At 57.9% G+C, this 99,680-nt stretch carries 87 protein-coding genes, 1 tRNA gene and 1 pseudogene; 45 read left to right on the top strand and 44 right to left on the bottom strand.

The window, feature by feature from the left end; genetic code table 11:
* Positions 1–174 precede the first annotated feature (174 nt).
* The 5 genes from KGB06_RS29885 (at position 175) to KGB06_RS10490 (ending at position 8,693) form a co-directional block, all read left to right on the top strand.
* Entirely contained in the window at positions 175–306 is a 132-nt protein-coding gene (locus KGB06_RS29885) for a hypothetical protein (RefSeq protein WP_263288232.1), read from the top strand.
* Between the two features lie 950 nt (positions 307–1,256).
* Positions 1,257–3,398 carry a cytochrome-c peroxidase gene (locus KGB06_RS10505; protein ID WP_223515028.1) on the top strand — a complete coding sequence of 714 codons (2,142 nt, stop codon included), beginning with the start codon at positions 1,257–1,259 and terminating at the stop codon, positions 3,396–3,398.
* A gap of 150 nt (positions 3,399–3,548) precedes the next feature.
* The gene (locus KGB06_RS10500; protein ID WP_223515025.1) at positions 3,549–4,838 is read left to right on the top strand and encodes a GGDEF domain-containing protein; all 1,290 of its coding nucleotides are present in this window, start codon (positions 3,549–3,551) and stop codon (positions 4,836–4,838) included.
* Between the two features lie 90 nt (positions 4,839–4,928).
* Entirely contained in the window at positions 4,929–6,725 is a 1,797-nt protein-coding gene (locus tag KGB06_RS10495; RefSeq protein WP_223515021.1) for an acyl-CoA dehydrogenase C-terminal domain-containing protein, read from the top strand.
* A 189-nt stretch (positions 6,726–6,914) separates the two neighbouring features.
* Positions 6,915–8,693 (top strand): acyl-CoA dehydrogenase C-terminal domain-containing protein, encoded by a 1,779-nt coding sequence (locus KGB06_RS10490; protein WP_223515019.1) that lies wholly within the window; start codon positions 6,915–6,917, stop codon positions 8,691–8,693.
* Positions 8,694–8,921: 228 nt separating this feature from the next.
* On the opposite strand, the gene KGB06_RS10485 is transcribed toward KGB06_RS10490, so the two are convergent.
* Complete coding sequence (locus tag KGB06_RS10485; protein WP_223515016.1) at positions 8,922–9,851, bottom strand: LysR family transcriptional regulator; 930 nt, start codon at positions 9,849–9,851, stop codon at positions 8,922–8,924.
* 169 nt (positions 9,852–10,020) lie between these two features.
* On the opposite strand from KGB06_RS10485, the gene KGB06_RS10480 reads away from it, so the two are divergent.
* The 4 genes from KGB06_RS10480 (at position 10,021) to KGB06_RS10465 (ending at position 12,419) form a co-directional block, all read left to right on the top strand.
* Positions 10,021–11,256 (top strand): aspartate aminotransferase family protein, encoded by a 1,236-nt coding sequence (locus KGB06_RS10480; protein ID WP_223515013.1) that lies wholly within the window; start codon positions 10,021–10,023, stop codon positions 11,254–11,256.
* Positions 11,257–11,506: 250 nt separating this feature from the next.
* Complete coding sequence (locus KGB06_RS10475; RefSeq protein ID WP_223515034.1) at positions 11,507–11,863, top strand: type II toxin-antitoxin system RelE/ParE family toxin; 357 nt, start codon at positions 11,507–11,509, stop codon at positions 11,861–11,863.
* Positions 11,856–12,176: a helix-turn-helix domain-containing protein gene (locus tag KGB06_RS10470; protein WP_223515010.1), complete on the top strand. Its 321-nt coding sequence runs from the start codon at positions 11,856–11,858 to the stop codon at positions 12,174–12,176. Before KGB06_RS10475 ends, KGB06_RS10470 begins: the two co-directional genes overlap by 8 nt.
* Before the next feature lie 84 nt (positions 12,177–12,260).
* Positions 12,261–12,419, top strand: a complete 159-nt coding sequence (locus KGB06_RS10465) for a YqaE/Pmp3 family membrane protein (RefSeq protein WP_007947822.1) — start codon at positions 12,261–12,263, stop codon at positions 12,417–12,419.
* 114 nt (positions 12,420–12,533) lie between these two features.
* Here the strand turns inward: KGB06_RS10465 and KGB06_RS10460 are convergent, their stop codons facing one another.
* From KGB06_RS10460 to KGB06_RS10415, 10 genes are all read right to left on the bottom strand, one after another.
* Positions 12,534–14,366 (bottom strand): S9 family peptidase, encoded by a 1,833-nt coding sequence (locus tag KGB06_RS10460; RefSeq protein WP_223515007.1) that lies wholly within the window; start codon positions 14,364–14,366, stop codon positions 12,534–12,536.
* Positions 14,332–15,474 (bottom strand): pyrroloquinoline quinone biosynthesis protein PqqE, encoded by a 1,143-nt coding sequence (gene pqqE, locus KGB06_RS10455; RefSeq protein WP_223515031.1) that lies wholly within the window; start codon positions 15,472–15,474, stop codon positions 14,332–14,334. Before pqqE ends, KGB06_RS10460 begins: the two co-directional genes overlap by 35 nt.
* A 4-nt stretch (positions 15,475–15,478) precedes the next feature.
* A complete protein-coding gene (pqqD, locus tag KGB06_RS10450) occupies positions 15,479–15,754 on the bottom strand; it encodes a pyrroloquinoline quinone biosynthesis peptide chaperone PqqD (protein WP_223515004.1) in 276 nt (91 codons plus the stop codon).
* On the bottom strand, positions 15,751–16,503 hold the full coding sequence (gene pqqC, locus KGB06_RS10445) for a pyrroloquinoline-quinone synthase PqqC (RefSeq protein WP_223515001.1): 753 nt from the start codon (positions 16,501–16,503) through the stop codon (positions 15,751–15,753). The genes pqqD and pqqC overlap by 4 nt, the downstream gene beginning before the upstream one ends.
* 139 nt (positions 16,504–16,642) lie before the next feature.
* Positions 16,643–17,554 (bottom strand): pyrroloquinoline quinone biosynthesis protein PqqB, encoded by a 912-nt coding sequence (gene pqqB / locus KGB06_RS10440; protein WP_223514998.1) that lies wholly within the window; start codon positions 17,552–17,554, stop codon positions 16,643–16,645.
* 75 nt (positions 17,555–17,629) lie between these two features.
* Positions 17,630–17,704 carry a pyrroloquinoline quinone precursor peptide PqqA gene (gene pqqA, locus KGB06_RS10435; protein ID WP_009045898.1) on the bottom strand — a complete coding sequence of 25 codons (75 nt, stop codon included), beginning with the start codon at positions 17,702–17,704 and terminating at the stop codon, positions 17,630–17,632.
* A gap of 155 nt (positions 17,705–17,859) precedes the next feature.
* Complete coding sequence (gene pqqF, locus KGB06_RS10430) at positions 17,860–20,283, bottom strand: pyrroloquinoline quinone biosynthesis protein PqqF (protein WP_223514995.1); 2,424 nt, start codon at positions 20,281–20,283, stop codon at positions 17,860–17,862.
* A gap of 48 nt (positions 20,284–20,331) precedes the next feature.
* Positions 20,332–21,126 carry a carbon-nitrogen hydrolase family protein gene (locus tag KGB06_RS10425; RefSeq protein ID WP_223514993.1) on the bottom strand — a complete coding sequence of 265 codons (795 nt, stop codon included), beginning with the start codon at positions 21,124–21,126 and terminating at the stop codon, positions 20,332–20,334.
* A gap of 12 nt (positions 21,127–21,138) precedes the next feature.
* Positions 21,139–22,821 carry a flavin monoamine oxidase family protein gene (locus KGB06_RS10420; protein ID WP_223514990.1) on the bottom strand — a complete coding sequence of 561 codons (1,683 nt, stop codon included), beginning with the start codon at positions 22,819–22,821 and terminating at the stop codon, positions 21,139–21,141.
* A gap of 231 nt (positions 22,822–23,052) precedes the next feature.
* Positions 23,053–23,514 carry an Lrp/AsnC family transcriptional regulator gene (locus tag KGB06_RS10415; protein WP_007980298.1) on the bottom strand — a complete coding sequence of 154 codons (462 nt, stop codon included), beginning with the start codon at positions 23,512–23,514 and terminating at the stop codon, positions 23,053–23,055.
* Positions 23,515–23,539: 25 nt separating this feature from the next.
* Here KGB06_RS10415 and KGB06_RS10410 point away from each other — a divergent pair, with 25 nt between their 5' ends.
* From KGB06_RS10410 to KGB06_RS10355, 12 genes are all read left to right on the top strand, one after another.
* Positions 23,540–23,752, top strand: coding sequence for a hypothetical protein (locus KGB06_RS10410; RefSeq protein ID WP_223514987.1), 213 nt, complete (start codon positions 23,540–23,542; stop codon positions 23,750–23,752).
* Between the two features lie 43 nt (positions 23,753–23,795).
* On the top strand, positions 23,796–24,389 hold the full coding sequence (locus tag KGB06_RS10405) for a hypothetical protein (protein ID WP_223514984.1): 594 nt from the start codon (positions 23,796–23,798) through the stop codon (positions 24,387–24,389).
* Between the two features lie 12 nt (positions 24,390–24,401).
* A complete protein-coding gene (locus KGB06_RS10400; RefSeq protein WP_223514980.1) occupies positions 24,402–24,623 on the top strand; it encodes a helix-turn-helix domain-containing protein in 222 nt (73 codons plus the stop codon).
* 1,071 nt (positions 24,624–25,694) lie between these two features.
* Positions 25,695–26,909, top strand: coding sequence for a tyrosine-type recombinase/integrase (locus KGB06_RS10395; RefSeq protein ID WP_223514977.1), 1,215 nt, complete (start codon positions 25,695–25,697; stop codon positions 26,907–26,909).
* 98 nt (positions 26,910–27,007) lie between these two features.
* Entirely contained in the window at positions 27,008–27,709 is a 702-nt protein-coding gene (locus tag KGB06_RS10390; RefSeq protein WP_223514974.1) for a hypothetical protein, read from the top strand.
* 190 nt (positions 27,710–27,899) lie between these two features.
* Positions 27,900–28,196 carry a helix-turn-helix domain-containing protein gene (locus tag KGB06_RS10385; protein ID WP_223514971.1) on the top strand — a complete coding sequence of 99 codons (297 nt, stop codon included), beginning with the start codon at positions 27,900–27,902 and terminating at the stop codon, positions 28,194–28,196.
* 1 nt (position 28,197) lies between these two features.
* Entirely contained in the window at positions 28,198–28,530 is a 333-nt protein-coding gene (locus KGB06_RS10380) for a hypothetical protein (RefSeq protein WP_223514968.1), read from the top strand.
* A gap of 170 nt (positions 28,531–28,700) precedes the next feature.
* Positions 28,701–29,522 (top strand): hypothetical protein, encoded by an 822-nt coding sequence (locus tag KGB06_RS10375; protein WP_223514965.1) that lies wholly within the window; start codon positions 28,701–28,703, stop codon positions 29,520–29,522.
* Between the two features lie 83 nt (positions 29,523–29,605).
* Positions 29,606–29,803: a ribbon-helix-helix protein, CopG family gene (locus KGB06_RS10370; RefSeq protein WP_122721294.1), complete on the top strand. Its 198-nt coding sequence runs from the start codon at positions 29,606–29,608 to the stop codon at positions 29,801–29,803.
* A 476-nt stretch (positions 29,804–30,279) separates the two neighbouring features.
* On the top strand, positions 30,280–30,678 hold the full coding sequence (locus KGB06_RS10365) for a hypothetical protein (RefSeq protein WP_223514963.1): 399 nt from the start codon (positions 30,280–30,282) through the stop codon (positions 30,676–30,678).
* Positions 30,679–30,766: 88 nt separating this feature from the next.
* A complete protein-coding gene (locus tag KGB06_RS10360) occupies positions 30,767–31,495 on the top strand; it encodes a hypothetical protein (protein ID WP_223514961.1) in 729 nt (242 codons plus the stop codon).
* On the top strand, positions 31,470–32,057 hold the full coding sequence (locus KGB06_RS10355; RefSeq protein WP_223514959.1) for a LysR family transcriptional regulator: 588 nt from the start codon (positions 31,470–31,472) through the stop codon (positions 32,055–32,057). The genes KGB06_RS10360 and KGB06_RS10355 overlap by 26 nt, the downstream gene beginning before the upstream one ends.
* Positions 32,058–32,156: 99 nt before the next feature.
* On the opposite strand, the gene KGB06_RS10350 is transcribed toward KGB06_RS10355, so the two are convergent.
* The 9 genes from KGB06_RS10350 to rpsU all read right to left on the bottom strand — a co-directional run bounded on the left by KGB06_RS10350 (position 32,157) and on the right by rpsU (position 48,506).
* The gene (locus KGB06_RS10350) at positions 32,157–33,140 is read right to left on the bottom strand and encodes a hypothetical protein (RefSeq protein ID WP_223514956.1); all 984 of its coding nucleotides are present in this window, start codon (positions 33,138–33,140) and stop codon (positions 32,157–32,159) included.
* Positions 33,137–34,495 carry a restriction endonuclease subunit S gene (locus KGB06_RS10345; protein WP_223514953.1) on the bottom strand — a complete coding sequence of 453 codons (1,359 nt, stop codon included), beginning with the start codon at positions 34,493–34,495 and terminating at the stop codon, positions 33,137–33,139. The genes KGB06_RS10350 and KGB06_RS10345 overlap by 4 nt, the downstream gene beginning before the upstream one ends.
* Positions 34,488–36,035, bottom strand: a complete 1,548-nt coding sequence (locus KGB06_RS10340; RefSeq protein ID WP_223514950.1) for an N-6 DNA methylase — start codon at positions 36,033–36,035, stop codon at positions 34,488–34,490. Before KGB06_RS10340 ends, KGB06_RS10345 begins: the two co-directional genes overlap by 8 nt.
* Before the next feature lie 151 nt (positions 36,036–36,186).
* Entirely contained in the window at positions 36,187–39,663 is a 3,477-nt protein-coding gene (gene hsdR, locus KGB06_RS10335; protein ID WP_223514947.1) for a type I restriction-modification system endonuclease, read from the bottom strand.
* Between the two features lie 288 nt (positions 39,664–39,951).
* A tRNA-Ile gene (locus KGB06_RS10330) sits at positions 39,952–40,028 on the bottom strand.
* A gap of 21 nt (positions 40,029–40,049) precedes the next feature.
* The gene (locus KGB06_RS10325; protein WP_223514944.1) at positions 40,050–43,790 is read right to left on the bottom strand and encodes an EAL domain-containing protein; all 3,741 of its coding nucleotides are present in this window, start codon (positions 43,788–43,790) and stop codon (positions 40,050–40,052) included.
* A 123-nt stretch (positions 43,791–43,913) separates the two neighbouring features.
* Positions 43,914–45,761, bottom strand: coding sequence for an RNA polymerase sigma factor RpoD (gene rpoD, locus KGB06_RS10320; protein ID WP_223514941.1), 1,848 nt, complete (start codon positions 45,759–45,761; stop codon positions 43,914–43,916).
* Between the two features lie 67 nt (positions 45,762–45,828).
* Positions 45,829–47,808 (bottom strand): DNA primase, encoded by a 1,980-nt coding sequence (gene dnaG / locus KGB06_RS10315; RefSeq protein ID WP_223514937.1) that lies wholly within the window; start codon positions 47,806–47,808, stop codon positions 45,829–45,831.
* A gap of 482 nt (positions 47,809–48,290) precedes the next feature.
* On the bottom strand, positions 48,291–48,506 hold the full coding sequence (rpsU, locus tag KGB06_RS10310; RefSeq protein WP_002551877.1) for a 30S ribosomal protein S21: 216 nt from the start codon (positions 48,504–48,506) through the stop codon (positions 48,291–48,293).
* A 199-nt stretch (positions 48,507–48,705) separates the two neighbouring features.
* Here rpsU and tsaD point away from each other — a divergent pair, with 199 nt between their 5' ends.
* Complete coding sequence (tsaD, locus tag KGB06_RS10305) at positions 48,706–49,731, top strand: tRNA (adenosine(37)-N6)-threonylcarbamoyltransferase complex transferase subunit TsaD (protein WP_150780503.1); 1,026 nt, start codon at positions 48,706–48,708, stop codon at positions 49,729–49,731.
* A gap of 23 nt (positions 49,732–49,754) precedes the next feature.
* Here tsaD and plsY read toward each other — a convergent pair whose 3' ends face one another.
* Positions 49,755–50,324 carry a glycerol-3-phosphate 1-O-acyltransferase PlsY gene (gene plsY / locus KGB06_RS10300; RefSeq protein WP_223514934.1) on the bottom strand — a complete coding sequence of 190 codons (570 nt, stop codon included), beginning with the start codon at positions 50,322–50,324 and terminating at the stop codon, positions 49,755–49,757.
* Positions 50,325–50,398: 74 nt separating this feature from the next.
* Between plsY and folB the strand changes: the two genes are divergently transcribed.
* Together folB and folK are read left to right on the top strand one after the other, a co-directional pair.
* A complete protein-coding gene (gene folB / locus KGB06_RS10295; RefSeq protein WP_223514931.1) occupies positions 50,399–50,755 on the top strand; it encodes a dihydroneopterin aldolase in 357 nt (118 codons plus the stop codon).
* Complete coding sequence (gene folK / locus KGB06_RS10290; RefSeq protein ID WP_223514928.1) at positions 50,746–51,264, top strand: 2-amino-4-hydroxy-6-hydroxymethyldihydropteridine diphosphokinase; 519 nt, start codon at positions 50,746–50,748, stop codon at positions 51,262–51,264. The genes folB and folK overlap by 10 nt, the downstream gene beginning before the upstream one ends.
* A gap of 114 nt (positions 51,265–51,378) precedes the next feature.
* Here folK and KGB06_RS10285 read toward each other — a convergent pair whose 3' ends face one another.
* The 11 genes from KGB06_RS10285 to KGB06_RS10235 form a co-directional block, all read right to left on the bottom strand.
* Positions 51,379–52,608 carry a multifunctional CCA addition/repair protein gene (locus KGB06_RS10285; RefSeq protein ID WP_223514925.1) on the bottom strand — a complete coding sequence of 410 codons (1,230 nt, stop codon included), beginning with the start codon at positions 52,606–52,608 and terminating at the stop codon, positions 51,379–51,381.
* 63 nt (positions 52,609–52,671) lie between these two features.
* Complete coding sequence (locus KGB06_RS10280) at positions 52,672–54,234, bottom strand: SpoVR family protein (RefSeq protein WP_223514922.1); 1,563 nt, start codon at positions 54,232–54,234, stop codon at positions 52,672–52,674.
* Complete coding sequence (locus tag KGB06_RS10275; protein WP_223514919.1) at positions 54,231–55,502, bottom strand: YeaH/YhbH family protein; 1,272 nt, start codon at positions 55,500–55,502, stop codon at positions 54,231–54,233. The genes KGB06_RS10280 and KGB06_RS10275 overlap by 4 nt, the downstream gene beginning before the upstream one ends.
* Before the next feature lie 204 nt (positions 55,503–55,706).
* Positions 55,707–57,629, bottom strand: coding sequence for a PrkA family serine protein kinase (locus tag KGB06_RS10270; protein ID WP_116265126.1), 1,923 nt, complete (start codon positions 57,627–57,629; stop codon positions 55,707–55,709).
* Positions 57,630–57,926: 297 nt separating this feature from the next.
* Positions 57,927–58,256, bottom strand: coding sequence for a thiosulfate sulfurtransferase GlpE (gene glpE, locus KGB06_RS10265; RefSeq protein ID WP_008061556.1), 330 nt, complete (start codon positions 58,254–58,256; stop codon positions 57,927–57,929).
* Positions 58,257–58,289: 33 nt separating this feature from the next.
* Positions 58,290–59,171: a symmetrical bis(5'-nucleosyl)-tetraphosphatase gene (locus KGB06_RS10260; RefSeq protein WP_223514916.1), complete on the bottom strand. Its 882-nt coding sequence runs from the start codon at positions 59,169–59,171 to the stop codon at positions 58,290–58,292.
* Positions 59,171–59,551 (bottom strand): Co2+/Mg2+ efflux protein ApaG, encoded by a 381-nt coding sequence (gene apaG, locus KGB06_RS10255; protein WP_223514913.1) that lies wholly within the window; start codon positions 59,549–59,551, stop codon positions 59,171–59,173. The genes KGB06_RS10260 and apaG overlap by 1 nt, the downstream gene beginning before the upstream one ends.
* A 123-nt stretch (positions 59,552–59,674) precedes the next feature.
* Complete coding sequence (gene rsmA / locus KGB06_RS10250; protein WP_223514911.1) at positions 59,675–60,493, bottom strand: 16S rRNA (adenine(1518)-N(6)/adenine(1519)-N(6))-dimethyltransferase RsmA; 819 nt, start codon at positions 60,491–60,493, stop codon at positions 59,675–59,677.
* The gene (gene pdxA, locus KGB06_RS10245; RefSeq protein ID WP_223514908.1) at positions 60,490–61,479 is read right to left on the bottom strand and encodes a 4-hydroxythreonine-4-phosphate dehydrogenase PdxA; all 990 of its coding nucleotides are present in this window, start codon (positions 61,477–61,479) and stop codon (positions 60,490–60,492) included. The genes rsmA and pdxA overlap by 4 nt, the downstream gene beginning before the upstream one ends.
* On the bottom strand, positions 61,476–62,798 hold the full coding sequence (gene surA, locus KGB06_RS10240) for a peptidylprolyl isomerase SurA (RefSeq protein ID WP_223514905.1): 1,323 nt from the start codon (positions 62,796–62,798) through the stop codon (positions 61,476–61,478). The genes pdxA and surA overlap by 4 nt, the downstream gene beginning before the upstream one ends.
* Positions 62,773–65,565: an LPS-assembly protein LptD gene (locus tag KGB06_RS10235; protein ID WP_223514902.1), complete on the bottom strand. Its 2,793-nt coding sequence runs from the start codon at positions 65,563–65,565 to the stop codon at positions 62,773–62,775. The genes surA and KGB06_RS10235 overlap by 26 nt, the downstream gene beginning before the upstream one ends.
* 130 nt (positions 65,566–65,695) lie before the next feature.
* On the opposite strand from KGB06_RS10235, the gene KGB06_RS10230 reads away from it, so the two are divergent.
* From KGB06_RS10230 to KGB06_RS10220, 3 genes are read left to right on the top strand one after another with little or no spacing between them, the layout of a single operon-like run.
* Positions 65,696–66,715 (top strand): aminoglycoside phosphotransferase family protein, encoded by a 1,020-nt coding sequence (locus KGB06_RS10230; protein ID WP_223514899.1) that lies wholly within the window; start codon positions 65,696–65,698, stop codon positions 66,713–66,715.
* Positions 66,712–67,383 carry an N-acetylmuramate alpha-1-phosphate uridylyltransferase MurU gene (murU, locus tag KGB06_RS10225; RefSeq protein WP_223514896.1) on the top strand — a complete coding sequence of 224 codons (672 nt, stop codon included), beginning with the start codon at positions 66,712–66,714 and terminating at the stop codon, positions 67,381–67,383. The genes KGB06_RS10230 and murU overlap by 4 nt, the downstream gene beginning before the upstream one ends.
* A 1-nt stretch (position 67,384) precedes the next feature.
* The gene (locus tag KGB06_RS10220; RefSeq protein ID WP_223514893.1) at positions 67,385–68,152 is read left to right on the top strand and encodes a TerB family tellurite resistance protein; all 768 of its coding nucleotides are present in this window, start codon (positions 67,385–67,387) and stop codon (positions 68,150–68,152) included.
* Between the two features lie 141 nt (positions 68,153–68,293).
* On the opposite strand, the gene KGB06_RS10215 is transcribed toward KGB06_RS10220, so the two are convergent.
* The gene (locus KGB06_RS10215) at positions 68,294–69,286 is read right to left on the bottom strand and encodes an alpha/beta hydrolase family protein (RefSeq protein ID WP_223514890.1); all 993 of its coding nucleotides are present in this window, start codon (positions 69,284–69,286) and stop codon (positions 68,294–68,296) included.
* A gap of 73 nt (positions 69,287–69,359) precedes the next feature.
* Here KGB06_RS10215 and KGB06_RS10210 point away from each other — a divergent pair, with 73 nt between their 5' ends.
* The 10 genes from KGB06_RS10210 (at position 69,360) to trpE (ending at position 81,837) form a co-directional block, all read left to right on the top strand.
* Entirely contained in the window at positions 69,360–71,756 is a 2,397-nt protein-coding gene (locus KGB06_RS10210) for a PAS domain S-box protein (RefSeq protein WP_223514888.1), read from the top strand.
* A gap of 100 nt (positions 71,757–71,856) precedes the next feature.
* Positions 71,857–72,510: a response regulator transcription factor gene (locus KGB06_RS10205; RefSeq protein WP_223514885.1), complete on the top strand. Its 654-nt coding sequence runs from the start codon at positions 71,857–71,859 to the stop codon at positions 72,508–72,510.
* Positions 72,511–72,821: 311 nt separating this feature from the next.
* Positions 72,822–73,946 (top strand): ABC transporter ATP-binding protein, encoded by a 1,125-nt coding sequence (locus KGB06_RS10200; RefSeq protein ID WP_223514882.1) that lies wholly within the window; start codon positions 72,822–72,824, stop codon positions 73,944–73,946.
* Between the two features lie 44 nt (positions 73,947–73,990).
* Complete coding sequence (locus KGB06_RS10195; protein WP_223514879.1) at positions 73,991–75,034, top strand: ABC transporter substrate-binding protein; 1,044 nt, start codon at positions 73,991–73,993, stop codon at positions 75,032–75,034.
* A 189-nt stretch (positions 75,035–75,223) separates the two neighbouring features.
* Positions 75,224–76,471, top strand: a complete 1,248-nt coding sequence (locus KGB06_RS10190; protein ID WP_223514876.1) for an ABC transporter permease — start codon at positions 75,224–75,226, stop codon at positions 76,469–76,471.
* A gap of 12 nt (positions 76,472–76,483) precedes the next feature.
* Positions 76,484–77,308, top strand: coding sequence for an ABC transporter permease (locus KGB06_RS10185; protein WP_223514873.1), 825 nt, complete (start codon positions 76,484–76,486; stop codon positions 77,306–77,308).
* A gap of 222 nt (positions 77,309–77,530) precedes the next feature.
* Positions 77,531–78,679 (top strand): iron-containing alcohol dehydrogenase, encoded by a 1,149-nt coding sequence (locus KGB06_RS10180; protein WP_223514870.1) that lies wholly within the window; start codon positions 77,531–77,533, stop codon positions 78,677–78,679.
* Between the two features lie 115 nt (positions 78,680–78,794).
* Positions 78,795–79,469 carry a ribulose-phosphate 3-epimerase gene (gene rpe / locus KGB06_RS10175; RefSeq protein ID WP_223514867.1) on the top strand — a complete coding sequence of 225 codons (675 nt, stop codon included), beginning with the start codon at positions 78,795–78,797 and terminating at the stop codon, positions 79,467–79,469.
* Complete coding sequence (locus tag KGB06_RS10170) at positions 79,466–80,284, top strand: phosphoglycolate phosphatase (protein WP_223514865.1); 819 nt, start codon at positions 79,466–79,468, stop codon at positions 80,282–80,284. Before rpe ends, KGB06_RS10170 begins: the two co-directional genes overlap by 4 nt.
* A 71-nt stretch (positions 80,285–80,355) precedes the next feature.
* Positions 80,356–81,837 (top strand): anthranilate synthase component I, encoded by a 1,482-nt coding sequence (gene trpE / locus KGB06_RS10165; RefSeq protein WP_223514863.1) that lies wholly within the window; start codon positions 80,356–80,358, stop codon positions 81,835–81,837.
* Positions 81,838–82,023: 186 nt separating this feature from the next.
* Here the strand turns inward: trpE and estP are convergent, their stop codons facing one another.
* Entirely contained in the window at positions 82,024–83,934 is a 1,911-nt protein-coding gene (estP, locus tag KGB06_RS10160) for an esterase EstP (RefSeq protein WP_223514860.1), read from the bottom strand.
* 414 nt (positions 83,935–84,348) lie between these two features.
* On the opposite strand from estP, the gene KGB06_RS10155 reads away from it, so the two are divergent.
* The 4 genes from KGB06_RS10155 to KGB06_RS10140 all read left to right on the top strand — a co-directional run bounded on the left by KGB06_RS10155 (position 84,349) and on the right by KGB06_RS10140 (position 87,681).
* Entirely contained in the window at positions 84,349–84,942 is a 594-nt protein-coding gene (locus KGB06_RS10155) for an aminodeoxychorismate/anthranilate synthase component II (RefSeq protein ID WP_007906885.1), read from the top strand.
* A 9-nt stretch (positions 84,943–84,951) separates the two neighbouring features.
* Entirely contained in the window at positions 84,952–86,001 is a 1,050-nt protein-coding gene (gene trpD, locus KGB06_RS10150) for an anthranilate phosphoribosyltransferase (protein WP_223514857.1), read from the top strand.
* The gene (gene trpC / locus KGB06_RS10145) at positions 85,998–86,834 is read left to right on the top strand and encodes an indole-3-glycerol phosphate synthase TrpC (protein ID WP_223514854.1); all 837 of its coding nucleotides are present in this window, start codon (positions 85,998–86,000) and stop codon (positions 86,832–86,834) included. Before trpD ends, trpC begins: the two co-directional genes overlap by 4 nt.
* A gap of 145 nt (positions 86,835–86,979) precedes the next feature.
* On the top strand, positions 86,980–87,681 hold the full coding sequence (locus tag KGB06_RS10140; RefSeq protein ID WP_223514839.1) for a biotin/lipoate A/B protein ligase family protein: 702 nt from the start codon (positions 86,980–86,982) through the stop codon (positions 87,679–87,681).
* Here KGB06_RS10140 and crp read toward each other — a convergent pair.
* Positions 87,678–88,322, bottom strand: a complete 645-nt coding sequence (gene crp / locus KGB06_RS10135; RefSeq protein ID WP_223514837.1) for a cAMP-activated global transcriptional regulator CRP — start codon at positions 88,320–88,322, stop codon at positions 87,678–87,680. The genes KGB06_RS10140 and crp overlap by 4 nt on opposite strands.
* 236 nt (positions 88,323–88,558) lie before the next feature.
* Here crp and KGB06_RS10130 point away from each other — a divergent pair, with 236 nt between their 5' ends.
* On the top strand, positions 88,559–88,981 hold the full coding sequence (locus KGB06_RS10130) for an OsmC family protein (RefSeq protein ID WP_007941657.1): 423 nt from the start codon (positions 88,559–88,561) through the stop codon (positions 88,979–88,981).
* A gap of 146 nt (positions 88,982–89,127) precedes the next feature.
* Here the strand turns inward: KGB06_RS10130 and coq7 are convergent, their stop codons facing one another.
* From coq7 to hemJ, 6 genes are all read right to left on the bottom strand, one after another.
* Positions 89,128–89,775 (bottom strand): 2-polyprenyl-3-methyl-6-methoxy-1,4-benzoquinone monooxygenase, encoded by a 648-nt coding sequence (coq7, locus tag KGB06_RS10125; RefSeq protein WP_223514821.1) that lies wholly within the window; start codon positions 89,773–89,775, stop codon positions 89,128–89,130.
* Between the two features lie 108 nt (positions 89,776–89,883).
* Positions 89,884–90,222 (bottom strand): histidine triad nucleotide-binding protein, encoded by a 339-nt coding sequence (locus tag KGB06_RS10120; protein ID WP_223514819.1) that lies wholly within the window; start codon positions 90,220–90,222, stop codon positions 89,884–89,886.
* A gap of 81 nt (positions 90,223–90,303) precedes the next feature.
* Entirely contained in the window at positions 90,304–91,092 is a 789-nt protein-coding gene (locus tag KGB06_RS10115; protein WP_223514816.1) for an SDR family NAD(P)-dependent oxidoreductase, read from the bottom strand.
* A 61-nt stretch (positions 91,093–91,153) separates the two neighbouring features.
* Positions 91,154–92,131: a DUF805 domain-containing protein gene (locus tag KGB06_RS10110; RefSeq protein WP_223514813.1), complete on the bottom strand. Its 978-nt coding sequence runs from the start codon at positions 92,129–92,131 to the stop codon at positions 91,154–91,156.
* Positions 92,132–92,228: 97 nt separating this feature from the next.
* Positions 92,229–93,197, bottom strand: a complete 969-nt coding sequence (locus KGB06_RS10105; RefSeq protein ID WP_223514810.1) for an NAD(P)H-dependent flavin oxidoreductase — start codon at positions 93,195–93,197, stop codon at positions 92,229–92,231.
* Positions 93,198–93,230: 33 nt separating this feature from the next.
* Positions 93,231–93,659, bottom strand: coding sequence for a protoporphyrinogen oxidase HemJ (gene hemJ, locus KGB06_RS10100; RefSeq protein WP_223514807.1), 429 nt, complete (start codon positions 93,657–93,659; stop codon positions 93,231–93,233).
* A 135-nt stretch (positions 93,660–93,794) separates the two neighbouring features.
* Between hemJ and argC the strand changes: the two genes are divergently transcribed.
* A complete protein-coding gene (gene argC, locus KGB06_RS10095; protein ID WP_150780472.1) occupies positions 93,795–94,829 on the top strand; it encodes an N-acetyl-gamma-glutamyl-phosphate reductase in 1,035 nt (344 codons plus the stop codon).
* Between the two features lie 168 nt (positions 94,830–94,997).
* The gene (gene erpA, locus KGB06_RS10090) at positions 94,998–95,348 is read left to right on the top strand and encodes an iron-sulfur cluster insertion protein ErpA (RefSeq protein ID WP_007947969.1); all 351 of its coding nucleotides are present in this window, start codon (positions 94,998–95,000) and stop codon (positions 95,346–95,348) included.
* 68 nt (positions 95,349–95,416) lie between these two features.
* Here erpA and KGB06_RS10085 read toward each other — a convergent pair whose 3' ends face one another.
* Together KGB06_RS10085 and KGB06_RS10080 are read right to left on the bottom strand one after the other, a co-directional pair.
* Positions 95,417–96,508, bottom strand: a complete 1,092-nt coding sequence (locus tag KGB06_RS10085; RefSeq protein WP_223514804.1) for an anhydro-N-acetylmuramic acid kinase — start codon at positions 96,506–96,508, stop codon at positions 95,417–95,419.
* 3 nt (positions 96,509–96,511) lie between these two features.
* Positions 96,512–97,924, bottom strand: a complete 1,413-nt coding sequence (locus KGB06_RS10080; protein WP_223514801.1) for a peptidoglycan DD-metalloendopeptidase family protein — start codon at positions 97,922–97,924, stop codon at positions 96,512–96,514.
* 213 nt (positions 97,925–98,137) lie between these two features.
* On the opposite strand from KGB06_RS10080, the gene tyrS reads away from it, so the two are divergent.
* A complete protein-coding gene (gene tyrS / locus KGB06_RS10075; RefSeq protein WP_223514798.1) occupies positions 98,138–99,337 on the top strand; it encodes a tyrosine--tRNA ligase in 1,200 nt (399 codons plus the stop codon).
* Positions 99,338–99,459: 122 nt separating this feature from the next.
* Here the strand turns inward: tyrS and KGB06_RS10070 are convergent.
* A pseudogene (locus KGB06_RS10070) lies at positions 99,460–99,680 on the bottom strand (hypothetical protein); the annotation flags it as partial.

The following is a 99,680-nucleotide window of genomic DNA, read 5'->3' as shown; positions in this document are numbered from 1 at the left end:
CCACCGCCGCCTCCACCGCCAACTCCGTTTTTGGCAAATGCATCTCCACCACCACCAATGGCCAGTGCGACAGCGACGGCACTGGCGAGCAGAGCATGGCGACTGAAGATGCCGTTGAATCGTTTGTGAGGCAGCAGCGGTATGGCGAGCGTTTTTTCGTACAAAGATAAGCTCATGGCTCACTCCAGAATCTTGCAGGACCAATTGCCGGCCGATCGAGATCGCGGATCTGCTGATGCGCTGAATCCTGCGCAGGAAAAACGCAAAGCCGTGAATGTCGAATTGGGGCTCGATCCGGCGGGATAAGTGCCTGTGTACGGTCGACACTTGCCGTTCGGATGCTTTCACCTGCGTTGCGTTGGCCGGTTACGGACGCAAACGCGAGAGACATTTCCTTGAGCCTGAGGAGCTCATAGCAGTAGCCGTGCCTGATTTGCACAATCGCTTGTTAGCCAGCAAACATGCGGGTTGCGCTGAGGTTGGTGATATACACATAGTTATATGTTGTGTGGTTAGCACCGAAGTAGGTGGGGATATACACCCAAGTTTGGAGTGTTTTGAAAAGTTATAGTGGGTGTGACTTATTAGTGGTAGTTGAGAAGTGTTGTCTATTAAATACTACTAAGGTCCTAGGCGTGCAAGAGGGGGCTGAAGAGGATGGAGATAAAACAGTCTTGTATGGGAGTTATAAATAAAAAGGCAATAGCTTGCGCAGTGCAGCTTGCACACGAATGGATTTTTATAATTGATGGATGTTTCTATTGCCTGAAGGTGCGGGTTTAAAGGCGCTGTACGAGCCAGCAAATACTCTGCCCGCTTGCCGAAAACGAAGTCTGGTGGCGTGATGCCCTTTAAGTGCTGGCTTTTAGAGGTCCTTGGTGATCGCCTGGTGCGGGCTGTTTGGGGAATGACACCCAATAATGGGGTGAAGTTTAACCAGAACTGAGGAATAGTGCGCAGTTGCTGTTATTAGTAGGGTTTCTTGGTTTGGATTAAATAAAAATATTGAAATTTTCATGTTGAAATGTTTTGTTGCAGCTAGAGTTTCATCAAGCGCTAACCAGTAGCGCGAAATATCATTTTTTTTAAAATGCCTGAGCCACGAGAGTGCTTTGCCAGTTAGGTCTCGCATTGCCCATGCAACTTCAAGTTGATGTGGTTACTCAAGCGAGCAGCAAAATTCATGGCGATGAGCTCATCTCGCAACAGGGCAACCGCGGAGCCTGACTACTCCGTACTGAATCGGGAACGTCGTCATGTTTAAGTATTTGAGCATCTTTCGAACCACCTGCTTGCCCCGTGTGATGGTGATGACACTATTCGCCATTGGCCTGCCCGTCATGAACGTTTTGGCCGCAGACCCGGTCGAGGTCGTTCCGGCCGTACCGGACGTGCCCACTCTGCAATCGCTGCGTGGGCTGCTCCCGCCCGACCTGTCGGGAACCGAAGGCGGGCGCAAAGTCGACCTCATGACTGACTACGTGCTCAATCGCTCGGCGGCGGTTCTCTTGGGCAAGGCGCTGTTCTGGGACATGGAGATCGGCAGTGACGGTTCAACTGCTTGTGCCTCCTGCCACTTCCACGCGGGTGTCGATCACCGCACCACCAACCAGATCAACCCCGGTCAGGCGAACACCAACGCGAACGTCTCGTCGATCTTCAACAAGCCGTTCATCGCCTCGGACATTCCAGGCGACGTGCCGAGCTACACCACCAAATCAGGAGGCAAGGGCGGCCCGAACTACCTGCTGAAGAAAGACGACTTTCCGACCCATGTGCTGGCTGATCCGCTGGATCGCAATTCGGCGATTGTCTATTCGACTGACGATGTGATCGGTTCCCAGGGCGTATTCGACGCCAACTTCGTCAAGCCCCATCAGTCGCGGTTCGACAAGTGCATTCAGCAACCGGACGGCATCTTCCAGGTAGGTGGCATCAATGTTCGCCGCAGCACCGGGCGCAACGCACCCACGGTGATCAATGCCGCGTTCAACGTGCGTAACTTTTGGGATGGCCGCGCCAATAACGTCTTCAACGGCTTCTCTCCATTTGGCAATCGCGACCCTGACGCCGGGATTTTCGTGACCAGCGATCGCAGTGGCGTGGCGACCAAAGTCAGGCTGGCGCTCAAGGATGCTGCCGCCGCTTCGCAAGCGGTAGGGCCTCCCGGCAGTCCGGTGGAAATGTCCTGCGGCGGTCGTACCTTCGCCGACATCGGCCGGCGCATGCTCGACACCTTGATGCTCAAGCAGCAACGGATCTCGTCCACCGATTCGGTACTCGGGCCGGTATCCGGTGGTCATCGGCCAACCTACCGTGAACTGATCAAGAACGCGTTCCAGCCGCGCCTGTGGAATGCCACGCAGCAGGTCTCGCTGGGCGGTGCGCCATACACCCAGATGGAGGCGAACTTCCCGCTGTTCTTCGGGCTGGCGATCCAGATGTATGAGTCCACGCTGATCTCGGACCAGGCGCCGCTGGATGCCTATTTGCAGGGCGATCACACAGCCATGAATAACCAGCAGGTCCAGGGCATGAACCTGTTTCTGGGCAAGGGCAAGTGCATCAGTTGCCACGGCGGCGCGGAATTGACCAACGCCGGCAGCCGCTTGCTGTTCCATCCTCAGGAACGGATCGAACGCATGGTCATGGCCGACAACCTGACCACGCTGTATGACAACGGCTTCTACAACACCGGGGTGCGTCCAACGTCGGAAGACCTGGCGCTCGGTGGCTCGGATGCCTGGGGCAATCCATTGTCCTTCACTCGCGAGTACAACACCGTACTCCAGGGCGGCCAGATCCCTGACCCGCTGGATGTCGATGTGTGCACCTTCGAAGCGCGTTTGAGCCCGGCGATCCCTTGTGATGCGACGCTCAAGCCGAATGTCGGTTTCCGCGACGCGGTCGATGGCGCCTTCAAGACGCCGACCCTGCGTAACATCGCGTTGACCGGACCGTATTTCCACAATGGCAGTCGCGCAACGCTGCAACAGGTGATGGAGTTCTACAATCGCGGTGGCGACCGGCGTGGCGAAGATGCCAGCAACAGCAGCGGCTTCGAGCACCCGGCGGTCAATCAGCACAATGGCTCAAACCTCGATCCGGATATGACCCGGCTGAACCTCACTCCGGATGAAGTGGATGCGCTGGTCAAATTCATGGAAGTCGGGCTGACCGATCCTCGGGTTGCGTGGGAGCGGGCGCCCTTTGACCATCCGTCGCTGGTACTGCCACAGGGCGAAAAGGGTGATGAAAACTCGGTCGGGCAAAAACCGGCCAGTCCGAAGATCACAACCCGGCAGGCGCAGGACGCCGAAATCCAGCTCAAACCGGTCGGTGCCGAAGGTCGCACAGCGTTGGAAGGGCCGCTGCAATCGTTCAACAACGACCTGTAACAGGTTTTGCCCTTGCGTCACTGGCGGCTGATGGACGCCAGTGACGCCCTTTGTAAATACCGCAGTATTTCACTCAGCAAATCGGGGTTTCTGCCGTTAAAGTGGTGGGCACAATGCCATCTATTTGTCATGACGGACGGAGCTTTACCTTTGCCGCGTTCTTCCGCTGTGCGTTTCAGCCATTTCCTACCATCGTTACTGCTCTTACTTGCGGGGCTTGCGGCTGCCTACATCAAGGAGCTGAACGTTTTCTTCACCTCGCTGTTCAACGTACTGCCAACACTGGTGCTGTTGCTCGGCGGTGCTTACTGCGCGGTGTACCGACGCCAACGTGAGCTGTTTCTGATGGTCACGGTGTACATCGCCTATTTTTTGCTCGACACCCAGACCGATTATTACCGCGACAACGGCAAAGTGCGTGATGACGCCGCCGTGGTCTTCCATTTGTGTTGCCTGTTGCTGCCGCTGATGTTTGGCGTGTTCGCCGCTTGGCAGGAACGCACGCACCTGTTTCAGGACATGGTGGCGCGCTTCGCTGTGTTGCTGGCCGTTGGCAGTGTGGCGCTGGCGCTGGAGCAAAGTTACCCACAGGCCTTGTTGGTGTGGTTGTCGGAGATCCGCTGGCCGGCGTTGCATGGCGCCTGGATGAGCCTGATCCAGCTGTCTTATCCGGTGTTCATCGCTTCGTTCCTGCTGTTGTGTTGGCAATACTGGCGCAACCCACGACCGCTGCATGCGGCTCAGTTGGTCGGTTTGCTCGGGTTGTTCTGGGCGCTGCCGAAAACCTTCATTCTTCCGTTTACTCTCAACATCATGTGCAGTCAGGTGATGTTGATGATTGCCGCGGCGGTCGCCCACGAGGCCTATCAAATGGCCTTCCGCGACGAACTCACCGGCCTGCCGGGTCGTCGCGCCTTGAACGAACGGATGCAGCGGTTGGGGCGCAATTACGTGCTGGCCATGAGCGACGTCGATCACTTCAAGAAATTCAACGACACCCACGGTCACGATGTCGGTGACCAGGTGTTGCGCCTGGTCGCCAGCAAGCTGTCGAAAATTGGCGGAGGCGGTAGGGCGTATCGCTACGGCGGTGAGGAATTTGCGCTGGTGTTCGCGGGCAAGACGCTCGAAGAATGCATGCCGCACCTGGAAGTCATCCGCGAATCCATCGCCACCTACAATATTCAGCTGCGCAATCAGGACAGCCGGCCTCAGGACGATCAGCAAGGTCGCCAGCGTCGCTCGGGCACGGGAGCATCCAGTGTGTCGGTTACGGTCAGCATCGGTGTCGCCGAACGCCTGGAGCAACGGTCCCCCGAAAAGGTCCTCAAGTCAGCGGATGAAGCGCTCTACAGCGCCAAAGGCGCCGGGCGAAACTGCGTGGTGGCGTTCGGTCAGGCGCGCCGTGGCGCGGTGCGCATGGACGCCGCTGCGGGTTGAGTGATGATGGCGCATTCAGCGTTTGGACTGTGATTGTGAGGCGTGGTGGGCGACAGTAGGTTTGAAGCATCTGCTGACGGAGAAACGACCATGCCTGAGTACAAAGCTCCCCTGCGCGATATGCGCTTTCTGATCGACCACGTCTTCGATTTCCACAGCAGCTACGCTGCGCTGGGCGCCACCGACGCCAGCCCGGACATGGTCAACGCGATCCTCGAAGAAGGCGCGAAATTCTGTGAGAACGTTTTGGCCCCGCTGAATCACAGCGGTGACGAAGAGGGCTGCCATTTCGACAATGGCGTGGTGACAACGCCTGCAGGTTTCAAGCAGGCTTTCGCACAATACGTCGAGGGCGGTTGGCATGGTCTGGCGGCGGATCCAGCGTACGGCGGCCAGGGCTTGCCAAGTTCGCTGGGACTGGTCATCGGTGAGATGGTCGGCTCCAGCAACACGTCCTGGGGCATGTATCCGGGCCTGACCCACGGCGCAATGTCGGCGATCCACGCTCACGGCACCGAAGAACAGAAAAACACCTATCTGAGTAAACTCACTGCGGGCCAATGGACCGGCACCATGTGCTTGACCGAGGCCCATTGCGGCACCGACCTGGGCATGATCAAAACTCGCGCGGTGCCTTCAGCCGATGGCAGCTACGCGATCTCCGGCAGCAAGATTTTTATCTCGGCCGGCGAGCACGATATGAGTGACAACATCATTCATCTGGTGCTGGCGAAACTGCCGGACGCACCGGCCGGTACCCGGGGCATTTCGCTGTTTATCGTGCCCAAGTTCTTGCCCAATGCCGAGGGAGAGGCGGGCGAACGCAACGGCGTTTCCTGCGGTTCGATCGAACACAAAATGGGCATCAAGGCTTCGGCGACCTGCGTACTGAACTTCGATGGTGCCAAAGGTTTCTTGATCGGCGAACTGAACAAAGGCCTGAACTGCATGTTCACTATGATGAACCACGCGCGCCTCGGCACCGGGATGCAGGGGTTGTGTCTGGGTGAGGCAAGCTTTCAGGGCGCAATCAAATACGCCAACGACCGCTTGCAAATGCGCTCGCTGACCGGCCCGAAAGCGCCGGAGAAAGCCGCCGACCCAATCATCGTTCATCCTGACGTGCGCCGGATGTTGTTGACCATGAAAGCCTTCAACGAAGGCAACCGCGCGCTGACCTATTTCACCGCGCAGTTGCTGGACGTGGTGCATCTGAGTCCGGATGCAACCGCACGCCAGGACGCCGAAGACCTGCTGGCCTTCCTGACGCCCATCTGCAAAGCCTTCATGACGGATACCGGGCTGGAAGTGACCAATCACGGTATGCAGGTGTTTGGCGGGCACGGTTTCATTCGTGAGTGGGGCATGGAGCAGTTGGTTCGCGATTGCCGGATTGCGCCGATCTACGAAGGCACCAACGGCATTCAGGCGCTGGACTTGCTCGGGCGCAAAGTGCTCGGCACTCAGGGCAAGCTGCTGCGCGGTTTCACCAAAATCGTGCATAAGTTCTGCGCGGCTAACGCCGAGCATCCGCAACTTGCCAGCTATGTGGCGCAGCTCAACGCACTGAATCAGCAGTGGGGCGAGGTGACCACCAAAGTCGGCATGGCCGCGATGAAGAATGCCGACGAAGTCGGCGCGGCATCGGTGGATTACCTGATGTACAGCGGTTACATCATCCTCGGCTATCTGTGGCTGCGTATGGCGCTGGTGGCTCAGGCGCAACTCGATGCGGGGAGCGCTGATGCCGATTATTGCCAGGGCAAACTCGCGACCAACGAGTTTTACTTCAAGCGTTTGCTGCCACGCACTGCCGCTCATCGGGCGGCCATCGAGGCGGGAAGTGATTGCCTGATGAAGCTGCCGGCGGAGTTGTTTGCGCTTTAGTCTTTAAAATCCGTCACAAGGGAGAACCCGCGTAATTGCGGGTTTTTTAATGACTGAATAGTCGGTGACTAAACATTACAATATGGTCATGGGCTGACCCTATGTGTCGCAAAAGTTGTTGGGTTACACTCGGACCCAACGAAAGCACCACTCCTACGAATCACTTGTTTAGATCTTGCGAGGTTTGCCATGGCTGACTACAAAGCGCCCCTGCGCGATATGCGCTTCGTCCTCAATGAAGTTTTCGAGGTCGCCAAACTCTGGGCCGAGCTGCCTGCGCTGGCTGAGACCGTCGATGCGGAAACCGTCGAAGCCATTCTTGAAGAAGCCGGCAAGGTCACCAGCAAAAGCATCGCGCCATTGAGCCGTGCGGCTGACGAAGAAGGTTGCCATTGGACAGACGGAGCCGTCACCACACCGGCCGGTTTCCCACAGGCTTATCAGACTTACGCGGAAGGCGGCTGGGTCGGTGTCGGTGGTGATCCGACTTACGGCGGCATGGGCATGCCCAAGGCCGTTTCGGCGCAGGTCGAAGAAATGGTCAATTCCGCCAGCCTGTCGTTTGGTCTGTACCCAATGCTGACGGCCGGCGCCTGCCTGTCGATCAACGCCCATGCCAGCGAAGAGCTGAAAGCCGCATACCTGCCGAACATGTACGCCGGCGTCTGGGCCGGTTCCATGTGCCTGACTGAGCCGCATGCTGGCACTGATCTCGGGATCATTCGCACCAAGGCCGAACCTCAGGCCGACGGTTCCTACAAAGTCAGCGGCACCAAGATCTTCATCACCGGTGGCGAGCACGATCTGACCGAGAACATCATCCACTTGGTGCTGGCCAAGCTGCCGGACGCGCCGGCCGGTCCGAAAGGCATTTCGCTGTTCCTGGTGCCGAAGTTCATGGTTAATGCCGACGGCAGCCTCGGCGCGCGCAACCCTTTGAGCTGCGGTTCGATCGAACACAAAATGGGCATCCAGGCATCCGCGACCTGTGTGATGAACTTCGACGAAGCCGTCGGTTACCTGGTCGGCGAGCCGAACAAAGGCCTGGCGGCGATGTTCACCATGATGAACTACGAGCGTCTGGGCGTCGGTATCCAGGGCCTGGCGACTGGCGAGCGCTCTTATCAGAACGCCGTTGAGTACGCTCGCGACCGCCTGCAAAGCCGTTCGCCGACCGGCGCTCAAAACAAAGACAAGGTCGCAGACCCGATCATCGTCCACCCGGACGTGCGTCGCATGCTGTTGACCATGAAAGCCTCGAACGAAGGCGGCCGTGCATTTTCCACTTACGTGGCGATGCAACTGGACACCGCCAAGTTCAGCGAAGACGCGACCACCCGCAAACGTGCTGAAGATCTGGTGGCCTTGTTGACCCCGGTGGCCAAGGCGTTCCTGACCGACCTGGGTCTGGAAACCACCGTTCATGGCCAGCAAGTGTTCGGCGGCCACGGTTACATCCGTGAGTGGGGCCAGGAACAACTGGTGCGCGACGTGCGTATCACCCAGATCTACGAAGGCACCAACGGCATTCAGGCGCTGGACCTGGTCGGGCGCAAGATCGTTGGCACCGGCGGGGCGTTCTACAACCTGTTTGCTGACGAGATCCGTCACTTCACCGCAACGGCCAGTGCCGATCTGGCGGAGTTCACCAAACCGCTGAACGATGCCGTGACCACCCTCGACGAACTGACCGCCTGGTTGCTGGATCGCGCGAAAAACAACCCGAATGAAATCGGCGCTGCTTCGGTCGAGTACCTGCAAACCTTCGGTTACGTCGCCTACGCCTACATGTGGGCACTGATGGCCAAGGCTGCTTTTGGCAAGGAAGCGCAGGACGATTTCTATGCGAGCAAGTTGGGCACGGCGCGTTTCTATTTCGCCCGTCTGTTGCCACGCATTCACTCGTTGAGCGCATCGGTGAAAGCCGGTAGCGAATCGCTGTTCCTGCTGGATGCTGCACAGTTCTGATAAATATGACGTCATGTAAGCAATCTCTTACATGACGTGCTGCTGTTCTCCCATAGGCGAAGATTGGATCCAGAGTTAATCTTCTTCACATGGACGTCGCGCAGGAAGCGCAAAGCAACAACACGGACACGTAGGATTCTGCCAGGACGGCGGAGTGAAATGGATGTCAGGGAAACAGTCTGCAAAGCCCCGCTTCGGCGGGGTTTTCTTTTGAGTGCAGAAAAGTGATCAGCTCAGCCCTTCGAGGTTTTTCGAGCGGTTCAAGCGTTCATCAGGCTCGTTCATCACGTCCTCCAGCAACGTGCGCAATAAGGCCAGCGAGGCCTGCTGCCGCTGTACATCCCGACACACCAGACCGACTTTCAGCGGCACTCGCGGCTCGGTCAGCGGTTTCCACAGCAGTTCGTTATTGCCGAGCGCCTTTTGCGAGCGTCCGGGCAGTACTGTCGCCAATTGGGTGTGCGGCAGGCTGTCGAGAATCCCCGCCATGTTATTCAGTTCGGCCTGCACCTGTGGACGCCTTCCGAGGCTGGCCAGTTGTGTTTGCCAGATTTGCCGCACCTGGAACTCTTCTCCCAGCAGTAGCATCGGCAATTCGGCAGCCTGACTCATGGAGACTTTCTTGAATTCGCGCAACGGGTGATCGGCGGGGATGACCAGGGTCAGTTCATCTTCATACAGCATCACGCCATGCAACCCGGGCTGACGCGGCGGCAGGTAGCTGATGCCGATGTCCAGCGAGCCGTTAAGCAGGCGTCGCTCGATTTCCAGCCCGGTCAGTTCGTAGATCTGCACCACCAGATGCGGCTGGGCTTTGCGCACCCGTTCGAGCATCTGCGGGACCAGGCTGGTGTGGACCGTCTGCAACACGCCAATCGCCAATGTACGTAGCGCTTGCCCCTTGAAGTTGCCCAGCGCCTCGCGTGCGCGCTGCATGCCGTCCAGCAATGGCACTGCGTGGTTGTACAAAGTGTGAGCAGCTAGCGTGGGCAGCAGGCGTTTGCTGCTGCGTTCAAACAGACTCACATCGAGGTGCTGTTCGAGGTGGCGGATCTGCTGGGACAACGCTGGCTGGGAGATTGAAAGCCGCTCGGCGGCCCGGCCGACGTGGCCTTCTTCGTAGACCGCGACGAAATAACGCAGTTGCTTGAAATCCATAGGAAATACTTATCGAAAATGCTTGGAAATCGAAATAGCCCGAGGCCGTGCCAAAGCCTAGTCTAACTGCATTCACGAGGCTTACAGGGCCAGAACGCTCCATGAATACCGTTTGCAGAGAGGTTATATCCATAGGTAAGGCAAAAAACCTCCATCGAGGCTTTTCCGGATGAATCTGTTCAATTTACGACGCACCACGCAGAGTCTTGATGATCTGGCGCTCGACACCTTCCAGCCCTCCAGCAACCACCACCATTCCAGCGAATACCTGATGCCCGGCATCGCGCGGCCGAAACAAATTTTCGTCCGAGGCCAGGGCTCCTGGTTGTGGGACAGCGATGACCGCGCTTACCTGGATTTTACCCAAGGTGGCGGGGCCAATAGTCTTGGGCACAGTCCTTCGGTACTGGTCCAGGCGATTGCGCAACAGGCTCAATCACTGATCAATCCCGGTTTTTCCCTGCACAATCGCGGCATGCTCAACCTTGCCGGGCGCCTCTGCACCGCCACGGGTAGTGATCAGGCGTACCTGCTCAACAGTGGCAGCGAAGCCTGTGAAGCAGCGATCAAACTCGCGTGTAAATGGGGCCGACGCTATCGCGGTGGTGCTTCGCGCATCATCATTGCCAGCAAAGGCTGCCATGGCCGTGGTTCCGGGACGACGTCGGATTTGCACCACGTACCCTTCAATGATCTTGCAGCCTTGCACGCGGCGGTCGACGCCCGGACCGTGGCAATCATGCTTGAACCGATTCAGAACGAAGCAGGAGTGATCCCGGCCACCGAGCATTACTTCAAGGGCGTCGAACGGCTGTGTCGTGAGCTGGGCATTCTGTTGATCCTCGACGAGGTGCAAACCGGTATAGGGCGTTGCGGCACCTTGCTCGCCGAACAGTCCTACGGTGTTCGGGCAGATGTCATCGTACTCGGCAAGGGTTTGGGTGGTGGCGTGCCGCTGGCTGCATTGCTGGCGCGGGGCAAGGCCTGCTGTTTCGAAATGGGCGAACCAAGCGGTACCCATCATGGCAATGCCTTGATGTCAGCTGCCGGGCTGGCGGTGCTCGACAGCGTGCAGGACAAGGGTTTTCTTGAACATGTCAGGGACGCCGGTCAACACCTGCGCGAAGGCCTGGGGCGTTTGTCCCATCGCTATGGTCACGGCGAATTGCGCGGTCAAGGGCTGCTCTGGGGGCTGACGCTGTCGGACGATTCGGCTATCGCCGTGGTCAATGCTGCTCTGTACGAAGGCCTGCTGCTCAGTGCCCCGCAACCCGATTGCCTGCGCTTCACTCCCGCACTGACGGTCAGCGACGCGAACATCGACGAAATGCTGCTGCGTTTGACTCGTGCCTTCTCCCGTGTGCGCACCGCGCAATTGCAGTGCCGCAAAGGGATTGCGGTCTGATCAGATCTGTCCCACAAAAATTCCAGAACCGTCTCGCGGTAATAACGCATCGCCCCACGTTTGATTCTTTTTGCGTGGGGCGTTTTTTTGTCTCTGCGTTTTGCCAAATGCATTGCGTGCTTGAGCGATAGCGGGATTGGTGGCTTTTTAAAAGGACCGGCAAGGAATGCCGTGCCAATGAAACAGTTTTATTGAAGAACTGGTTTTGAAATCTATACCACTGGGTGGTATGTTTTTGGAAGGGATGCCAATGTCACCAAGGTTATTCAAGGCAAAACGCTTTGCGATGCAAGCCGAAAAAGCATGGATCGGTGACGAGGAGCTTCGAGAGGCATTCAGCGAAATGCTCAATGGCCAAGCGGACAATCTTGGCGGCGGGGTCTGGAAGAAACGTTTGAATGCCAACCGGCATCGTTCGATTGTCCTGGCCAGAGGGGCCAGTTACTGCGTTTATCAGTTTCTGTATGCCAAAAAGGACCAGAGCAATATTTGTCAGACAGACCTGATCGCTTTTCGGAAAATGGCGAAGACCTACGAGGGGCTTTCGGATATGCAAGTCCAGCACTTCCTGGATATCAAGGAGTTTGTGGAGATACTTTATGAGTAAGAAATTCAGAAGTGAGGCGTCAGAATCTATTTACGAATCTGCCAATGCCTTGTTTTCCATCGGTGCAATCAGCAAGACCACCTTGCGCGAGTTCGAAGACCTTTGTCTGGCTCCGGTACCTGAGGCTATTGATGCAGAGCAAATCAAAGCGCTACGTGAGCGCAATAACGTCAGCCAGCCGGTGTTCGCGCGATATCTGAACACCAGCGCTTCGACGGTTAAACAATGGGAGTCGGGTTACAAACATCCCAGCGGCATGGCGCTGAAGTTGCTGAGCATCGTCCAGAAACATGGCCTTGAAATACTGGCCTGAGGCATTGCACTGAACCCTGACGAACGGTACAGGTCGATTAGCTATAGTGCTCATACGAGCCTACTTCAATTCAGGAGCTGCCCCATGGACTTTGTTCGAATCATCATCGCCATTCTGTTGCCGCCATTGGGCGTATTTCTGCAAGTCGGTTTCGGCGGGGCGTTCTGGCTGAATATTTTGCTGACGTTGTGCGGGTATATTCCGGGGATCGTGCATGCGGTTTATATCATCGCCAAGCGCTGAGGTTTGCGGGGTTAGATAAACCGCCATCGCGAGCAGGCTCGCTCCCACATTGGATCTAAGGTGTTGCAGAAATCCCTGTGGGAGCGAGCCTGCTCGCGATGGACGCGCCACTAATCAGGCATTGTCCCCAAGCGCCATCACCCGCTGATAAAACAACCATTCCTGCTCCAGCGCATGGGCTTGATTGCCAGCCTTGCGAAAGCCGTGACGTTCGTCCGCGTAGTAATGCGCTTCAACCAGAATGCCGTTGTCCTGCAGCGCCGTGACCATGTCGCGGGTCTGCTGCGGCACGACCACCGCATCCAGTTCACCTTGAAAGAAGATCATCGGCACGCTGATGTTGCTCGCATGCAGCAGAGGCGTTCGCGCGGCATAGCGTTCTGCATCCTGCACCGGATCGCCGATCAACCAGTCCAGATAATCGCCTTCGAATTTGTGAGTGGCACGGCCCAGTGCAACGGGATCGCTGACGCCGTACAAACTGGCGCCGGCGCGGAAGACGTTGTGAAAGGCCAACGCACAAAGGGTGGTGTAGCCACCGGCACTGCCACCGCGAATAAACGCCTTGTCGCCATCGATCAAGCCTCGTTCGGCCAGATGAGCGACGACCGCGCAGGCATCTTCCACATCCACAACGCCCCAGCTCAAATGCAGTGCCTGGCGATAAGCCCGGCCATAGCCGCTGCTGCCTCGATAATTGAGATCGGCCACGGCAAAGCCGCGTTGCGCCCAGTATTGAATGCGTGGATCGAGCATTGGATAACAGGCCGACGTCGGCCCGCCGTGAATGAACACCACCAGCGGCGGTTTCGCATCGCCGGTCATCGCCGGATAGAAAAAACCGTGGGCCTCGCCCGAACCGCTCGGGTAACGCAGGGTTTGCGGGACGCTGATCTGCTCGGCAGGTAAGGGTGCAATCCCACCGGCCAATACCTTGACCTGTCGGCTATCGCGGTCGATGGCAATGACCGCCGCCGAACTGATCGGCGATGCGGCGATGCAGTAAATGAATTGCTCATCCAGTGCGAGATGGCGGAAGCGGCTGTAGGTGCCGGTGAAGTCTTCAGCGGTGTCACCGCAAAGGCCCAATTGGCCAAATCCGTCTTCGGTCCAACTGGCCAGGTATTTGTTTTCAGCGAAAGGCAGCCAGGTACAACCACCCAGTTGCCAGGGCGCTGGCCCATGATCCGCTGCGGCACTTGGTAAAGGGCTCAAACCGTCTAAAGACTCCACCCATGGCTGCCAATAACCGCCACGGTCCGTCAGGCAATACAAACGGCCGCTGCTATCGAAGCGGGGCTGTTGCAGTGACTCCTGAATACCCTCGCCCGCCACGCAGCGCGGCGACGCAAACCCACCATCGCTCTGACGTTCGGCAACCATCAGCCGAGTTGCGCTCCAAGGCTGATCCGGGCGGCTCCATTCGATCCATGCCAAGCGTTGCGAGTCTGGGCTCAGGGTCGGCGCCGCGTAGAAGTCGGCACCTTCCGCCAGCAGATGACGCCCACCATCATTCACATCAATCGCCACCAGCCGATGCCGGTCACGGTTCTCTTCAACCGCCAAAACGAGTCCGTTGGCGAATTGCAGATCGCCGTAACGGTATCCGCTTGAAGTCAGCACTTCAGGCGTTTCACCCTTTAGCGATTGCCGATACAACTGCTGGTCCGCCTCGTTGACGAAAACAATCCCGTCATCGGTCAGACAAAACGCGCCACCGCCATATTCGTACACCCGACTGCGCACACTGAAGCCCGCTGGCGTCAGGCAACGCGCCTGGCCATCAAGCCAATGCCAGATCCGGCAGGCGGCATCTTCGGGCCGATATTCGTTCCAGAACAGGCCATGTTGACCGACCTGCAGTTCGGCAAAATCGACACCGGCAGCGACGGCTTTCGCCGCGCTGAAGGGCTCAGCTTTTTGCGATGAGTCGTGAATTTCGTTCATTGCGAAAGGCCAGTTGTTCAATGGTCTGGGTTGCGTGCTCGGCTTCTTCGCGGGCCTTGAGAATCACGCCGTGATGTTCCGACTTGCTGCACACCGGGTCAGCGTTGCTCGCATCGCCAGTGAGCATGAACGCCTGACAGCGGCAGCCGCCAAAATCTTTCTCTTTTTCGTCGCAGGAACGGCAAGGCTCGGGCATCCAGTCGTAACCGCGAAAGCGGTTGAAGCCGAACGAGTCGTACCAGATGTGCTGCATGCTGTGGTCGCGCACGTTGGGAAATTGTACCGGCAGCTGTCGGGCGCCGTGACAGGGCAGGGCGGTGCCGTCCGGGGTGACCGTCAGAAAAATGCTGCCCCAGCCATTCATGCAGGCTTTCGGGCGCTCTTCATAATAGTCCGGTGTGACGAAAATCAACTTGCACGGATGCCCTTCTGCTTCGAGTTTGGCGCGGTATTCGTTGGTGATGCGCTCGGCGCGGACCAGTTGTTCTTTGGTCGGCAACAGGCCGACCCGATTGAGCTGCGCCCATCCGTAAAACTGGCAAGTGGCGAGTTCGACGAAGTCCGCCTCAAGAGCGATGCACAGCTCAATTATCCGGTCGATTTTGTCGATGTTGTGCCGGTGGGTCACGAAATTCAGCACCATCGGGTAGCCGTGAGCCTTCACCGCACGGGCCATTTCCAGCTTCTGTGCAAAGGCCTTTTTCGAGCCGGCCAGCAGATTATTCACTTGCTCGTCGCTGGCCTGAAAGCTGATCTGAATATGATCCAGGCCGGCCTTCTTGAAGTCGCTGATTTTCTGCTCGGTCAGACCGATGCCGGAGGTGATCAGGTTGGTGTAGAAACCCAGCTTGCGCGCCTCGGCAATCAATTCGGCGAGGTCTTGGCGCACCAGCGGTTCACCACCGGAAAAGCCCAACTGCGCCGCACCCATCTCCCGCGCTTCGCGGAACACTTTCAGCCACTGCTCGGTACTCAATTCTTTGCCTTGCTCGGCAAAGTCCAGCGGATTGGAGCAATACGGGCATTGCAGCGGGCAGCGGTAAGTCAGCTCGGCGAGAAGCCAGAGCGGCAAGCCGATTTCAGGTTTTGGCGGTAACTTGTCTGACAGGGAATCAGGCAAGTTCGATCCAGTGCTGAGCACGCGCGACCTCCATGAATTGCTCGATGTCTTCACCGAGCTCGGGCACGCCGGGGAACTGTGCGTCCAGTTCGGCAATGATCGCCGCGACATCGCGTTCGCCGTCGATCAAGCCGCCAATCAACGCGGCGCTTTCATTGAGTTTGATCATGCCTTCCGGGTACAGCAGCACATGGCCTTTCTGCGCCGGTTCGTACTGGAAACGGTAGCCCATGCGCCAGGTCGGGGTCTTGCTGCGGTCGAAACTCATAAGGTGATTCCTTTGTGCCAGACCCGTTGCTCGGTCACGCTGTGATATGGCGGGCGTTTCAGTTCGTAGGCCATGCTCATGGCATCGAGCATGCTCCAAAGAATGTCCAGTTTGAACTGGAGAATTTCCAGCATGCGCTCTTGGCCTTCCCGCGTCGTGTAGTGCTGCAAGGTGATGGCTAGACCGTGTTCCACATCGCGGCGCGCCTGGCCCAGACGGGTTCGGAAGTATTCGTAGCCGGCCGGGTCGATCCACGGGTAATGCTGCGGCCAGCTGTCCAGGCGCGATTGGTGGATCTGCGGCGCGAACAGTTCGGTCAGCGAGCTGCTGGCGGCTTCCTGCCAACTGGCCCGGCGAGCGAAGTTGACGTAGGCGTCGACAGCGAAGCGCACGCCGGGCAGAACCAATTCCTGCGAGCGCAGTTGATCCGGGTCGAGGCCAACGGCCTGGCCCAGTCGCAACCAGGCTTCGATGCCACCGTCTTCGCCGGGGGCGCCGTCGTGGTCGAGCAGGCGCTGGATCCACTCGCGACGGATCTCGCGGTCCGGGCAGTTGGCGAGGATCGCGGCATCTTTCAGGGGAATGTTCACCTGATAGTAGAAGCGGTTGGCGACCCAGCCCTGGATCTGTTCGCGGGTCGCCCGGCCTTCATACATCGCCACATGGTAGGGGTGATGGATGTGGTAATAGGCGCCTTTGGCGCGCAGGGCGGCTTCGAATTCGGCGGGGGACATGGCGGTGTCAGTCATTTCGGTTCTCCGGGTACGACCGGTGGATTCTTTGGTGTCAGGACCGGCCTCATCGCCAGCAGGCTGGCTCCCACAGTTGATCGCATTCCCCTGTGGGAGCCAGCCTGCTGGCGATAGACCGCGCAGCGGTCTCGATGTCCTACAACACAATACTCATGCCGTCATACGCCACTTCAACATCCCGCCGAACCAGCTCGGCACGCTCCGGCGAATCCTCATCAAGAATCGGATTGGTGTTGTTGATGTGGATAAGCACCTTGCGCTGTTTCGGCAGTTGCTCCAGCACTTCCAACATCCCGCCCGGGCCATTCTGCGCAAGGTGGCCCATTTCCCGGCCGGTACGGGTGCCGACGCCACGGCGCTGCATTTCATCGTCGTCCCACATCGTGCCGTCCACCAGCAGGCAATCGCTGCCGGCCATGATTTCCAGCAGCGGCGCGTCGACCTTGCCCAGCCCCGGCGCGTAGAACAGTTTGCCGCCGGTGTTCAGGTCTTCGACGATCAGGCCGATGTTGTCGCCGGGGTGAGGGTCGAAGCGGTGCGGTGAATAGGGTGGTGCGGCGCTACGCAGCGGCAGCGGGGTGAAACGCAGGCTCGGGCAGGCAGCAATGGTGAAGCTGTGATCAAGTTCGATCCGGTTCCAGTCCAGCCCGCCATTCCAGTGGGTGAGCATGGTGAACAGCGGGAAGCCGGTGCTCAAGTCTTCATGGACCATGTCGGTGCACCAGACCTGGTGCGGGCAACCTTCGCGCAGGCTGAGCAGGCCAGTGGTGTGATCGATCTGACTGTCCATCAGGATGATCGCGCTGATGCCGGTATCGCGCAGGGCGCGGCCCGGTTGCATCGGGGCAAAACTTTGAAGCTGGGCGCGGATGTCTGGCGAAGCGTTGCACAGCACCCAGTTCACACCGTTATCTGAGATCGCGATGGACGACTGGGTCCGCGCCTTGGCGTTCAGGCTGCCATCGCGAAAACCGGCGCAGTTCACGCAATTGCAGTTCCACTGGGGGAAAGCACCGCCGGCGGCGGAACCTAGAATCTGGACAAACATGGCCGCTCCATCATTCGAAAACTGAAAATAAAAACGCCCCGGCGAGCCGAGGCGTAGCACTGCGATACAAAAAGATTAGCGGCTTGCGAAGTACATGGTGACTTCAAAACCGATACGCAGGTCGGTGTAAGCAGGTTTGGACCAGGACATGGGAGCGCTCCTTCAGGTGACGGGACAGTTGAGACCTATACATATAGTCCACCTCCAGACGGAGATGTTCAGATAGTTAGGTTGCTATGTTACTCAAAATTACAGTGCGGTTGCCCGTGAAACTTTGAGAAAGCTAATTGCAGCGCCTGTAATGATCATTTTGTCACTTGCCAAACCGCACTCGGGGCAGGACCGCTGGCCAGGCAGCGCCGGCCACCGACTGCTTGATTCAATCGCTGCCCGGCGGCCAGTAATGCGTCGCGATCGATCATCAAAATTGTTTCAGGTAGACGCTTCAGATAATCCGACGAGTGGCCAGCCAGCTTGCCCTGCCAGAGCAGTTCGGCTGTCTGATGGACGGGCAGGGAGTTCAGGTCGAATTGATCAACCAAGGACTGACGCTGATTGATGAAGGTGGCCTCGTCGATGCCATCAATCATTCCTGGCAACTCACCCAAAAAGTGTTCGATGTGTTCCAGCAGACCGGCAGGTGCAATCCTCGGTGATTGCACGCCGAACAGAATCCCGGTCTGCCCATGGATCTGGCGCAATGCGCTGAAAACGGCATAGCCCAGTTGTAAGTCCACCCGCAGGCGCTGGTAGAACGGCGTCTGGCACAGGTGCGCGAGTAAGCGCCAAGCGGCTTCATCGGCAATGTCCCGGGTAGCGGTCGGACAGAACAGCAATAGCGCTTGTTCGCTGGAGTCGGTATCGACAGTGCTCCACAGGCGCTGCGAGTTGATCGAGGGCTGCGACGATTGTTGATCCGCAACGCCGGGAACGCGGCTCAGTGCCAATCCCATTGCGGCTTGTGTCTGTGACGACAAGCCAACGGCCAGGCCTTCCCAGCGCGCGCTCGACCAAAGTTGCTGCAAATCCCCTGAAACAACGGCGGGTTCAAGGCAGTGATCAGGCAACGCCTTCAGCAGTTGTTTGATTGGCATCAACGCAATGCTTGGCAGTTCATCCTGTGAGAATCCGGCTCCGGGTGTGGTCAGCTCTTTCAACGCGTGTTCGAGGACGGCTGGCATCGGTGCCTGTAGCCCCGTCATCTTCAGCAACCATTCATTGCCTGATGCACTGAAGGAAAAGTCGACACCGGCCTGACGCGCATCTTCGCGCAATGGCTGCAGGCAGTTTTCCAGGTTCGAATGAAGGCTGGCGTGAGGTTTGAAGTCGAGTCGCCAACGCAGATAAATCGCCCCTTCATCGGTATTGTCTGGCAAGACCTGACTGAACTGCATCGGGGAGTTTTCGCGACGACTGCGCGAGCGGTCCTGGGCAAACGTGCGCAGACCACGGTGTTTGCTGGTCTGGCCGCGAATCAGCCCGGCATTGGCAGCGGGTGCTTCAGCGCGCAAAAAAGGGTTAGGCGATGGCAGTTGCCATTCACCGCTGAAGTTATCCACAGCGCCGATTTTACTCAGGATGTCCTTGAGGGTTGCAACGCCCTGATCGGATAACCCGGTTTCCAGTTGCTCGCTGTCTCGTTGGGCCAGTAGCAAGGGGCCGCTGACTTGCTGCTGGCGTTCAAGCAGGGCGATGTATTCTTCGCGCAAGCCGGCCCAGTCTTGTTGGGAGGTAAAGAAGCCCAGCCAGTCGAGCAACCTCTCGCGGATCACGCTCCCCGGTTGTGTGGTGGTGAATTCGATGTGCAGCAAGGCTTGCCCGGCGAACTGGTAGAGCGGCGCGGCTTTCAGGCTGTCAGCCAGACCCTGTTCACGCAGCTTCGCCATCAGGCCGCCAGGTTTCGCGGTGTTCAGCCAATGGCATAGAAACGCCAGCGCTTCACGCGATGACTCAGACAACGCTTCGAACGCGAACAGAAGATCCAGCCGATGTTCGCCAGTCTGTTGATAAGTTTTTTCCGAGGTGTTCATCAGCGCAGTAGGCGATTGTTGCGGGACTCGTTGCCCGACGGGAATCTCGGCGCCAAAACGCTGAGCCATCTCACGTAACTCATCGAGACTCTGCGGCCCGGCCAGGCTGAGTGTCATCTGCCCGGTCTGATAAAACCGCTGATGGAAATCCTGCAACTCTTGCTGAAACTCAGGCTGCGGCACCGGCAGGCTGTCGCGGTTTCCGGCATGAAACCCGCGCAAGGGATGAGTCGGTGAAAGCCCATCGAACAGCGCTAATTGTTGTTGCGCCGCTGCATCCTGTGACCAGGCGAAGAATTCCGCGTGCAGCACTTCTCGTTCCCGCAACTGCTCGTCCGGATTCATACGTGGATGAGCGAGCATGTCTGACAGACGCTCCAGCCCTCCGGCAAACGCCTGAGTCGGCAGCTCGAAAAAGAAGTCAGTCGTGCGCTCATTGGTCCGCGCGTTGACCTGACCGCCATGACCCTGAACGTAGGCCATCAGTCCCTGGCCGGCAGGAAAACGCTCGGTGCCAAGAAACAGCAAATGCTCAAGAAAGTGCGCCAGACCGGGCCAGGCCAGCGGCACATCATGACTGCCTGCCGCGACCCGCAGCACCGCCGCGCAACGCTTCAAATTCGGGGCATGACGCAGCGTCACCTGCAAGCCGTTGGCCAGGGTTTCAGTGTGGGGGCGAGGGTGATTCAGCGCAGGCATGAGCACTTCCAGAACAGAGAAGCGCTAATGCTAGCGGATTACAGGGGATCAGCGCTTGTTAAGGTCGCCGTAAAGCTCGGGACGCCGATCAGCGAAGTAGCGATTGGCGGCGCGTGAGTCGACCATCAACTGGCGATCCAACTCGCCGACAATCAGCGCTTCATCCAGGCCGGCCTGGGCGATGCGACTGCCATCCGGCGCGGCGATGCTGCTCTGGCCGCAGTAGTGGATCTCGTCTTCATGGCCGCAGTAGTTGGCATAGGCCACGTAACATTGGTTCTCGAAGGCCCGGGCGCGGACGGTGACGTCGGCGATGAAGTCGTAGGGAATCATGTTCGCCGTCGGCACCAGGATCAGCTCGGCACCGGCCAGGGCCAGACGTCGGGCGTTTTCCGGGAACTCCATGTCGTAGCAAATCAGGAAGCCAAGCTTCCAGCCGTTGAGTTCCACCAGCGGAAAGTCATCCTCGCCAGCGCTGAACATCGAGTGATCGAGGTCGCCGAACAGGTGAGTCTTGCGGTAGTTGCACAACCGCTTGCCCTGAGCGTCGATCAACTGCACCGCGTTGTAGATCTGCCCATCCTCGGAGCGCTCCGGGTAGCCATACAAAATGGCAATCCCGGCTGCTTTGGCAATGCGCGCAATCTGCTGCGCCGACTCACCGTTGTGCACTTCCGCGAGGACGCTGACGGCATCGACGCCGATGTTGTAGCCGGTCAGGAACATCTCCGGCACCACCAACAAGTCGGCACCTTTGGCCTCCAGCGCCAGTTGATGCAGGCGTTGTAGATTGCCGGCGACATCCAGGGGCAGCGGTGGACATTGGTAAAGGGCTACGCGCATTTCGGATTCCTCTTACTCGGGCAGGGCGATCGGTCCGATCTCGTTGAACACATCACCTGGACCCGGGTTCTCGGCGTGAGTTTCACCGCCGAAGTGTTTCATGATGCCCCACACCGCGTTGAGCGAGGTCTGCACCGCGCCTTCCACCCAGGCCGGCGTCCACGAAACATCGTCGCCGGCGATGAAAATCCCGCGTTGCTCGGCTGGCATCTCGTCCTGCATGAAGTGCGCGTACATGCGCTGGTTGTAGCGGTAATGGCCGGGCAGGGCGCCTTTGAAGGCACCGAGGAAATGCGGGTCCGCTTCCCACGACACGGTGATCGGATCGCCGATGATGCGCGCGGCGATGTTGACTTTCGGGTAGATCTTTTTCAACGCGTCCAACGCCAGTTTCACGCGTTTTTCCACCGGCTGCGGGAGCATTTTCAGAGCATCGCTCATCCACGAGTAAGACAGGCAAATCACGCCGGGCTTATCGTCACCGTTGTCGAACAGATAAGTGCCACGGGTCAGGCGGTCGGTGAGGGTCATGCTCATCAGGTCGCGGCCGGTTTCCGGGTCCTTGTCCTTCCAGAATGGCCGGTCGACCATTACGAAAGTCTTCGACGATTGCATGTAGCGGGTGCGGTCGAGGGCCATCCACATCTTTTGCGAGAACAGGGTTTCGTCGCATTCGATCTGGGTGGTCAGCAGCCAGCTCTGGCAGGTGGTCAACACCGCGGCGTACTCGCGGGTATCGCCCCAGTTGTCGGTAACGGCAAAACGGCCGCCTTCGGCATGGGCGATCTTTTTCACCCCGGTACGCGGCGCGCCATTGTGCAGCGAGCTGAGGCTGGTGCCTTCAGGCCAGTGCACGCAACGTTCCGGCACATGACGCCAGATACCCTGTGGCACTTGTTCCACACCACCAACCACCAAGTGCTGGTGATCGTCGCAGTTGGTCATTACCACGCGAAAGATTTCCAGCATCGAGTTGGGGAAGTCCGAGTCCCAGCCGCCGGTGCCGAAACCGACCTGGCCGAACACTTCGCGGTGATGGAACGACAACTTGGCGAAGGCTTTGGAGGTGGCGACGAAGTCGTAGAAGGTGCGGTCGTCCCACAACGGGACGAGGGTGTTCCACAGCTCCTTGAGGCGTGGCACGTCGCGGTCGCGGATCGCTTGCTGGATATCGGAGAACTGCGAGCCGGCTTCCAGAGCATCGGCCCAGGCGTCAGCCACTTCCTGGAACAAGGCAGGAAGATCCGCCAGTTTCTGTGCGTAATGGGTTTTGCCTTCCAGATCGATCACGGTGCTGCCCGAGGCGGGCGTCAGCGGGTTCGGGAAAGGTTTGGTTTCAAGGCCGAGCTTGTCGACGTAGTGATAGAACGCGGTGGACGAGACCGGAAAGCGCATGCCGCCGAGCTCGGCGATGATGCCTTCGGCGCCATTGAACGCTTGGGAACGCAGGCGGCCGCCCATTTTCGAAGCTTCGTAGACGACCGGTTTCAAGCCCAGTTTCATCAGTTCGTAAGCCGCCACCAGGCCTGCGATGCCGGCGCCGACAATCGCTACTTCGGCACCGTGGTTGTGCGCAGGAATGCTGCCCAGGCCAGCCGGGTGTTCGATCCAGTCGTCGAAGGCGAAAGGAAAGTCCGGGCCGAAAATGGTGACTGGTTTCTTACCGTCTGCAGGATGGCGATTGTTCTTGTTCATGGCTGACCTTGCTGGCGACCCGACGCGGGATGCGCGTCTGAGTATAGGAAAAGATGGCAGCCATTCTAGTGAGCGTAGAACACGTTAATAAGACGCAATGTGTCGTCGTTTTGCCAATTAACCAGCCAATATGACAATGCACTGATTCAATCTGACGAAACCCGATCCTTGTGGGAGCGAGCCTGCTCGCGATGAGGCCCCATTAGTCACCCATTCACTCAAGCCTGGCGCCTAAACCGGCTGCCCCCGATCAATCTTGCTACTCAAGATGATTGAGGTCGTCGTCTTCTCCACTCCATCCACACTGCCAATCTGATCCAGCAACTGATCCAGCTGCTCTGGCGAGTCAGTACGCAGCCACGCCACATAATCAAATTCGCCACTCACCGCACACAACTGCTGAACTTGCGCCATCGCACTGAGCCGGCGCAGCACTTCTTTGCCTGAGCGCGGTTGCACGGTAATCCCGACGTACGCCTGCAATCCGCCATCCACCACGCGCTGACCCAGGCGCACGCCGTAACCGGTGATGACTTTGGCCTTTTCCAGGCGCGCCAGTCGCGAGGTGACGGTCGTACGAGCGATGCCCAATTGCCGGGCCAGCATCGCCACGCTCTCGCGGGCGTTGATCTGCAGAGCTGCGATCAATTGGCGGTCGATCTCGTCTAGAACGGGCGGGCGTGTGTCAGGCAAGGGGCGTCTCCAGTGGTGCGAATCAATGGCTGAGCATGTTACAGGCTCGTTCGAAACTGAGCTGCCCAAAGTCCAAAATGCTCTCAAGGACGCCAACAAGGCGGCAGGATGCCCAAATGCACCCAATACGCAATTCTTCAAGGTGCCTGCAATTGGGGACGCAGGATTCTTCTTTGGTGTTGATCGCAAAACGCCAATAAATTATCGATTATCGATAAATAAATATTGTAATGCATAAAAAATACGGCATTATTGGGACGTCCATAACAAAGGAGTCCCCCATGACACGCTCGCTACCAACCAGCTGGAACGAATCAGCCCATACCCTTTCAGACAGACTCATCAAGGGACTTGAAAACGCTTGCGTCGTGTTGGCAATTTGTACAGCCCTATTCGGTGGGCTCGCATTGTTTTTGAGCACTGGAGATCAATCGATGAGCTATCTGGATCTTTCTCGCAACTCAGCCCCCCTCTCGTCAGAGACCATTAACACAGCCAGCGAAGGACTGACTTTCGCGGTTGACAAGTCAGCTGGGATTTTTAGCGTCGTACTCGATGTCATTATTGAAGTGTGCTTTTCAATCGCGCTCTTTTTGACACTGAAAGGTCTTCTCTCATCATTGCGTCATCAGCCTACAGCGGCACATATTGCCATTTGGCTACGAAAAATCGCGGTCGTCACACTTGTTTGGCCTGTAGCCGCTCTCCTTGGTCAAATTTCAGGCGGCGTATTTTCAGCTTTGGATAACGATGTTTTTATAGTAAATCTAAGCCTGAATCTCCCGATGCTTGCCACTGGCATTGCTATTTGGATTGGATGCATTGCAACCAAAAGACTTGCAGAAGCCGAGCAAGAATTAGAGTCTGTAATTTAAAGTGGGATATTAATGCCAATAATTGTCAATTTAGATGTAGTGCTCGCCAGACGAAAGATGCGACTTGGTGAGCTGGCAGAGAGAACCGGGATCACGCTCTCTAACCTCTCCATTCTAAAAACAGGGAAAGCCAAAGCCGTACGTTTCTCAACGCTGGAGATAATATGCAAGGTCCTGGATTGTCAGCCTGGGGATATTTTGCAGTACACCCCCGAAAGCGATAAAACTCAATAACATCTATTTTGGTGAATTTTGTGGAGCCATTGCACAAATAGAGTCCTGCTCAGCAGTTACTGTAAGCCTATTATGATTATTACAGCTAGCTGCTACTAAAAAACAGGCAAAACATATATGGAATAAGGTTCTGGAGCGCTAAGTATCCAACTTCATTTTGGAGAGATCTCATGTGTGTTCGTATTGCAAAATATATCATTGTCATTGCTGCTTCCCTTTTATCTATATCCTGCACTGCAAACGGTTATTTCGAGGTATTCCAAGAGGCAACGACTTACATCTCTCGCCCTCCGCCAGTGGTAGTCTATCGAGCACCGCCTGCTTATCATCAATTACCTACAACAATACGTCGTTCTAACCCAGCGCCTGTTTATGTTTATGTAGTCTGATCGAGGCGAAGGAGTTTTCGGGCAGCGTTTTTAGCCGAAACACCATCCAATGAATGTCTTTAATTGGCCGCTTAGAAACGGTGGTATTCCAAGGGCTATCTCCCGGCTCTGAGTTTTTAGCCGTCGAGCAGTGATGCCGCAAACGACAACGCCGCAGCGCTGCTATGACCGATGTTGAATGCATGCTCCGGGCCGCAGTTGCGGCTTAACCGCGCAAAACCAGCCGCTGACTTATGCTTTTTCTGCCGGATGCTTTCTCGAACCATAAATTCCTTGCGACGATCACGTTCTCTGCCTTGGCACTCGACATAGCGGCTGAACAGCGTTGCAGCGAGTGGGGAGCGGTGCAACCGGCACGTCCTAAGACGCCTTACGCACAGCCGCCATTACTGAGGGTCGCAGATGAGACTGTGGCAGCGAAATAGGGGTCAAGGAAAACCAACACGTCACATACGAAAAAGCCGCGCAATAGCGCGGCTTTTTTATTTGGTGGGCCCACACGGACTTGAACCGTGGACCAAAGGATTATGAGTCTCTTTTTCTTCGTTTTACCAAGTTTTACAAATATATATAGAGCCTTGTATTTATTGGGCTTCAGCCATATTCTTGCTTTACGAAGTTTAACGGTTTTCGACCTTCGGTGATTGACCGGTGATTGACAGCCCAGCTCGGAAAGCAAGCAGTGAACACGACAGAAACCGCCTTCAGTTTTACCAAGACAGCCTTGGACGGTATCAAACCGACCGATAAACGCGCTTGGTATCGGGACTCTAAAACCCTAGGGCTTTCCATTTGCGTTACTCCGGCGGGCTCCAAGACCTTCTATGTAATTCGTCGCGTCGCGGGTATGGGACGCAAGGGCAATAACGAGTTCATACGCTTGGGGGTGTTTCCCGATATGACCGTCGAACAGGCCCGCATCGGAGCTCGGCTGAAGCTCAAGAGCCTGAATGCCGGCGAGAGCGTTCGTGCCGCTGCCACTGCCAGAAAGGAAGAGCTGACCGTTGTTGACTTATGGGGTGTCTGGAGAGACGAGCGCGCAGTCGGGCCGACCCCTGACAAGCCGATCAAGCGTAGTTGGAGAAAGGATCAGCGGCTGTATGACTGCCATTTGAAAGATCGCGCCAAGCGTCGAGTAAGTGAGATCACCTCCACCTTGGCTGGGAAGATTTTCCGCGATGTGACAGTTGTGAGCGGGCCGGTGGAGGCGAACCACGTGAAACGGCTGGCCCGTGCCATGTGGAACCATGCCATCAAGCATCACGGCCTGGACCTCCGCAATCCGTGGTCAACGCTCAAGGACAACCACGAAGTTCGGCGAGAAGAGTGGATCAAGCCCTCGCAAATGCCGGCCTTGTTCAAGGCCATCGACTCCGTGGGGAATCAGGACGTAGCGGACATTGTCAGGCTGTGTCTGTTCACGGGGGCGCGGTCGGGAAACGTCAAGGCGATGCGCTGGGACCAGTTGGACCTGGATACTGCTATCTGGACGATTCCCAGCAGTCATCACAAAAACAAGCTGATCCATACGATACCGGTGCCGCCACCTGCTCTGGAGATTCTGCGCCGGCGTGTCGGTGTGAGCCGGGATTGGGTTTTTCCTGCACCAACCAAGGCTGGTCATATGGGGGAAATTCGCAAAACTTGGCATGCCATGCTCAAGGCCTTTGCTGCGGAGTTGGCGCTGCCTGAAATCCCGGACCTCCACATACATGACCTTCGCCACACAACAGCAAGCTGGCTGGTCGGCCAAGGTGTGAGCCTCCCGATGGTTGGCAAACTGCTTGGGCACACGACGACGGTGACCACTGCCCGATATGCCCACTTAGCTACCGATCCGGTGCGCGAGGCATTGGAGAAAATCACAGCAGCGATGGGGCGCACGACCAACGCATGATCAATGGTGGTCAGCCTAGCCCAACGGAGCGAAAAGCAGGTGACCTACCCAATGGGCAGGTCACCTTTCAGTAGATCGTTTGAAGAGGAGATGTTGCATTGGAGGAAATCGGTCCCGAGGAGCTGGTGGCCCAAGAAGAAAGCGCAAAAGGCTTGGCAGCTCTCATGAGCACTTTGGACGCCATTGATGGCGATACTGAATTTGGATACGCCGACTTCATAAAAATTTGTGTAGGAGAAGACGACAGCGAAGATGATTTTCTTGGCTTTTTTGAAATAGACCCGAAGGAGGGGCTCTATTGGCAGGAGCTGCCTGATGGCGTTCGATCCAGGCTCACCCGTGCAGAAAGAAATTTTCTGGGGAAGCATCCATCCAATAATTTGAAAAAACCTGTTTTGCCGTTCCCTTTCACAATGGCTGAGTTTAAGAAATTAGTTCGTTGGGCCATAGGTCAGGGAATCGAGATTCCCATTGATGAGGATGGATTGGCAGAAGTCATTGCTGAAAAAATGCATGAGCGGCAAGAGCTTCAGGTAGTAGACCAAAATCTACCTTTGCTTGATCAGCGCATCGAATATCTTCGTCGCTGGTTCAAGAGTCAAAGCGAGTTTACGGCGGCGAATCTCCGCTCTGCGCGGAGTGGCGCGGAGGGCGCGCGTCACATGTGCTGGGAATGGGTCGTTCATCAAGGATTGACCGGTCCCGGTTGCTTGTTCGAGGGCGCCAATCAAGGAAAAAGCACCAAAACAAAAGCATTTGTAGAGGCTTGGGGGCGTTTGCTTATAGAGGTTGCAAAGTAATCGCAGGGATATGGCCACGCATTGGACGAATCGGCGCGAACGATGAGTTAGTAGCGATGAAAAATAAACGCCCAGCGGCCATGCTATTTCGCAAAATAAAAGTAGACCCGGTCTACCTGGACCACTTGCGCCTGGTCCAGTAGGTTGCCCCATCGTTCTCCTCGCACCCTGACGATTACGAGGATTTACGATGACCATTTCCTACGCGCGTACCGATGCCGATATCAAGTCCCAAGCCATCAATGAAATTGTGGCCCAGATTTCCGTCGCGCTTGGCTACCCCGCAGACAAGCCGCCCGTGCAGGTCAATGATAAGCAAGCGGCCCAGGCGCTTTGTATCAAAGCAAGTACCTTGAGCGTCTGGCGCTCCACTGGCCGCTATAACCTGCCCTTCATCAAGGTCGGCCGTCTGGTGCGCTATCGCGTGAATGATTTGGCGCAGTTTCTGGCGGATCGCACCGCACGCCATACCGACGAGGTCATCTAACATGACGGAGAGCAATAAGGCCGTCCAACAGGTCGCCCCCCAGAAATTGACCTGGAGTGATACCAATACCGAGGCACAGTGCGCCCGTCTTCTGGCTAGCCAGCAAGCTGGCCCAGCGGGCACGATTACCGCCCAGATTGAGCAGAACATCCTGATGTCAGCGGCCCGCGTTAAGGCGTTGCTTGTGCAAGAGCCTCCCATCAACACCCAACATATCACTCTGACCGAGTATCACGGGCGCCCTCATCACGGCCTGGTTTATTACTTCGGCGCACAGGCCAACTCCAATATCGCCGCTTGCAACGAGCTCGACGCCATTCAGTCAGGGGCTTAAACCATGGAGGATTTTCAACGCTGCCAAGAGGCGGTGACGGTCCCGGCTTGCCTGTTGAAAGTAATTTTTTCAATGCACCTTCAACTGTTGGTCGTCGAGCGGGTGGCGCTGGCCGCTGTAGTTGGCTTGATCGCCCTGGAGGACAAACAGACCAAAGCCTGGGTGTTGCAATGACCGTTACCGTCGGGAAATTACTCAGCCGAGGAGACGAAATCAGTATTGTGCTTGGCCGGCTTGTCGTTCGCCCGATCAGTGGTAAGCCTGTACCTCAGGATTGGTTGGACGAACATTCACACGCTCTTCTGCGCGAAATCCTGCACACGCTGGGGATCGATGCATATGAATATGGCGGTTATTCGACCGGCAAGTTTGGTCATCAGCAGGCGCCAGGTGTGGCGATCCAGCTTCCGTCATTTGTAGATGGTCTGGATTCCCACGCCATCTTCAACGCGGAGCTGAGTCGTGACCGTACCACCAAGGCAGGGGCAAAAGGCTCTGATCTTCCGAAAGGGCACTTTCGCATTGGCAAACGCAGCCATCTCTACCGTTTCTGGCAGTCAACCGGCCTTCCCACGCCAAAGCGCCTTTCGTCGCTCCATGACTATCTGGGTAACCTGCGGGACATCCTGTTCGCTGCAGATATGGTAGCCGGGCGAAAAAACCGGCTGAACACCGCATCGCTCCGCCCCCTTTTCATCACTTCTGCTGAGGTGCGTAACGCCTTTCAGCCGGACAACTGCCGGACAACTGCCGTACAAGCGACGGACAACTGCCGGACAAAAGTGCCGGACAAGGATTTGGCTCCAGCCCAGCAAAATCATGGTCTCCAAGGGAATCAAACCACGGGGGCTGAAAACCACGGTAAAACGGTAATCAGTACAGACGGGTACACGGCAGTCAACGTATCTACCCAATCGCGCAAGCGACCACAAGAACAAACAATGGAGGAGTGGCTGGCTGAGTGCTTTCCACCCGATAGTGATCACAACTAATCTCCTCATACCTGAGGACATCCACACATCGCTAAACACATGATTAAACGACGTGCCGAGCATCTCTGATTAGGTTAACAACCATGAGCAAAAACAGGTTATTCAAGGAAACACCCAAGACCCGGCTGATTGTGTCAGTTGAAACTGAAACCGTGGCCGCGATTGATCGGCTGATCCGTTATCCCAGCGCCAACCGTTCAGAGTTCGTGCGTCTGGCTATCGAAGAGAAGCTGGAGCGTGACGTGGTTCGGTTCCAGAACCGTGCTTCAGTAGCTCCCTAAGCGTATCTGCAACAGTTGGATGATTTTCGTCAGCCCTAATGCGTGGAAATTTTGATGATTTTTAGAGCAGTACGCGCGCGCGCGCGAGGGGGGGTAATAAATGGGCCAAGCTACTGGAGCTGTTCATGGGTACCTGGTAGCAGACCAGGCCCGAAATGAGAGCGGTAAGTTCTCCGGCCTGGCCTACGTCGTCAATGAAATCCCAGTTCCACCGCAGACGGATAATCCGGCGCCGGCAAAACCGGCGCCGGCAAATCCCCCCCTAGTAAGTACTCAGCTTTTAGTGAGTACTGAAAAAGCAGCAAAGGGGTCGCCTGACGGCTCCCAGGGGCGAGGACGGCATTTTCGATCAGGTCGCCACGTTTTCCTCGATCCACAGCAGCTCCTCGAATGGTGCCAGCGAAAGCTTGGCCGCGACCTCGGCTGCAACGATGGACAGCTCCAATATTCTCCCTCCCCCGCGTAAGGAATCCCCAATGGCAGCCAAGAAACCGGCCACCAAGAGCGCGGATGCTCAAGCAGCCAAACCAAAATCCCGTGCAGCCCGAAAGCCTGCAGCCCCCAAGAAACCAGCGAAACACCCAGTCACTGCTGCTTCTGAGCCCGCCCCCGTTGAACTGTCGCCCCTGGAGCAGTTGCTCGCACAGATGGGTCCGCGCCATGTGGAGTTTGTGTGGCAATGCCTGGTAAGACTCAACGCGACCGAGGCTTATCAGGCTGCTTTCGAAGTACTGCTGCCAGCCCCGCAGGACCGGATGGAACATCGCCGCCAGATCGCCCAATTCGAGCCCGCACTCGTGGAACCGCTCGATCTTGGAGCGCTGGGCTATCGTTCACCAAACGACTATGCAAAGGGTTTGAAGCGGACGCCTTAACGTTCGACTTCTTGGCGTCCGCCGCCAGGGGGCAGCTCCATGGATACCCTTGGGGCAACGTCACCCCGGCATAACTGAGGGCGAAAGGATGAGCGCACGGGATGTCAATCCGGTTTCAACGCATGCAGCCTTGCAGGCGCTGGGCTTCAGGACTGAGCCGAAGGTGTACTCCGAGCAAGAAACTGGCCTTTCATATGACTTTGGCAGCTTTCAGCTGACAGCGGCCCGCATGATGAACCTGCAGATGCGCGAGGCTTGGCATCTTTCCGGACTGGTCGCCACATCACGATCCATCGCACAAATCGAATTCGAAATGCCACTGCAGGTTGACTCCGCCGAACAGTGTGCGGCTTGGATTGCATGGGCGCTTGAACACCAGCTTTGCGATGAAAGGCTTGTTGCCAGCATGAAACAAGAGTTGGTGATTCTGGGGTTGCAACATCAATCGACGCTCCCTTGGGTTCGCCAGCAGGCTGCGCATGCAGCCCGCCCACATTGCTGGGTAGAACGCTCATGGATGCGCCTGCTGTTCAAAACGCTGGCTGGGCACGTCAGCAAGGATGACCCAGACGACAGGATTTCAATTCGGTTTGATGGTGCCGTGCTGTCATTTCATGGGCGTGACTGGACGATTCCCGTCCCTGCAAGCGGCAATGCATGGACTGCCCCGTATGCAATCAAGGTTAGAGATTTCAGCAGCTTTCCGGCCCGGTTGATGCGGGCAGAAATCGGCGTGTCGATCTGGGAAGACAAACTAACCATCGGTAACCGCTTTTATCGCGGGATAGCCATTGCCCAGTCTGCCGCACCGAGCTGACATTCGTGACAGGACGCTGATTCATTCCAGGGATTTACAGATCGACTGGTTGCGCACGTTACTGGCAGTCGTGGATACCGGCTCTATGACCGCGGCGGCGCGTCAGGTCGCCCGGTCCCAGTCCGCGGTGAGCATGCAGTTGAAGAAGCTGGAAGACAGCCTCGGCCGGCCGCTGTTCAAGCGCGAGCCGAAGCAACTGACGTTGACCCCTGCCGGGTATGACCTGCTAGGACACGCCCTCAAGCTGCTCGAAGCCCACTCGACGATGGTTGATGCGATGCACGGGCGCGCGGTCTCCGGGCGCGTTACCCTGGGTGTGCCTGATGACTATGCCCTGACCTACCAGATGCCGGCCCTGTACAGCTTCATGACCCGCTTCAGTGAGGTCGAGGTCACATTGGTCTGCGAAGACTCCGCAAGCCTCTGGGCAAAGGTCGACCGCGGCCAGATCGACCTCGCCCTGGTCACCAGCGACGGCCCTTCACGGGGCGAACTGCTGTTCAGGGAGGCGTTGGTAGTTGTACCAGGTCGCCGAAATGGCCCTTGGCCTAGGACGATTTGAGCAGACCCACCGGCAGCATGGCCAGCAGCCATTTCAGGGCGTCGAGTATGGGTTGCAGAATGGTTAAAGTGTCCATTGCAATCCTTTGCGGCATGAGGCCTAGAGGTTGGTGGTGCTTCTGATCAGTCTGATCAAGCGCATGAAGTCAGCGTTGTTGCTGTGGCTTTTCCAGCGGTTGGCAAAGCGGCAGACGATCTGCAGGTTGCCGGGGGCATAGTGGCCATCGCTGTCGATTCGGTCGAGAGAGCACAGCTGTTCGTCATCGTCCTGCGCCCGATCCAGCTGCATCGATATGCCCGTGAGCGCGCACAGGCCTTCCTGCATGCGGTACAGCTCTTCAATGTAGAGCTGTAGTTCTTCTTCGTCTGGGAAACCGAAATCTTTGTTCTTGGCCCAGCGGACTACTTCCTGGCCGTTGGACTGTTGTGTTGTTTCCCACGCGGTGCGTGCCATCCGGTATGCAGCGACTTTGAGGTTGCTAAACGAGCTCACAAGTCCCGCTTTACGCACGGCCGTTTTCTCTCTCCACTCTCGGCGCTCATGCCATGGGGTCAGGTCGTTCCCATGGACAAGCGCCAATGCGTATTCCGCATAATCGGGGGATAGCTGCTGAAGGGTGGCTTCGGTTGAAAGGAAGTCCCACGCCTTCGGATGCAGTGCACTCCATTCCAACCGACTACCGCTCAAGCTGATTTTTACCCAGGGTTTGCAGGGCTTGTGGCACACGTAGACAGGCTTGGGAGGCTTACTGCTGGGATCTTCCCCAAGTTCAAAAGCTGGGGCATCAGGTAGCGACTCGGTCCACCACAGATCATTCTTCTCGCAGTGAATCCAGATATCACCGGATGTTTGCGCAATGATGGTCATCAAGTTGAACCAGCGTGATGCCACCCCCAGTGTCGGAACCATGCCTCGAGCGGTTTTCTCATGTTTCAGTGTGGTCTCGATAAAGCCTTCACGGTCGCCTGCAGCCCAGAAGCTATGGGTCTTTTCGGCGTTCATGGTGGCAACGGTCGAACGACGAAGGCAGTTGGGCCATTCGTAGTTTTCACGGCCGAAATTGGCGATGAACACCCGCTTCATGTGCTTTTGCTTCCTCGCTTGGCCTTGGGTGTGGCGACGCGTTGGGCTTGGATGCGTGCCAGCAGCACGCTAGCCGGTTCGTCGTTGGGGTCTTGTGGCACCAGTTCACCACGAAAGGCTTTGGCCAGGATGCTTTGGGTCAGGTGGTCGATACGGCCTTTGGCTGTAGCTACTTTGGATTCGAGTTGGTCGGCATAAGCGAACAGTTGTTCGACGCGACGGACGATTTCGGATTGCTCTTGAATTGAAGGGATGCTTACTTGGAACTCGCGGATAATTTTCGCCGGAAGCTGAGGCTGAGCTGATCCACTTCGTTGAGTGTCAATTAGCGTCTGGAATGAAGGGGACGCGATTAACATCTTGAAAAACTCATTTTCCAAAGCAGGTTCAATTTTCCTGAGAATCAACATTCCGGAATTAATGCGTACAACGTCGAATGGTACGTTTGCGTCATACGAAGCAACATTGCCCAGTGTTCCTCGGGTCGTTATTACAATATCGCCGCGAGAAAGTGTTCCACTTCGCAAAAGCTCGTGTTTTTTCTTTGAAATGAAGGCGGTCTCTTGGAACTCAAAACCGTATTTCCTCACGTTTTTGGTTGAAAGAAATAAGCAGTATTCGCTTTCTTGATAGTCTTCTTTTTTGGGGTAGTTGGGCCCCCTGTCGCCATCAATGAGCTTGAATAGTTCGCCGATTGTTCGCTCTTGGAAATCTGGTGCATGGTTTTCTTCATGCCACTCCTCCGTCAACTTCCCAGATACCGCAGCAGCAAGGACGGATTGTCGGAAGCGTTTGAGCAGGGCGGGGATGCTATCAATGCGGTCTTTGAGGGTGTCAACCTGGGCCAACAGTTCATCGATTTTTTGGGCTATACGGGTTTGTTCGGCTGCAGGCGGAACTAGCGCCGGATAACTTTCAACAAACTGTTTTGGTACACGGCGGAGACCCACTGCCCCGGTCATATTCAATGCGCCTTCACGCATGAACTCGCGACTTTTAACTAAGGCCAGCAAATATTTGGCTGACACATCTTCGTTATATGGGCGCAGTACATAAAATTCGCTGCTTCCTGCGCCTATACCGTTGGGTAGGCCTTCAACAAAAGCCGCTTTGCCATTTTCAAAGCAGGGCGTCACCTTAGCAAAAATCACGTCGCCGTTTTTAAAATTTGTATAAGCCTTCTTTATGTCACCCCAGTTGCGGTCGTCAAAACGCAGTTTTTCCCGGAAGTTGGTCGGGGCGTGGGACATAGGCACAAAGCCTGCTGCCAAGTGATCTTCGAAAGTTTGCTTGGGGTTCAGGTCAGCAAGATCGCTAATGCAAGCGGTAACCCATCCCTTCGGTAACTCACTCATTCCCATTCTCCTGAGCCACCGTCAACCCCATCACTTCCGCCATTAACTGCCTCTGTGCTGTCACTTCATCCCCAGCGCCCAAGGCCTTCATTAGTTCTTCCAACTCATGTAGAGCCTCGGTGAGTTCGGCCATGGCTTCTGCGGCCAGAACTTCCGGTATCGGCAAATTGTTGCTATCCAGATTGTCGGCATTCTTGAGCCAACTGATATCCAGCGAATCCCCGCGCTGCTTAATCTGGTCGCGATTAAACACCCGGAAGCGACTCAGCTCTCCAATCCCCTCGACATTCTCCGCACGCGGGCTATTGCCATTAGCATCCTCCCCGAAGGCATCTTCGAAGGGCTTGAGATGAGCCGCGCCAAACGGTGTGCGCTTCCCAAAACTAGGCATGTTGCTACGCAAGTCATAGACCCAAACACGCTGCGTGCAGCCTTGATCCTGACGTGGGTTATCGACCGAGCCTTTCTGGAAAAACAGCACGTTTGTCTTCACGCCTTGAGCGTAAAAGATCCCCGTAGGCAGCCGCAGAATGGTGTGCAGGTTACACTTGTCCATTAAGTCGCGGCGCACGTCGGTGCCGACGCCGGCTTCGAACAGCACGTTGTCCGGTAGCACCACGGCGGCACGGCCACCGGGTTTGAGGCCGCGATAGATGTGCTGCAAGAACGCGAGTTGCTTGTTGCTGGTCTTGTATGTCAGGTCGTCACGGGTCGGGCCGCCGCCGCCCTTGGCGGTGCCGAACGGAGGGTTGGAGAGAATCAAATCGACCTTGGGTAGGTTGGCTCCGGTTTGGCCGAGGGCGTTGCCCAGATGAACCACACCTTCTTCGTCGCCTTCCATGCCGTGCAGCAGGGTGTTCATCAACGCAAGGCGGCGGGTTCCAGGCACCAGCTCTACTCCGACAAAGGCACGGTTTTGCTGAAAGCTTCGAGCTTTCTCATCTAGGTCGTAATGGTCGTCGGTGTGGCTCTTGATATAGGCGTCGGCGGCGATCAGGAAGCCTGCGGTGCCGGCGGCCGGGTCCTGGATGGTCTCACCGGGCTGGGGTTTGATGCAGTTAATGATGCTGTCGATCAGCGGGCGCGGAGTGAAGTACTGGCCGGCACCGGATTTGGTTTCACTGGCGTTCTTTTCCAACAGGCCTTCGTAAAGATCGCCGAGACCATCTCGACGGGCGCTGAACCAGTCGATGCCGTCGAGGCTCTTGATCAATTGCTCCAGGTGGCGTGGTTCCTTTAGGCGTGTCTGGGCGTCGGCGTATATGGCGGCGATCAGTGGGTCGCTGTTCTTACCCAAATCCAGCAGCATCTGCCGATAGTGATTGAGCAGGGTGAGCCCGGACTTCCCTTCGAGGTCGGGCCAGCGGGCACCGACGGGCAACTTGTGGGCGAAGTCGGCGTTGTTTTGCACCTGCTCGTATTCCATCTTGATGAACAGCAGCAGCACCAGCTCGGTGACGTAGTCGCTGTAGTTGATGCCGTCGTCGCGGAGGACGTCGCAAAGGTTCCAGAGTTTTTGGACGATATCGCTATTGGTCATGGGGCTCTCGTAGAAATTGAATGTGCTGGTGTAGGAGCGAATTCATTCGCGATGAGGGCGACGTAATGTGGCCGATCATCGTGGATAAATCTGCTCGTGCGAACACGTGCGCTGGGAGTGCGGTAATAGCCGCCGCGGAAGTCGAGGATGTTCAACCTGTCTGCGGCCAAAGGTTATCGTTCAGCGCTTCTATGACGTGATCGAGGTGGCCAGCGAGTAGCTTGTCCAGCCGTTTGGCGCCGCCGTCCTGGGCAAAGTTTCGGTTGAGCACTTCATGGTCGAGTATCACTTCGTGAGTCAGTTGCTTGGCCAGGCGGTCCAGCCATTTGCGCTGAACTGGCGTCCAGGAATGCAGACCGTATATTTTCTGCATGGCGTTGTTTACACGCTGCTCGAAGGGCAGGAGTGCTTCGCCGATGGCGGCCTGGCGAATGTAGCCAACGATGCTGGCGGCAATTTCCTGGTTGGTCTGATTACGCCAAGCGCTGCTCAGGTTCGCCTCGCTGTAACCGTTCTGGTCCAGCAGTAGGCGGACTTCGCGAAGCTGTTCACGGGTGAGGTCTTTGGGGCGATTGACTACCACGCCGAGAGCGACGGACTGGTTGAGCTGGTTGTGGATGAACTGGTGGAAGCTCTCCAGGTAATCCTGCGGTTTCTGATTACTGCCGTAGTTCTGCTCGCGCACCATCAGCTCGTCGCTGTGGGTGGCGATCACCGGAAAGTTTTCCGAGCCCAGTAGGGCGCTAACTTCGGCCAGTTGACCAAGCAGGTGGCTGTGCTGGCGCACGAAGTTGGCGGCCTGTTGCGGGCCGAGGTCCTGCAGGTGCCTGTGCAATTGCGCCGGCGCAACGCCCCAAGCGTCCTCCAGTTCATTGAGTTTCTTCTGCAGCGTCGGTTCGGTTTCAGCCTTGTGGCTGGCCTTGCGCAGGATGCGCATCACGCGTTGGCTCAGTTGGTCGAGCACGTCATGGGCGTGACTGCTGCCTTCCACGTTGCCGGGGGCGTCGAAACTGCCGCCATGGGTCAGCTCGCTGACCAGCTGCTCCAGCGTTACGTTGGGGTTCTTCACCAGCGGCTTCATGGTGTCAACTTCTTCTAGGCTGGCGTAGAGGTCGACGGGGTCGTAGATGCGGAACACAGTCTTGCCGATGTCGTCACAGCGACGGGTCGCGCGGCCTTTCATCTGCTCGTAGAGGATGCGCGAGCGCACGCGACGCATGAACACCAGATTGCAAATCGCCGGCACGTCGATACCGGTGGTGAGCAGGTCGACGGTGATGGCGATGTTGGGGGTGCGCTCGTTCTTGTAGCGGCGGATGAGTTGTTCGACCTTATCGCTCTGGCCGGTGATGATCTCCACGCTGGCCTGGTTGTATTGATCTCCGTGCAGGTCCTTGAAGGCGTCGTCCAGCAGGTTTTTGACTCGTTCGGCGTGGGCCTGGTTGACGCAGAAGATCATGGTCTTCTCTTCGCCCTGCGGGTCCAGCTCCTGAGCCAGCTGTTCACAGATCACCTTGTCGAAACCAGGGGTGATGACCCGTCGGTTAAAGGATTCGATGTTGAAGTCGAGTTCGTCTTCCAGCTCGGCTACATCGACTTCCCCGGTCTGGGTGTTAATCACGCTGACACTATCGCCTTTGGCGAAATGAATGCCGTTTTGGCTCAGCAGGGTTTCATAGCGGATGGGCGGTTCGTGGTCGATCAGCCAGTCCTCAGCCACGGCTTCACGGTAGCTGTAGGTGAATACCGGTTTGCCGAAGATTTCGCTGGTGTGTTTGGCCGGGGTGGCGGTGAGGCCGACCTTGCAGGCGTCGAAGTAATCGAGCACGCGGCGGTACTGGGAGAGGTACTGACCGTGATCGCGCACTGCCAGTTCGCCTTCGGTCATTTCCTGGTCGAGAGTGTAACCGCGGTGGGCTTCGTCGACGATGATGCAGTCGAACTCATCGATGGGTGGAGGCGTGTCGGACTGGAAGATACGCCGCACCATGGCCTGTACCGTGGCTACTTGAATGCGGGTTTCCGCTTCGGCGGTCATGTCGCCGAGCTCCTTGACGTCGTAGATCTGCGCCAGGGTGTGGTTCTGCTCCAGTGGTGCTTCGTTGAAGGCGTCGATTGCCTGCTGGCCAAGAGCGCTACGGTCGACCAGAAATAAAATGCGCTTGAAGCGCTCGGCTTTGAGGAAACGGTACATCAAGCCGATGATGGTGCGCGTCTTACCGGTGCCGGTGGCCATGGCGAGCAGACAGTCGCGCTGATTATCAGCTAGTGCCTGTTCCACTGCGCGGATGGCATTTTCCTGATACTCACGTAGCTTGAGATAGGCGAAACCCTCCTGTTGCAGCAGCGCCTCGGCTTCTTCGCGGCTGCGTTTGAGCAAGTCGAGCAAGCCGGCTGGAGTATGAAAGTCTTGCAGTGGTCGGCGCAGGTACGCCGGGCTGCGCAGATCGCGAAACCAGATGCCCGACTGTTCCGCCAATTGTTTGATGTAGGGCCGGCCGTTGCAGGCGAAGGCGAAGGGAATGTGGAAGCTACCGCCTTGACCGTCGAGCCATGGCTGACTCAAGCCTGAAAGCTGCCAGCCGTTTTGATGTTCGCTCGCGAGGACAAATTGGCGGGAGTAGCGCTCTGCCTGGGGTATGCGGTTGGCAATATTGATGCGTTTGCGTTTTGCTTCGACCACGGCCACGGGTGTGAGCCCGGCGAACAGCACATAATCGGCATCCTCCCCTGGCTTACTGGTAGGCCATTCGGCGATGGCCTTGTTCTTGCCCTTCTCTGGACGTGCACCCTTGCTGTGCTTGAGATCCAGCGAATCTGCCTCCCAACCGGCTTCAATCAGTTGCTGATCGATCAGGATGCGGGTGAGGTCCTCGTTGAGGTCAAAGCTGCTGCTGGCCTGCTGAGTCTTGTGCATAACCAGCTGCGTAGACTGCGGTTTGGCTGCAAGCTCCTGCTGTAGTGCTTTGACGCGCTGCTCGAACTCATCGCGCAAGTTGGTTAGTTCGGCTTCGTGTGCCTCAGCGAGTTGCTTGTGGCCACGTGACTCCGCATCCATCTGTTCGGCAAGAACGGCATATTCCTCGGCCTCGCGCTTTTTCAGCTCGGCGAGTTGCTGGTTCGATTCCAGTTGTTGATTGGATTCATTGAGTTGGGCTTTGAGTCGTTCGATCTGGCTTTGCAGGTCGCGCAGCGGAACGCTGGGGTCAGTCGGTGTAGCGAAGGGACCTGGTTTGAAGGCGCTGCCTGCTTTGCCCAGCGCCTTGTGAAACCACACGCACAGCTCTCGTCCCACCTTGAGGCCATCCAGAGCATCGCGGTGGTGTGTTTGGAAACCGTGGGTGGCCTTGTTGCCTTCGATGCGCAGGGTGTGGAACAGGCTGACAATGTTGCGATCGAGCTGGATTTCGCGGCCGAGCTTATAGAGCAAGTCAGCCTGCGTAGTGTTGGAGTCGAAATCGATGCGGGCGCGACTGGCGAGATCCTGCGCCAACGCTTCTCCCAGTTGCCGAAGCTTTATCAGCGTGGTGTTGGGGTCGCTGGCGAACACGTGCTCGGCCGTATTGGCGAGCTGAAACAATACAGGGTCGTGTTCGTGGAGGAAGGCAAAGTTACTGCTTGTGGTCATCGTCGATCCTTCGCGAAAGCCTTATGCCTCTGGCCATGAATGAAGTTGCGCCTAGCTTTACGAAAGTTACCGTAATGATATGCACATGGCCAGTTGCTCAAACGTGCTTCCCCTCAGATAAGCAAAGACGTGTCATCAGGAGCCAATCGGGAAACTTGCTGGCGTTTTGAGCGAAATCGGGATGGAGGGACGTACGGCACCGCTGCTACTCAAGGTCGAGGTGATTGACCGGTGATTGACGGCTGGTTTTTTTAGAAAAGGGTTGCGATCACAACCCCTTGATTTTAATGGTGGGCCCACACGGACTTGAACCGTGGACCAAAGGATTATGAGTCCTCTGCTCTAACCAACTGAGCTATAGGCCCTCAGTAGGCCGCGGATTATAGCTACGGTTTCTCTGCTGTGCTATCCGAAAAATTCGATAAGGCTATACGAAGAAATGTCGCGGCGAATTCTTCGGCGGGAAGAGGCGGACTTACGATGTAGCCCTGGATCTGTTCGCAGCCTTCTGCGGCGAGGAATTCCTGTTGGGCCTGGGTCTCAACGCCCTCGGCAATGACAGTAAATTGCATGCTGCGGCCCAACGCGATGATCGCTCGAACAATGGCCGCATCATGCGGATCGTCAGGCAGGCCGCGGACGAACGACTGATCGATCTTGAGAATATCCAGTGGCAGTCGCTTGAGGTAGCTCAAGGATGAGTAGCCGGTACCGAAGTCATCGATGGCTAATTGCACACCCAACTGTTTGAGTTGATGCAGCACCGCTAGCGCTTCTTCGGCCTGGCTCATGATGAAGCTTTCGGTAATCTCCAGTTGCAAAAAGTTGGGTTGGAGGTGGCTATCCTTGAGAAGTTGCTCGATCCGTCCCAGCAGGTTTGGTTGGCGCAGTTGGGCGCCTGCGAGGTTGACCGAGAGCGGGCCGAGGCACTCATATACCTGATTCCACTCATACATCTGGTGGCAGGCGGTCTCAAGTACCCAGTCACCGATTTGCAGAATCATGCCGTTTTCTTCGGCCAAGGGAATGAAGTGTTCCGGCGGCACGGTGCCGAAGGTCGGGTGATTCCAACGAATCAGCGCTTCGGCACCGACCAGTCGATGGTCATCAAGGCTGATTTTCGGTTGGTAGTGCAGCGTCAGCTCGTTGCGCTCGATGGCGCGCCGCAATTCATATTCCAGCGCCACGCGTTCGCTGGCCTGGGCGGTGAGATCACGGGTGTAGCGTTCAATCCGGTTGCGCCCCTTGGCCTTGGAGCGGTACATCGCAGCGTCGGCGTTTTTGACCAGTGTGGCGACGTCGCAGCCATCCTTGGGGTACAGGCTGGTGCCGATACTGGCGCTGATAAAAAACTCGTGATCACCCGCCTGGAACGGCGCGGCGAAACAATTGAGCAGCTTGGTCGCGATGTTGTCGGCATCGCTATTCTGTTGCAGGCCCGGTAGCAGGATGATGAATTCGTCACCGCCCAGGCGCGCAACGGTGTCGATATCGCGCAACTGCTCTTTGAGGCGCACGGCGATGCCTTTGAGCAGCAGGTCGCCGACCGGATGGCCGAGGCTGTCATTGATGTGTTTGAAGCGGTCCAGGTCGAGGAACAGCACGGCACCCTGGCCCCCATTTTCCTGTTGGGTGTTGAGCGCGGTCAGCAGTCGGCTCTCGAACAGTGTGCGGTTTGGCAGACCGGTCAACGGGTCGTGGTGCGCCTGGTAGTCGAGTTTGGCCTGGGCGTGTTTGAGGCTGGAAATGTCCGCGAACACTGCCACGAAGTGGGTGATGAACTTATCCCGGTTACGTACCGCGCTGATGGTCAGCCAGCTGGGGTAGAGCTCGCCATTCTTGCGGCGGTTGGAGATCTCGCCTTGCCAATGTCCTTCGGCCGTCAGTTGGTGCCACATTGCCGCGTAAAACGCGCTGTCGTGAAGGCCCGAAGCGAGCAGGCGCGGGGTATGGCCCAATGCTTCGCTCTCGCAGTAGCCGGTAATTTCGGTAAACGCGCGGTTGACCGCACTGATGTGCTGATGGGTGTCGGTGATCAGAACGCCCTCGGCCGTGCTTTCGAACACGGTGGCGGCCTGTTGTAGCTTCTCCTGCATCAGGTGCCGCTCGGTGATGTCCCGGGCAATGGTCAACATGCAGTCGTCATCGCCGATCGGCAATGGGCGGCTCGACACCTCGCACAGTCGGACCTGTCCATCGCTGCGGCGGATGTGGCAACTGAAATCGCGGACGAAGCCATCCCTGTGCAGCAGCTCGAGCATCTGTTTGCGTTCGTTGAGGTTGACCCATATCCCCAGCTCCAGGGTGGAACGATCAACGGACATAGCGCTGTTGAAGCCAGTAATGCGGCTGAAACCTTCATTGACCTCCAGCAGCAACCCGTCGCTCTGCCGCGACAACAACAAACCGTCCGGGGAGGCGTGGAACGCCTTGGCGAATTTCTCTTCAGAGGTTTGCAGTTGTTGCTGGGTTTCTTTTAGCTTGCTGATATCACGCACCACCACCACGAGGGCAGGGGTCGTGTCGAGATTGAAAGGCTCGGCGGAAATCAGGCCGGTAAACACCTGGCCGTTGCTGCGGCGAAAAGGCATCTCCAGGTTGCGGATGCTGCCGGACTGCAGTCTTTGCAACAGCCCCGGCCCAACGCCGGGGATACCCCAGATATTCAGGTCAGTGGCGGTCTGGCCGATGACTTCTTCGGGCCTGAGGCCGATTTGCTCTACGAACGCTTTGTTCACTTCCAGCAGGCAACCGTCGGACAGTCGCGCGATCGCCAGAATGTCCGGGTTTTGCTGGAAGACCGAGGCGAATTTTTGCTCGGAGAGGCGCAATGCCTCTTCAGTACGCTTGGCTTCACTGATGTCAATCATCAACCCGCGCAACACCGGCTCATGACCATGTTCGATCAGGCTGACGATGTCGCGTACCCACAAGCAGCGGCCATCGGCGGTTATGACGCGGTAATCGATGCTGTGATCGCGCCCGGCCAGTACTTCGTGATCGCAGTAGGTTTGGGCGCGAGTCAGGTCCGCAGGGTGGATGATGTTGCGCCAGAAGCCCGGAATGAGCCAATGGGACAGCGGATATCCAAGCAAGTCTTCGGCGTGCGGCGATACGTAGCTGTAGGTGTAATCGTCCATCCGTGCTTCCCAGGCGATGGCCGACAGGCTCTCGACCAGTCCGCGATAGTGGTATTCGCTGCTGCGCAGTTCTTGCTCGAGGTCGACCCGGCGGGCAATTTCAGAACTCAATCGTCGGTTGATCCGTATAACCACGGCCAGCATGACCATCAGAAACAGTAGCCCCGGCAGGCCATAAACCAACAGATCCGACCAGAAGGTTCGGTTATCCAGGACATTTCCCACCCAGTGTTCCTGAATGGCGCTGATTTCACTCGGGCTCATGTCCGCCAGCACTTTGTCCAGTATGCCGACCAGCACCTTGTTCTTGGGGGGCACGGCCATTGCCAGTTGAAAGCGATAGGGGGTTTCGCCGCTGACATACAGCCCTTCGAGCTTGAGTTGGCGAAGGCTCCAGACGCTGGAAGCGAGATCGCCGACGACGGCGTCCACTTCATCGGTGGCCAGTGCCTGCAAGGCCGAGCTCACATTGGCCATCGGCACCAGATTCAGGTCGGGGTGGTGTGTGCGCAACAGCTCATGGGGTGCATAGTTTTCCACCACGGCGATCTTCAGCCCGTACAGGTCTTTGATTTTGTGCGGCTGGGCGCCGCCGACATGGGCCAGGATGACAATCGGAAAGTCGAGGTAGGGGCGAGTAAACGACAGGTACGACTGGCGCTCGGGGGTCGACATGATGCCCGGTAAAACGTCTAGCTTGCCTTGCTTGGCCTGTTCAAGGACGACCGTCCAACTAACCGGTTCGATGGGCGTGAGCTTGATGGCCAGCCGTTGGCGGATCACGTTGATGTAGTCCGCTGCCAGACCTTGATAACGGCCCTTTTCGTCGCGGAACTCAAATGGTGGCCAAGACGCGTCCACACCCAGGCGTAAATTCGGGTGTGCGGCCAGCCAGCTACGTTCGTCGTCGGTCAGAGTCAGCGCGCCAGCCGTTGCAGTCCAGGTCATCAGCGACAGCAAAAAAAGCACGGACAGCAGTCTGGGCATAACGGTCTCGTTATGGCTCGGGGGAATGTTTCGAGTGTAGACGGGCAAAGCGGCAGGGGGGGGCGTGCGGGGGATTTAATCTGCATAAAGCAAAACCCCCGGCCTGGGCCGGGGGTTCTGTTGTTACTCGTCGAGGAAGGAGCGCAAATGCTCGCTTCTCGTCGGGTGGCGCAGCTTGCGCAGTGCCTTGGCTTCGATCTGACGAATCCGTTCACGGGTCACGTCGAACTGTTTACCAACCTCCTCAAGGGTGTGGTCGGTATTCATGTCGATACCGAAGCGCATACGCAGAACCTTGGCTTCACGGGCAGTGAGGCCGGACAGTACTTCGCGAGTCGCTTCTTTAAGGCTCTCAACGGTGGCGACATCGATTGGCGACTGCATGGTCGAGTCTTCGATGAAATCGCCCAGATGGGAGTCTTCGTCATCACCGATCGGGGTTTCCATGGAGATCGGCTCTTTAGCGATCTTCAATACCTTGCGGATCTTGTCCTCAGGCATTTCCATGCGTTCGCCCAGTTCTTCCGGGGTCGGTTCGCGACCCATTTCCTGCAACATCTGCCGGGAAATACGGTTGAGCTTGTTGATCGTCTCGATCATGTGCACCGGAATACGGATGGTGCGGGCCTGGTCGGCAATCGAGCGAGTGATCGCCTGACGGATCCACCAGGTGGCATAAGTCGAGAATTTGTAGCCGCGGCGGTATTCGAACTTGTCTACCGCTTTCATCAAGCCAATGTTGCCTTCCTGGATCAGATCGAGGAATTGCAGGCCACGGTTGGTGTACTTCTTGGCGATGGAGATCACCAGACGCAAGTTCGCTTCGACCATCTCTTTCTTCGCGCGGCGGGCCTTGGCCTCACCGATCGACATACGACGGTTGATGTCCTTGATCTCGGCGATCGTCAAACCGGTTTCGGTTTGCAGCGCGGTCAGCTTCTGCTGGCAACGAATGATGTCCGGTTGCAGGCGACCAATGGCTTCAGCGTATTTGCTTTTGCCTTTGGCCAGTGCATCGGACCAGCTTTCGTCAACTTCGTTGCCCGGGAACTGGCGCAGGAAGTCGGCACGCGGCATGCGTGCATCACGAACGCAAAGTTGCATGATCGCGCGCTCTTGCTGACGCAGACGATCCAGGGCACTGCGAACACGCTCGACCAGGCCTTCGAATTGCTTCGGAACCAGTTTGATCGGCATGAACAGCTCAGCCAGGGCCAACAGCTCGGCGATTGCCAGCTTATTGCCACGACCGTGCTTTTTCAGCGCCTTGCGGGTGATTTCCATCTGATCGGAGACAGCGCCAAAACGCTGTGCTGCGATGACCGGATCCGGGCCGCTTTCGGCTTCTTCTTCGTCATCCGTTGCTTCGGCGTCATCGTCATCGGTGTCGTCGGCAGCTGGCGCGGCTTTCGGATCGATCGGCGGTGGCACTTCTGCAGCAGGCGGCGCAATGCCGTCGTCCGGGTCGATATAACCGCTCAGGACGTCGGACAGGCGACCACCTTCGGTGGTGACGCGAGTGTATTCGGAGAGAATATGATCAACCGTGCCAGGGAAGTGCGCAATTGCGCCCATCACTTCGCGGATGCCCTCTTCAATACGTTTGGCGATTTCGATTTCGCCTTCACGTGTGAGGAGCTCTACCGTACCCATTTCACGCATGTACATGCGCACTGGGTCGGTGGTGCGACCAATGTCGGTCTCGACCGCTGCCAACGCTGCTGCTGCCTCTTCGGCCGCGGCTTCGTCGGTATCGGCGTCGGCCAGCATAAGGGAATCCTTATCTGGCGCAACCTCGAATACGTTGATCCCCATGTCGTTGATCATGCGGATGATGTCTTCCACCTGTTCCGGATCTGAAATATCCTCCGGCAGGTGGTCGTTGACCTCCGCGTAAGTCAGGTAACCCTGCTCACGACCAAGTGTGATCAACTCTTTGATACGAGACTGCTGTTGCGCTTTTCCGGACATAACACCCTATCCACTGAAGGTCTTGGCGGGCAAAAAACAAGCCGAGGATTATACCTGAGCTATGACCTCACGCGCCAGTTGAGGTCGGGTTTGATACAGCCATATTGCGTTTTAATAGGTCGCGCATCTGATTTGCGATCTGATTTGCTTCCTCCGGGGTCAATCCCGGCTGTCTGGCTTTCCTGATAAGTGCTTCCAGGCTATCCGTGTGTTGAGCTGCCGATAACCTAGTAATGGTGTCTAAAAACTGTTGTTCAAGGTTGTCGCCTGCAATCAGCCATTCCTTTTCTGCCAATGCCTTGAGCAAACGTCCCTGTTCGGTCCCGTGCCAGCGCGCCATTAGCTGAATTGAGTTTAGCTTAGGATTTTTTTGCACGGCCTCGATCAGGGCGACGAGCAGTTGTGCGTAGGTATTGCTCTCATTGGCAAAGTGGTTGGCGGTTTCTACCCGTCCAGCCAGATCCGGATGATGAATGAGGGTGCGCAGTGCGATCAGCGTGGGCGCTTCTACGGCAATCGGTGTGCGCGGAGCGCTCGGTTGATCACGATCGCCACCGCGCTTGCCATTCTTGTCCCACGGCTTCTTGTCCCACTTCTTGCCGCCAGCGCCGGGTTTCTTCGGCGTCCATTCCTGCTGCGGCACATACATCTCTTGTGACTGCGGCTGATGGTAGTCGCTGTAATCGGGCATGGCGTCGTAATCGATGCCTGGATCGTAAGTCGGTGGAGCGTCCTGAGGGGCGCTTTGCACCAGTTGGCTGACTGCTTCACCGCTAAGGCCAGTGATTTCGGTCAGGCGCTGGCGCATCAGGATGCGCAGGTTCGCGCCCGGAACTTTATCGATCAGCGGTGCAGCGAGGGTGGCCATGTGGGCCTTGCCTTCGAGCGAACGCGGGTCCGACTCTTCGGTCAACTGCTGGAAGAAATAATCCGCCAATGGCTGGGCGTGCTGGTTGATCCGCGCACGGAAAGCATCTGTGCCTTCGGAGCGGACCAGCGTATCCGGGTCTTCGCCTTCCGGCAGGAACAGAAAGCGTGCGCGCCGGCCGTCTTGCAGGCAGGGCAGCGTCGCTTCCAGTGCCCGCCAGGCGGCATTGCGGCCTGCCTGGTCGCCGTCGAAACAGAACAGCACGTTGGGCACGACACGAAACAGTCGCTTCAAGTGCTCTTCGCTGGTGGCGGTGCCCAAGGTCGCCACGGCATTGCGCAAGCCTTGCTGGGCGAGGGCAATGACGTCCATATAGCCTTCGACGACGATGATTTCGTCGAGGTTGCGGTTGTTTTTACGTGCTTCATAAAGGCCGTAGAGTTCCTGGCCTTTATGGAATACCGGGGTTTCCGGTGAGTTCAGGTATTTAGGCTTGTCGTCGCCCAGTACCCGGCCGCCGAAGGCGATGATGCGCCCGCGGCTATCGCGAATCGGGAACATCACGCGATCGCGGAAGCGGTCATAGCGTTTGCCGGTTTCGGCGTTCTCGATCAGCAGGCCGGCATCGACCATGGCTTTTTGTTGCAGGGTGTCGCTGCTCAAGTGCTTGAACAGATTGTCCCAGCCCGGCGGAGCAAAGCCGAGGCCGAAGTCGCGGGCAATCTCGCCGGTCAGTCCGCGACCTTTCAAGTAATCCACAGCCGCTTTGCGTGATGGATGACTTTTCAGTGCCTGACGGTAAAAGTCGGCGGCGGCGGTGAGCAGTGGGTACAGCGGCGAATCGGTCGGTTGCCGCGGTTTGTGCGGTCGGCCGCTTTCTTCGCGGGGGATTTCCATGCCGGCGGCTTTGGCCAGTTCTTCGACGGCCTGGACGAAGTCCAGGTTGTCGTGGTCCATCATGAAGCCGAGGGCGTTACCGCCAGCACCGCAACCGAAGCAGTAATAGAACTGTTTGTCGGGGCTGACGCTGAAAGACGGGGTTTTTTCTTTGTGGAACGGGCAGCAAGCGGTGTAGTTCTTGCCGGCCTTTTTCATTTGCAGGCGCGAGCTGACCACATCGACGATGTCGGTGCGGTTCAGAAGGTCGTCAATGAAGCTCTGGGGAATTAGCCCGGCCATGGCGTTCTCGTCATCTGCGCTGAAATGGACCCAAAACGAAGTACGGCCGAACGCGGGTCGTTGTTTGAGGCGCGCAAAATGTGCGGCTCGACCGGTGTCGTCTGCGTAATCGCTGTCGGGAAGTGTATCTGCCGAAAATCCACTGACGTTAATACCAATCAGTTATCGACTGTTTGAAAGTGTTGCGCTGAATCCGCTGCGGCCAGTCGTTGGCCTCGGAAAGCTCAGTAAGCGGGCACACAAGCAGGTGCCTTGGGCTGATCGTCGTGAGAGGAATCAGTGGGTGTGCTCGTCAGTAGCCTTGGAAGGCTCGTCAGAAAAGACGTGCACCGCTGGCAAAAGAGCCAGGTCTGACGCTGTAAAGCAGATTTGTCTCGGTCGCGTCTGCGGCGTCGACAGTGAAGCATCAAGCGTTTTACGCAAATGCCATTAGCCCGGCTGAGGGCCGGGCTTGGCAGAAGCTTGCTACGATCGTCTGTGTATTAGTACAGACGAACGGCGCGGCGCTGTTCGCGCTGAACTTTCTTCGCGTGACGCTTAACAGCGGCTGCTGCTTTGCGCTTACGCTCAGAAGTTGGCTTCTCGTAAAATTCGCGGCTACGAACTTCAGCCAGTACACCGGCTTTTTCGCAGGAGCGCTTGAAACGACGCAGAGCTACGTCGAAGGGTTCGTTCTCTTTTACTTTGACGGCTGGCATCCAGAGCTACCTTCATTCATTACCGGGGTCAACATCCTCGCGGCAAAAGAGCACTTGAAGACGTCGGTTTTTAAGGGTTGCGGATGTTAACCCCTCATCGCTCGGAATGCAAAGCCTCTGATCGAAAACCGCTGGTCGGGGCATCACGCGGCGACTATTATGCGCGCCTTCGAATTCAGCCTAAACAAGGCGCAAACCCATGCTAGTACTGGGATTAGAAACCTCCTGCGACGAAACCGGTGTCGCATTATATGACAGTGAACGCGGGCTGTTGGCCGACGCACTGTTCAGTCAGATCGACCTGCACCGCGCCTATGGTGGCGTGGTGCCGGAGCTGGCCTCGCGCGACCACGTCAAACGGATGCTGCCCTTGATTCGTCAGGTGTTGGCCGAAGCTGACTGTGTGCCGACCGAGATCGACGCCATCGCCTATACCGCGGGTCCTGGTCTGGTCGGTGCGTTGCTGGTGGGGGCTTCATGCGCCCAGGCGCTGGCCTTTGCCTGGGGTATTCCGGCCTTGGGCGTGCACCATATGGAAGGCCATTTGTTGGCGCCGATGCTGGAGACGCAACCGCCAGAATTTCCGTTCGTCGCTTTGTTGGTGTCCGGTGGTCATACGCAGCTGGTTCAGGTCGACGGGATCGGTCAGTACACGCTGTTGGGTGAGACCCTGGACGATGCTGCCGGTGAGGCTTTTGACAAGACGGCCAAGATGATGGGGCTCAATTATCCGGGCGGTCCGGAAATTGCGCGCCTGGCCGAGCAAGGTGTTGCGGGACGATTCACTTTCCCGCGTCCTATGTGCGACCGCCCGGGTCTGGCATTCAGTTTCAGTGGCTTGAAAACCTTCGCCTTGAACACCTGGCAGCAGAGTGTCAGCGCCGGGGACGACAGCGAGCAAGCCCGTTGCGACATCTCGCTGGCGTTCCAGCAGGCCGTGGTGGAGACTTTGACCATCAAGTGCAAGCGAGCCCTCAAGCAAGCGGGCATGAAGCGTCTGGTGATCGCTGGGGGCGTCAGCGCCAACAAAGCACTGCGCACCTCGCTGGAGAAAATGCTCGGCGACTTGAAGGGCGATGTGTTCTACGCCCGTCCGGAGTTCTGCACCGACAATGGCGCGATGATCGCGTTTGCCGGATGCCAGCGCTTGCAGGCCGGCCAGCATGAAAGCCTGGCGATCAGCGTGCAGGCGCGTTGGCCGATGGAGCAATTGTCGGCGCTGTGATGAGTCGCGTTCACGTCCGGTATTTAAAAATGCCGTTCGCGCCCGGCAAACAGGTCGCGTAGATTGCCGCGATGACGCCAGACAATCAGCCCGGTGAGTACGCTCATGGGCAGCAAGGCCGCCGGTTCCTGCCAGGCAAGCAGCGGCAGGGTCAGCGGTGTGGCAATCAGTGCCGCGAGAGAGCTGGTGCGGGTCAGGTAGAACGTCAGCAGCCAGGCGCAGACCGCCAGCAGTGCCGCGGGCGGATAAAGCCCCAGCAGCATGCCGGCAGCGGTGGCGACACCTTTGCCGCCGCGAAAGCGGAAGTACACTGGAAACAGATGGCCGATGACGGCGCAGATGCCGATCCAGGCCTGTTCTTGCAGCGAAAGGCCTGCAAGGCCGGCGATCAGCACGGGCAGCAGGCCTTTGCAGAGGTCGCCGAGCAAGGTCAGGATGGCGAGTTTCTTGCCGGCCAGGCGCAACATGTTGGTGGCACCGGCATTGCCCGAGCCACTCATTCGCGGATCGGGATTACCCGTCAGGCGGCTGAGCAAAATGGCGAAGGACAGAGAGCCAAGCAGGTAGGCGAGGATCGCCAATAACCAAAACATGCTAACTATTCCGGGCGAGGACGCCCTGATTCTAACGGCGCATTGCGCCCTTGTCGTGCAGTGGAGAAGAGTGCTTGGACAGAGTGTTTATCGAGGGCCTGGAAGTCGACACCGTGATTGGTGCCTATGACTGGGAGCGAGGCATCCGGCAATGTCTGCGTCTTGATCTGAGCTTCGCCTGGGACAATCGCCCGGCGGCAGCCGGTGATGACCTGACCCTGGCGCTCGATTACGCCAGTGTTTCATCGCGAATCCAGGCGTTTGCCGAGCAGGCGCAGTATCAACTGGTCGAGACCTTTGCCGAGCGTCTGGTTGAGGTGCTGATGAGCGAATTCAAGATCACCTGGGTGCGTCTCAAGCTGACCAAGCCTGGCGCCATTCCGGCTGCCAGGGGTGGTGTGGGTGTGGAGATCGAGCGCGGATGTCGCTGACTCAGGTGTACCTAGGACTCGGTAGCAATATCGAGCGTGAAACCCATTTGCAGGCGGGTCTGGAGGCTTTGGCGGCTTTTTTGGTGGATATCCGCTGTTCGGCCGTGTTCGAAAGTCAGTCAGTGGGCATCAAGAGCGGGCCGTTTTTCAATTTCGTGGTGTCGGCGTACACCGATCTGTCGCTGATGGAGCTGGACCGTCGATTGAAATTCATCGAGGCGGACAATGGTCGTTATGCGCCGGACCGCAAGGGTCTACCGCTGGATATCGACGTGCTGTTGTTTGGTGAACTGGTGGGCAATTTCGATGGATTGATCCTGCCGCGGGCAGAGATCTTGAAGAATGCTTTTGTGTTGTGGCCGTTATCGCTGATAGCGCCGGATCGTGTGCACCCGGGCGTAGGAAAGAGCTTTGCGACCTTGTGGAGTGAAGCGCAGATTGATCAGGTGTTGGCACCGGTGGCTTTTGAATGGCGCGGTGAGCAGCTGACCCCTTCGAATTTGTTGTGAGGCGAAAGACGCCATCGCGAGCAAGTCGAATCGTCGCACCGCCGGCTCCTACAGGATTTAGGTGATCCCTGTAGGAGCCGGCGGTGCGACGATTCGACTTGCCCGCGATGCTTTTCAGGCAGACGCCGCTTCTTTGTAGGCTTTCAACGCTTTGAGTCGCTCACGCTTGATCGCCTCGCCCAACTCCGGCCCCTTGAATCCCTTCTCCAGCAAAGGCTGAACCGCCACGCTCCGAGCTGCCGTCGCCGCACCGCGCAAGTATTCCGCCTGTGGATAACTTCTCTGCTCCAGCCCTTTGCGTCCGCGGGCATCCATCTCGCACGCGGCAATAAACTCCTCGAACCGCTGCGGTCGACGGTAAACGTCAAAACTTTGCAGCAACTCCAGCAAAGTCGATGGCTTCAGCTCCAGCGCACGATGGCCGTGGGTGTGATATTCGCCGACCAGTAACGCCAGTTCCTGACAATCCTTTGGTGCCTTGAAGCGTTCGTTGACCGCTTTGATCAGCTTCAGGCCCTTGTGCTCGTGGGCAATGTGCCGGGGCCAATCCTCTTTGGGTGTCAGCCCTTTGCCCAAGTCGTGCAGCAGGCACGCCCAGCGCACGGTTAGCGGTTGTTTGTGCCGCGCCGATTGCTCAAGCACGCTCAAGGTGTGCAGGCCGGTGTCGATTTCCGGGTGGTGAGCTTCTGGCTGTGGAACGCCGAACAACGCGTCGACTTCAGGCATCAGCACTTTGAGTGCGCCGCACTCGCGCAGCACTTCAATGAACACCTGCGGCTGATCCTCCAGCAAAGCGCGGGAGATTTCTTTCCAGCTGCGTTCTGCGGTCAAAGCTTCCAGTTCGCCGGATTCGCTGAGCTGGCGCATCAACTCCATAGTCTCTGGCGCGACGGTAAAACCCAGCGCCGCATAACGCGCAGCAAAGCGGGCAACGCGCAGGACACGGAGTGGATCTTCGGCGAACGCAGGGGAAACGTGGCGGAGCAGGCGAGCTTCAAGATCGCGCTGGCCATGGTAAGGATCGGTCAAATTCTGCTGATCGTCTTCGGCCATGGCATTGATCGTCAGGTCGCGGCGAATCAGGTCTTCTTCGAGGGTGACCTCGGGACTGGCTTGAAAGGTAAAGCCGCCATAGCCGCGTCCGCTTTTGCGTTCAGTGCGAGCAAGGGCGTATTCCTCACCGCTTTTTGGGTGAAGAAATACCGGGAAGTCCGCGCCCACCGGGCGAAAACCCTTGGCGAGCATTTCTTCGGTTGTGGCACCCACCACAACCCAGTCGATATCGGTAACAGGTTTGCCCAGCAGGCGATCACGTACCGCACCGCCGACTTTATAAATCTGCATAAAAAACCTCCGTTAGCTCGACAGAATAACCGTTGCGTCGAACTTTCGGAGGTCCTGACTCGCTCAAAGATGAATGACGGCCAGGTCCAGCCGCCCATACTCTCCTTCGCTGTGCTCATTTCTGGGTGGCACATGATGGATTTTCATCACCTGATCCCCTTGCAGGGTTTCCAGGTGAATATCGAAACCCCACAGACGGTGCAGGTGCTTGAGTACTTCCTCGGTGGACTCGCCCAGCGGCTTGCGATCATGTTGCTGGTGCCGCAGGGTCAGGGAGCGGTCGCCACGCCGGTCAATGCTGTAAATCTGCACGTTAGGCTCGCGATTGCCCAGGTTGTATTGCGCTGCGAGGGTTTCACGGATGATGCGATAGCCATCTTCATCATGGATCGCTGGCACCAGCAGGTCGTCCTTTTGGTCGTCATCGAGAATACTGAACAACTTCAGGTCGCGGATCACTTTCGGTGACAGGTACTGCAGGATGAAGCTCTCATCCTTGAAGCTGCTCATGGCGAACTTGATTGCCGACAGCCAGTCGGTGCCGGCGATTTCCGGGAACCAGCGGCGATCTTCCTCGGTGGGTTCTTCGCACATGCGCCGGATGTCCCGGTACATGGCAAACCCGAGGGTGTAAGGGTTGATTCCACTGTAGTAAGGGCTGTCGAAGCCCGGTTGAAAGACCACGCTGGTGTGGGACGTCAGGAACTCAATCATGAAGCCGTCGGTGACCAGGCCTTCGTCGTAAAGGTCATTCATCAATGTGTAATGCCAGAACGTGGCCCAGCCTTCGTTCATCACTTGGGTCTGGCGTTGTGGATAAAAATATTGAGCAATCTTGCGCACGATCCGCACGACTTCACGCTGCCAGGGCTCCAGTAGTGGTGCGTGTTTTTCGATGAAGTACAGGATGTTTTCCTGAGGTTCGGCGGGGAAGCGCGCATTGTCCTTGTCGCTGTATTTGTCTGCACCTTTTGGAATGGTGCGCCACAGATCGTTGATCTGTTTCTGCAAATGCTCTTCCCGGTCCTTTTGCCGGCGCCGTTCTTCTTCAGCGGAAATCGGGTAGGGGCGTTTGTAGCGGTCGACGCCGTAGTTCATCAGCGCGTGGCAGGAATCGAGCAAGTCTTCTACCGCATCAATGCCATGGCGTTCCTCGCACTGCATGATGTACTGCTTGGCGAACACCAGGTAATCAATGATTGAACTGGCGTCGGTCCAGGTGCGGAACAGGTAATTGCCTTTGAAAAAACTGTTGTGTCCATAGCAGGCATGCGCCACAACCAGCGCCTGCATGCAGATGGTGTTCTCTTCCATCAGATAAGCGATGCACGGGTCCGAGTTGATCACGATCTCGTAGGCCAGCCCCATCTGCCCACGGCTGTAGGATTTTTCAGTGCTGAGGAAGTGTTTGCCATAGGACCAATGGTGATAACCCAGCGGCATGCCGACGGAGGCATAGGCGTCCATCATCTGTTCGGCGGTGATCACTTCGATCTGGTTGGGGTACGTATCGAGTGCGTAACGAGCCGCCAGGCGACTGATTTCTTTGTCGTAGGCCTGGATCAGCTCGAACGTCCATTCGGAGCCAGTGGAAATGGGTTGGCGCTTCTGCTCTTTGGCGGTCATGTCACTAACCTGCGCTGGAAGAGTTCACGGAAGACCGGGTAAATATCCCCGGCCGAGACCAGTTGCTGCTGGGCAAAAGTGTCAGAGAAGGCTTCGGCGATGCGTTCGTATTCGAACCACAGGGCCTGATGTTCGCGCGGGGTGATCTCAACGTAAGTGTAGTACTGCACGAACGGCATGATCTGGTTGATCAGAATGTCGCGGCAAATCGGCGAGTCGTCGTTCCAGTTATCGCCGTCGGACGCTTGGGCGGCATAGATGTTCCACTCGTTGCTCGGATAGCGCTCGGCCATGATCTCCTGCATCAGTTTCAAGGCGCTGGACACAATGGTGCCGCCGGTTTCGCGTGAGTAGAAGAACTCTTCTTCATCCACTTCCCGCGCGCTGGTGTGGTGGCGGATGAACACGACGTCGATCTTCTCGTAGTTACGCTTGAGAAACAGGTAAAGCAGGATGAAGAAACGCTTGGCGATGTCCTTGGTCGCCTGCGTCATGGAGCCGGATACGTCCATCAGGCAGAACATCACCGCCTTGGAGCTGGGATTGGGCTGCTTGATGAGCAAGTTGTACTTGAGGTCGAACGTGTCGAGGAACGGGATGCGATGAATGCGCGCACTGAGCTTTTCGATTTCTGCTTCGATTTTCTGAATATCGCCGAAGTTATCCGGCTCTTCCTGCTTGAGTCGCAGAAGTTCTTCTTTGGCTTCACGCAGTTTTGTCCGACTGCTGCCGGACAGGGCAATGCGTCGTGCATGGGCCGAGCGCAAGGTACGGATGATGTTGATGCGCGACGGGTTGCCTTCGTTGCTGATGCCTGCGCGCACCGTTTTGAACGTGTCGGTGCCGGTCAGGTTGCGTTTGACCAGGTTCGGCAGTTCGAGGTCTTCGAACATGAACTCGAGGAATTCCTCCTGGGTGATCTGGAAGACGAACTCATCCATCCCTTCACCCGAGTTGCCCGCCTTGCCGGGGCCTCTGCCGCCGCCACCTCCGGGCGGACGGGCAATGTGCTCGCCGCTGGTGAATTCCTTGTTGCCGGGGTGCACGACGGTTTGTTTGCCGCCGCGACCATGATGAAGCACCGGTTCGTCGATGTCCCGACCGGGAATGCTGATCTGTTCACCGTGTTCCATATCGGTAATGGAGCGCCGGCTGACCGCCTCTTCGACAGCCTTTTTGATGTGGTCACGGTAACGCCGCAGAAACCGCTGACGGTTCACCGTGCTCTTGTTCTTGCCATTGAGACGTCGGTCGATCACATAGCTCATGACTGCTCCTTAGAAGCTGTCCTGAAAGGGGCGAGCGGTGATGCAGCATCGAACCGAGGGCCAAGGGATATGCGACGCTCCCCCAAGCGCTGTGGATGCTGCTTGAACTCGCTACCGACTTTCGAACACCTTCCAGAGGCTTGTGTAACAGAAAATGCGTACACAGGCCTCTGGCTGACGACAACCGGTCTGGCCGGCAGCGGGTTATTGTGATTTTCTGACCCGCAGATACCACTCGGACAGCAGTCGTACCTGTTTGTCGGTGTAACCGCGCTCGACCATCCGTGTGACGAAGTCGTTGTGCTTCTGCTGGTCCTCTTTGCTGGCCTTGGCGTTGAAGCTGATGACCGGCAGCAGGTCCTCGGTGTTGGAGAACATTTTCTTCTCGATGACCACCCGCAGTTTTTCGTAGCTGAGCCAGGTCGGGTTTTTGCCGTTGTTGTTGGCCCGGGCGCGCAGTACGAAGTTGACGATTTCGTTGCGGAAATCCTTCGGATTGCTGATGCCGGCCGGTTTTTCGATTTTCTCCAGTTCTTCGTTCAGGGCTACGCGGTTGAGGATTTCGCCGGTTTCCGGATCGCGGTATTCCTGGTCCTGGATCCAGAAGTCGGCGTACAGCACGTAGCGATCGAAGATGTTCTGGCCGTACTCGCTGTACGACTCGAGGTAAGCGGTCTGGATCTCCTTGCCGATGAACTCGATGTAGCGCGGTGCCAGGTACTCCTTGAGGAATCGCAGGTAGCGTTCGCGGGTTTCGGCCTGGAACTGTTCCTGTTCGATCTGTTGTTCCAGCACGTAGAGCAAGTGCACCGGGTTGGCGGCGATTTCGTGCGGGTCGAAGTTGAAAACCTTCGACAGAATCTTGAACGCGAAGCGGGTAGACAGGCCGTTCATACCTTCGTCGACACCGGCGTTGTCGCGATATTCCTGAATCGACTTGGCCTTCGGATCGGTGTCCTTGAGGTTTTCACCATCGTACACGCGCATCTTGGAATAGATGTTCGAGTTTTCCGGCTCCTTGAGGCGCGAGAGCACGGTGAACTGGGCGAGCATCTTCAAGGTGTCGGGCGCGCAATGGGCCTTGGCCAGAGAGCTGTTGAACAGCAGCTTGTCGTAAATCTTCACTTCGTCGCTGACCCGCAGGCAGTACGGCACTTTGACGATGTAGATCCGGTCGATGAACGCTTCGTTGTTCTTGTTGTTGCGGAAGGTGTGCCACTCCGACTCGTTGGAGTGGGCGAGCAGGATCCCGGTAAACGGAATCGCGCCAAGGCCTTCGGTACTGTTGTAGTTGCCTTCCTGGGTGGCCGTCAGCAATGGGTGCAGCACCTTGATCGGCGCCTTGAACATTTCGACGAACTCCATCAGGCCCTGGTTGGACCGGCACAGTGCGCCCGAGTAGCTGTAGGCATCGGCGTCGTTTTGCGGGAATTCTTCCAACTTGCGGATATCGACCTTGCCCACCAGCGCCGAGATGTCCTGGTTGTTCTCGTCTCCCGGCTCGGTTTTGGCCACGGCGATCTGATTGAGGATCGACGGATAGAGTTTCACCACCCGGAACTGACTGATGTCGCCGCCGAATTCAGCCAAGCGCTTGGTGGCCCATGGCGACATGATGGTATTGAGGTAGCGCCGCGGGATGCCGAAGTCTTCTTCGAGGATCGCGCCATCTTCAGTGGCGTTGAACAGACCCAGTGGCGACTCGAATACCGGTGAGCCCTTGATCGCGTAGAAGGGCACTTTTTCGATCAGCTGTTTCAGTTTCTCGGCCAGGGATGACTTACCGCCACCGACGGGGCCGAGCAGATAGAGGATCTGTTTCTTCTCTTCCAGGCCCTGAGCGGCATGGCGGAAATACGACACGATCTGGTCGATGCATTCTTCCATCCCGTGGAAGTCTTCAAAGGCCGGATAGCGGCGGATCACTTTGTTGGAAAAGATTCGCGACAGTCTCGAGTTGGTCGAGGTGTCGAGCAGCTCTGGTTCTCCGATGGCCAGCAATAGACGCTCGGCGGCGGAGGCGTAGGCGCTACGGTCCTGTTTGCACAGCTCAAGATACTCTTGCAGCGAGAGTTCTTCCTGGCGTGTGGACTCGAATCGTTGTTGGAAGTGGCTAAAGATACTCATGACGTCACCTCGCTCGATACGTGGAGCCGACGCCGGATCACTCAGTCGATGCTGGCAGCAACCGAACAGGCGGTCGCTGTTTACCCCCCAGAACTCTAACGGAGCTGACCACTCCGAAAGCTACTCCCGATGACCCGCGCGCCGGTGTACCGGCTCTCCCCTGTTTTGGATGGCCTGCGCTTAAGGATAGTTGGGAATTCAGGAGGTAAAGGCGAGATACGTAATTAGTTGTGGCAGACCGTTCGTCTGCCACCGCGCGAGCCCGCGGGGGGCGGGGCTTGCACGTTACAAAAAAAATTATTCCGAGGTGCCTTGCGCTGTTTCCGCAGGATAAGTCGTGCGCCACAGCTCAAAACCGCCATCCATGCTGTAGACATCGGAGAAACCCTGACTGATGAGGTAAGCCGCGGCGCCCTGGCTGGAATTGCCGTGGTAGCAGACCACTACAGTCGGGGCGTCCAGATCTGCGCCCTGAATAAAAGCATGCAGGGAATGGTTGTCCAGATGCTTCGAGCCGCTGATGTGCAGTGCGGCGAATGTGGCAGGATCACGGACATCGACCACCACTGCGCCTTGTTCGCGCAGGGCCTGGGCCTGTTCCGGGGGGATACGTTTGAATTCGCTCATGGCGGGCTCCTGTGGCTCGGCTGATAGCGCAGTCTAGCGCGGGGCGCTGGCTGGGGTTTGTTCGGTAATGGTTTGGGCGACGGCGGGTTCGCTGTGGCCCTTATCGTTGCATTGGCAATGCAGGCGCTCAAAGGTGTCGACGTTCATCAGGGTCATCGCTCCACCCCAGACACAACCGGAGTCGAGCGCGAAGATCCCCGGTTCGTCACATTGGCCTTCGAGGGCTGCCCAATGGCCAAAGATGATCTTCAGGTCCTTGGTCTTGCGCTCCTTGTGCATGAACCATGGTTTATAGCCCGGTAGCGCTGTGCCGACACCTTCCTTGCTCTTGAGGTCGAGTTTGCCCTCGCTGGTGCAAAAGCGCATGCGGGTGAAATAGTTGGTGATGACGCGCAGGCGGGTCACGCCCTTGAGGTCGTTGTCCCATTTCACCGGATCGTTGCCGTACATGCCGTCGAGGTACGGGCCGATACGGTTGTCGTCGCGCAGGGCTTCTTCAACTTCGGCGGCGCATTTCAGGGCTTTGCGCAGTGACCACTGCGGTGGAATACCGGCATGTACCAGAGCGATGTCGCGCTGTTCGTCGTAGTGCATGAGCTTTTGCTGGCGCAACCACTCCAGCAGCTGCGCATGATCGGGTGCTTCGAGAATCTCGCGCAGGGTGTCGTTTTTTTTCAGGCGTTCGATGTTACGCCCGGCGGCCAGCAAGTGCAGGTCGTGGTTGCCCAGTACGCACACCAGCGATTCGCGGATGCCATAAAGAAAGCGCAAGGTTGCCAGCGACTGCGGGCCACGGTTGACCAGGTCGCCCACCAGCCAGAGGCGATCCTTTGCCGGGTCGAAAGCGACTTGCTTGAGCAGGCACTGCAGGGGCTCGAGACAGCCTTGCAAGTCGCCAACGGCGTACGTTGCCATTAGTGCAAGGCTCCGGGCACCGCCAGGCGGAATGGAGCGATGATGGCGTCGAAATGCTTACCGTCGTCGGCAATCATCTGGTAAGTGCCCTGCATGGTGCCGACTTTGGTGGTCATGACCGTACCGCTGCTATAGGTGTGACTCTCACCCACTTCGATCAACGGCTGCTGGCCAACCACGCCGGCTCCGCGAACCTCCTCGACATGCCCGTCACCGTCGGTGATCACCCAGTGCCGCGACAAGAGTTTGGCCGGTAGCTCGCCATTGTTTTGCACGGTAATGGTGTAAGCGAAGGCAAAGCGGTTTTGCTCGGGTTGCGATTGTTCTGCCAGATAGCGGGTGACGACGCTGACGTCGACCTGATAACGAGGATCGGACATGCAAGAGGCCTTAAAAACGAAGCGGGACGCGGGGCGCAGCTGATGGAGATCAGTCTAGGCCAAGTACCGGGTAGTAAACCAGACATCGCGTCTGGCGTCCTACCCGATAACGCTTGTCACCTGTCAGTCGGCGGCGGGCGGGTTCAGGACTTGTTCGCTGAGCTTGTCGGCCAGGCGCACGAAGGCGGCCAGGTCGAGTTGCTCGGGGCGCAGGCTGCCATCGACGCCGGCGGCTTCGATTTCGGCATTGCTCAGCAGCAACTTGAGGGTATTGCGCAGGGTCTTGCGGCGCTGGTTGAAGGCTTCGCGAACGACGCGCTCCAGCAATTTATGGTCTTTGGCCGGATGTGGCAGTACCGCGTGCGGCACCAGGCGCACGATGGCCGAATCAACCTTCGGCGGCGGATTGAATGCACCCGGGCCGACGTTGAACAGATGCTCGACCCGGCAATGGTACTGAACCATGATCGACAGACGGCCCCAATCACCGCCACCCGGGCCTGCCGCCATGCGCTCGACCACTTCTTTTTGCAGCATGAAGTGCATGTCGCGGATCAGGCTGGCGTTATGCAGCAGGTGAAAAATCAGCGGCGTGGAAATGTTGTACGGCAAGTTGCCGACCACACGCAGGCTACCCGGCGCGGCATTCAGGCTGGTGAAGTCGAACTTCAGCGCATCGCCCTGATGCAGGCTGAAATTGCTCCTGCTGGCGAACTGCTGATTGAGGATCGGGACCAGGTCCTTGTCCAGTTCCACCACGTCCAACTGGGCGCCGCTATTGAGCAGGCCTTGAGTCAGGGCACCCTGGCCCGGGCCGATTTCCAGCACGCGGTCTTCGGCTTTGGCGTGGATAGAGCGCAAGATACGGTCGATAACGCCGGCATCGTGCAGGAAGTTCTGGCCAAAGCGTTTGCGCGCCTTGTGTTGGTAATGCTCGGTCATAAACGGGTCTCGGCCATCTGGTAGGCGGTTTCCAGGGCGACTTGCAGGCTGCCGGTGTCGATTTTACCGCTGCCGGCCAGATCCAGGGCGGTGCCGTGGTCGACCGAAGTGCGGATGATCGGCAAGCCGAGGGTCACGTTGACTGCCGCGCCGAAGCCTTTGTACTTCAGCACGGGCAAGCCCTGGTCGTGGTACATCGCCAGCACTGCGTCGCAGTGCTCCAGATATTTGGGGGTAAACAGAGTGTCGGCGGGCAGGGGGCCGCGAAGGTCCATGCCTTCACCGCGCAGGCGCTCTAATGTAGGTTCGATAATGTCGATTTCTTCATGGCCCAGGTGTCCGCCTTCACCGGCGTGCGGGTTGAGTCCACAGACCAGGATGCGTGGCTGGGCGATGCCGAATTTTTCTTGCAGATCGGCGTACAGAATTCGTGTGACCCGCTCCAGGCGCTCCGGCGTGATCGCATCGGCAATCTCGCGAAGGGGCAGGTGAGTGGTGACCAGCGCCACGCGCAATCCACGCGTGGCCAGCATCATCACCACCTGTGCGGTATGGGTCAGGTCAGCGAGAAATTCGGTGTGCCCGGAGAAGGCAATACCGGATTCGTTGATGACACCCTTGTGCACGGGGGCGGTAATCATGCCGGCGAAATGCCCGTCCAGGCAGCCTTGACCCGCACGGGTCAGGGTTTCCAGGACAAACGCGGCATTGCCCTTGTCCAGCTGGCCGGCGGTGACCGGCGCATTGAGCGGTGTATCCCACACATACAAACTGTTAGCTGGAGCAGGAATATCCGGCCAACTGTCCGGGGTTACCGGCAACAAGTCGACAACCACACCCAGCTGCGCGGCCCGCTCAAGGAGCAGGTCGCGGCTGGTAATGGCAATCAGGGGGTGTGGCTGGGCTTGCGAGGCGAGCAGCAGGCACAGGTCAGGACCTATGCCGGCCGGTTCGCCGGGGGTCAGCGCGAAACGCTTGGGTTTCACTGCGCTGCCTGGCTTGCACCAGGGAGTTTGATTTCTACGTACGCTTCGTCACGGATCTGACGCAGCCAGGTTTGCAGCTCTTCGTCGTATTTGCGGTTACGCAGTACGGTCATTGCCTGTTGCTCGCGAGCCTGGGCGGTGCTGTCGGTGGCGCGACGGCCAAGCACTTCCAGAACGTGCCAGCCGTACTGAGTCTGGAACGGCTTGGACAGCTTGCCCTGCGGGGTCTTGGCCATCACTTCGCGGAATTCCGGTACCAGTGCGTTCGGGTCGATCCAGTTCAGGTCGCCGCCGTTGAGGGCAGAACCCGGGTCTTCCGAGTAGTTCTTGGCCAGTTCGCTGAAGTCTTCGCCTGATTCAATACGAGCGTAGAGCGATTCAGCCAAGGCCTTTGTTTTAGCTTCGTCGCGGATCGGGCTTGGTTTGACCAGGATGTGACGCACGTGCACTTCGTCGCGCACCTGGGTCTGGCCGCCGCGCTTGTCGAGGATCTTCAGGATGATGAAGCCGCCGGGTGTGCGCATGGGTTGGGTGACTTCGCCAACGGACATGGAGCTCAGCATGCGATCGAACGGAGGTGGCAATTGGGCGGCTTTACGCCAGCCCATGTCGCCGCCTTCCAGTGCAGTTTCACTGGCAGACTTGGCGATGGCCAACTGACCGAAATCAGCACCTTGCTTGAGCTGCTGGTAAACCGCGTCGGCCTGCTTGGCAGCATTCTGAATCGCGTCGGAGTTGGCGCTTTCCGGCGTAGGAATCAGGATGTTGGCCAAACGGAACTCTTCGGACAATTGCATCTTGCCAAGGTCGGAGGCGAGGAAGTTCTTAACTTCCTGTTCGGACACCTGGATGCGCTCGGCCACGCGGCGCTGACGCACGCGGCTGATGACCATTTCACGGCGAATCTGTTCACGGGCGTCGTCGTAAGACAGGCCGTCGTGAGCCAGCGCGGCGCGGAATTGATCCACGGTCATGTTGTTGCGCTGGGCAATGGTGCCCACCGCCTGGTTCAGTTCTTCATCGGTAATGCGGATGCCCGAACGTTCGCCGATCTGCAATTGCAGGTTTTCGACGATCAAACGCTCAAGCACCTGCTGCTCCAGCACGCTGGCTGGCGGCACAGCAGTGCCACGCTTGGCAATGGTTTGCTGAACTTCACGAACGCGATGGTCCAGTTGGCTCTGCATGACTACGTCGTTGTCGACGATGGCCACCACTTTGTCGATGGACTGTACGGCGGCGTTGGCCGCGGTACCTAGAAACAGCGCGCCCAGCAGTAGCGGGCGCAGACAATCAGAAAGCTTGGTCTTCACGTTCACGATAACCTTGGATGCCTTTGTCGAGGAAGCTCTCTACTTTGGCGCCGGTGAGGCCGCCGAGTCCCTTCAGAACAATTTGGAGGAAGACGCCGTGGTCGCCCTTTTCGTTTTGTGGAGCATTTTGGCTGAACTCGTCGTAATCAACGAAGTAGCGGTTTATCAAGCGCAGTTTCCAGCAGCAATTGTCGTACTCGAAACCACCGAAGGCTTCCAGGGTACGGTTTTGGTTGTAGTCATACTGCCAGCGGCTGATGGCGTTCCACTGAGGCACGATCGGCCACATCACCGAGAAGTCGTGCTGCACGATCTTGTAGTAGTCCTTCACGAAACCAGGCTGGCCCTCAACGCCATAGTCACCGCCGAACTGCCATTGACCGGTGTTCTGGTTATACAGCACCTGATCGTTGCGATAGCGATAGCCGGCGTTGATGATCTTGTTCGGGTTGTCTTCAGGCTGGTAGTGGAACATCGCGCTACCCGAGCGAGGGCTGCGGGTGTCCGGGTCCCAGTTGTAGTCGGCCGTGGTGCGCCAGTCGCGGTTCCAGCGGTATTCGTATTCCAGGGCGTACGGCGAAACGTTGGCTGTAGAATCGGCACGGGTATCTGAGACGCCTGGCATCTGTACTTTGCGGTCCTTGAAGAACAAGGCCTGGCCTACGCTGATGCGTTGACGTTCAAAGCCGTCGTCTTCGATCCAGCGGTTGGTGATGCCCAGCGACAGTTTGTTCTCGTCGCCGACACGGTCGGAGCCGGAGAAACGGTTGTCACGGAACAGCGATGCATAGCTGAAGGTGTATTCGCTGGTGTCGAAAACAGGAATGTCTTCCTGGTCTACCTCTGGCACATAGAGGTAGTACAGGCGCGGCTCAAGGGTCTGGCGATAGTTCTTGCCGAACCATTGGGTTTTGCGATCGAAATACAGGCCGCTGTCGATGCTGGCGATTGGCACACCACGGTTCTGGTTACTGTCAAAGGTGCCGAGGAGTTTGTCCTGTTCTGCGGACTGTTTGGCAATATCGGATTTGCCGCTACTGTCCAAGTCCAGTTGGTACTGGGTGTATTGGTACTTGAGCGTCGGCTTCAGGAAACCATAAGTCCAGTCCAGCGGCAGGCTGACGGCTGGTGCCAGGTTTAGACGGTCGCCGGTAGCGCGCGCCAAGCCCCGAGTGTTGGTGTCTATCTGAGGGCTCACATTGCCGTCTTGATCGGTGAAGTCGCCATTTTTCAGGTCACGATCAAACCGCACGATTTCAGTGTTGTAGCTGAAATTCAGGCCGCTTGGATGATAAGGCAGCGCACCATCGAAGGTGATCTGCGGCAAGCGATCGTAAGGGGTGACGTTCTGAACGGTCGCCAACTCAAATGCCTGGGCATTCACGCGCGCCGTATAATTGTCACCACGGTAGGTAACCGAGCCTTGCTGGTTCACGTAGTCAGCGCTTTTCACGCCAATCTGGTCGGTCTGCAGATCCTGGAAGTAATAAGGATCGCTGATCTTGGTGTAGTCGACTTGCGTGTATACGCGCGAATCCAGACCACCCTTGTGCTGCCAGTTATACATGTAGCGGTCTTTGCGGTAGTCGGTCTGTTTACTGCGCTCGGTGTCTTCGTCGTTGAGGTACGCACCACCGAACTGACCTTCGCTGGACTGGGTGAGGTAGCGGAATTCGCCTTCCATCAACAAGCCATGCTTTTCCATGTAACGCGGGTACAACGTGGCATCGTAGTTCGGTGCCAGGTTGAAGTAATACGGTGTGACCAGCATGAAGCCGGTATCGCTGCCGGTTCCGATGGTCGGCGGCAGGAAGCCGGACTGGCGACGGTCATCGATCGGGAAATAGATGTACGGCGTGTACAGGACAGGAATGTCCTTGACCCGCAATGTCACGTTGGTCGCGGTACCGAAGCCGGTCGCCGGGTTCAGGGTGATGTTGTTACCCTTGAGCTGCCAGGCGTTGCTGTCCGGTTCGCACGTGGTGTACGTACCATCCTTGAGGCGGATGATCGCGTTTTCGGCACGCTTGGCGTACAGCGCGTTACCGCGGATACGGGATTTGTGCATCACGTATTCGGCGTTGTCGACCTTGGCTTCACCGGTGTCGAGCTGCACATCGGCGTGGTCGCCGACGATCAGTGCGCCGTTGTCGCGGATGCGCACGTCGCCAGTGAGTTCGGCGCGGCTCTCGGCCTGATACAGGCTGGCCTCGTCGGACTCGACCTGCATGCTGCCCTGACGCAACACGACGTCACCGGCCAGCGTGCCGATCTGATCTTCGGTGTTGTAGCGCGAAGCCTTCGCGCCGATAAAGGTAGGCGCGTCACTTTTATCCGTCTTGTCATTCATGCCAGGACGAATCGGTTCTACATAGGCACCAGCGCAGTAAGGACCGGTTTCGGCCAACTGTGCAGCAGTGAGATTTTCGCGTGGCACCCAGTCGAGGTGGCTGTAATCTTCGCTACGGGACTTCAGGCCGCGGCCCTTGGACTCGGTAACGAGTACAGTCTTGGCGCCGGTTTCTTCGCTGGAACCGTTCTGGACTGCAGCTTCGCCAGTGGCGGAAACTGCGCCATCTTCATGGACTGGACGCGGTGGCAATGTCGCCGTCGACGCTTTTGGTGCGCAGCTCCAGGCACCCGAAGCAGAGGCTGAGCAGTCATACTGTTCCGCGGCAACCACGAATGAAGTAGCCAGGGGTTGCAGGGCCAGCAAACTGCCGGTAACCAACAACGGAAATTTTTTACGAAACGCGGGGGATTTCAATGCCATCTTATTTGTCCGGGCTTCCTGCGTGCCATCTGCCCGCGGTGTGGGCCGCACGCCTCTCGATGGTCTGAAAAAGATGCTGGATAATAAAGCATGCCCCGCTTGACGGCTAGCGCCGTCGGAGACCCTTGCAATGCCTGATCAAGATGTACGTTTGCAACACCTGAAAGTTTGGCTCGATGACCAGTTGGCAATTCTCTTTGCAGCACAAGGCTGGGGCTCCGTCCCCCCGGCCACGTTGACTGCGGCCAGTAGCGATGCGAGTTTTCGGCGCTATTTTCGCTGGGAAGGCGAGGGTAAAAGCTTCATCGTGATGGACGCTCCACCGCCTCAGGAGAACTGTAAACCCTTCGTGGATATCGCGTTCTTGCTGGCGAAATCCGGGATAAACGTGCCACAAATTTATGCCGAAGACCTCGAGCGCGGCTTTCTTTTGCTCAATGACTTGGGCAACAAGACCTATCTGGACGTGATCGACAGCGAAAACGCGGACGATTTGTTCAACGATGCCCTACAAGCATTGCTGGCTTTTCAGCAGTTGCCGATGGTTGCGCCGTTGCCGAGTTATGACGTCGCACTGTTGCGTCGCGAGCTGGAATTGTTTCCCGACTGGTATGTAAAACATCAGCTGGGCATCGAGTTCGACGCTGCGCAGAAAATGCTCTGGCAGAACGTGACCGATCTGTTGATTGAAAGCGCCCTGGCCCAGCCCAAAGTCCTGGTGCATCGCGACTACATGCCACGCAACTTGATGCTCAGCCAACCGAACCCTGGTGTGCTGGATTTCCAGGATGCGGTGTATGGGCCCGTGACCTACGACGTGACCTGCCTGTTCAAAGACGCCTTCCTCAGTTGGCCTGAAGAGCGTGTGCGCGGCTGGCTCGAACAGTACTGGCAGCAAGCCGGCTCCCTCGACATTCCGGTTCAACCGGATTTTGAAGACTTCCTGCGTGCCAGCGACCTGATGGGCGTGCAGCGTCACCTGAAAGTCATCGGCATCTTCGCCCGCATCTGCCATCGCGACGGCAAGCCGCGCTACCTCGCCGATGTGCCGCGGTTCTTTGCCTATATAGAAGCTGTGATTGCCCGCCGGCCTGAACTGGCCGAGCTGGATGTGTTGCTGCTGAGTCTGCGTGCCGGAGCGAATGCATGAAGGCAATGATTCTGGCGGCAGGCAAAGGCGAGCGCATGCGCCCGTTGACCTTGACCACCCCAAAACCGTTGGTTTGCGCCGGCGGCGTGCCGTTGATCGAGTATCACCTGCGCGCCTTGGCGGCAGCCGGGTTTACCGAAATCGTGATCAACCACGCCTGGCTTGGTCAGCAGATCGAAGATTATCTGGGCGACGGTTCGCGCTACGGCGTCAGCATCCAGTATTCGCCGGAAGGTGAGCCGCTGGAAACCGGCGGCGGGATTTTCCACGCGTTGCCGTTACTGGGTGATGAAGCCTTTGTGGTGGTCAACGGTGACATCTGGACCGACTACGATTTCAGCGTGCTGCATCAACCCGGCGCCGGGTTGGCTCACCTGGTCCTGGCGGATAACCCGATCCATCACCCGGCAGGCGACTTCACGCTGGCCGACGGGCACGTGCGCGACGGTCAGCCAGGCACCGCAACCCTGACGTACAGCGGCATCGCGGTGTTGCATCCGCAGCTGTTCGACGGTTGCTCGGACGGGGCGTTCAAGCTTGCGCCACTGTTGCGTAAAGCCATGGCCGACGGGCAGGTGACGGGTGAACGGCTGAAAGGTCAGTGGGTGGATGTCGGCACGCACGAGCGCCTGGCCGAAGTTGAAGCCTTGATAGAAGCGAACCGCTGAAATGTTGTGGCCAGGGACTCTGATCGGAGCCGGAGCAGGCTTTGCCATAGCCAGTATTCCGGGGGCCATGCTCGGTGCTTTGTTGGGGCAGGCGCTGGATCGGCGCTTGCATCTGCAAAGCTTTGGGCATCTGTATGAAAAGCTCGGCGGTCGCCCGATGCTGCGCAATGATGAACTGCTTTTCGTGTTGCTGGGGCGGTTGGCCAAGAGTGATGGGCGGGTGTTGGATGGCCACATCCAGCAGGCCCGGCAGGAAATGCGTTCTTTGGACATGACGGACTCGGCGCAGCGTCGTGCCATTGTTGCGTTCAATCGCGGCAAGTCGGGCAATGATCGATTACGCGGCTATCTGCGACGCTTGAGTGCTCAGCCTCATGCGGCAGAAGGTGTATTGCGCGCCTGTTGGCGGATGGTCTGGGCCGATGGCCGTGCCGGCCGTCATGAGCGCGAGTTGATTGCCCAGTGGGGTAAGTGGCTGGGCTGGACGCCGCATCAGGTTCAGGCATTGGCCGCCGATTATGAACAGCACAAGCGGCCAAAGGTCAGCAGCGCGATCAGCTATCAAGATGCGTTGCGGCTTTTGGGGGTATCGGCAACCAGCGAGCCGGAGCAGATCAAGCGCGCTTATCGGCGCCTGCTCAGTCGTCATCACCCGGACAAGGTTGCCGGCAGCGGGGCGACGGCATTGCAGGTTCGTGAGGCCACGGACAAGACTCGCGAGTTGCATACGGCTTATACGTTGATTCGTGAGCGGCGGGGTTTTCGCTAGGGAAGCAGATTTGTGCTGTCTCTGATGACGCCATCGCGAGCAGGCTCACTCCCACACTGGATTTTCGTCGGCACAGAATTAGTGCTCACTGAAGATCAACTGTGGGAGTGAGCCTGCTCGCGATGGAAGCGCCTCGGTCTATCAGCCCGCCGCATTCTGCGGATTCAACCAACCGCGCACCCGGCGCACCAGTTGCTCCTGCTCAGCCTTGGCATTCCCTGGCAACGCCTTCAGCGACACCTGGCTGAACGCTGACGTCTTCAAACGCTTGCTGGCCTGCAAACGCTCCAGCGCTGCTTTGCGATCCAGCGGTTTATCCATATAGAAGAGGTCTGCTGTCGCGAGCTTCAACGTTGGCGTCAGTTCAGCCAACTCAGGCTTTGCCGCAACCGGTGTCCGGGCAGCGACCATCACAAATTTCTCCACTTGCGAAGGCTGCCTCTCACTCAGGTAGCGCGCGGCCCAGTAAGCGCCAGTGCCATGGCCCAGCACAACAATGCTGCGGGCGCTTTGTTGTTCGGCATACGCAATGGCAGCGTCGATACGCGCGAAGATTCGTTCAGCGTCGGCTTTGGCTTGCTCCTCGCTGGTTTCGACGATGGCCTTGTCAGTCACTTCCGATTCACCGCCGGCGGCCTGCTCGATGGGCGCTGCGGTGGTGGAATCCTTGCTGCCGGTATCCGGCGCTTTGGGCGCGGGTGCGACTTCCACGATACGTGGCGCAATGGCGTCGCTTTGCAGGTCTGGCAAGGTGATACTCAGGCTGCTCCACTGGGCGTCCGGCAATTGGCGACGCAAAGGCCCAATTGCTTGCGGCCAGTCAGCGGTTTCACCAGCGCCGGGGATGATAATCACCGCGCCCTTGGGCTCGGCGGTATTGGCCGGCGTCCACAAGGCCAGAAAGTTGTCGGTACCGGCTTGCAGTTGTTGCTGTTCCTGAGCAGGGATTTTTCGCTCAAGTGCTAGGGCTTCTTCCTGACTACGCTCAAGCAATGGCTGGCGTTCGGCCGGTTTTTCTTCTGCGGATTTTTCTGCCGCGGCAGGCACCGGGTCGGCGGCCTCGACAGAAAAGGCACAAGGCAGGATCAGCGACAGGCACAATACTGGCAGTGCCAGGCGGTAGACAGGGGGCATTGGATATTCCAGGCCAGAAGTGTTTCCGGCAGCCTAATGGGTTAGTCAGTGTTTGTCAGTGTGTGAGACTTCGATGATGCGTTTTCGCTGCCTGTGGGTTATCGGCTGTTTGTGGTTTCCCTTGATGGGGTGGGCGGCGTCTGCGCCAGTGGTGCATGCCGCGCCATTGTCACCCCGGCAACAGCAATGGCTGGCAGACCATGACGAACTGCGGGTCGGCGTGGTGTTGCAGGCGCCTTATGCGCAATATGATCGCCGCTTGCAGCAGTTGTCCGGGGTGAACGTCGAGTTGATGAAATGGTTGGCCGATGCGCTCAAGGTTGAGTTCAGCTGGCGCAATTTTCCGGATGTCGCGCAACTGGAAGACGCCGCACGCGAGGGTGAAATCGACATCGCTGTGGGGCTGACGCAAACGCCGACCGGTTTGCGCCTGTGGCAATTTACCGATCCGTACATGCGGGTTCCGCAACTGGTGGTCAGCGACCAGAAAAGCACCGGTGTCGTGGAGCTGGAGAAGCTCGACAGCCAGACCCGCGTCGCGGTGCGCATGCCCAGCGCGACCGCCGATTATCTGCGCAGCAACTATCCCCATTTGAACCTGCAAGGCGTGCCCATCGAGCGCCAGGCGCTGCAGTTGTTGCTGAGTCAGCAGGCCGGTTACGCCGTAGTCGACGAGGCTCAGCTGGGCCGCTTGTCCGCCGAGCCTGAGTTCGCCGGGCTGGTTGTGGTGGGTGACATCGGCCTGCCGCAATTGCTGCGAATAGCCACTCGCCGGGATTGGCCGGAGCTGGCCGGCATTGTCGAAAGTGCGCTGCGGGCGATCCCGGCCAAGGACCTGGAGCAACTGCACAACCAATGGTTGCAGCCTAAATATCCAAGGCTTTCCGAATCCCCGGGGTTCTGGCAAAACCTTTGCCTGCTGTTCGCCGTCATGCTGCTGAGCAGCCTGGCCATCGTGTTCTGGCAGCGGCGGCAACAGCACAGTCTGGAGCAGCGCCTGTTGGCCGCGCGCGAAGACATAGCCCTGCGTGAGGCAAGTGAAGAGGCGTTGCGCCTGACCCAGTTTTCCATCGATCAGAGCACCGTCGGCATTCTCTGGGTCAACTGGGACAGCCATGTGCGCTACGCCAACCACGCCGCCGAAAGCATGCTCGGCTACCCGCCGGGTGGGATCATCGATCGACCGCTGATCGACTTCGAACCCGGCCTGCACATGGATCGCTGGCTGAATCTGTGGAAACGCGCGCGGGCCAGTGAGGATGATCCGCTAAGTTTCGAAACTAACTGCGTGCGGGCTGACGGCAGCATTTTGCCGACGGATGTGTCGTTGAGTTTCCTGCGGTTTCGCGACGGCGAATACCTGGTTGTTTACCTCAACGACGTGACCGAACGCCGCCGCGCACTGGCCGCATTGCAGGAAAGCGAGGCGCGGTTGCAGGGGATCGCCGCCAACGTTCCTGGACTGGTTTTCCGCCTGGAGCGCGCGCCCGTGACAGGGCAGATCGACTTTGCCTACATCAGTGAAGGCAGTGAAAGTCTGGTGGGGTACTCGCCGGCCACCCTGGCCCACCGCGATAAAGGCCTGCGCAGTCTGGTGCACCCGGACGACAAGGCCAGCTATCACCTGACTCAGGACCATGCGCTGGATACCGACAGTGACTGGTCATGGCAAGGACGGATTTTGACCCGTTCGGGCGAACAGCGGTGGGCCGAGATCAAAGCCATCACCCGTCGGCTCGACGACGGGGCCTACGTCTGGGACGGTATTGTCTGGGACATCAGCGAGAGCAAGCGTATTGAGCTGGAACTCGCCAGCTCCCGCGAACAACTGCGTGAATTGTCCGCCCACCTGGAGTGCGTGCGCGAAGAGGAAAAAGCGCGTATCGCCAGGGAAGTTCATGACGAACTGGGCCAGATGCTGACCGTGCTCAAACTGGAAACGTCCATGTGCGAATTGGCCTACGCCCAGCTCGATCCCGGGCTGAACGAACGCTTGAACAGCATGAAACGCTTGATCGCTCAGCTGTTCCAACTGGTGCGCGACGTGGCAACGGCGCTGCGACCACCGATTCTCGATGCCGGGATCGCTTCTGCCATCGAGTGGCAGGCCCGGCGTTTCGAGGCGCGCACGCAGATTCCGTGTCTGGTGCAGGTGCCGGACAATCTGCCGGTGCTCAGCGATGCCAAGGCCATCGGCTTGTTCCGGATCCTCCAGGAAGCGCTGACCAATGTCATGCGCCATGCCCAGGCGCATACTGTTGAACTGTCATTGGCGCTGGAAGGCGACGAGTTGTGTCTGACCGTCAGTGATGATGGCGTAGGATTTGTCGCCGCGACCGGCAGGCCAACATCCTTTGGTGTGGTCGGCATGCGTGAGCGGGTGTTGATCATGGGTGGGCGGTTGTTGCTTGAAAGTGAGCCGGGGGAGGGCACGACCTTGAGTGTGCGGGTGCCGCTGGATGCAGCCTGATTTTTTGTAGAGTCTTTGCTGGCCCCATCGCGAGCAGGCTCGCTCCTACAGGGCTTTTGTGAACGACGCACATCCAATGTGGGAGCGAGCCTGCTCGCGAATGATCTTGAATCTGGAGAAAAACGTGATCCGTGTACTGGTAGCCGAAGACCACACCATCGTCCGCGAAGGCATCAAGCAATTGATTGGCCTGGCCAAGGATTTGCTGGTGGTAGGGGAGGCGAGCAATGGCGAGCAGTTGCTCGAGACCTTGCGTCATGTGCCGTGCGAGGTGGTATTGCTGGATATCTCCATGCCGGGCGTGAATGGCCTGGAAGCAATTCCGCGGATTCGTGCGCTGAACAATCCGCCGGCCATCCTGGTGTTGTCGATGCACGACGAAGCGCAAATGGCCGCCCGGGCATTGAAAGTCGGCGCTGCGGGTTACGCGACCAAGGACAGTGATCCGGCGTTGCTGTTAACCGCGATCCGTAAAGTAGCGGCGGGTGGGCGCTACATCGACCCGGACCTCGCCGACCGCATGGTTTTCGAAGTCGGCTTGACCGATTCCAGGCCGTTGCACTCATTGCTGTCGGAGCGCGAGTTTTCGGTGTTCGAACGTCTGGCCCAAGGCGTCAACGTCAATGACATCGCCCAGCAACTGGCCCTGAGCAGCAAAACCATCAGCACCCACAAGGCGCGATTGATGCAGAAGCTCAACATCACCTCGCTGGCGGAATTGGTGAAGTACGCGATGGAACACAAACTCCTGTAGGAGCACAGCTTGCTGGCGATGGCGTCTTTGAAATCGCTATCGCCGGCAAGCCGTGCTCCTACAGGGATTTGTGCCGGCCATATCCATTTGCGACATACCTGATAACCCGCTTTTGCCAGTTCCTGCGGCTTGCAGCCCACCGCCCGTCGCCATCGCGAATCGACATACCCATCCCCGCCATCCTTGTAGGGCAATCCCTACCCCCAACCTTCCATCCGGCTGAGGCCATTCTCTCCTGCGCCCCGATTTGCGTGGCCGGCAGTGTCCACTAGGCTTAGCCCACAGCAGTCATCAACAACAAAGGTGCGGGTATGAGCCAGGTCGATTCAAACGCAGGGGCCAGCGACATTCTGGTCAGCTTTCGTGGAGTGCAGAAAAGCTACGACGGCGAGAACCTGATCGTCAAAGACCTCAACCTGGACATTCGCAAAGGCGAATTCCTCACCTTGCTCGGGCCATCCGGCTCCGGCAAGACCACCAGCCTGATGATGCTCGCCGGTTTTGAAACACCGACCGCGGGCGAAATCCTGCTGGCCGGGCGTTCCATCAACAACGTGCCGCCACACAAACGTGACATCGGCATGGTGTTTCAGAACTACGCGTTGTTCCCGCACATGACCGTCGCCGAGAACCTCGCGTTCCCGCTGACTGTGCGTGGCCTGAACAAGAGCGACGTCAGTGCCAAGGTCAAAAAAGTCTTGAGCATGGTGCAACTCGACGCCTTTGCTCAGCGCTATCCGGCACAACTGTCCGGCGGACAGCAACAGCGTGTGGCGTTGGCCCGGGCGCTGGTGTTCGAGCCGCAGCTGGTGCTGATGGACGAACCCCTCGGCGCACTCGATAAACAACTGCGCGAACACATGCAGATGGAGATCAAACACCTGCATCAACGCCTCGGCGTGACCGTGGTCTACGTGACCCATGACCAGGGTGAAGCCCTGACCATGTCTGACCGGGTGGCGGTGTTCCATCAAGGCGAAATTCAGCAGATCGCGCCGCCGCGCACCCTCTACGAAGAGCCGAAAAATACCTTCGTCGCCAACTTCATCGGCGAGAACAACCGCCTCAACGGCCGCTTGCACAGCCAGACAGGTGATCGCTGCATCGTTGAACTGGGTCGCGGCGAAAAAGTTGAAGCGCTGGCGGTCAACGTCGGCAAGACCGGCGAACCGGTCACGCTGTCGATTCGTCCCGAGCGCATCAGCCTCAATGGTTCCAGCGAATCATGCGTCAACCGCTTCTCAGGGAGGGTGGCGGAATTCATCTATCTGGGCGATCACGTCCGGGTTCGCCTGGAAGTCTGCGGCAAGACCGACTTCTTCGTGAAACAACCGATTGCCGAGCTCGATCCCGCGCTGGCTGTCGGCGACGTGGTACCGCTTGGCTGGCAGGTCGAACACGTTCGCGCGCTCGACCCACTTTTAGAGGCGAACTGATCGCCCCCTGCTTCAACCAACCCTGCACGTGGAGAGAACAATAAATGTTGAGATCCCTGAAATTCACCGCCCTGGTCATGGGCATGATCGGTGCGGCACACGCGATGGCCGCGGGTCCGGACCTGACCGTGGTGTCCTTTGGCGGGGCGAACAAGGCTGCGCAGGTCAAAGCCTTCTACGCACCGTGGGAAGCGGCAGGCAACGGCAAGATCGTGGCGGGCGAGTACAACGGCGAAATGGCCAAGGTCAAAGCCATGGTCGACACCAAGAGCGTGTCCTGGGACCTGGTAGAAGTTGAATCGCCAGAACTGTCCCGTGGCTGCGACGAAGATATGTTCGAGCAGCTTGATCCGAAGTTGTTCGGCAAAACCGAAGATTACGTCAAAGGCGCTATCCAGCCGTGCGGCGTGGGTTTCTTCGTGTGGTCGACCGTGTTGGCCTACAACGCCGACAAACTGGCTTCCGCGCCAACCAGTTGGGTGGATTTCTGGGACACCAAGAAATTCCCGGGCAAACGTGGCCTGCGTAAAGGCGCCAAGTACACCCTGGAATTCGCTCTGATGGCCGACGGCGTTGCGCCCAAAGACGTCTACAAAGTGCTGGCCGGCAAGGATGGTCAGGACCGCGCGTTCAAGAAGCTCGATGAGCTGAAACCAAGCATCCAGTGGTGGGAAGCCGGCGCACAACCGCCGCAGTACCTCGCTTCCGGTGACGTGGTCATGAGCTCGGCCTACAACGGCCGGATCGCTGCCGTGCAGAAAGAAAGCAACCTGAAAGTGGTGTGGAACGGCGGCATCTACGACTTCGACGCATGGGCAATTCCAAAAGGTCTGGATAAAGCACGCGCTGAAGCGGCGAAGAAATTCATCGCCTTCTCGGTGCAGCCACAGCAGCAGAAGACCTACTCGGAAAACATCGCCTACGGCCCGGCCAATATTCTGGCCGTACCGTTGCTGCCCAAGGATGTCCTGAAAGACATGCCGACCACCCCGGAAAACATCGCCAACCAGGTGCAGATCGACGTCAGCTTCTGGGCTGACAACGGCGAGCAACTGGAACAGCGCTTCAACTCCTGGGCTGCGAAGTAACTTGCGATTGAACCTGTAGGAGCTGGCTTGCCAGCGATCCGGGCGGCACTGTGTATCAGCCAGACCCCGTTATCGTTCATCGCTGGCAAGCCAGGCTCCTACCGGTGATCAGTTGTTATCAAGAACAGAAGTGGCCTTGCCCTCAAAGAGTGCCACTTCTGTAACGATCAAAGATTTCCGGAGTACGCCATGGCCACCGCCATTCCCCTGAACGCGGGCACTGACCCCACCTTGAAGCAGCGACTCAAGCACGCCGAGCGGATCAACCGCTGGAAGGCTCAAGCCTTGATCGCGCCGTTGGTGCTGTTTCTGTTGCTGGTGTTTCTGGTGCCCATCGTGGCGCTGCTCTACAAAAGCGTGGGTAACCCGGAAGTGGTCGGCGGCATGCCGCGCACCGTGTCGGCCATCGCCAGCTGGGACGGCCGAGGCCTGCCCGCTGAACCGGTTTACAAAGCGGCCAGCGAAGACCTCGCCGAAGCCCGCAAGAATCAAACCCTGGGCGACTTGTCCAAGCGCTTGAACATGGAGTTGGCCGGCTACCGCAGCCTGCTGACCAAAACCGCCCGCGCCTTGCCGTTCGCCACTGAACCGGCCTCCTATAAAGAAGCACTGGAAGGTCTCGACGAGCGCTGGGGTGACCCGGCCTACTGGCAAGCGGTACGCCGCAACGTCAGCAGTATTACGCCTTACTACCTGTTGGCGGCGGTCGATCATCGTATCGATGACCTCGGTGAACTGGCCCCGGCCACACCCGACCAGGCGATCTACCTCGACATCTTTGCCCGGACTTTCTGGATGGGCCTGATCATTACGGCGATCTGCCTGGTGCTCGCATATCCATTGGCCTACCTGCTGGCGAACCTGCCTTCGCGTCAAAGCAACCTGTTGATGATTCTGGTCCTGCTGCCGTTCTGGACCTCGATCCTGGTGCGCGTCGCCGCCTGGATCGTGTTGCTGCAATCGGGCGGCCTGATCAACAGCGGACTGATGGCCATGGGCATCATCGATAAACCGCTGGAACTGGTGTTCAACCGTACCGGCGTCTACATCTCCATGGTGCATATCCTGCTGCCGTTCATGATTTTGCCGATCTACAGCGTCATGAAAGGCATCTCACCGACGTACATGCGTGCCGCGATTTCCCTTGGCTGTCACCCGTTCGCCAGTTTCTGGCGGGTGTATTTCCCGCAGACCTATGCCGGCGTCGGTGCCGGTTGCCTGTTGGTGTTCATCCTAGCCATCGGCTACTACATCACCCCGGCGTTGCTGGGCAGCCCGAACGATCAGATGGTCAGCTACTTCGTCGCCTTCTACACCAACACCAGCATCAACTGGGGTATGGCGACCGCACTGGGCGGGCTGCTGTTGTTGGCGACCGTGGTGCTTTATCTGATTTACAGCTGGCTGGTGGGCGCCAGTCGCCTGCGCCTGAGCTAAGGGGAGAACGAAATGCTGAGTCCTTATATGTCGCCCGTTGAGCGGGTGTGGTTCTACAGTTTGCGGATTCTCTGCGGCCTGGTTTTACTGTTCCTGATTTTGCCGGTGCTGGTGATTATTCCGCTGTCGTTCAACTCGGGCAGTTTCCTCGTGTATCCGCTGCAAGGTTTTTCGCTGCACTGGTATCAAGACTTCTTCGCCTCGGCGGAATGGATGCGCTCACTCAAGAACAGCATCATTGTTGCCCCGGCGGCGACGGTGCTGGCGATGGTCTTCGGTACGCTCGCGGCGATTGGCCTGACGCGCGGCGATTTCCCGGGCAAGGCGCTGGTCATGGCATTGGTTATTTCGCCGATGGTGGTGCCGGTGGTGATCATTGGTGTAGCGAGCTACCTGTTCTTTGCCCCGTTGGGGTTGGGCAACAGCTTCTTCTCGCTGATCGTGGTGCACGCGGTGTTGGGTGTGCCGTTTGTGATCATCACCGTGTCGGCGACGTTGCAGGGGTTCAACCAGAATCTGGTGCGCGCCGCTGCAAGCCTGGGTGCCTCGCCACTGACGGCGTTTCGCCGGGTGACGTTGCCGTTGATTGCTCCGGGCGTGATATCGGGGGCGCTGTTTGCCTTTGCGACATCGTTCGATGAAGTGGTGGTGACGTTGTTCCTCGCAGGTCCGGAACAAGCGACCTTGCCACGGCAGATGTTCAGCGGGATTCGCGAAAACCTCAGCCCTACCATCGCGGCTGCGGCGACACTGCTGATTGCCTTCTCGGTGATCCTGCTGCTGACTCTGGAATGGCTGCGCGGCCGTAGCGAAAAACTGCGCACGGCCCAGGTCTGACATTTCACACCGATCACCTGTGGGAGCGAGCCTGCTCGCGATGAGGGACTGACATTCAACATTGATGTCGACTGATAGTCCGCTATCGCGAGCAGGCTCACTCCTACAGTAGATTTATGGTGTTTTCAGGAACTGTGTTCATTCATGACCTGAATAGCAGACAACCCCCAATCCCCAGCTACTCTTGTGCCCAGCTCCCCTATCTATAAGAGGCTGCGCACGATGAGTCTTTCCTCTTTTAAAATCGCTCACAAACTGATCACCGGTGCAGGTGCCATCGAGCAGCTCGCCGCTGAACTGACACGTCTGGATGTCGATAACCCGCTGATCGTTACCGATGCGGCGCTGGTCAAGTCTGGCACGGTTGAACTGGCGCTGGCTCAGTTGGGTGATCGCACCTACGAGATTTTCGACCGGGTCCTGCCAGACCCGGAAATTGCCATCGTTGAAGACTGCATGCGGGTGTATCGCGACGGGGGGCATGACGGTTTGATAGGTGTGGGCGGTGGCAGTGCCATCGATATTGCCAAGAGTGTGGCGGCGTATGCCGGTTACCACGGCGCGCTGGAAGATTTGTTCGGTGTCGATCAAGTGCCGCGCAAAGGTCCGCCGCTGATCGCCATCCCGACCACGGCCGGTACGGGGTCGGAAGTCACCAACGTGGCGATCCTTTCCGACAAGGTCGCGCAGCTGAAAAAAGGCATCGTCAGTGACTATCTATTACCGGACGTGGCACTGGTCAGTCCACAAATGACCCTGACCTGTCCGCGCAGTGTCACCGCTGCCAGCGGCGTCGATGCACTAGTGCATGCCATCGAGTCCTACCTGTCGGTCAATGCCTCGCCGATCACCGACGCCTTGGCCATCGGCGCCATCAAGCTGATTGCCAAAGCGCTGCCCAAGGCCTATGCCAATCCGTCCAACCTGCAAGCCCGAGAAGACATGGCCACTGCCAGCCTGATGGCGGGCATGGCGTTTGGCAATGCCGGGGTCGGCGCGGTGCACGCGTTGGCGTATCCGCTGGGCGGGCGTTTCAATATCGCCCACGGTGTCAGCAACGCCTTGTTGTTGCCCTATGTCATGACCTGGAACAAGATGGCGTGCGTTGAGCGCATGCAAGATATTGCCGAGGCCATGGGGGTGAAGACCCCTCATCTGAGCGCCAACGAAGCGGCGGACAAAGCCGTGGAGGCGATGACCGCGCTGTGCGCAGCGGTGGAAATCCCGCTGGGCATGCGCAGCTTCGGCGTTCCCGAGGACGCCATCCCGGCCATGGCTGCGGAAGCGGCAGGAATCGAGCGTCTGATGCGCAACAACCCACGCAAATTGAGCACCGCCGATATCGAGAAGATCTACCGAGCGGCGTACTAGAGCCTGCCGTGACTTAATGATCGAAGGCAGGCCCAATCATCGCGGTCACAGTGCGCGCGCCAAAGTATGAGGTATACAATGCGCGCCATCGTGATTCCGCTCAAAAAGGTGCGTCATGCAGCCCTTCGTTATTGCTCCGTCGATTCTCTCCGCCGACTTCGCCCGCCTGGGCGAAGAAGTGGACAACGTCCTGGCCGCTGGTGCCGACTTCGTGCACTTCGATGTCATGGACAACCACTACGTGCCCAACCTGACCATCGGCCCGATGGTGTGCGCGGCGCTGCGCAAGTACGGCGTGACCGCGCCAATCGACGCGCACCTGATGGTCAGCCCGGTGGACCGCATCGTCGGTGACTTCATTGAAGCCGGCGCGACCTACATCACCTTCCACCCGGAAGCCTCGCAGCACGTCGACCGTTCCCTGCAACTGATCCGCGAAGGCGGCTGCAAGTCGGGCCTGGTATTCAATCCGGCGACCCCGCTGAGTGTGCTCGAATACGTGATGGACAAGGTCGACATGATCTTGCTGATGAGCGTCAACCCGGGCTTTGGCGGACAGAAGTTCATCCCCGGTACCCTCGACAAACTGCGCCAGGCGCGGGCGTTGATCGATGCCTCCGGGCGTGACATTCGCCTGCAAATCGACGGCGGCGTGAACGTGAACAACATCCGTGAAATTGCTGCCGCTGGCGCTGACACTTTCGTTGCTGGCTCGGCGATTTTCAATGCGCCGAACTATCAGGAAGTGATCGAGAAGATGCGCGCCGAACTGGCACTGGCTCGCCCATGAGTGGTTTTGAGCAGTTGTTCCCGGGGCGTCTGCCGCGGCTGGTGATGTTCGATCTGGATGGCACGCTGATCGATTCGGTCCCGGACCTCGCAGCGGCTGTGGATAACATGCTGCTCAAGCTGGGCCGCCAGCCTGCCGGCATCGAGTCGGTACGTGAATGGGTCGGTAACGGCGTGCATACACTGGTACGCCGGGCCCTGGCCAACCACATCGACGCCCAGGGTGTCGATGAGGTCGAGGCCGAGCATGCCTTGGAATTGTTCAACGGATTTTATGAGGACGGTCACGAGCTGACGGTGGTTTACCCCGGTGTGCGTGACACCCTCAAGTGGCTGAACAAACAAGGCGTGGAAATGGCGCTGATCACCAACAAGCCTGAGCGTTTCGTCGCGCCGCTGCTGGATCAGATGAAAATCGGCCGCTACTTCAAATGGATCATCGGCGGCGATACCTTGCCGCAGAAGAAACCCGACCCGGCCGCGCTGTTTTTCGTGATGAAAATGGCCAACATCCCGGCCTCGCAATCCTTGTTCGTCGGCGATTCGCGCAGCGATGTGCTGGCGGCGAAAGCGGCAGGGGTCAAGTGTGTAGCGCTCAGTTACGGCTATAACCATGGTCGACCGATTGCCGAAGAGTCGCCGGCGCTGGTGATCGACGATCTGCGCAAACTAATTCCCGGTTGCCTGGATCCAGCCGCTGAGATAACGTTGCGCGACGCTGTTCAACCTCCTGCTGGAAACGCCATCGTGGTGGTCACTCGCAAACTCTGGATGAAAGTCATCAAGGCCCTGGCCCGCTGGCGTTGGCGCGCCTGACTTGTTCCTGGCCGGCGTACCGGCGCGTTTGCATACCTGACCGTTAGACCCTCAAGCCACGAGGCTACCCCATGATCCGCGAAGAATTCCTGCGTTTGGCCGCTGCCGGCTACAACCGCATCCCGCTTGCCTGCGAAACCCTGGCTGACTTCGACACGCCGCTGTCGATCTACCTGAAACTGGCCGACGAGCCGAACTCCTACCTGCTGGAATCGGTTCAGGGCGGGGAAAAGTGGGGCCGTTATTCGATCATTGGTCTGCCGTGCCGCACCGTGCTGCGGGTGCATGACCATCACGTCAGTGTGACCGTCGACGGTATCGAGACCGAAAGCCACGACGTTGAAGACCCGCTGGCCTTCGTCGAAACCTTCAAGGCCCGTTACAACGTGCCGACCATTGCCGGTCTGCCGCGTTTCAACGGCGGTCTGGTGGGGTATTTCGGTTATGACTGCGTGCGGTATGTGGAGAAGCGTTTGGGCAAATGCCCGAACCCGGATCCACTAGGCGTGCCGGACATTTTGCTGATGGTCTCCGATGCGGTAGTGGTGTTCGACAACCTCGCCGGCAAGATGCATGCGATTGTGCTGGCTGACCCGGCGCAGGTCGATGCTTTCGAACAAGGCCTGGAGCGTCTGGAAGAACTGCTGGAAAAGCTCCGCCAGCCGATCACGCCGCGCCGTGGCCTGGATTTCAGCAAGCAGCAGTCGGCTGATCCGGTGTTCCGTTCGAGCTTCACGCAGGACGATTACGAAAAAGCCGTCGACACCATCAAGGAATACATCCTGGCCGGTGACTGTATGCAGGTCGTGCCGTCCCAACGCATGTCGATCGACTTCAAGGCTGCCCCGATTGATCTGTACCGGGCACTGCGTTGCTTCAACCCGACGCCTTATATGTACTTCTTCAACTTCGGCGACTTCCATGTGGTCGGCAGTTCGCCGGAAGTGCTGGTGCGGGTCGAAGACAATCTGATTACCGTGCGCCCGATCGCTGGCACCCGCCCACGCGGCGCCAACGAAGAAGCCGATCTGGCACTGGAAAAAGACCTGCTGTCCGACGACAAGGAAATTGCCGAGCACTTGATGCTGATCGACCTGGGTCGTAACGACACCGGTCGAGTCTCGGAAATCGGCTCGGTGAAACTCACCGAGAAGATGGTCATCGAGCGTTATTCCAACGTGATGCACATCGTGTCCAACGTCACCGGGCAGTTGAAGGCCGGTCTGACGGCGATGGACGCGCTGCGGGCGATTCTGCCCGCTGGCACGTTATCGGGCGCACCGAAGATTCGTGCGATGGAAATCATCGACGAATTGGAGCCAGTGAAACGTGGCGTCTATGGCGGCGCGGTCGGTTACTTTGCCTGGAACGGCAACATGGACACCGCCATCGCAATCCGTACCGCAGTGATCAAGAACGGCGAACTGCATGTGCAGGCCGGTGGCGGCATCGTCGCCGACTCGGTGCCGGCGCTGGAGTGGGAAGAAACCCTGAACAAACGCCGCGCGATGTTCCGTGCCGTGGCGCTGGCCGAACAAACCCCGGACACATGAGCTCACCCAAAAACCTGTGGGAGCGAGCCTGCTCGCGATGACGGACTGACATTCACTATTGAAGTCGACTGATACTCCGCTATCGTCGGAACGCCGCCCGGAGCCGGCTCGCTCCCACATTGGATTTTCGGACACCAAAAAAAACGCGGCGCCTGTGAGGGCGCCGCGTTTTTTTTTGCCCGCGATTTAGAAGTCCAGCGCAACCCCTACGTTAATACCTTGCTGAGTAAAGTCGTCATCTTTGCGAATGTTGTAGCTGGCGCGCAGTGCCAGTTCCTTGGTGAGGTTGTGGCTAACTCCCAAATTCAGCCGGTTCAGATTGGTTTGCGGGGTGTAGCCTTCCAGCGTGAACTGATTGTTCGGCAGGCTGTTGAGGCTGATGGTCACGTCTTGGGTATCGTCGTTGTACTCACGCTCGTGAGCCACTTCGCCGAATACCTGGGTTTGTGGGGTGATCCGGTATTTGCCCTGCAAACCGAAGCCCAGGCGTCGGGAAATACTCTCCTGATCGGCAAAGGTCAGCGCTGTGGAATCACTGGCTTGCTCCGAGTAGCCATCGACTTTTACCTTGGAGAAATCGGCGCTGACAAACGGCGACAGGTGCCAAGGGCTGCTGGCTTGCTGTGCGATGTCGTAACCGATGCGAGCGCTGAAGGCCTCGACGTAGCCACTGGTGTCGCCTTTTTCGCTGCGCTCGTTGACGCCCAACTGGAATTTACGCTTGAGACTGTCGTAATCCAGGTGCCCGCCCGTCAACGCCGCGTCAGCCCACACGCGATTTTGTTGGTACTGGGCGAATGCGGTGCCCAGGTAAGTGTTGAGCTTGTAGTCGGAGTCGTTAGTGCCGGCCTCGAGTTTCTGGTTATAGAAACCGGCCGCCACACCGACGCGCCAGGCATCGTCGAGACGATAGCTGCCGCCGATGTTCAGGTTGTACCCGTTACCATCGGCGCTCACGACGCTGTCCTGCCCGTCAAAATCCTGATGCTGGCCACCGCCGGCAACAATGGCTCGCCATTGGCCGACACCTTGCCAGTTTTCCCAGTCGGCCATCCATTGGTTGCGCAGTTCATCCTGGTGCGAGCGCAGTGTGCCTTGGGCCATTTGCGGCAGTAGCGTCAGCTCCCACGGCGCTGACAACAGCGAATACGCATAATCGGCGATCAGGCGTTGCCCTGCTTCGGTCGGGTGTACCGAGTCGTTGTAGATCAGCTTGGTCGGGTCTGGTGTGGCGCTGTTGATACCGTAACGGGCGTTCTCGGTACAGCTGCTACCGCTGAAGCAGGTGGCGCTCAGGTTCTGGTCGGTGGCCAGGCCAAACTGCACCGGGTTGGCGAACGCCTCTTTGAGCAGTACCGGAATGTTGAGCGGGATGATTTCTGCATTGATGTTCTGCAGTCGGCTGACCAGTTCAGTGTTGAACTGGGCGCTGAGTTGGGACGTGAATGCTTGCAGCGGCTTGCCATTGAACGCCGGAGTAAAGCCGATATCGGGCAGCAGCCAGACCATGATGTATTTGGCGCCGGCGGTTTGCAGCGTCTGCACGCTGTCGGCCAGTCGGTCGGCGGCGGCACTGGCTTGAGGCAGGCTGGTGACGCGTCCTTGCAGGAAGTCGTTGCCGCCACCCGACAGGTAATACAGTGCGTTCGGGTCGGCACGGAAGTTGTTCGACGGCAGGTATCCGGCACGGGTGCGTTCGCCGGTGTCGGCAGTACTGGCGATCGAATCCAGAATCTGATCGGTGCGATAACCACCGACGGCCCAGTTGTTACCATCGGGCTGGCCATTGCTGGCGCGTACCGCTGAACTCGATGACGCGGTCTGGTCCGCCGAGTACCCCAGCTTTCCACCCAGTATTTGCGTGGAGTTGAGCGAGCGGACTTCGCCGCTGCCATCCAGATAAACCGGCCCCGTCCGGTTGGTGAAGCGTTCCGTGGCCCCGGCAGGTCCGCCGGTGTCGGCAAAGGTCCCGGCGTCATTGAGGCTGTCGCCGAAGACGACGAAACTGGTGTAAGGATTAGGCGCGGCATTCGCCTGGGCGCAGGCCATTGCAAGCAAGCATCCTGCGAGCGGTACAAACAACGTCTGTCTGATCATGAGCAAGTCCGTTTATTTATTTATTGTTTTAGTTAACGAAACGACAGTACCAAAAACTTCCGGCCTTTTGCCATCCGTCGCGCAGCCTTTGATTGTTTCGCGAGCTGTGGCTCCGGCCATATTGCACGCTCTGCCCGGCTAAGTTACTGTGCCCGGACGTATGAATGAGACCTTCCCCGTGTTGATCATCAGTAAACTCCTGGATCAAGTCATCAAGGCACATGCCCGCTGGCGTTGGCGCGCCTGAATTCTTTTTGCCGGCCCCGCCGGACTTGTACCCGCTTTGCCTTCTTTACCTGTTTGAAATGCCGCTTTGCTGGCGCTACTCCAGCACCTGACAAAGCGCAGCGCGCTGCGGGTAAATCATTCGAAGGCCATCTTTAAAGTCAGTGAATTCAAGAGGTTCTAAACGCCATGTTGCTGATGATCGATAACTACGATTCCTTTACCTACAACGTTGTGCAGTACCTCGGTGAGCTCGGCTCCCAGGTCAAAGTCGTGCGCAACGATGAACTGACCATCGCTGAAATCGAAGCCCTCAACCCAGAGCGCATCGTGGTGTCCCCCGGTCCTTGCACCCCGACCGAAGCCGGCATCTCGATTGAAGCGATCAAGCATTTCGCCGGCAAACTGCCGATTCTTGGCGTCTGCCTCGGTCACCAGTCCATCGGCCAGGCCTTTGGCGGTGATGTGGTTCGCGCCCGTCAAGTGATGCACGGAAAGACTAGCCCGGTATTCCACGAGGACAAGGGCGTATTCGAAGGCCTGAATCGCCCGCTGACGGTGACGCGCTATCATTCGCTGATCGTCAAGCGTGAAACCCTGCCAGATTGCCTGGAGCTCACCGCCTGGACCCAGCTTGAAGACGGTTCGGTCGACGAGATCATGGGCTTGCGCCACAAGACACTGAACATCGAAGGCGTGCAGTTCCACCCCGAGTCGATTCTCACCGAGCAGGGCCACGAGCTGTTCGCGAACTTCCTCAAACAAACCGGCGGCACGCGCTAAGGACTTTTCATGAATATCAAGACAGCCCTGGGCCGTATCGTCGATCACCTCGACCTCAGCACCGATGAGATGCGCGATGTGATGCGCGAGATCATGACCGGCCAATGCACGGATGCGCAGATCGGTGCATTCATGATGGCCATGCGCATGAAGAGTGAAAGCATCGACGAAATCGTCGGCGCCGTGTCGGTCATGCGCGAGCTGGCGGACAAGGTCGAACTCAAGACCCTCGACGGCGTGGTTGATGTGGTCGGAACCGGCGGTGACGGTGCCAACATTTTCAACGTGTCGACTGCTTCGTCCTTCGTTGTTGCAGCGGCTGGTTGTACCGTGGCCAAACACGGTAACCGTGCGGTGTCGGGCAAAAGCGGCAGCGCCGATTTGCTGGAGGCGGCGGGCATCTACCTGAATCTGACGCCGGTTCAGGTGGCTCGTTGCATCGACAACGTCGGCATCGGTTTCATGTTCGCCCAGACTCACCACCGTGCGATGAAGTACGCCGCCGGTCCGCGCAAGGAGCTTGGCCTGCGTACCCTGTTCAACATGCTCGGCCCGCTTACGAATCCGGCCGGTGTGAAGCATCAGGTGGTGGGCGTGTTCAACCACGCGTTGTGCCGGCCATTGGCCGAAGTCCTGCAGCGATTGGGCAGCAAGCACGTGCTGGTAGTGCATTCGAAGGATGGCCTGGACGAATTCAGCCTGGCCGCGCCGACCTTTGTGGCGGAATTGAAGAACGACCAGATCACCGAGTATTGGGTCGAGCCAGAAGACCTGGGCATGAAGAGCCAGAGCCTGCACGGGCTGGCAGTTGAAAGCCCGGAGGCCTCGTTGGAGCTGATACGTGATGCCTTGGGCAAACGCAAAACCGAAAGCGGTCAGAAAGCCGCCGAGATGATTATGCTCAATGCCGGTGCCGCGCTGTACGCCGCCGACCATGCAACCAGTTTGAAAGAAGGCGTTGCCCTGGCGCACGATGCGCTGCACACAGGCCTCGCTCGGGAGAAACTGGAGGAGTTGGGTGCATTTACCGCGGTATTCAAAGTGGAGAATGAAGGATGAGTGTACCGACGGTTCTGGAAAACATTCTGGCGCGCAAGGTCCAGGAAGTCGCCGAGCGTAGCGCTCGTGTGAGCCTGGCCGAGCTGGAAAGTCTGGCCAAGGCGGCCGATGCACCCCGTGGTTTTGCCCAGGCGTTGTTGGCGCAAGCCAAGCTCAAGCAGCCGGCGGTGATTGCAGAAATCAAAAAAGCCTCGCCGAGCAAGGGCGTGATCCGCGAGAACTTCGTTCCTGCCGACATCGCCAAGAGCTATGAAAAAGGCGGCGCGACGTGTTTGTCAGTGTTGACCGATATCGATTATTTCCAGGGCGCCGATGCGTATCTGCAACAGGCTCGGGCGGCGTGCAAACTGCCAGTGATCCGCAAGGACTTCATGATCGATCCTTACCAGATCGTCGAAGCGCGGGCGCTGGGTGCCGATTGCGTGTTGTTGATCGTCTCCGCGCTGGATGACGTGAAAATGGCCGAACTGGCTGCCGTGGCAAAAAGTGTCGGCCTCGATGTGCTGGTGGAAGTTCACGACGGCGACGAGCTGGAGCGGGCCTTGAAAACCCTCGACACACCGCTGGTCGGCATCAACAACCGCAACCTGCACACCTTCGATGTCAGCCTGGAAACCACACTCGACCTTTTGCCGCGCATCCCTCGTGATCGTCTGGTGATTACCGAAAGTGGCATCCTCAACCGCGCCGATGTCGAGCTGATGGAAATCAGCGACGTTTATGCGTTCCTGGTTGGCGAGGCGTTCATGCGCGCCGAAAGCCCGGGGACCGAGTTGCAACGTCTGTTCTTCCCGGAGCGCGGTACTGCGGTGAGTGGTTCTACACTCGACTGATTACTTCCAGACCGAGTCGACCCCATCGCGAGCAAGCTCGCTCCCACAGGAGATCTACTGGCACCGCAGATCCAATGTGGGAGCGAGCCTGCTCGCGATGGCGGCATAAGTAACACCATAGACTTCCTGTCCAACGGAATACCTAATGACCTCAATCGTCTCTTTGACTGTCGAAGCCGGCCTGCAAGCCGAACAGGATCTGTTGGCGTCGGTCTGTGCCGACGACGCTGAATTTGGTCTGCTGTTCTGGCAACCCAATGACCGCGCCCTGGTCATGCCCCGGCGCTTGAATCGCCTACCCGGTTTCGATGCGGCCTGCGAAGTTTCAGCCGCTGCCGGTTGGCCGGTCCTATTGCGTGAAACCGGTGGCGAACCGGTGCCGCAATCGGCATCAACCATCAACATCGCACTGGTCTACGCGCCACCACGCAGCGAAGGTGATCAGAACCGGATCGAAACCGCCTATCGCCGACTCTGCGATCCGATCTGCCAGTTGCTGGATGAGCTCGGCGGAGTGTCGTCCCTCGGCGAAATCGATGGCGCATTCTGCGATGGCCGTTTCAACGTCAACCTTGATGGCCGCAAGATGGTCGGTACCGCTCAACGCTGGCGCCAAAGCAAGGGTGGCACGCGCCCGGTCGGGTTGGTGCACGGTGCATTGTTGCTGGATAACGAGCGCGAATCGATGGTAGCGGCGGTCAATCGCTTCAATGAAGCCTGCGGTCTGGAGCAGCGCGTTCGCGCCGAAAGCCACATCGCCCTGCATGAGAAGTTTGCCGCGCCCGATGCGCTCGGGCGGCTCGATGCGCTTTATCGCCAGTTGCTGGCAGACATGTTCAAGGCTTAGCGCGTACCGAAGACCACCATGGTCTTACCTTTGACGTCCACCAGGTTGCGTTCTTCCAGATCCTTAAGCACGCGACCGACCATTTCACGCGAGCAACCGACAATCCGGCCGATCTCCTGGCGGGTCACTTTGATTTGCATGCCGTCCGGGTGGGTCATCGCGTCCGGCTGCTTGCACAGTTCCATCAGGCAACGGGCGACGCGACCTGTCACGTCGAAGAACGCCAGGTCACCGACCTTGCGCGTGGTGTTGCGCAGACGTTGTGCGATTTGTCCGCTGAGGACGTAAAGAATGTCTGGATCTTGCTGGGACAGCTCACGGAATTTCGCGTAGCTGATTTCCGCGACCTCGCATTCGATCTTCGCGCGGACCCAGGCGCTGCGTGCCTGTTCCAGTCCGGCCTGTTCGAACAGGCCCAACTCCCCGAAAAAGTCCCCGGCGTTCAGGTAGGCGATGATCATTTCACGACCGTCGTCATCCTCGATCAGGATCGTGACCGAGCCTTTGATAATGAAGAACAGTGTTTCCGAGCGATCGCCCGCACAAATAATGTTGCTCTTGGCCGCATAGCGACGGCGCTGGCAATGCATCAACAGCTTGTCGAGGTTTTTGATTTTGGGTACTGGGGTAATAGCAACCATGGTTGTATCCCGAAAAGACTTCACGGTGTGTGTTGGTTTTCTTGTGAGTCGCCGACAACGGTCTATGCAAAGCTGGCCATGCGCCAGTGAGTTGGCGCCAGCTTAACAGACACTTCCTACAAGATTTGAGAATTTACCTACGGTGTTGGCACTTGCGTCCTAGGAAGGTGAGACGCTGTCAATCAAAGGCCCTGTGCTAAGCTGGCGACCCTTTTTTAGACAGTGGAGTCTTGGCGATGAAGGCACGCATCCAATGGGCTGGCGAAGCCATGTTCCTCGGTGAATCCGGCAGCGGTCACGTGGTGGTCATGGACGGTCCGCCCGATGCCGGCGGTCGCAACCTGGGTGTCCGGCCGATGGAAATGCTCCTGCTCGGTGTCGGCGGTTGCAGCAACTTCGACGTGGTCAGCATCCTCAAGAAGTCCCGTCAGGCCGTCGAAAGCTGCGAAGCCTTCCTCGAAGCCGAGCGTGCGACCGAGGACCCTAAAGTCTTCACCAAGATTCACATGCATTTCGTGGTCAAGGGGCGTGGGCTGAAAGAAGCCCAGGTCAAGCGCGCCATCGAGTTGTCGGCAGAGAAGTACTGCTCGGCCTCGATCATGTTGGGTGCGGCAGGCGTGGCGATTACCCACGATTACGAGATCATCGAACTCGGTTGAGTCAGGCACAAAAAAGGCGACTCCCTCACGGCAGTCGCCTTTTTTATGTCTGTCGCAAAACCTTTGTAGGAGCAAGGCTTGCCCGCGATAACGTCCTGGAGATCGCCATCGCGGGCAAGCCATGCTCCTACGAAAAGCCCCTGAGGTCAGATCCGATAAGTACTCTTGGTCATTACCTTGGCCATCAGACTCATCCCGAACTTCACCGGAGCCGGAAAACGGAACCCTCCGGCATCCAGCGCACTTTCCGCGTGATGTTCTTCATCAATACGCATCTGCTCAAGAATCGCCCGGGACTTTTCGTCTTCCGCCGGCAATTGCTCAAGGTGTTCATTCAAGTGCTTGCACACTTGATGTTCAGTGGCGGCAACGAACCCCAGGCTGACTTTGTCGCTGATCAACCCGGCCACCGCGCCAATCCCGAACGACATGCCATAAAACAGCGGATTGAGAATGCTGGTGTGACTGCCCAACTGGTGAATGCGTTGCTCGCACCACACCAAATGGTCGATCTCTTCTTCGGCAGCATGCTCCATGGCAGCACGCACATGCGGGAGCTTGGCAGTCAGGGCTTGCCCTTGATACAGCGCCTGAGCACAGACTTCGCCGGTATGGTTGATGCGCATCAGGCCGGCAACGTGCCGGGTGTCTTCATCGCTCAATTTCGCATCGGGCTGAACGATGGCCGGAGACGGACGGTAGGGCTGGCCACTGAAGGGCAACAGGGTGCGCATGGCGGCGTCGGCTTGCAGCAGAAGACGGTCAATCGGCGAGTAGTGACGTTGGGTAGTCATGCTGACCTCCGGGAAAAATCTCGGCGGCCAGTTTAACCCAATCGGCCGGGGAAAGTTTGCGCTGGGTCATGCGGGAGTGGCTGGCCACTCCCTTGCAACAGTCTGTAATCAGCCCGGCGGCCAGTGCATCTGGCGCTGACCCAGCACATGCATATGAATGTGATAGACGGTTTGCCCACCCAGTTCATTGCAATTCATGACCACACGGAAGCCTTTTTCGCAGCCCAGCTCCAGCGCAAGGCGTTGGGCCGTGAACAGGATGTGCCCGGCCAATGCCTTGTCGTCCTCGGTGAGGTCGTTAAGGGTGCGCACGGGTTTTTTCGGGACAACCAGAAAGTGCACCGGTGCCTGTGGGTTGATATCGTGGAAGGCCAGTACCTGGTCGTCCTCGTAAATGATCTTTGCCGGAATTTCCCGGTTGATGATCTTGGTGAACAGAGTATCCACAGCTGTTTTCTCCGTTGTTTTGGCTGGCCTGAGTGTACTCATGGGAGATGCACCCGCCCAGTGTTTTACCGTGAGACGTGTTCAGCGTGGGCAGTAAACCTTGTTGACCATGCCGGCGATTGTCCGGTTTAACCAGCGAGAGCCGAGTCGTGGCAGAAAGGCGCGCCAACGGTTGCGTCGGCCCGGAATAATGATTGCGCGATTTTTTTCCAGGGCTCGCACGGTATAAAGCGCCACTTCTTCGGGACTCATCAGCATTTTGCTGTCGGTCAGTTTGCCGGTGTCCAATTGCGCGGTACGGAAAAAACCGGTGCGCGTCGGGCCGGGGCAGAGCACCGAGACCTTGACTGCACATTTTTTCAGCTCGACGCGCAAACCTTCGGAAAAATGCAGCACATACGCCTTGCTGGCGTAATAGGTGCTCATCCACGGGCCGGGCAGAAACGCGGCGACCGAGGCAACATTGAGGATTTGCCCGCCACCCTGTAAGGCCATGCTGTTCCCGATGGCGTGGCAGAGGCGGGTGAGTGCCAGAATGTTCACTTCGATCAGGTCCTGCTCGGTCATCCAGTCTTGAGCGAGAAAGGGACCGCAAGTCCCCATGCCAGCGCAGTTCACCAGCAAATCAATTTGACGGTCGCCTTCCTCCAGTTCCAGCAGAAACCCCGACAACCGCAGCGGCTCGCCGAGGTCACAGGCACGGAAAAGCACTTCCACGCCAAAACGTTGAGTCAGTTCAATCGCAATACTTTCCAGCTGATCACGTTGTCGGGCCACCAGAATCAGGCTGCGGCCACGCCGGGCCAGCGCTTCGGCCATCGCCAGGCCGATGCCGCTGGAAGCGCCGGTGATCAGAGCGTAACGGGTCATGCAGTTCTCCATCGCAACAGCTCCGCGCCGCGACGCAGGTGTCACGGGCGGGGAGCGCTGTTTATTCTTTCGCAGAGTCTACAGGGGACTGGGCTTCTTCGGCTTCATCGTCTGCAGAATCCGGTGTGGTTTCGGTCGCTTCGGCCGGCTCGACTTCAACCTCGTCGGTCGTCACCGAGCTGCTGTCATAGCTGCTTTCAGTGGCGCTTTCATACTCTTGCTGAATCGCAGTAAAACCGCCGGACAGCGCCGCCACGAAGACGATGGCGATAAACACCACCCACAGCGAAGACAGCACTTTGACGGCGGTGCTGTTGGGCGGTGGCTGCGGGCCGTAGCGATTGGCGATGTTGGAGCCGGGAACGACCATGATCACGAACGGAAAGAGGCTGCCCACGAACGGGACGAAATTCAACAGCCAAAGCCACCCGGACCAGCCGATATCGTGCAAACGCTGCACGCTGATCTGAATACTGACGACCACGACTGCGATGAACAGGATCAGCGCCACCAGGCCACCGCCAATCAGGCCGGCACTCGAGTCTGCGCTGATCAGCGCAACGGCGAAAACGGCGAGTGCCGATCCGACACCCAGCATCACAAGGGTCAGGACCATCGTCCAGGCCAGATAACGCAAGCGGCCGATGCGCCCTTCAAAGCTGAACGGCTTGAGTGTGGCGAACGCGGGCAGGCTTTCACCGACGCTAGCCTGAGGCGGAGCGTAAGGGGACACCGGGTCGACGAAAACAGGTTGGGCCTTGGCGGGAACGTGTTCGTGAGCGTCGGTCAGGTTCAGCTCAATGGACGATTCACTTTCGATCCGCGCATTGATGCCGGTTTTCGTCAGTGCCTGAAGGTAGGTTTGCGCCTCGACTTGCGACAAACCTTGTTTGAGCGCGACGGTCTTGCCCGTGAACAGCCGCTCGATCGCTGCGACTTCGCTTTTGTACAGCTCGGCGAGATTCTGTTTGGCGGTCGTAAGGTCAAAACCTGGCAGCAGAGCGCCGTCGAATACGATCTTGAAACGGTTTTCGCTCATTACGAGGCATCCTTGTCGCGAGTGTTTAAGTTAGGAAGTGTTGCAGGCATGGATGGAGTGTAGGGCCAGCCGGGCGGGGCTGGCCGAAACTTTCACCTCAGCGCGGCCAGCGTTTTGGCAGCTGTGCCGCCAATTCCAGTGCCTTGCGATATTCCGCGTCCAGCCGTGCGACCAATTGATCGACACTCGGCAAATCATCGATTTCCCCGACGCCCTGGCCCGCTGACCACACGGTTTTCCAGGCCTTGGCTTCATCGCTGATCGGTTTGAGTTTGGAGCCGAAGTTGACCTCACCCTTGTTTTGTAGGGCTGCCATGTCGAAACCTGCAGCTTCCAGGCTTTGACGCATGAAACTCGCCGGTACGCCCGACACCGCTGGAGTATGGACGATGTCCGCCGCCCTGGAAGTCAGCAGCATTTCCTTGTAGGCGTCAGGCGCATGACTTTCAGTGGTGCCGATAAATCGCGTGCCGAAGTAGGCCAAATCCGCACCGAGCAATTGCGCGGCAAGAATCTCGTGGCCGTGGTTCAGGCAGCCGGCCAGCAGCAGGGTTTTGTCGAGGAACTGACGAATTTCCGCGATCAGAGAGAACGGGCTCCAGGTGCCAGCGTGGCCTCCAGCGCCCGCGGCCACGGCTATCAAACCGTCCACTCCAGCCTCGGCGGCTTTTTCCGCATGGCGGCGAGTGGTCACGTCGTGGAACACCAAACCGCCGTAGCTATGCACGGCGTCGACCACTTCTTTCACGGCGCCCAGGCTGGTAATCACAATCGGCACTTTGTGCTCGATACAGATCTGCAGATCCGCTTGCAGGCGCGGGTTGCTGTTGTGGACGATCAGATTGACCGCATAAGGTGCCGGGTTCTCCAGTGTCGCCAAACCTGCTTCGATCTCTTCCAGCCAGGCCTTGAAACCGCTGCTCTCGCGCTGGTTCAGCGCGGGGAAACTGCCGACCACGCCATTACGGCAGCAGGCGAGCACCAATTGCGGATTGGAAATCAGGAACATCGGCGCAGCCACCACGGGCAGACGCAAACGTTGTTCGAGCAGAGCGGGCAGCGACATTGGAGGTACCCCGGTGAGTTGTGCTTATTGACGTTAGAACGGCCGAACCACGACCAGAATTACGATAGCCAGCAATATCAGAACCGGGACTTCATTGAACCAGCGATAAAAGACATGGCTGCGGGTGTTTTCGCCACGGGCAAAACGCTTCACCTGCGCGCCGCACATGTGGTGATAGCCGATCAGGATCACAACCAGCGTCAGTTTGGCGTGAAACCACCCGCCCTGACTGAAGATGCTCGGGTTGAGGCCGATCAGCGCGATACCGAAAATCAGGGTGGCGATCATCGCCGGGCCCATGATGCCGCGGTAGAGTTTGCGCTCCATGATGCTGAAGCGTTCCTTGCTGACGGTGTCTTCACTTTGCGCGTGATAAACGAACAGGCGCGGCAGGTAGAACAGGCCGGCAAACCAGCAGACCATGCTGACGATGTGAAGCGCTTTGAGCCACAGATAAAGCATTTTGAGTTATTCCCAGGTTCACGGTAGCGAAGATAGTAGAGGGTAGAGCGTCCGCACGTCACCTTGACGGTTGTCGCAGGACGATACGCACCCTATTATCGACGGCTTTCCAGTGGGTTCGTTGAGGGCAGGTTTATGGTCAAGGTCGGTATCGTCGGCGGCACGGGTTACACCGGTGTCGAACTGCTGCGTCTGTTGGCACAGCATCCGCAAGCTGAAGTGGTAGTGATCACTTCCCGATCCGAGGCTGGCCTGGCCGTGGCCGACATGTACCCGAACCTGCGCGGCCATTACGACGGCTTGGCGTTCAGCGTTCCGGACATCAAGACGCTGGGCGCCTGTGATGTGGTGTTCTTCGCCACGCCTCACGGTGTTGCCCATGCGTTGGCCGGCGAACTGCTGGCGGCCGGGACAAAGGTCATCGACCTGTCGGCGGACTTCCGTCTGCAAGACGCCGCAGAGTGGGCCAAGTGGTACGGCCAGCCGCACGGTGCGCCGGAACTGCTGGAAGAAGCGGTCTATGGCTTGCCGGAAGTCAATCGTGAGCAGATCAAGGATGCTCGCTTGATCGCCGTTCCGGGTTGCTACCCGACCGCTACGCAATTGGGTTTCCTGCCGCTGCTCGAAGCGGGCCTGGCGGATACCACTCGCTTGATCGCTGACTGCAAATCCGGTGTCAGCGGTGCCGGGCGTGGTGCCTCCGTGGGATCGCTGTACTCCGAGACGTCGGAAAGCATGAAAGCTTACTCGGTCAAAGGTCATCGTCACTTGCCGGAAATCCGCCAGGGGCTGCGTCGCGCAGCGGGCAAGGATGTCGGTCTGACGTTCGTTCCGCACCTGACGCCAATGATTCGTGGCATTCACTCGACGCTTTACGCGACCGTCGTGGATCGCTCGGTCGATCTGCAAGCGTTGTTTGAAAAGCGTTATGCCAACGAACCGTTCGTCGACGTGATGCCTGCCGGCAGCCATCCAGAAACCCGCAGTGTGCGCGGTGCCAACGTGTGCCGTATTGCCGTGCATCGTCCGCAGGATGGCGATCTGGTGGTGGTGCTGTCGGTGATCGACAACCTGGTCAAAGGCGCGTCGGGTCAGGCGGTGCAGAACATGAACATCCTGTTTGGTCTGGATGAGCGTCTGGGCTTGTCCCACGCGGGCATGCTGCCGTAAGGCTCTAACCCGCACAGCAAAAAGGCTCATTCATTGGGCCTTTTTGCATTCTGGTCTGACGATTTGCTTGATTGATATACCGTAACAATAGTTGACCGATTTTCTAGGACAAGCGGATAATGCGCGTCATCACGCATTATGGCGGCGTAACGCCGGGAGATAGTCAGCATGAGCGTCGAATCCTTCACCCCCACGGCTTTGCAATTCACCCACGGTGCCGCGCACAAGGTGAAGAGCCTGGTCGATGAAGAGGGGAATGATCGCTTGAAGCTGCGCGTATTTGTTACGGGCGGCGGTTGTTCAGGTTTTCAGTACGGCTTTACCTTCGATGAAGAAGTGGCCGATGACGACACCATCGTCGAGCGTGAAGGCGTGAGCCTGGTCGTGGACCCGATGAGCTTCCAGTACCTGGCAGGTGCCGAGGTGGATTATCAGGAAGGTCTGGAAGGTTCGCGCTTCGTGATCAAGAACCCGAACGCCAGCACTACTTGTGGCTGCGGCTCTTCGTTCTCGATCTGATCGCACTTCAGCGCAATTCAAAACGCCGCAGAACCTCATGGGTTGTGCGGCGTTTTGCTGTCTGTCGCTCAGGCGGGGTAGATAGCGCCGAGTACGCGCAGGCCGCGAGCGCCGGTGACGCTGGGGCGATTGGCGGCGATGCCTTCGAGACAGCAATGGGCCAGCCAGGCGAATGCCATGGCTTCAACCCAGTCGGGGTCTACACCATGAGTGGCGGTGCTGCTGACTTGCGCATTCGGCAGTAAGTCGGCCAAGCGCTTCATCAGCGTGGCGTTGTGCGCGCCGCCACCGCAGACCAGCAATTCTTGAGTATCCGATTGGGCGTGTTGCAGTGACTCGATGATGGTCATTGCGGTGAGCTCAAGCAGGGTAGCTTGCACGTCTTCGGCAGTGAAAGTCGGTAGTGTCGTGAGGTGCTGCGTCAGCCATGGCAGGTTAAACACTTCGCGGCCGGTGCTTTTGGGGCCTTTGGTCACGAAGAAGGGATCACTGAGCAGTTCATTCAGCAGTGCCGGTTCGACGTTACCGCTGGCAGCCCATTGGCCGTCGCGATCAAAATTGTCGCCGCGCTGCTGCTGGATCCAGGCATCCAGCAGCACATTGCCCGGGCCGCAGTCGAAACCCGCAACGGGTTTGCCGGGTTCGATCAGGCTGAGATTACTGAATCCACCAACGTTCAATACCGCGCGATTACCGGCGCGTTCATCAAACAAGGCTTCGTGGAACGCTGGAACCAGTGGCGCACCTTGTCCGCCAGCAGCAACATCGCGACTGCGGAAATCACTGACCACGGTGATGCCGGTCAACTCGGTCAGCAGGGCGGGGTTACCGATCTGCACCGTGAAGCCGCGCGCCGGCTCGTGGCGAATGGTCTGGCCGTGGCTGCCTATCGCGCGAACGTCTTCTGGCTTGAGGTTTTGTTGATCAAGCAGGGTATGAATGCCTTGGGCGGCCAGTTTCACCCAGTTTTGTTGGGCGATGGCGGAGCGGGCAATCTCATCCGGGCCGCTGGCGCACAAGCCAAGCAGCTCGGTGCGCAGGGATTCAGGCATGGGAATGTAGTGCGTGGCGATCAGCTTGATCGCCGGGGAGAGTTCAACCAGTGCGATGTCCAGGCCATCGAGACTGGTTCCGGACATCACACCTATATAGAGCGTCATGGCTTAGCGCTTGCTCGAAGCCAGCATGGTGGATTTCTCTTGATCCATGCGCGCCATCAACGGTTGGCTCTGCGCAAGGAAACGTGCGCGCTCGGCTTTGGAGATTGGATCAGCCATCGCCACCTTCTGGCCTAGTGGGTCGACGTGCACGCCATTGACCTGGAACTCGTAATGCAAATGCGGCCCGGTGGAAAGTCCGGTGGTGCCGATGTAGCCGATCACCTGGCCCTGTTTAACCGTGCCGCCAGTCTTTACGCCTTTGGCGAAGCCTTGCATGTGACCATACAGCGTGGTGTAGGTGGCGCCGTGCTGGATGATTACGGTATTGCCGTAGCCACCGCGGCGACCGGCCAACATTACTTTACCGTCACCGGCAGCCTTGATCGGTGTGCCGCGCGGTGCTGCATAGTCGACGCCTTTGTGGGCGCGGATCTTGTTCAGGATCGGGTGTTTGCGCCCCATGGAGAATTTCGAACTGATGCGGGCAAAGTCTACCGGGGTGCGGATGAACGCTTTGCGCATGCTGTTGCCATCAGCGGTGTAGTAACTGGCGTTGCCCTGTTTGTTGGTGTAACGCACGGCGGTATAGGTCTTGCCGCGGTTGGTGAACCGCGCTGAGAGTATCGGGCCATTGCCGACAGCCTTGCCGTTGACGACTTTCTGCTCATAGATCACATCGAATTCGTCACCCTGGCGAATATCCTGGGCGAAGTCGACGTCGTAACCAAACACGCTGGCCATGTCCATGGTCAGGCTGTGGGAGAGCCCGGCGCGAGCAGCGGATTGCGACAACGAACTGTTGATCACGCCATGAACGTAGGCGGAGCGCACGGAAGGCTTGGAGGTGATGCGGTTGAACACATAACCCTTGTCATTCTTTGTCAGGGTAATGCTTTCGAGGTCGCTGAGCTTGCTGTGCAGGTTGGTCAGCTGGCCTTCTGGGTTTAGTTCGAATTCGAGCTTCTGGCCATGTTTAAGCTGGCTGAACTGCTTGGCTTGCTTGTCGCTGGCCAGGATTTCATGCACCGACGTGGCCGGGAGGCCGACTTTTTCAAACAGAGTGGACAGCGTATCGCCTTTGGTGACGATCACTTCCCTGTGGCTTGGAGACTTCTTTTCTTCAACCGCAGGCGTGGCTTGAGCGGTTTCCTGCGGTTCTTCGGTGCTGTTTTCGATCTGCGCGAAAGGGGTGACTACAGGCTCATTTGTGGCTTGAGCGGCGTCAGCAGCGTCTTGGTCTTGTGACAGTTGTTCAGCAGGGCTTTCCAGTTCAAGACTCAGGGTGGTCCTTTTGGCTTCAACATCGCTGGAAGGGAATACCAGAAGCGCCAGGCTCAGCAGGGCGGCGATGCCACTTGCTGCGAGCAAGTGAGTCTTCGGGTAAAGCGGCGGCGCTTTAGACGATTCTTTGGTCATAAGTGATTTTTTGACTTTGAAAAAGATGAATTGGAAAAGATGAATGACATGATGAAGATGAAATAACTGTATAAAATATAACCAAATCATCTCTGAAGCAAGTCCGCGGACACTCTGCCGACGGATTGGCGTCATTGCGCCGGCCAAACTTTGTATTTGACGCGTGATCTTGTATGGTTGGTCCCCTTTGAATTCGAGCCTTGCGGGTCTGTTATGAAGTCGGTTGAAGAGCAGCTAGCGCTGATTAAACGTGGTGCGGAAGAACTGTTGGTCGAGTCCGAGCTGATCGAGAAGCTCAAACGTGGCCAGCCGCTACGTATTAAGGCTGGCTTCGATCCGACTGCGCCGGATTTGCACCTGGGTCACACCGTGCTTATTAATAAGCTGCGTCAGTTCCAGGATCTGGGGCATCAGGTGATCTTCCTGATAGGTGACTTCACCGGGATGATCGGTGATCCGAGCGGTAAGAGCGCGACACGTCCGCCGCTTACCCGTGAGCAGGTTCTCGAGAATGCCGAGACCTACAAGACTCAAGTCTTCAAGATTCTTGATCCGGCAAAAACCGAAGTTGCATTCAACTCCACCTGGATGGATCAGATGGCGCCGGCAGACTTCATTCGCCTGACTTCGCAGTACACGGTTGCTCGCATGCTCGAGCGCGACGACTTCGACAAGCGCTACACGACCAATCAGCCAATCGCTATCCACGAGTTCCTCTATCCGCTGGTTCAGGGGTACGACTCGGTGGCGTTGCGTGCGGATATCGAGTTGGGCGGGACCGACCAGAAGTTCAACCTGCTGATGGGGCGCGAGCTGCAACGCGGGTATGGTCAAGAGCCGCAGTGCATTCTGACGATGCCGTTGCTCGAAGGTCTGGATGGCGTGAAGAAGATGTCCAAGTCCTTGGGCAACTACGTCGGTATCCAGGAAGCACCGGGTGTCATGTACAGCAAGCTGGTTTCCATTCCGGATGCGCTGATGTGGCGCTACTTCGAGCTGCTCAGCTTCCGCTCCATGGATGAGATCAATGCATTCCAATCGGATGTCGAGGCTGGTGCGAATCCGCGTGACATCAAGATCAAACTGGCAGAAGAGATCGTTGCGCGTTTCCATGGTGAGGAGGCTGCGGCCAATGCTCACCGCGGAGCGGGCAATCGTATGAAAGAAGGCGAGCTGCCAGATGATTTGCCGGAAATCGAATTGACTGCTGCCGAAGATATGCCGATTGCGGCTGTTCTTAATAAAGCAGGGCTGGTGAAGAATTCGGCGGTGGCGCGTGATCTGTTGAGCTCTGGCGGTGTGCGTATAGATGGTGAGGTGGTCGATCGCACCTTTATATACGTATTGGGCGCAACGCACGTTTGCCAGGCTGGCAAGAAGTCATTTGCGCGAATTACGCTGAAATCCGAGTAAAGCCGCAATCAGTGCTTGACGGCAGATTCTGGATGTCTATAATTCGCCCCACTTCCGGCGCAGTCGAAACGGAAAACTCCTTGGTAAACAAAGAGTTACGCGGTTTTCGGCAGCAAGCGGCTTCAGTTCATCGAAGCCCGAAAGGAGTTGAAAAAGAGGTGTTGACAGCAGCGTGTAACGCTGTAGAATTCGCCTCCCGCTGACGAGAGATCGAAGGCGCAAGTGGTTGAAGTTACAAAGGAAACTTTGAAAACTTCTGAAAATAACCGCTTGACAGCAACAGAGGCTGCTGTAGAATGCGCGCCTCGGTTGAGACGAAAGATCTTAACCAACCGCTCTTTAA

Source organism: Pseudomonas sp. GL-B-19 (assembly GCF_019956415.1).
Taxonomy (GTDB): domain Bacteria; phylum Pseudomonadota; class Gammaproteobacteria; order Pseudomonadales; family Pseudomonadaceae; genus Aquipseudomonas.
Note: the sequence above shows the minus strand (reverse complement) of the source record. Positions and strands in the feature narration are given on the sequence as shown.

Excerpts from the sequence above, each read along its gene's own strand:
- KGB06_RS29885 (WP_263288232.1), top strand. The coding sequence starts at position 175 with ATGGCTCACTCCAGAATCTTGCAGGACCAATTGCCGGCCGATCGAGAT.
- KGB06_RS10505 (WP_223515028.1), top strand. The coding sequence starts at position 1,257 with ATGTTTAAGTATTTGAGCATCTTTCGAACCACCTGCTTGCCCCGTGTG.
- KGB06_RS10495 (WP_223515021.1), top strand. The coding sequence starts at position 4,929 with ATGCCTGAGTACAAAGCTCCCCTGCGCGATATGCGCTTTCTGATCGAC.
- KGB06_RS10490 (WP_223515019.1), top strand. The coding sequence starts at position 6,915 with ATGGCTGACTACAAAGCGCCCCTGCGCGATATGCGCTTCGTCCTCAAT.
- KGB06_RS10485 (WP_223515016.1), bottom strand. The coding sequence starts at position 9,851 with ATGGATTTCAAGCAACTGCGTTATTTCGTCGCGGTCTACGAAGAAGGC.
- KGB06_RS10480 (WP_223515013.1), top strand. The coding sequence starts at position 10,021 with ATGAATCTGTTCAATTTACGACGCACCACGCAGAGTCTTGATGATCTG.
- KGB06_RS10475 (WP_223515034.1), top strand. The coding sequence starts at position 11,507 with ATGTCACCAAGGTTATTCAAGGCAAAACGCTTTGCGATGCAAGCCGAA.
- KGB06_RS10470 (WP_223515010.1), top strand. The coding sequence starts at position 11,856 with ATGAGTAAGAAATTCAGAAGTGAGGCGTCAGAATCTATTTACGAATCT.
- KGB06_RS10465 (WP_007947822.1), top strand. The coding sequence starts at position 12,261 with ATGGACTTTGTTCGAATCATCATCGCCATTCTGTTGCCGCCATTGGGC.
- KGB06_RS10460 (WP_223515007.1), bottom strand. The coding sequence starts at position 14,366 with ATGAACGAAATTCACGACTCATCGCAAAAAGCTGAGCCCTTCAGCGCG.
- pqqD (WP_223515004.1), bottom strand. The coding sequence starts at position 15,754 with ATGAGTTTCGACCGCAGCAAGACCCCGACCTGGCGCATGGGCTACCGT.
- pqqC (WP_223515001.1), bottom strand. The coding sequence starts at position 16,503 with ATGACTGACACCGCCATGTCCCCCGCCGAATTCGAAGCCGCCCTGCGC.
- pqqB (WP_223514998.1), bottom strand. The coding sequence starts at position 17,554 with ATGTTTGTCCAGATTCTAGGTTCCGCCGCCGGCGGTGCTTTCCCCCAG.
- pqqF (WP_223514995.1), bottom strand. The coding sequence starts at position 20,283 with ATGCCTGCGCTGAATCACCCTCGCCCCCACACTGAAACCCTGGCCAAC.
- KGB06_RS10425 (WP_223514993.1), bottom strand. The coding sequence starts at position 21,126 with ATGCGCGTAGCCCTTTACCAATGTCCACCGCTGCCCCTGGATGTCGCC.
- KGB06_RS10420 (WP_223514990.1), bottom strand. The coding sequence starts at position 22,821 with ATGAACAAGAACAATCGCCATCCTGCAGACGGTAAGAAACCAGTCACC.
- KGB06_RS10410 (WP_223514987.1), top strand. The coding sequence starts at position 23,540 with ATGGCTGAGCATGTTACAGGCTCGTTCGAAACTGAGCTGCCCAAAGTC.
- KGB06_RS10405 (WP_223514984.1), top strand. The coding sequence starts at position 23,796 with ATGACACGCTCGCTACCAACCAGCTGGAACGAATCAGCCCATACCCTT.
- KGB06_RS10400 (WP_223514980.1), top strand. The coding sequence starts at position 24,402 with ATGCCAATAATTGTCAATTTAGATGTAGTGCTCGCCAGACGAAAGATG.
- KGB06_RS10385 (WP_223514971.1), top strand. The coding sequence starts at position 27,900 with ATGACCATTTCCTACGCGCGTACCGATGCCGATATCAAGTCCCAAGCC.
- KGB06_RS10380 (WP_223514968.1), top strand. The coding sequence starts at position 28,198 with ATGACGGAGAGCAATAAGGCCGTCCAACAGGTCGCCCCCCAGAAATTG.
- KGB06_RS10375 (WP_223514965.1), top strand. The coding sequence starts at position 28,701 with ATGACCGTTACCGTCGGGAAATTACTCAGCCGAGGAGACGAAATCAGT.
- KGB06_RS10370 (WP_122721294.1), top strand. The coding sequence starts at position 29,606 with ATGAGCAAAAACAGGTTATTCAAGGAAACACCCAAGACCCGGCTGATT.
- KGB06_RS10365 (WP_223514963.1), top strand. The coding sequence starts at position 30,280 with ATGGCAGCCAAGAAACCGGCCACCAAGAGCGCGGATGCTCAAGCAGCC.
- KGB06_RS10360 (WP_223514961.1), top strand. The coding sequence starts at position 30,767 with ATGAGCGCACGGGATGTCAATCCGGTTTCAACGCATGCAGCCTTGCAG.
- KGB06_RS10350 (WP_223514956.1), bottom strand. The coding sequence starts at position 33,140 with ATGAAGCGGGTGTTCATCGCCAATTTCGGCCGTGAAAACTACGAATGG.
- KGB06_RS10345 (WP_223514953.1), bottom strand. The coding sequence starts at position 34,495 with ATGAGTGAGTTACCGAAGGGATGGGTTACCGCTTGCATTAGCGATCTT.
- KGB06_RS10340 (WP_223514950.1), bottom strand. The coding sequence starts at position 36,035 with ATGACCAATAGCGATATCGTCCAAAAACTCTGGAACCTTTGCGACGTC.
- hsdR (WP_223514947.1), bottom strand. The coding sequence starts at position 39,663 with ATGACCACAAGCAGTAACTTTGCCTTCCTCCACGAACACGACCCTGTA.
- KGB06_RS10325 (WP_223514944.1), bottom strand. The coding sequence starts at position 43,790 with ATGCCCAGACTGCTGTCCGTGCTTTTTTTGCTGTCGCTGATGACCTGG.
- rpoD (WP_223514941.1), bottom strand. The coding sequence starts at position 45,761 with ATGTCCGGAAAAGCGCAACAGCAGTCTCGTATCAAAGAGTTGATCACA.
- dnaG (WP_223514937.1), bottom strand. The coding sequence starts at position 47,808 with ATGGCCGGGCTAATTCCCCAGAGCTTCATTGACGACCTTCTGAACCGC.
- rpsU (WP_002551877.1), bottom strand. The coding sequence starts at position 48,506 with ATGCCAGCCGTCAAAGTAAAAGAGAACGAACCCTTCGACGTAGCTCTG.
- tsaD (WP_150780503.1), top strand. The coding sequence starts at position 48,706 with ATGCTAGTACTGGGATTAGAAACCTCCTGCGACGAAACCGGTGTCGCA.
- plsY (WP_223514934.1), bottom strand. The coding sequence starts at position 50,324 with ATGTTTTGGTTATTGGCGATCCTCGCCTACCTGCTTGGCTCTCTGTCC.
- folK (WP_223514928.1), top strand. The coding sequence starts at position 50,746 with ATGTCGCTGACTCAGGTGTACCTAGGACTCGGTAGCAATATCGAGCGT.
- KGB06_RS10285 (WP_223514925.1), bottom strand. The coding sequence starts at position 52,608 with ATGCAGATTTATAAAGTCGGCGGTGCGGTACGTGATCGCCTGCTGGGC.
- KGB06_RS10280 (WP_223514922.1), bottom strand. The coding sequence starts at position 54,234 with ATGACCGCCAAAGAGCAGAAGCGCCAACCCATTTCCACTGGCTCCGAA.
- KGB06_RS10275 (WP_223514919.1), bottom strand. The coding sequence starts at position 55,502 with ATGAGCTATGTGATCGACCGACGTCTCAATGGCAAGAACAAGAGCACG.
- KGB06_RS10270 (WP_116265126.1), bottom strand. The coding sequence starts at position 57,629 with ATGAGTATCTTTAGCCACTTCCAACAACGATTCGAGTCCACACGCCAG.
- glpE (WP_008061556.1), bottom strand. The coding sequence starts at position 58,256 with ATGAGCGAATTCAAACGTATCCCCCCGGAACAGGCCCAGGCCCTGCGC.
- KGB06_RS10260 (WP_223514916.1), bottom strand. The coding sequence starts at position 59,171 with ATGGCAACGTACGCCGTTGGCGACTTGCAAGGCTGTCTCGAGCCCCTG.
- apaG (WP_223514913.1), bottom strand. The coding sequence starts at position 59,551 with ATGTCCGATCCTCGTTATCAGGTCGACGTCAGCGTCGTCACCCGCTAT.
- rsmA (WP_223514911.1), bottom strand. The coding sequence starts at position 60,493 with ATGACCGAGCATTACCAACACAAGGCGCGCAAACGCTTTGGCCAGAAC.
- KGB06_RS10235 (WP_223514902.1), bottom strand. The coding sequence starts at position 65,565 with ATGGCATTGAAATCCCCCGCGTTTCGTAAAAAATTTCCGTTGTTGGTT.
- KGB06_RS10230 (WP_223514899.1), top strand. The coding sequence starts at position 65,696 with ATGCCTGATCAAGATGTACGTTTGCAACACCTGAAAGTTTGGCTCGAT.
- murU (WP_223514896.1), top strand. The coding sequence starts at position 66,712 with ATGAAGGCAATGATTCTGGCGGCAGGCAAAGGCGAGCGCATGCGCCCG.
- KGB06_RS10220 (WP_223514893.1), top strand. The coding sequence starts at position 67,385 with ATGTTGTGGCCAGGGACTCTGATCGGAGCCGGAGCAGGCTTTGCCATA.
- KGB06_RS10215 (WP_223514890.1), bottom strand. The coding sequence starts at position 69,286 with ATGCCCCCTGTCTACCGCCTGGCACTGCCAGTATTGTGCCTGTCGCTG.
- KGB06_RS10210 (WP_223514888.1), top strand. The coding sequence starts at position 69,360 with ATGATGCGTTTTCGCTGCCTGTGGGTTATCGGCTGTTTGTGGTTTCCC.
- KGB06_RS10205 (WP_223514885.1), top strand. The coding sequence starts at position 71,857 with ATGATCTTGAATCTGGAGAAAAACGTGATCCGTGTACTGGTAGCCGAA.
- KGB06_RS10200 (WP_223514882.1), top strand. The coding sequence starts at position 72,822 with ATGAGCCAGGTCGATTCAAACGCAGGGGCCAGCGACATTCTGGTCAGC.
- KGB06_RS10195 (WP_223514879.1), top strand. The coding sequence starts at position 73,991 with ATGTTGAGATCCCTGAAATTCACCGCCCTGGTCATGGGCATGATCGGT.
- KGB06_RS10190 (WP_223514876.1), top strand. The coding sequence starts at position 75,224 with ATGGCCACCGCCATTCCCCTGAACGCGGGCACTGACCCCACCTTGAAG.
- KGB06_RS10185 (WP_223514873.1), top strand. The coding sequence starts at position 76,484 with ATGCTGAGTCCTTATATGTCGCCCGTTGAGCGGGTGTGGTTCTACAGT.
- KGB06_RS10180 (WP_223514870.1), top strand. The coding sequence starts at position 77,531 with ATGAGTCTTTCCTCTTTTAAAATCGCTCACAAACTGATCACCGGTGCA.
- rpe (WP_223514867.1), top strand. The coding sequence starts at position 78,795 with ATGCAGCCCTTCGTTATTGCTCCGTCGATTCTCTCCGCCGACTTCGCC.
- KGB06_RS10170 (WP_223514865.1), top strand. The coding sequence starts at position 79,466 with ATGAGTGGTTTTGAGCAGTTGTTCCCGGGGCGTCTGCCGCGGCTGGTG.
- trpE (WP_223514863.1), top strand. The coding sequence starts at position 80,356 with ATGATCCGCGAAGAATTCCTGCGTTTGGCCGCTGCCGGCTACAACCGC.
- estP (WP_223514860.1), bottom strand. The coding sequence starts at position 83,934 with ATGATCAGACAGACGTTGTTTGTACCGCTCGCAGGATGCTTGCTTGCA.
- KGB06_RS10155 (WP_007906885.1), top strand. The coding sequence starts at position 84,349 with ATGTTGCTGATGATCGATAACTACGATTCCTTTACCTACAACGTTGTG.
- trpD (WP_223514857.1), top strand. The coding sequence starts at position 84,952 with ATGAATATCAAGACAGCCCTGGGCCGTATCGTCGATCACCTCGACCTC.
- trpC (WP_223514854.1), top strand. The coding sequence starts at position 85,998 with ATGAGTGTACCGACGGTTCTGGAAAACATTCTGGCGCGCAAGGTCCAG.
- KGB06_RS10140 (WP_223514839.1), top strand. The coding sequence starts at position 86,980 with ATGACCTCAATCGTCTCTTTGACTGTCGAAGCCGGCCTGCAAGCCGAA.
- crp (WP_223514837.1), bottom strand. The coding sequence starts at position 88,322 with ATGGTTGCTATTACCCCAGTACCCAAAATCAAAAACCTCGACAAGCTG.
- KGB06_RS10130 (WP_007941657.1), top strand. The coding sequence starts at position 88,559 with ATGAAGGCACGCATCCAATGGGCTGGCGAAGCCATGTTCCTCGGTGAA.
- coq7 (WP_223514821.1), bottom strand. The coding sequence starts at position 89,775 with ATGACTACCCAACGTCACTACTCGCCGATTGACCGTCTTCTGCTGCAA.
- KGB06_RS10115 (WP_223514816.1), bottom strand. The coding sequence starts at position 91,092 with ATGACCCGTTACGCTCTGATCACCGGCGCTTCCAGCGGCATCGGCCTG.
- KGB06_RS10110 (WP_223514813.1), bottom strand. The coding sequence starts at position 92,131 with ATGAGCGAAAACCGTTTCAAGATCGTATTCGACGGCGCTCTGCTGCCA.
- KGB06_RS10105 (WP_223514810.1), bottom strand. The coding sequence starts at position 93,197 with ATGTCGCTGCCCGCTCTGCTCGAACAACGTTTGCGTCTGCCCGTGGTG.
- hemJ (WP_223514807.1), bottom strand. The coding sequence starts at position 93,659 with ATGCTTTATCTGTGGCTCAAAGCGCTTCACATCGTCAGCATGGTCTGC.
- argC (WP_150780472.1), top strand. The coding sequence starts at position 93,795 with ATGGTCAAGGTCGGTATCGTCGGCGGCACGGGTTACACCGGTGTCGAA.
- erpA (WP_007947969.1), top strand. The coding sequence starts at position 94,998 with ATGAGCGTCGAATCCTTCACCCCCACGGCTTTGCAATTCACCCACGGT.
- KGB06_RS10085 (WP_223514804.1), bottom strand. The coding sequence starts at position 96,508 with ATGACGCTCTATATAGGTGTGATGTCCGGAACCAGTCTCGATGGCCTG.
- KGB06_RS10080 (WP_223514801.1), bottom strand. The coding sequence starts at position 97,924 with ATGACCAAAGAATCGTCTAAAGCGCCGCCGCTTTACCCGAAGACTCAC.
- tyrS (WP_223514798.1), top strand. The coding sequence starts at position 98,138 with ATGAAGTCGGTTGAAGAGCAGCTAGCGCTGATTAAACGTGGTGCGGAA.